General features: G+C 56.4%; 100 protein-coding genes, 1 tRNA gene and 2 pseudogenes (1 of these 103 running past the window's edge). 27 read left to right on the top strand and 76 right to left on the bottom strand.

The annotated features are described in order from the left end of the window. From ET418_RS12255 to ET418_RS12225, 7 genes are all read right to left on the bottom strand, one after another. Positions 1-648 carry the 5' end (the start) of a 30S ribosomal protein S1 gene (locus ET418_RS12255; RefSeq protein ID WP_149307905.1) on the bottom strand. It extends 1,086 nt beyond the left edge of the window, so only the first 648 of its 1,734 coding nucleotides appear in the window; the start codon lies at positions 646-648; its stop codon lies off the left edge, out of view. A gap of 99 nt (positions 649-747) precedes the next feature. Then, the gene (gene ispH / locus ET418_RS12250; protein ID WP_149307904.1) at positions 748-1,590 is read right to left on the bottom strand and encodes a 4-hydroxy-3-methylbut-2-enyl diphosphate reductase; all 843 of its coding nucleotides are present in this window, start codon (positions 1,588-1,590) and stop codon (positions 748-750) included. Beyond that, complete coding sequence (cmk, locus tag ET418_RS12245) at positions 1,587-2,288, bottom strand: (d)CMP kinase (RefSeq protein WP_420819523.1); 702 nt, start codon at positions 2,286-2,288, stop codon at positions 1,587-1,589. The genes ispH and cmk overlap by 4 nt, the downstream gene beginning before the upstream one ends. A gap of 5 nt (positions 2,289-2,293) precedes the next feature. Continuing rightward, positions 2,294-3,583, bottom strand: coding sequence for a 3-phosphoshikimate 1-carboxyvinyltransferase (aroA, locus tag ET418_RS12240; RefSeq protein WP_149307902.1), 1,290 nt, complete (start codon positions 3,581-3,583; stop codon positions 2,294-2,296). Positions 3,584-3,620: 37 nt separating this feature from the next. Beyond that, positions 3,621-4,484: a prephenate dehydrogenase gene (locus ET418_RS12235; RefSeq protein WP_149307901.1), complete on the bottom strand. Its 864-nt coding sequence runs from the start codon at positions 4,482-4,484 to the stop codon at positions 3,621-3,623. 12 nt (positions 4,485-4,496) lie between these two features. After that, the gene (gene pheA / locus ET418_RS12230) at positions 4,497-5,576 is read right to left on the bottom strand and encodes a prephenate dehydratase (RefSeq protein ID WP_149307900.1); all 1,080 of its coding nucleotides are present in this window, start codon (positions 5,574-5,576) and stop codon (positions 4,497-4,499) included. A 141-nt stretch (positions 5,577-5,717) separates the two neighbouring features. Continuing rightward, positions 5,718-6,266, bottom strand: a complete 549-nt coding sequence (locus ET418_RS12225) for a phosphohydrolase (RefSeq protein ID WP_246153049.1) — start codon at positions 6,264-6,266, stop codon at positions 5,718-5,720. Between the two features lie 211 nt (positions 6,267-6,477). Between ET418_RS12225 and ET418_RS12220 the strand changes: the two genes are divergently transcribed. From ET418_RS12220 to ET418_RS12200, 5 genes are all read left to right on the top strand, one after another. Next, positions 6,478-6,645, top strand: a complete 168-nt coding sequence (locus tag ET418_RS12220; RefSeq protein ID WP_188055513.1) for a hypothetical protein — start codon at positions 6,478-6,480, stop codon at positions 6,643-6,645. A 230-nt stretch (positions 6,646-6,875) separates the two neighbouring features. After that, positions 6,876-7,097: a hypothetical protein gene (locus ET418_RS12215; RefSeq protein WP_149307897.1), complete on the top strand. Its 222-nt coding sequence runs from the start codon at positions 6,876-6,878 to the stop codon at positions 7,095-7,097. Positions 7,098-7,099: 2 nt separating this feature from the next. After that, positions 7,100-7,555 (top strand): iron-sulfur cluster-binding oxidoreductase, encoded by a 456-nt coding sequence (locus ET418_RS12210; RefSeq protein WP_149307896.1) that lies wholly within the window; start codon positions 7,100-7,102, stop codon positions 7,553-7,555. Beyond that, positions 7,555-8,166, top strand: coding sequence for a hemerythrin domain-containing protein (locus ET418_RS12205; protein WP_149307895.1), 612 nt, complete (start codon positions 7,555-7,557; stop codon positions 8,164-8,166). Before ET418_RS12210 ends, ET418_RS12205 begins: the two co-directional genes overlap by 1 nt. Further along, positions 8,112-8,555: a PAS domain-containing protein gene (locus tag ET418_RS12200; protein WP_149307894.1), complete on the top strand. Its 444-nt coding sequence runs from the start codon at positions 8,112-8,114 to the stop codon at positions 8,553-8,555. Before ET418_RS12205 ends, ET418_RS12200 begins: the two co-directional genes overlap by 55 nt. 15 nt (positions 8,556-8,570) lie before the next feature. Here ET418_RS12200 and ET418_RS12195 read toward each other — a convergent pair whose 3' ends face one another. The 3 genes from ET418_RS12195 to pal form a co-directional block, all read right to left on the bottom strand. After that, a complete protein-coding gene (locus tag ET418_RS12195) occupies positions 8,571-10,271 on the bottom strand; it encodes a HAMP domain-containing protein (RefSeq protein WP_149307893.1) in 1,701 nt (566 codons plus the stop codon). 382 nt (positions 10,272-10,653) lie between these two features. Then, positions 10,654-11,145 (bottom strand): chemotaxis protein CheW, encoded by a 492-nt coding sequence (locus ET418_RS12190; protein WP_149307892.1) that lies wholly within the window; start codon positions 11,143-11,145, stop codon positions 10,654-10,656. A 242-nt stretch (positions 11,146-11,387) separates the two neighbouring features. Further along, positions 11,388-11,972, bottom strand: coding sequence for a peptidoglycan-associated lipoprotein Pal (gene pal / locus ET418_RS12185; protein ID WP_149307891.1), 585 nt, complete (start codon positions 11,970-11,972; stop codon positions 11,388-11,390). 964 nt (positions 11,973-12,936) lie between these two features. Here pal and ET418_RS12180 point away from each other — a divergent pair. The 3 genes from ET418_RS12180 (at position 12,937) to ET418_RS12170 (ending at position 15,408) form a co-directional block, all read left to right on the top strand. Next, on the top strand, positions 12,937-14,499 hold the full coding sequence (locus tag ET418_RS12180; protein ID WP_246153047.1) for a S10 family peptidase: 1,563 nt from the start codon (positions 12,937-12,939) through the stop codon (positions 14,497-14,499). A 357-nt stretch (positions 14,500-14,856) separates the two neighbouring features. Next, complete coding sequence (locus ET418_RS12175; RefSeq protein ID WP_149307889.1) at positions 14,857-15,093, top strand: hypothetical protein; 237 nt, start codon at positions 14,857-14,859, stop codon at positions 15,091-15,093. A 78-nt stretch (positions 15,094-15,171) separates the two neighbouring features. Continuing rightward, positions 15,172-15,408, top strand: a complete 237-nt coding sequence (locus ET418_RS12170; protein ID WP_149307888.1) for a hypothetical protein — start codon at positions 15,172-15,174, stop codon at positions 15,406-15,408. A 29-nt stretch (positions 15,409-15,437) separates the two neighbouring features. Here ET418_RS12170 and ET418_RS12165 read toward each other — a convergent pair whose 3' ends face one another. From ET418_RS12165 to ET418_RS12155, 3 genes are all read right to left on the bottom strand, one after another. Continuing rightward, on the bottom strand, positions 15,438-16,049 hold the full coding sequence (locus tag ET418_RS12165; protein WP_149307887.1) for a class I SAM-dependent DNA methyltransferase: 612 nt from the start codon (positions 16,047-16,049) through the stop codon (positions 15,438-15,440). 103 nt (positions 16,050-16,152) lie between these two features. After that, the gene (locus ET418_RS12160; RefSeq protein ID WP_149307886.1) at positions 16,153-16,986 is read right to left on the bottom strand and encodes an MBL fold metallo-hydrolase; all 834 of its coding nucleotides are present in this window, start codon (positions 16,984-16,986) and stop codon (positions 16,153-16,155) included. A gap of 178 nt (positions 16,987-17,164) precedes the next feature. After that, complete coding sequence (locus ET418_RS12155) at positions 17,165-18,193, bottom strand: vitamin K epoxide reductase family protein (RefSeq protein WP_149307885.1); 1,029 nt, start codon at positions 18,191-18,193, stop codon at positions 17,165-17,167. 282 nt (positions 18,194-18,475) lie between these two features. Between ET418_RS12155 and ET418_RS12150 the strand changes: the two genes are divergently transcribed. From ET418_RS12150 to ET418_RS12135, 4 genes are all read left to right on the top strand, one after another. Continuing rightward, on the top strand, positions 18,476-19,684 hold the full coding sequence (locus tag ET418_RS12150; protein ID WP_188055511.1) for an MFS transporter: 1,209 nt from the start codon (positions 18,476-18,478) through the stop codon (positions 19,682-19,684). A gap of 113 nt (positions 19,685-19,797) precedes the next feature. Next, a complete protein-coding gene (locus ET418_RS12145; protein WP_149307884.1) occupies positions 19,798-20,385 on the top strand; it encodes a chromate transporter in 588 nt (195 codons plus the stop codon). A 39-nt stretch (positions 20,386-20,424) separates the two neighbouring features. After that, entirely contained in the window at positions 20,425-22,218 is a 1,794-nt protein-coding gene (locus ET418_RS12140) for a transporter substrate-binding domain-containing protein (RefSeq protein WP_420819522.1), read from the top strand. Next, positions 22,218-23,633: a sigma-54-dependent transcriptional regulator gene (locus tag ET418_RS12135; protein WP_149307882.1), complete on the top strand. Its 1,416-nt coding sequence runs from the start codon at positions 22,218-22,220 to the stop codon at positions 23,631-23,633. Before ET418_RS12140 ends, ET418_RS12135 begins: the two co-directional genes overlap by 1 nt. Positions 23,634-23,712: 79 nt before the next feature. On the opposite strand, the gene ET418_RS12130 is transcribed toward ET418_RS12135, so the two are convergent. Together ET418_RS12130 and ET418_RS12125 are read right to left on the bottom strand one after the other, a co-directional pair. Next, positions 23,713-25,209 carry an AAA family ATPase gene (locus ET418_RS12130; RefSeq protein ID WP_149307881.1) on the bottom strand — a complete coding sequence of 499 codons (1,497 nt, stop codon included), beginning with the start codon at positions 25,207-25,209 and terminating at the stop codon, positions 23,713-23,715. A gap of 95 nt (positions 25,210-25,304) precedes the next feature. After that, on the bottom strand, positions 25,305-26,486 hold the full coding sequence (locus ET418_RS12125) for a glycosyltransferase family 4 protein (protein ID WP_246153046.1): 1,182 nt from the start codon (positions 26,484-26,486) through the stop codon (positions 25,305-25,307). 594 nt (positions 26,487-27,080) lie between these two features. Here ET418_RS12125 and ET418_RS12120 point away from each other — a divergent pair. Continuing rightward, positions 27,081-28,403 carry a dicarboxylate/amino acid:cation symporter gene (locus tag ET418_RS12120; protein ID WP_149307880.1) on the top strand — a complete coding sequence of 441 codons (1,323 nt, stop codon included), beginning with the start codon at positions 27,081-27,083 and terminating at the stop codon, positions 28,401-28,403. Between the two features lie 51 nt (positions 28,404-28,454). Here ET418_RS12120 and ET418_RS12115 read toward each other — a convergent pair whose 3' ends face one another. The 7 genes from ET418_RS12115 to ET418_RS12085 form a co-directional block, all read right to left on the bottom strand. Continuing rightward, positions 28,455-28,775, bottom strand: coding sequence for a YcgN family cysteine cluster protein (locus ET418_RS12115; protein ID WP_149307879.1), 321 nt, complete (start codon positions 28,773-28,775; stop codon positions 28,455-28,457). Between the two features lie 143 nt (positions 28,776-28,918). Beyond that, the gene (locus tag ET418_RS12110) at positions 28,919-29,725 is read right to left on the bottom strand and encodes a c(7)-type cytochrome triheme domain-containing protein (protein WP_149307878.1); all 807 of its coding nucleotides are present in this window, start codon (positions 29,723-29,725) and stop codon (positions 28,919-28,921) included. Between the two features lie 51 nt (positions 29,726-29,776). Continuing rightward, complete coding sequence (locus ET418_RS12105; protein WP_149307877.1) at positions 29,777-30,085, bottom strand: hypothetical protein; 309 nt, start codon at positions 30,083-30,085, stop codon at positions 29,777-29,779. 30 nt (positions 30,086-30,115) lie between these two features. Further along, on the bottom strand, positions 30,116-31,063 hold the full coding sequence (locus ET418_RS12100) for a c(7)-type cytochrome triheme domain-containing protein (protein ID WP_338045083.1): 948 nt from the start codon (positions 31,061-31,063) through the stop codon (positions 30,116-30,118). A 27-nt stretch (positions 31,064-31,090) separates the two neighbouring features. Then, complete coding sequence (locus ET418_RS12095) at positions 31,091-32,653, bottom strand: ATP-binding protein (RefSeq protein WP_149307876.1); 1,563 nt, start codon at positions 32,651-32,653, stop codon at positions 31,091-31,093. Then, positions 32,653-33,291 (bottom strand): YfiR family protein, encoded by a 639-nt coding sequence (locus tag ET418_RS12090; protein ID WP_149307875.1) that lies wholly within the window; start codon positions 33,289-33,291, stop codon positions 32,653-32,655. The genes ET418_RS12095 and ET418_RS12090 overlap by 1 nt, the downstream gene beginning before the upstream one ends. Beyond that, on the bottom strand, positions 33,279-35,330 hold the full coding sequence (locus ET418_RS12085; RefSeq protein ID WP_188055509.1) for a TOL_0244 family TonB-dependent receptor: 2,052 nt from the start codon (positions 35,328-35,330) through the stop codon (positions 33,279-33,281). Before ET418_RS12085 ends, ET418_RS12090 begins: the two co-directional genes overlap by 13 nt. Positions 35,331-35,609: 279 nt before the next feature. Between ET418_RS12085 and ET418_RS12080 the strand changes: the two genes are divergently transcribed. Beyond that, positions 35,610-36,401 carry an NRDE family protein gene (locus ET418_RS12080; RefSeq protein WP_149307873.1) on the top strand — a complete coding sequence of 264 codons (792 nt, stop codon included), beginning with the start codon at positions 35,610-35,612 and terminating at the stop codon, positions 36,399-36,401. Positions 36,402-36,495: 94 nt separating this feature from the next. On the opposite strand, the gene ET418_RS12075 is transcribed toward ET418_RS12080, so the two are convergent. Further along, entirely contained in the window at positions 36,496-38,058 is a 1,563-nt protein-coding gene (locus ET418_RS12075; protein WP_246153059.1) for an SUMF1/EgtB/PvdO family nonheme iron enzyme, read from the bottom strand. A gap of 397 nt (positions 38,059-38,455) precedes the next feature. Here ET418_RS12075 and ET418_RS12070 point away from each other — a divergent pair, with 397 nt between their 5' ends. The 5 genes from ET418_RS12070 to ET418_RS12050 are packed head-to-tail and all read left to right on the top strand — an operon-like array spanning position 38,456 to position 42,490. After that, on the top strand, positions 38,456-38,791 hold the full coding sequence (locus tag ET418_RS12070) for an MGMT family protein (RefSeq protein WP_149307871.1): 336 nt from the start codon (positions 38,456-38,458) through the stop codon (positions 38,789-38,791). 50 nt (positions 38,792-38,841) lie between these two features. After that, positions 38,842-39,627 carry an ABC transporter ATP-binding protein gene (locus tag ET418_RS12065; protein ID WP_149307870.1) on the top strand — a complete coding sequence of 262 codons (786 nt, stop codon included), beginning with the start codon at positions 38,842-38,844 and terminating at the stop codon, positions 39,625-39,627. After that, complete coding sequence (locus ET418_RS12060; protein WP_149307869.1) at positions 39,620-40,402, top strand: ABC transporter permease; 783 nt, start codon at positions 39,620-39,622, stop codon at positions 40,400-40,402. Before ET418_RS12065 ends, ET418_RS12060 begins: the two co-directional genes overlap by 8 nt. A 46-nt stretch (positions 40,403-40,448) precedes the next feature. Next, positions 40,449-41,339 carry a methylenetetrahydrofolate reductase gene (locus ET418_RS12055; RefSeq protein WP_149307868.1) on the top strand — a complete coding sequence of 297 codons (891 nt, stop codon included), beginning with the start codon at positions 40,449-40,451 and terminating at the stop codon, positions 41,337-41,339. Further along, positions 41,336-42,490, top strand: a complete 1,155-nt coding sequence (locus ET418_RS12050) for a MalY/PatB family protein (protein ID WP_149307867.1) — start codon at positions 41,336-41,338, stop codon at positions 42,488-42,490. Before ET418_RS12055 ends, ET418_RS12050 begins: the two co-directional genes overlap by 4 nt. Positions 42,491-42,513: 23 nt before the next feature. On the opposite strand, the gene ET418_RS12045 is transcribed toward ET418_RS12050, so the two are convergent. Next, positions 42,514-43,581: a sensor histidine kinase gene (locus tag ET418_RS12045; protein WP_149307866.1), complete on the bottom strand. Its 1,068-nt coding sequence runs from the start codon at positions 43,579-43,581 to the stop codon at positions 42,514-42,516. 267 nt (positions 43,582-43,848) lie between these two features. On the opposite strand from ET418_RS12045, the gene ET418_RS18175 reads away from it, so the two are divergent. Continuing rightward, the gene (locus ET418_RS18175; protein ID WP_188055507.1) at positions 43,849-44,439 is read left to right on the top strand and encodes a DUF4337 domain-containing protein; all 591 of its coding nucleotides are present in this window, start codon (positions 43,849-43,851) and stop codon (positions 44,437-44,439) included. A gap of 40 nt (positions 44,440-44,479) precedes the next feature. Here ET418_RS18175 and ET418_RS12035 read toward each other — a convergent pair whose 3' ends face one another. The 4 genes from ET418_RS12035 to ET418_RS12020 all read right to left on the bottom strand — a co-directional run bounded on the left by ET418_RS12035 (position 44,480) and on the right by ET418_RS12020 (position 50,584). Then, a complete protein-coding gene (locus ET418_RS12035; protein WP_149307864.1) occupies positions 44,480-45,841 on the bottom strand; it encodes a DUF4403 family protein in 1,362 nt (453 codons plus the stop codon). A 340-nt stretch (positions 45,842-46,181) separates the two neighbouring features. Then, positions 46,182-47,801, bottom strand: coding sequence for an NADP-dependent glyceraldehyde-3-phosphate dehydrogenase (locus ET418_RS12030; RefSeq protein ID WP_149307863.1), 1,620 nt, complete (start codon positions 47,799-47,801; stop codon positions 46,182-46,184). A gap of 182 nt (positions 47,802-47,983) precedes the next feature. Then, positions 47,984-48,904: a 2-dehydropantoate 2-reductase gene (locus ET418_RS12025; protein WP_149307862.1), complete on the bottom strand. Its 921-nt coding sequence runs from the start codon at positions 48,902-48,904 to the stop codon at positions 47,984-47,986. Positions 48,905-49,060: 156 nt separating this feature from the next. Further along, positions 49,061-50,584: a sigma-54-dependent Fis family transcriptional regulator gene (locus tag ET418_RS12020; RefSeq protein ID WP_149307861.1), complete on the bottom strand. Its 1,524-nt coding sequence runs from the start codon at positions 50,582-50,584 to the stop codon at positions 49,061-49,063. Between the two features lie 185 nt (positions 50,585-50,769). Here ET418_RS12020 and ET418_RS12015 point away from each other — a divergent pair, with 185 nt between their 5' ends. Both ET418_RS12015 and ET418_RS12010 read left to right on the top strand, forming a co-directional pair. Next, positions 50,770-51,402 carry an FMN-dependent NADH-azoreductase gene (locus ET418_RS12015; RefSeq protein WP_149307860.1) on the top strand — a complete coding sequence of 211 codons (633 nt, stop codon included), beginning with the start codon at positions 50,770-50,772 and terminating at the stop codon, positions 51,400-51,402. Positions 51,403-51,418: 16 nt separating this feature from the next. After that, complete coding sequence (locus ET418_RS12010; RefSeq protein ID WP_149307859.1) at positions 51,419-53,530, top strand: molybdopterin-containing oxidoreductase family protein; 2,112 nt, start codon at positions 51,419-51,421, stop codon at positions 53,528-53,530. A gap of 101 nt (positions 53,531-53,631) precedes the next feature. Here the strand turns inward: ET418_RS12010 and ET418_RS12005 are convergent, their stop codons facing one another. From ET418_RS12005 to ET418_RS11955, 11 genes are all read right to left on the bottom strand, one after another. Then, positions 53,632-54,270: a flavodoxin family protein gene (locus ET418_RS12005; protein ID WP_246153044.1), complete on the bottom strand. Its 639-nt coding sequence runs from the start codon at positions 54,268-54,270 to the stop codon at positions 53,632-53,634. Beyond that, entirely contained in the window at positions 54,263-55,021 is a 759-nt protein-coding gene (larC, locus tag ET418_RS12000) for a nickel pincer cofactor biosynthesis protein LarC (RefSeq protein WP_188055528.1), read from the bottom strand. Before larC ends, ET418_RS12005 begins: the two co-directional genes overlap by 8 nt. 71 nt (positions 55,022-55,092) lie before the next feature. Then, on the bottom strand, positions 55,093-55,746 hold the full coding sequence (larB, locus tag ET418_RS11995) for a nickel pincer cofactor biosynthesis protein LarB (protein WP_149307857.1): 654 nt from the start codon (positions 55,744-55,746) through the stop codon (positions 55,093-55,095). 14 nt (positions 55,747-55,760) lie between these two features. Continuing rightward, positions 55,761-56,741, bottom strand: a complete 981-nt coding sequence (locus ET418_RS11990) for a DUF362 domain-containing protein (protein WP_149307856.1) — start codon at positions 56,739-56,741, stop codon at positions 55,761-55,763. Between the two features lie 201 nt (positions 56,742-56,942). Further along, positions 56,943-57,752: an ATP-dependent sacrificial sulfur transferase LarE gene (gene larE, locus ET418_RS11985; protein WP_149307855.1), complete on the bottom strand. Its 810-nt coding sequence runs from the start codon at positions 57,750-57,752 to the stop codon at positions 56,943-56,945. Positions 57,753-57,799: 47 nt separating this feature from the next. Then, entirely contained in the window at positions 57,800-58,939 is a 1,140-nt protein-coding gene (locus tag ET418_RS11980; RefSeq protein ID WP_149307854.1) for an aldo/keto reductase, read from the bottom strand. Positions 58,940-59,008: 69 nt separating this feature from the next. Then, positions 59,009-59,539: a flavodoxin gene (locus ET418_RS11975; RefSeq protein ID WP_149307853.1), complete on the bottom strand. Its 531-nt coding sequence runs from the start codon at positions 59,537-59,539 to the stop codon at positions 59,009-59,011. A 91-nt stretch (positions 59,540-59,630) separates the two neighbouring features. Continuing rightward, positions 59,631-60,689 carry an NAD(P)-dependent alcohol dehydrogenase gene (locus tag ET418_RS11970; protein ID WP_149307852.1) on the bottom strand — a complete coding sequence of 353 codons (1,059 nt, stop codon included), beginning with the start codon at positions 60,687-60,689 and terminating at the stop codon, positions 59,631-59,633. A 163-nt stretch (positions 60,690-60,852) separates the two neighbouring features. Then, on the bottom strand, positions 60,853-62,241 hold the full coding sequence (locus ET418_RS11965) for a multidrug effflux MFS transporter (protein ID WP_246153042.1): 1,389 nt from the start codon (positions 62,239-62,241) through the stop codon (positions 60,853-60,855). Positions 62,242-62,255: 14 nt separating this feature from the next. Continuing rightward, positions 62,256-62,663 (bottom strand): cupin domain-containing protein, encoded by a 408-nt coding sequence (locus ET418_RS11960; RefSeq protein ID WP_149307851.1) that lies wholly within the window; start codon positions 62,661-62,663, stop codon positions 62,256-62,258. A gap of 85 nt (positions 62,664-62,748) precedes the next feature. Beyond that, entirely contained in the window at positions 62,749-63,735 is a 987-nt protein-coding gene (locus ET418_RS11955; RefSeq protein WP_149307850.1) for an aldo/keto reductase, read from the bottom strand. Between the two features lie 189 nt (positions 63,736-63,924). On the opposite strand from ET418_RS11955, the gene ET418_RS11950 reads away from it, so the two are divergent. Next, positions 63,925-64,842, top strand: a complete 918-nt coding sequence (locus ET418_RS11950) for an AraC family transcriptional regulator (RefSeq protein ID WP_149307849.1) — start codon at positions 63,925-63,927, stop codon at positions 64,840-64,842. A 167-nt stretch (positions 64,843-65,009) separates the two neighbouring features. Here the strand turns inward: ET418_RS11950 and ric are convergent, their stop codons facing one another. The 17 genes from ric to ET418_RS11870 all read right to left on the bottom strand — a co-directional run bounded on the left by ric (position 65,010) and on the right by ET418_RS11870 (position 86,662). Next, positions 65,010-65,723, bottom strand: coding sequence for an iron-sulfur cluster repair di-iron protein (ric, locus tag ET418_RS11945; RefSeq protein ID WP_149307848.1), 714 nt, complete (start codon positions 65,721-65,723; stop codon positions 65,010-65,012). A gap of 74 nt (positions 65,724-65,797) precedes the next feature. Next, entirely contained in the window at positions 65,798-67,129 is a 1,332-nt protein-coding gene (locus ET418_RS11940) for a cbb3-type cytochrome c oxidase subunit I (protein WP_149307847.1), read from the bottom strand. A 9-nt stretch (positions 67,130-67,138) separates the two neighbouring features. Continuing rightward, positions 67,139-67,840, bottom strand: coding sequence for a c-type cytochrome (locus ET418_RS11935; protein WP_149307846.1), 702 nt, complete (start codon positions 67,838-67,840; stop codon positions 67,139-67,141). Between the two features lie 442 nt (positions 67,841-68,282). Then, positions 68,283-69,578: a nitrite/sulfite reductase gene (locus tag ET418_RS11930; RefSeq protein WP_149307845.1), complete on the bottom strand. Its 1,296-nt coding sequence runs from the start codon at positions 69,576-69,578 to the stop codon at positions 68,283-68,285. A gap of 716 nt (positions 69,579-70,294) precedes the next feature. After that, a complete protein-coding gene (locus tag ET418_RS11925; protein ID WP_149307844.1) occupies positions 70,295-71,251 on the bottom strand; it encodes a hypothetical protein in 957 nt (318 codons plus the stop codon). Between the two features lie 193 nt (positions 71,252-71,444). Beyond that, positions 71,445-72,380, bottom strand: a complete 936-nt coding sequence (locus tag ET418_RS11920; protein WP_149307843.1) for a DUF3421 domain-containing protein — start codon at positions 72,378-72,380, stop codon at positions 71,445-71,447. A 158-nt stretch (positions 72,381-72,538) separates the two neighbouring features. Then, complete coding sequence (locus ET418_RS11915) at positions 72,539-76,531, bottom strand: translocation/assembly module TamB domain-containing protein (protein WP_149307842.1); 3,993 nt, start codon at positions 76,529-76,531, stop codon at positions 72,539-72,541. Continuing rightward, positions 76,528-78,330 carry an autotransporter assembly complex protein TamA gene (locus ET418_RS11910; protein WP_149307841.1) on the bottom strand — a complete coding sequence of 601 codons (1,803 nt, stop codon included), beginning with the start codon at positions 78,328-78,330 and terminating at the stop codon, positions 76,528-76,530. The genes ET418_RS11915 and ET418_RS11910 overlap by 4 nt, the downstream gene beginning before the upstream one ends. 32 nt (positions 78,331-78,362) lie before the next feature. After that, entirely contained in the window at positions 78,363-79,424 is a 1,062-nt protein-coding gene (locus tag ET418_RS11905) for an AI-2E family transporter (protein WP_149307840.1), read from the bottom strand. Positions 79,425-79,539: 115 nt separating this feature from the next. Next, entirely contained in the window at positions 79,540-79,749 is a 210-nt protein-coding gene (locus ET418_RS11900; RefSeq protein WP_149307839.1) for a hypothetical protein, read from the bottom strand. A 63-nt stretch (positions 79,750-79,812) separates the two neighbouring features. After that, on the bottom strand, positions 79,813-80,127 hold the full coding sequence (locus tag ET418_RS11895; RefSeq protein ID WP_149307838.1) for a BON domain-containing protein: 315 nt from the start codon (positions 80,125-80,127) through the stop codon (positions 79,813-79,815). Positions 80,128-80,258: 131 nt separating this feature from the next. Next, positions 80,259-81,380, bottom strand: coding sequence for an OmpA family protein (locus ET418_RS11890; protein ID WP_149307837.1), 1,122 nt, complete (start codon positions 81,378-81,380; stop codon positions 80,259-80,261). 947 nt (positions 81,381-82,327) lie between these two features. Beyond that, entirely contained in the window at positions 82,328-82,648 is a 321-nt protein-coding gene (locus tag ET418_RS11885) for a putative quinol monooxygenase (protein ID WP_149307836.1), read from the bottom strand. A 263-nt stretch (positions 82,649-82,911) separates the two neighbouring features. Next, positions 82,912-83,055 (bottom strand): hypothetical protein, encoded by a 144-nt coding sequence (locus ET418_RS18170; protein ID WP_188055505.1) that lies wholly within the window; start codon positions 83,053-83,055, stop codon positions 82,912-82,914. A 50-nt stretch (positions 83,056-83,105) separates the two neighbouring features. Then, on the bottom strand, positions 83,106-84,059 hold the full coding sequence (locus tag ET418_RS11880; protein ID WP_149307835.1) for an L-lactate dehydrogenase: 954 nt from the start codon (positions 84,057-84,059) through the stop codon (positions 83,106-83,108). 540 nt (positions 84,060-84,599) lie between these two features. Beyond that, the gene (locus ET418_RS11875) at positions 84,600-86,321 is read right to left on the bottom strand and encodes a sigma 54-interacting transcriptional regulator (RefSeq protein ID WP_149307834.1); all 1,722 of its coding nucleotides are present in this window, start codon (positions 86,319-86,321) and stop codon (positions 84,600-84,602) included. A gap of 2 nt (positions 86,322-86,323) precedes the next feature. Continuing rightward, the gene (locus ET418_RS11870; RefSeq protein WP_149307833.1) at positions 86,324-86,662 is read right to left on the bottom strand and encodes a hypothetical protein; all 339 of its coding nucleotides are present in this window, start codon (positions 86,660-86,662) and stop codon (positions 86,324-86,326) included. A gap of 324 nt (positions 86,663-86,986) precedes the next feature. Between ET418_RS11870 and ET418_RS11865 the strand changes: the two genes are divergently transcribed. Together ET418_RS11865 and ET418_RS11860 are read left to right on the top strand one after the other, a co-directional pair. Continuing rightward, the gene (locus ET418_RS11865; RefSeq protein ID WP_149307832.1) at positions 86,987-87,238 is read left to right on the top strand and encodes a hypothetical protein; all 252 of its coding nucleotides are present in this window, start codon (positions 86,987-86,989) and stop codon (positions 87,236-87,238) included. A 193-nt stretch (positions 87,239-87,431) separates the two neighbouring features. Then, positions 87,432-88,673 carry a spinster family MFS transporter gene (locus tag ET418_RS11860; RefSeq protein WP_149307831.1) on the top strand — a complete coding sequence of 414 codons (1,242 nt, stop codon included), beginning with the start codon at positions 87,432-87,434 and terminating at the stop codon, positions 88,671-88,673. A gap of 282 nt (positions 88,674-88,955) precedes the next feature. On the opposite strand, the gene ET418_RS11855 is transcribed toward ET418_RS11860, so the two are convergent. The 19 genes and pseudogenes from ET418_RS11855 to ET418_RS11765 form a co-directional block, all read right to left on the bottom strand. Continuing rightward, on the bottom strand, positions 88,956-90,116 hold the full coding sequence (locus ET418_RS11855; protein ID WP_149307830.1) for an SMP-30/gluconolactonase/LRE family protein: 1,161 nt from the start codon (positions 90,114-90,116) through the stop codon (positions 88,956-88,958). 177 nt (positions 90,117-90,293) lie between these two features. Next, a pseudogene (locus ET418_RS11850) lies at positions 90,294-90,461 on the bottom strand (IS3 family transposase); the annotation flags it as partial. Positions 90,462-90,667: 206 nt separating this feature from the next. After that, positions 90,668-93,082, bottom strand: a complete 2,415-nt coding sequence (locus ET418_RS11845) for a methyl-accepting chemotaxis protein (RefSeq protein WP_149307829.1) — start codon at positions 93,080-93,082, stop codon at positions 90,668-90,670. A gap of 258 nt (positions 93,083-93,340) precedes the next feature. Then, on the bottom strand, positions 93,341-94,357 hold the full coding sequence (locus ET418_RS18445) for a peptidylprolyl isomerase (protein WP_149307828.1): 1,017 nt from the start codon (positions 94,355-94,357) through the stop codon (positions 93,341-93,343). A 75-nt stretch (positions 94,358-94,432) separates the two neighbouring features. Further along, entirely contained in the window at positions 94,433-94,723 is a 291-nt protein-coding gene (locus ET418_RS11835) for an ArsR/SmtB family transcription factor (RefSeq protein ID WP_149307827.1), read from the bottom strand. 211 nt (positions 94,724-94,934) lie between these two features. Next, positions 94,935-98,234 (bottom strand): PKD domain-containing protein, encoded by a 3,300-nt coding sequence (locus ET418_RS11830; RefSeq protein WP_149307826.1) that lies wholly within the window; start codon positions 98,232-98,234, stop codon positions 94,935-94,937. Between the two features lie 30 nt (positions 98,235-98,264). Further along, positions 98,265-98,651 (bottom strand): cytochrome C, encoded by a 387-nt coding sequence (locus ET418_RS11825; protein WP_149307825.1) that lies wholly within the window; start codon positions 98,649-98,651, stop codon positions 98,265-98,267. Positions 98,652-99,194: 543 nt separating this feature from the next. Next, positions 99,195-100,829, bottom strand: a complete 1,635-nt coding sequence (locus ET418_RS11820; RefSeq protein WP_149307824.1) for a cytochrome c3 family protein — start codon at positions 100,827-100,829, stop codon at positions 99,195-99,197. A 62-nt stretch (positions 100,830-100,891) separates the two neighbouring features. Continuing rightward, a complete protein-coding gene (locus ET418_RS11815; RefSeq protein WP_246153041.1) occupies positions 100,892-101,977 on the bottom strand; it encodes a 6-bladed beta-propeller in 1,086 nt (361 codons plus the stop codon). Further along, positions 101,977-104,007: a hypothetical protein gene (locus ET418_RS11810; protein ID WP_149307823.1), complete on the bottom strand. Its 2,031-nt coding sequence runs from the start codon at positions 104,005-104,007 to the stop codon at positions 101,977-101,979. Before ET418_RS11810 ends, ET418_RS11815 begins: the two co-directional genes overlap by 1 nt. Positions 104,008-104,045: 38 nt before the next feature. Beyond that, positions 104,046-104,645 carry a cytochrome c3 family protein gene (locus tag ET418_RS11805; RefSeq protein ID WP_149307822.1) on the bottom strand — a complete coding sequence of 200 codons (600 nt, stop codon included), beginning with the start codon at positions 104,643-104,645 and terminating at the stop codon, positions 104,046-104,048. Positions 104,646-104,677: 32 nt separating this feature from the next. Beyond that, a complete protein-coding gene (locus ET418_RS11800) occupies positions 104,678-105,925 on the bottom strand; it encodes an NHL repeat-containing protein (protein ID WP_188055503.1) in 1,248 nt (415 codons plus the stop codon). Positions 105,926-106,090: 165 nt separating this feature from the next. Next, on the bottom strand, positions 106,091-106,900 hold the full coding sequence (locus ET418_RS11795) for a cytochrome c3 family protein (RefSeq protein ID WP_149307820.1): 810 nt from the start codon (positions 106,898-106,900) through the stop codon (positions 106,091-106,093). Between the two features lie 398 nt (positions 106,901-107,298). Next, complete coding sequence (locus ET418_RS11790) at positions 107,299-108,522, bottom strand: cytochrome c3 family protein (RefSeq protein WP_246153040.1); 1,224 nt, start codon at positions 108,520-108,522, stop codon at positions 107,299-107,301. A 163-nt stretch (positions 108,523-108,685) separates the two neighbouring features. After that, the gene (locus tag ET418_RS11785; protein ID WP_149307819.1) at positions 108,686-108,976 is read right to left on the bottom strand and encodes a hypothetical protein; all 291 of its coding nucleotides are present in this window, start codon (positions 108,974-108,976) and stop codon (positions 108,686-108,688) included. 248 nt (positions 108,977-109,224) lie between these two features. Beyond that, positions 109,225-109,713, bottom strand: a complete 489-nt coding sequence (locus ET418_RS11780; RefSeq protein ID WP_246153039.1) for a tetratricopeptide repeat protein — start codon at positions 109,711-109,713, stop codon at positions 109,225-109,227. Between the two features lie 296 nt (positions 109,714-110,009). Next, the gene (locus ET418_RS11775; protein WP_149307818.1) at positions 110,010-111,515 is read right to left on the bottom strand and encodes a sigma-54-dependent transcriptional regulator; all 1,506 of its coding nucleotides are present in this window, start codon (positions 111,513-111,515) and stop codon (positions 110,010-110,012) included. A gap of 359 nt (positions 111,516-111,874) precedes the next feature. After that, a tRNA-Sec gene (locus ET418_RS11770) sits at positions 111,875-111,972 on the bottom strand. A 33-nt stretch (positions 111,973-112,005) separates the two neighbouring features. Further along, on the bottom strand, positions 112,006-112,941 hold the full coding sequence (locus ET418_RS11765; RefSeq protein WP_149307817.1) for a LysR family transcriptional regulator: 936 nt from the start codon (positions 112,939-112,941) through the stop codon (positions 112,006-112,008). 722 nt (positions 112,942-113,663) lie between these two features. Between ET418_RS11765 and ET418_RS11760 the strand changes: the two are divergent. Next, a pseudogene (locus ET418_RS11760) lies at positions 113,664-113,888 on the top strand (IS5/IS1182 family transposase); the annotation flags it as partial. A gap of 32 nt (positions 113,889-113,920) precedes the next feature. After that, a complete protein-coding gene (locus ET418_RS11755) occupies positions 113,921-114,319 on the top strand; it encodes a tyrosine-type recombinase/integrase (protein ID WP_246153038.1) in 399 nt (132 codons plus the stop codon). Positions 114,320-114,674: 355 nt separating this feature from the next. Here the strand turns inward: ET418_RS11755 and ET418_RS11750 are convergent. Then, on the bottom strand, positions 114,675-115,343 hold a 669-nt coding region (locus ET418_RS11750; RefSeq protein ID WP_149307815.1), incomplete at its 5' end, for an MFS transporter.

Raw genomic sequence — 115,343 nt, 5'->3', positions numbered from 1 at the left:
AACGCCATTCACAATCTGCCCTTCCTCGAGCTTTGCGAGGGTTACGTCGCGGATTGCGGCCCGTTCCTCCTCAAGGATGGCGCGGCGGGAGAGAACGATATTGTCGCGTTTTTGGTTCAGCTTGATGATCTTGAACTTGGACTTCAAGCCAATATAGCTTTCGGCATCGGACGACGGCCTGATATCCACCTGAGAGGTGGGGAGGAAAGCGGGAACACCGATATCCACCGTGTACCCCCCGTTGACCCGTGCCGTAATGGTCCCTTCGATAATGCCGCCTTCCTGCCCGGAACCGCCGATCTTTTCCCAGGCGGCCAGGTAGTCGGCCTTTCTTTTCGAGAGGATATACCCCTTTTTCCCGTCTTCGCGCGTCATGAGGACCCGAATGCGCTCACCGACCTGAACCGTAATCTCGCCATTGGCATCACGGAACTCGTTGGCCGAAACAAAACCTTCCGACTTAAGGCCGATATCCACCAACACGGTATCCTGGTCAATACGGACGACCGTACCTTCTATAATTTTATCCCGTTCAGGCCTTTCTTTGAGACTCTCGTTGTAGAGCGCGGCAAATTCACTGCTTTGCTGTTCAGCGTCGTCGTCTTGCTCACCGGTGTCTGAAGTGTCGAGCCTTTTGAAATCAACCATTAAAACTTACCCCCTGGACGTTTTTCTATCTTGCTGTTTTCCTGTTTTGTATATGATGTATTTGTAAGCATAGTAATATAGCAACGAGTTGGGAAAAATTCAATTGCTTTTATTCAGCTCCTCAATCCGGCTCACCACTTCATCGATGATCCATTTGGGAGTCGATGCCCCGGCCGTGACCCCGACCCGCTCAACCCCGTCAAACCAACCGGGATCGATCTCGGCGGCGGTTTCTATGTGGTGGGTGCGCGGCTGGATTTCAACACACACCTCGGATAACCGGCGCGTGTTGGCGCTGTTGAAGCCCCCCACCACCAGCATGCAGTCAACCTGGTACGCCAACTCCTTGGCTTCCTCCTGGCGTATCGCCGTGGCGTCGCAGATCGTGTTGAACACCCGAATCTCACCGCCCCGCAAAAGGCACTCCGACACGACATTTTTGAGGTTTTCGAACGACTGGGTCGTCTGGGCGACGACGCCGATCTTGTTCATCTTGGGAAGTTTGCTAACCTCTTCGCCGGAACCGACGACAAACACCTTGTCGCCGCCATAGGAGACGATCCCCTGCACCTCGGGATGGTCGGCATCTCCAACCACAACCACGCCGTAGCCGGTCTCGGAGAGCCGCTTGACATGTTCCTGGGCCTTCTTGACGAAAGGACAGGTCGCGTCAACGATCTCCAACTGCTTTTGCACCGCCTCTTCGATCTCGTGGGAAGCTACCCCGTGGGAGCGGATGATGATGGTGCCGCGATCCATGGTGTCCAGGTTCTTAAGCACCTTGACCCCCATCTCCTCCAGCTTGTTGACGACCTGGGGGGAGTGAATGATCGGCCCGAGGGTATAGGTTGTTTTATCGATCCCCGCCGCCTCAAAGGCCATCTGGGTGGCCCGCTTGACGCCGAAGCAGAATCCTGCGCGCTTTGCGAGAAGTACTTTCATAGTAGTGTTCCAGCCTGTTGGATTTTTCCCCTGGCAATGTCTTCCATTTTGTTCAGCACCTCGTCGATACTGCTATGGGACGAATCAACGGGAATTGCGTCCTCGGCCTGCCTGAGCGGGGCGATATCACGCTGGGAATCCTGGCGATCCCTCCGGGTAACCGCTTCGATGGTCTCTTCCAGGGTTACCTGCTCCCCGTTGCCGACCAGTTCCGCGTAACGACGCTTCCCCCGTTCCTCGGGGGAGGCGAAGAGGAAGAATTTGAGCTCGGCGTCGGGAAAGACAGCCGTGCCGATGTCCCGCCCTTCGAGCACCACACCGCCGTCCTGTCCCAACCGGCGTTGAAGCAGCATCATGGATTCGCGCACCGGCCTGAGGGCCGAGATGCGCGAGGTCATCAGGGACATCTCCGGCGTTCGGATCAACTCGGTCACATCCTGTCCGTTGGCATACACCCGCAGGGAGCAGTTGGCGTTATCAAGGCGGATATCCGCGCTGCTGCAGAGGCGCTCCACGGCAGCGGCATCGCCAGGATCGATCCCCGCCTGACCGACCAGAAAGGCCACAGCCCGATACATGGCACCGGTATCGATCTGGAGATAGCCAAGCCTCTTGGCCAGCAAACGGGCGATGGTGCTCTTACCGGCGCCGGAAGGACCGTCTATGGCGATGATCAGGCCGTTGGGGCGTGCGTTCACGGCCATCACCTGCCTGCGACCTGTTCCAACAGCGGGAAAAAGGAAGGAAAGGACGTTGCCACGCACTCAACATCGCGGATGGTAATCCCGCCGTGCGACACTAGGGCCGCAACCGAAAGGGACATGGCGATGCGGTGATCGCCGTAGCTTTCCACCGTGCCGCCGCCGAGGCGTTCCGTGCCGAGGATGTCCATACCGTCGTCGCACTCCTCAACCACGACCCCGAGCGTGCGCAGGTTCGTTGCCATGGCCGCGATCCGGTCGGTTTCCTTGACCCGCAACTCCTTGGCCCCTCTCACCGTGGTCCGCCCTTCCGCGCAGGCTGCCGCCACACAGATGACCGGGAATTCGTCGATGGCCCGCGGCACCACGTCGCCGGAGATCTGGATGGCCTTCAGCCGCGACGAGCGGACCAGGACATCGGCCACCGGCTCGCCGGAAACTTCGCGCTCGTGGAGCAGTTCGAGAGAGCCGCCCATGGACCTGAGTATGTCGATGATCCCCGTGCGGGTCGGGTTGATGCCCACGTTGCGGATGAGCAATTCCGCCCCCGGCGTGACCAGGGCCGCGACCATGAAAAAGGCCGCCGAGGAGATGTCGCCCGGAACCCCGATTTCCTGACCGGTGAGTTCGGTCCCCCCACGAACCGTGACGCCATTTTTAAACACTTCCAGCGAGGCCCCGAACAGGCGGAACATGCGCTCCGAGTGGTCGCGGGAAAGGGTCGGTTCGCGGACGGAGGTTTCCCCGTCGGCATACAGGCCGGCCAGCATGATGGCGGATTTCACCTGGGCGCTGGAAACCGGTGATTCATAGCCGATGGCATTCAGGGCGCCGCCGGTGATGGCAAGCGGCGCCAGGGTCCCCTTGTCGCGCCCCATGATGCGGGCGCCCATGCGGACAAGCGGTTCCACCACCCGCTTCATGGGGCGCTTACGCAGATACTGGTCGCCGGTTACCACCGAGAAGAAGGATTGGCCTGCCAAAAGGCCGGTCAAAAGGCGGATACTGGTGCCGGAATTACCGCAATCGATGATGTCCGCAGGCTCCCTGAGACCACGCAGCCCCTGGCCGTGTATCGTCACGATTTCGCCGTCGTCCTCGATCCGCACCCCCATGGCGCGGAAAGCCCCCATGGTCGCCATGTTGTCTTCACCGCGCAGAAAACCTCTGATGGTGGTGACGCCATTGGCAATAGCCCCCAACATGATGGAACGGTGGGAGATGGACTTGTCCCCGGGGACAGTGATCTCACCATTGACAGACAATGCAGGTTGTATTGTGATGGATTTCACGCAAAGACTCCGTTGGTGCACAGTTGATCTTTCTCGTTCAGAGGATACCATCGCGAAACTGCTTGGCAATGGTAAAAAATTCGGCTAACGCCGCAGGATCGCTGCAGTCGATGCGCCGACGCAGCTCCGCCAGACTCGCCGAAAAACCATCGATGCTCGTCAGGAGGGCCGCCCTGTTCATCAGGGTGATGTCACGCCACATGACCGGGTCGGAAGAGGCGATGCGGGTAAAATCCCTGAAACCGCCGGCAGAGTAGGAGAGCACGTTTTCCCCTTCCACATCGGCCGTTCCCACGGCATGCACCAGGGCGTACGCCACGACGTGTGGCAGGTGGGATATTTCGGCGAAGATCCGGTCGTGGTGACCCGGCTCCATAGAGCAGACATTGGCACCGGCAGACCGCCAGAGCCGCGCCATCGTATCGTATGCCCCCGCGTCGGTGGCAGGGGTCGGCGTCAGGATACAGCGTTTGCCGGTGAAGAGTGCAGCAAAGGCTGCCGCTGCGCCCGAATGTTCGGTGCCGGCAATGGGGTGCCCGCCGACAAATGTGCATCCCGGTGGCATGAGCGCCTCGCACTCCCGCACAATGGCGGACTTGACGCTGCCGCCGTCGCTGACGATGCAGCCCGGGGGGAGAAAGGGGGCAATCTCCCGGACCACCATCGGGATGGAACAGACCGGAACCGAAACGAACACCACCTGGGCATCCCGCACGCCACGAGCGACGTCGGGTGTGATCTCATCGACAACCCCCAGGGAAAGGGCCTGGTTCAGGTTATCACGATCGGTGTCGACGCCGACGATGGTGCCGACCGCGCCTGCTTCACGCAGGGCCCGCGCAAAGGAACCGCCGATCAAGCCAACGCCGATGACGGTCAGACGCTCAATGATCATGGACATGCCGTCTCGCTCCTATATCGACCGCGGATAGGAACCGAGGACTTTGAGAAATTGACAGCACTCTTTGAGTTCGTCCAGGGCCGCCGCCACTTCCGGTTCGGAAACGTGGCCAAACAGGTCGAGAAAAAATATGTATTCCCAGGCCTTTTTCTTGTAGGGACGCGATTCGATCTTGGAGAGATTGATGCCGCGCTTGGCAAAAGGCTCCAGCATGCGGCAGAGGATGCCCGGCTCATCCTTGACGGAGAATAGTATGGAGGTCTTGTCGTTGCCGGAGCGTTCGATCTCCTTGCGGGCGATCACCAGGAAGCGTGTAAAGTTGTTGACCTGATCCTCTATTCTGGTTCTGACCACCTTGAGATCATAGAGCGAACCGGCAAGTTCACTGGCGATGGCGGCGGCGGTACTGTCTTCGCTGACCATCTGTGCCGCCACGGCCGTGGAGGCTACGTCCACCAGCGGCACGCCGGGCAGATTTTCGTCAAACCATTGGCGACACTGGGCAATGGCCTGGGGATGGGAATAAACCTTCTTGACGTCTTCAAGTCGCCCGGAACGGGACAACAGATCGTGGTGGACCTCCAGCAGGACCTCGGCGGTGATCTTCAGGCTGCTCTCCACGAACATGTCGAGGGTATGGGAAACGACCCCTTCGGTGGAATTTTCCACCGGCACCATGCCGTACAGCGCCTTGCCCTTCTCCACCTCCTCGAAGACCGATGGGATCGACTTGAGCGGCACCAGTTCCGCGGACAGTCCGAACTGCTGCATGGTAGCCAGGTGGCTGAAGGTCGCTTTGGGTCCCAGAAAGGCCACTTTCATGGGGGATTCCAGGGCCAGGCTGGCCGATATGATTTCACGGTAGATACTGCGCAGGGCGTCGTTGGGGAAGGGCCCGGGGTTGCGACTCAGCAGGCGTTCATAGATCTGACGTTCGCGACCGGGAACATGGAACTCCATATTGCTGCCGGACTTAAGCTTACCGACCTCGACCACCACCCGGGCGCGCTCGTTGAGGAGCTCGACAATCCGGTTGTCGATAGTGTCGATGCTGGTGCGAAGCTGTTCAATTGTGGGGGCATCCTGTTGCAATGAGACCACCTGAAAAAATACGGGATTTCCCAATAAAAAGAGGGTTAATTTACTGCATAGCCGTTTTAAATGCAACCACAATTAAGTATATGGAATAACCGTCTGGAAGCAAGGCACCTCACGAAACAGGTTTCGGACCGGTCATCCCCCTACCTGGAGAGCAGCCCCGAAGCGTTCCATCCATGCGTCAAAAATTTGAAGCTTGTCTTTTCCAAAGCCGGAAAGCTTTTCACGAACCCGCTCAGGCGGTGCTCTGTGGGACAACCTGTCCGGCTTTTTGGAGAAAAACAGGTCGGCAAAGCAGATAATTTCTTCTGCCGTCGTTCTGGGAACCATATCCCGAGGGGGAAGCGGCAGCTTCTGGTCAGCGATATCCTTGATCGTCAAGCCGACACCGATGTGGCGTTCGCACACCAGGGCATGCTGCGACAAGCCTTCGCGCTCAAGGATCTCCCGCCCCAGAATGCCATGCATGATGTAGGGATGGGGCCCCAGAGCGCCGATTCCAGGGGCAGAAACCCTACATACGCCAATGTCGTGCAGCATGGCCGCTTCCTGTATGAAGGTGCATTCCTCAGGGGAAAGAGAGGCCACATGACCGACAGCCAGGGCAAGTTCTGCCACTACCCTCCCATGGGTGGCCACGATCTCCAACCCAGCACCCTCAAAGTACCTGCCCAGCATTGCCATCACATCCACCATCTGTACGCTCACCGCCAAAAGTCAAATTTTAGACACATATCTATACCCCAAACAGGCCCAAACAAGTCAATATTTTGTTACATACATGCAACATGCTGTTTATATTACATTATTTTTTAGGCACACCTTATGCTTATACAAAGAAAACATTAAGCAACGCAGGCACGACCAGTTGTCAAACGAACAGGAGCGGTTACCCGTGTACGCCAAATTCCCATTTTATTCCATAGCGCAAATGTATGCCATCAGCATTGAAGAGCCGGTTGCCATCCTTCTGGGACAGGACAACCTCTATTGGGTCGTCGATCAAGTCTGCGCATCCGACTATCTTAACGACGGGTGTTCCCTGCTCAGCGCTGCCGATTAAGACCTCCGCCGCTTCAAACCGATCACTCGTCGAACGAAACGCCTGCATCACCTTTTATACCTCAACCCCCTTCCAAATAAAAGGGTTCACAGCTCCTATTCCTTCTCCGTTTCACGACAAACCAATCCTCTTTCCGCCCCATATCCGACAAAATATTGACCTGCATCATTACTTTCCCCGCTTGGGCAGGTTATCCTGCAACCATACTTCAGGAGGCGAGGAGGTTGACCATGGAACTCAGAAGCGGTCTAGGCGACAAGGCCATCCAGGACGTAATCCAGACACACCCGGAGATCGGCGGGATTCTCAAACACTACGATATCGGCTGCGTTACCTGCACGGTGGGTGTCTGTCTCTTAAAGGACGTCGTCGCCATCCACGGCCTGACAGAGGACGACGAGGCGGCAATTCAACAGAAAATCAACAGTTACCTTACGGCAAAAGGAGAATGATCATGACACACCCCGGATGCGGCTGCCCCGGCAGCATGGCGCGTACCATCGAACAACCGGAACCAGATGAAGGCACTACGGTCAGAGTTCGTTCCGAGCTGCGACAGTGGCCGGTGCAACTCCATCTGATACCATCAACGGCATCCTACCTCCAGGACGCGGACCTCCTGATCAGCGCCGACTGTGTGGCCTATGCCATGGGTGGCATGCACCAGGAGCTGCTGAAGGGAAAAGCCCTGGCCATCGCCTGCCCCAAACTGGACGACACCACCCCCTATGTAGAAAAGCTGGCCGGCATCTTCAGCACCAACACCATAAAGAGCATCACCGTGGCCATTATGGAAGTACCCTGCTGCCGCGGTCTGGACATTCTGGTCAGGGAGGCACTGGCCCGGAGCGGGCAGGAGATCCCCCTTGAGTGCGTGGTAATAGGCGTCAACGGAGAACGGAGGAATTGATGGAAGCCGAGATTACCCAAGCGCTGGTCAACGAACATCGCCTGATTCTCAGGATGGTGGCCCTCCTGGAGCACAATGCCCGCCGGACCGTCGCAGGAGCGTACGACGGATGGCAATTCTACCTGAACGGCGTGGACTTTATCCGCAATTACGCCGACCGCTTCCACCACGCGAAAGAAGAGGATGTCCTCTTTGCGGCACTGTTTGAAAACGGCATGCCCCGCGAGCACAGTCCGGTGGCCGCCATGCTGCTGGAGCATGACCAGGGAAGACAGTATGTGGGGGCCATGGAGGCAGCGGCCAAAGAGGCCACGGCGGGCAAGGGCGGCTGCGCCGAGCTCGTCGTGGAAAATGCCCGGGCTTACGCCGAACTGCTGCGCGCCCATATCGCGAAAGAGGACGGAATACTCTACCCCCTTGCCGAACGGCTCATACCTGCTAGACTGAAAAGCGATATCACCGCGGGCTACACAGCGGCAGAAGCGGGAAAACCGGCCGGTTTCGCGGCCCATTATGGGGCGCTCGTAACGAAATACGAACGAGAGGTTGAGGGCCTATGGATACTGAACGACTCTGCAGCACCATCATTGAAAATGCCAATGACGCCGTGATGTTTTCCGACAGCAGGGGGATTATCCAACTCTGGAACAGCGGCGCGGAACGAATGTTCGGCTACCGTAGCGAAGAGGCGCTGGGCAAATCCCTGGACCTGATCATACCCGAGAACCTGCGCCAACGGCACTGGGACGGCTACTTTCGGGTCATGGCAAGCGGTACGAGCCGCTACAGCGTTGAAATGCTCTCCGCACCCGCCCTGCGCAAGGACGGTAGCCGCATCTCCACCGAATTTTCCATGGTCGTGGTCACGGATACGGCCGGGCAGGTTCAGGGTGTTGCCGCGATCATCCGCGACGTAACGGCGCGATGGCAGCGGGAGCGGGAGCAGAAGGAACGCATCAGGGAGTTGGAGTTGTTGCAGGAAAACGTGCCCCAAGGGTAAGGGGAAACAGGCCTGTCAGGTTTCCCTGCGGCCCTGCAGTCTGGCTTCGCAGTCAGGACAGATGCCGTAGCTGAACATGGCGCCTGAGTGTTTGCTGATATAGGTTTCCAGTTGGTTCCAGTACCCCTTATCGTCACGGATCTTCTTGCAGGAGTCGCAGATGGGCAGCAAGCCGCTCAATATCCTGACATCGCACAGCGCACCCTGAAGATCCCCGATGAGCCCTTCACGCTCTTTTTCAATCTTCTTCCGGTCGCTGATATCCTCGATCTGAACGATGAAATATTCCGGAGCGCCTTCGTCGCCCTTGAGGACAGAGGCGGTCAGTTGCCCCCAGACCAACTCGCGGCCCTTGGTTATGTACCGTTTTTCCACGGTATAGGCGGAAACCTCTCCATCCAGCAGCCGCTCTACATTGGGGATATCCAGGTTCAGGTCGTCCGGGTGGGTTACCTCCGCGAAGGTCAAACCTTGAAGCGCCTCTTTTTCATATCCCAGGATGGCGCACAGGGCGTGGTTAACCAGGAGAAACGCACCGTTGAGAGAGACGAGTGCCATCCCGATGGGAGCGTTTTCCAAAGCGCTGCGGAATCGGGCCTCGCTTTCCCGCACGGCCTTCTCACGGACGGAAAGCTGATCCGCCATCTGGTCGAAGGTCTGGGCCAAATCCCCCAACTCTCCCCCCTGCAGGCAAGCGGAAACCCGCGTGTGAAGAGTCCCTGCCGCCAACCGGTGGGAAGCCTCCCGCAACGCATTGATTCTGTTAACAAAACAGTGTTTGCCGATAAACAGGGCCAAAAAAATGGCTGCGAGCAGGAACAGCGACAGGAACGCCATATTGTAAAACTGCTTTTCCGCCGCTTTACTCAGGGTCGCCTGGAGAGGAATACCGGCACGAACGTACAGGTAAGGGAACGTTTCATTGCGTAACCGCAATTTGGTGTACGAAATGATCCGCCGGTCGCCGGACACCCCCACATCAATAAACGAGTTCTCCTCAGGACCGTTCACCATGCTCATGAAGATCCCGTCGTTGACCTTTTTACCGACAAACTCCTCGGGATTCAGGTTTCTGTCGATTATCACCCCGTTATAGTCGATGATATTGAAGGTCGTCCCCTGGGGCAAGCCGGCCTGGTTAAACAGGACATTGTAATGGTCAAAGTTGAAGTTGACTGCAATAACGGCCCTAACCTCACCTTTTTCATCAAGAACCGGGTACCCGAAACCGATGGTCGGTTTTGTGGAAATCTGACCAATGACATATTCGCCGGAAGAAAATTGCCTGGTTTTGACGGCATTCCGGAAGGTACGCTTATCGCGCAGGGAGATCTGCTTGGTAAGAGGCAGAGCCGATGCCCACACATCTCCCGTTGTTGGGTCGGCGATCACGATATTTGCATACTGGGGATTCAGGGCGAGAACACTCGTCAGAATACCGTTGACGGCCGCCGTCTTATGTTCCCTGACCTGAGGCAATTGTCCCAGCACGGTCACCAGCTGGTGTGCGGCCGCAGTAAGATTTCTCTGTTCGGAGGCAATGCTGTAGGCCAGTTTCCTCGTCTCGGCGACGCCTTCCTGCAGCGCATCTTTGTGCTGGTCCAGACCAAAATGGACGATCAACCCCACAGCCGGCAAGGCAAGCAGCAGGGTCTGCAGGAGCAGAAGTTTCCGCAACGAAAGGTAGGAGAGGTGATCGAGCAGGCTTCGTATCATGAACGCGTCCTCGAGAGGCTGTCGGGCAGGCGCTTATAAGATGGCTTGATTCCGTGAGGCCGGGGCGACAATCGCCACCTCGGGGCATGTTCGCATGTACCTCGAACGCGGCACGACATGAACGCCGCCAAATTACATGCTATTCAAAAACTTGCAAAAGCCGGGCCTCAAATTGGATCAGGGAGGAGATCGGTGCTCTATTCGTACATTTCCCCCAAAAGAAGCGACAAAACCGCCACCCCTCATGGGAACCGGAACAGTGATTGTGTGCCGGTTAGCCGGGTGGAGAGGCTGTCGTGCCAAAGGTGGGCTGGAAAACGATAATGGGGATACTCTATCAGGGTATCCCCATCGTCACGGCGGTTTTTCCGGCAAATCTTAGTTACATTCCGCCAAATAGCTGGGTTTCTCCCGGCGAAAACATCTTATCCAGGGAAAGAAGCACGAGCAGGCGATCCGTTCGGTTGATCACGCCCGTGATGCACTCCTGATCTATACCGCCCGACACCACGGGTGGGGGAGGCTGTATTTCGCTATCGGAGATGCGGATGACCTCCGACACGGCATCGACGATAAATCCCGTTAAATCGCCGTCCACATCCACAACAATGATGCGGGTCTGGCTATTGTTCGCCACTTCGGGCAAACCGAATTTACGACGCATGGAGATAATGGGAATCACCCGCCCGCGAAGGTTGATAATGCCCTCAACGTAGTGCAGGGTGTTGGGCATGTGTGTAATGGCGGTCATGCGGATGATTTCGCGGACCTTCAGGACCTCTATGCCAAATTCTTCGTCCCCCAGGTTAAAGCTGACGAGTTGGTTGAGCTCACCCTTGGACTCATCACTCTTGACCATCAGTTCGTTGGACATTATCCATTCCTTTCAGTGGTTCAAATCGTTGCCATGCAGCCCATTCTATACCAGTTTGCCAAAGCCCTGTCAAAGCCTGAACAGCCCCGGCCGCAGCCCCCCCCCAGGTAAAACCGCAACAGAACACGACCGTCACTCCCAGAACAAGCAAACGAACAAACGTCACGCCTTGCATCATGGTTATCAATCATTCCTTCAGCCCGGGGGGACCTCAAAGCGCCCCCCCCGGACTGAAAACAGCTTTACGGCGTCACGACGACAAGCTCGTCGCGGCGGTTCTTTTTCCAGGCCGCCTCGTCATGCCCCTGGTCGGCAGGCCGCTCTTTGCCATAGCTGATGGTTGCAAGCCGCCCATCGGAAACGCCCAGTGTCGTCAGGTACTTTTTGGCGGCCTGAGCGCGGCGCTCGCCCAAAGCCAGGTTGTATTCGGCAGAACCATGCTCGTCGCAATTACCCTCGATACGAACCTTGGCCTCGGGTGCCTTTACGAGCGCAGCGGCGTTCTTTGCCAGCGTGGCGCGGGCCGCATCGGACAGTTGGGAGGAGTCGAAATCGAAATAGATCCTGTCCAGGGCAGACTGAAGTTGTGAAGCTGACGAGGTGCTTTGGGCCTGCGGTGCAACAGCGGCCTGCTTGGCCGGAACAGCCGCCTGTTCTTTCCCGGCTACCGGCGTTACGGCATCGTTTTTCTGCGGTCCGACCGTCTTGACGACAGGCGCCGCTGCTATCCCCTCGTCCTTTTTCACAACCTCCTGGTTTGCGCACCCCCCCACAAGCAAGAGCCCACAAACAAGCATCGCGACGCAAAATTTCATACTGTTTTTCATGATTTATACTCCTCTGAAATAAGATAAGATAAGATAAGACAAAAAAAAGACGCACGCACGCGGCAACCGTTGTTGACGGCATCGCCACGGGCGCTAGATACGGTTACGGGATTAAACGTACGAAGGAAAACGGGGGGGAGCGCGGGGCGTTAGTAGCCGTAACAGCAGCAGAGAGGAAACGAATACAATCACGATGTGAGACGACAGCGGCTGACCTACGGGAGTGATGGGAGAAATCGACCAGCCCAGGGCAACTGGCTCATCGCACTGGTTGGCCGGTGCCAGCTGGACCGATTTTTCAGCTGGCGTCTCCAGGACGGCACGCGGTGTGGCTTTCGGCTTTTGCGGACGTGATAGAGTAGGAACCTTTATCCCGAGGAACAGGAGGAATAAAGGCAGGGTGAAAATAACCAGGCGTCTGGTCGAGTGATGCCGCATAGCGTGGTACATGGTGATAGTAATATCAGATTGTTGCAACAAAGTGCAATCGAATTGGCCGGCACGCCTCTCGGCAGACCCCACCGCCCCTGCTACTGTTTGCCATGAGGCGGATCTTTCACTTTATTCTCGTGTTTGGCACCTCGGTCCCCGAGGTCGCAGGCGTTGGACATTCAGGTGGACACACCGAGGCGCGGAAGGATGTACTTTTGGAGTACCACCCACACAACGAGGAATATGATCAGCACTAGCAGTTCTTTCACTCCTTCACCTCGCTCATTCGGATTGGGGCTGGGCAATCATACCGGAATCGTACCCCCGGTCTCAGACCCATGATTCAATTTATAATATATAACAAAAAATACATCAACAACAATCACGACCGGAAGTAAGAATCATGCCGCCTCCGGCCAGGTCACTCCACCCTCAGCCTCCAACCACTGTGATGGTTGTGGACAGCCCATGGTTGGGGTATAGTGTACTCGTATTTTTGATGCCCGAGCGCCAGACCCCGGAGGTAAGCCCCTTGTTCATCCCCCTGTTTTTAACGGTCCTCTTGTTGGCCGGTGAACTTCATCATCCCAGCCTGTCCGCGGCGGAGACCACAACAAGGATCGCCCAATCAGCCCATGATGACGGAAAAGGCGCGGAGAAGGGGAACAAGGAGTCGGGCCCGGCCGCGGAAACACCGGTCGTAACCCGCCACACCATCACCATGAAAGGCAAGACACTGGCCTATACAGCGACCGCAGGCGAGCTGCCGGTGCAGAACGATGCCGGCGAAACCGAGGCCCAGATCTTTTTTGTCGCCTATAGCGTCCCCCCCCCTTTGCCCACCGTCAAACGTCCGCTGCTGTTCATCTTCAACGGCGGCCCCGGTGCGTCGTCGGTCTGGCTGCACCTCGGGGCGGTCGGCCCCCGTATCGTGCGAATGCTGCCCGACGGCAGGATGCCCGCCCCTCCCTTTCATCTGGAGGACAACGACACGACCTGGCTGGAGTGGGCTGACCTGGTGTTCATCGACCCCGTCGGCACCGGTTACAGCCGGGCGACCAAGGCGGATCTGACGAAAAAATTCGCCACGGTCCAGGGCGATGTGGACTCATTGGGGCGGTTCATCAGGCTCTATCTGGGACGTTACGAACGCTGGGGGGGACCATTGTTCCTGGCGGGAGAGAGCTACGGGGCATTCCGCTCCGCGGGGCTGTCCGAATACCTGCTTGAGCACGGCATCGCGCTCAACGGCATCGTGCTGATCTCCTCAGTCATGAACATGCAGCCCCTTAGCTTCGACCAGGGCAATGACCTCCCCTACCCCCTGTTCCTCCCCAGTTACACGGCAACGGCATGGTATCATCACCGACTGGCACCCCAATTCCAGGCCGACCTGGACAAGACGCTGGCCCAGGCGGAGTCATGGGCGGCAACGGAGTACACGGCGGCACTGGTTCAGGGGGATAGCCTGCCTGCAGAGAAACGCCGCGAGGTTGCCGACAAACTGGCTGAATTCACCGGACTGGATGCGGCCTTCATCGCCAACCGCAACCTGCGTATCGACAACAGAAACTTCGTCAGGGAGCTCCTCCGCGACCGGCAGCAGATGGTTGGATATCTGGACAGCCGCTTCACGGCTCCGGACCTGGAACCGTCGAGCCATCGCAGCTTTGACCCCACCGTGGCCATCATCAAGCCACCCTATACCGATGCTTTCAACCGCTATATCCGCACGGAACTCGGCTACAAATCCGACCTGGAATACTTTGTCCTGGGCGGCGGCATCGGCCACTGGGACTGGGAGGCGAAGAACAGCTACGCCGACACCAGCGACAACCTGCGCAACAGTTTTGCCAAAAACCCCTATATGAAGCTCTTCGTGGCCATGGGGCTGTTCGACCTGGCAACCCCCCACTTTTCCAGCACATACACCCTCAATCACTTAGGTTTAACGCCGGCACTCCAGAAAAACATTTCAACCCGCCGCTACCGTGCCGGACATATGATGTACCTGGACAGCACCTCCCGGGGGCAGCTGAATCGGGACGTGAAGGAGTTCGTCCATAAGGCGCTTGCCGAAAACCCACATGAGTAACCTGTACGGTCGATTCGCCGCTGTAACTTCTCACGACATGAGAGCCGTCTCCCGAATGTATCATTTCCCTATACAGGTACATTCCGGTCCTACCCTCAGATAAATTAAATAATATCAGTATATTATCACAACACCACCCTCGGCACGCCTCGTCATGGTTGTATGGGATTGGTATACAGACACCCATACGGCCGCCCGCCCCCACAGCCGTCCACCGCCGCCACTACCCGTAGTAATACACAATAATATCAGTATGTTGAATCAAAGATCAAGCTATGCATGTGTTATGGCACGGCACATGCAAATTATAAGGGTAAGGAAACACGCCGGACACCCGAGGGAAGAAAGGAGAGAGCCATGAGAACCTTATCAGCAACGCTATTGTCCCTGATGATCACTGCAACCAAGGTGTTGGCAGCGGGAGGGGGAAGTGAAGGTGAAGGTTTGGGCTTGCTGGCGACATTCTTCATCGCATTCGGGATACTGATCGTCCTGTTCCAGTTCATCCCCGGTATTATGCTCTTTGTCGGGATGTTGAGGGGAATCTTTTCAGCTGGCGATGAAAAATTGCACGGAACCACGAGCGCCAAATAGCATCACACCCGGTTACCGCGAGAGTGAACACATTCACACAGGTAGTCGTGCGGAGTAGAGATAGAGAGGGAGGACGCCATGAAAACCACCTTACTTAAAAACGCTCTGCTGTTGAGCATAGGTTCCGTTTCCAACGCATTTGCGGCAAGCAGTGCACGGGAAGACAACAGTGGTCTGTTCGTATGGATATTCCTGGGATTCTGCGCCCTGATCGTCATTGCCCAACTCATGCCGGTCATGCTGCTGCTCTTCGGCTTTGCCAAGGGGCTCAGCAAGGATAAAACCGCCGAACCGCAGCCGGTAAAGACCAAATAAGGAAATCGGGCGAGAACGGTTGTCCCGGTTCAGGGATTGACAGCCACGGCAAGCAGCACCGAGTAGACGCGTTCACCTTTGCGCATGGTGGTCGCCTTGCGGACGGCGATGGAAGTAAAACCGGCCTGGGCAAGAAAACCCTCCAGTTCCTCCCGGCTGAAACCATGGTGAAACACGCCGGTCGGGTTGTCGTGGAAGCTGCCGTCCTCGGTTTCCAGGTCAGCCAAAGCAACCCAGCCGCCGGGATGCAGCAACCCGCGCAGCGACGTCAGCAGCGGAACGATCTCCAGGATGTGGTGCAGGGTCATGGCGCTGGTGACGAGATGAAAGGGACCCACGGGCGGTTCTCCCTGTTCCAGATCGCAACGGATCGCGCGCGTATTTTGGATGCCTGTCGCGGAGCATTTGGCCGTCAGGCGATCCACCATCCCTTGAGAACTGTCCAGACCGACCATGCTGTGCAGGGCGGGCGCCAGGTCAAGCGTCAGCAGGCCGGTGCCGCAACCGTAGTCCATCCCGTCCCAATCCGCTGAAAGCGGGACCGTATCTTTTATGGCTGCCCCGATGTCTGCAGCCAGCTTTACCCGGCGCGGCTCTTCGTCCCAGGTTGATGCTACGATATCGAAATTCTTCCGTTCCATGGCAATTTCTCCCCCAATAACCTGATATGGCGTGCTCCACGGCGGACGCCCGACGCCTCGGGTGCGTTGCTGGGAACGCCCCGCCAATACAGCATTTCGATGATCACACCTCAAGGGTATACCCAACCAGCGCCACCTGAAATTCCCGCGGCAATTCCCGCGACAGACGTGCCGAGGCGGCAAAACCGGTGCAATGACCGGCCGCTATCTTCCTGATTCCCCACTCCTTGAGCGCCTGAATGGTTTTCCCCGTTTGCTCCTGGCTGCAAAAGGCCAAGTGGGTCCCACCGATCACGGCGTACACATCGCGCCGGCCGGTCATATAGGCGATATGCTCCAGCGTATTGACCAGTCCGGCATGGCAGCATCCCAGAACGACCACCAACCCCCTATCGGTCTCCAGCACCAACGACTGGTCGTCAATCGTGGCGTCCAACTCCTGCCCGGTGCAATCGCAGTACAACCCCTGATCACCGGTTTCGAACGCCGTGGCGCGGGGAACCTCGCCGGATAGGTGAACACCGGGGGCCAGTTCGCGGAATGCCGTCGAAAGATCGAATGTCGCCCCGACGCTTTCCAATGTTTCCCGCCCCAGGGACAGGCCGACGGGAAAGCACTCACCCGTATCCTTTACCCGGTAGCGGGGGGCGAAGATACCCGTGTGCCCGTACACCCGCCGGGGGCCGAACTCCTGCAGGTAGGGAAGCAGGCCTCCGGTATGATCGAAATGGCCGTGGGAAATAGCCACCTTTCCGACCGCGGAAAGGTTTTTGTTCATCCGGCGGGCGTTGTGCAGCAGGGTAAGCCCCTGGCCGGTGTCGAACAGGATGGCCTCCCCCCCGGACGGTTCGATCAGGGCGGCAAAGCCGTGTTCCCCCAGAGTGCCGCAGATGGGTCCGACTGAATTTTCACACAGGACGGTGATACGAAAGTTCATATGCCACCCTTTCGACATCTTCGATTCAGGGTGCAACCATGTCGCCCTTAAACATATTAATATACATATATTTAATACAGTGTCAACAACTGCAACAAAAAAACCGCCCGGCAGCATCAGGCTGCCGGGCGGCAAAAAGGGATTCCAACGGCATTCATGGGGAAGCTGCCGCAACCGCCTACCTTCCGACCTCGACGATGGCCTCTTTTATGGCGTTTCTGGTTATGTCGCGGCTGCCGACCAACAGTTTTCGTTTTTTGGTTCTGGTGTTGTCGACCACCACCGTGGGGGTGGCTTTGACCCCGAAGCCCCGAAACAGGGATTCAAAGAGCTTGACGCCGTTCATCAGTTCAACAAAGTTGTGTGGTCGAAGTTTGATGCCCAGGGGAGCCACCGCCGCCTGGACCTGCTCCGGGGTCGGGTTCTTCGTTGACCGGGAGAGTTCGTCCAAAACATGGCGCAGGCGCATGTATTTATCCTTGTTGTACATGATGAATTGCAGGTTATAGGGGGTATAGTTGGAGGTATCCGGGTGGATCGGCATGTCGACGAACGCGACGCGGGCCGTTGCGGCAATCTCCGGGAACACCTTCTCTATTTCAGGCTCCACCCTGCGGCAGACGGGACAGAACCAGTCGCTGACAACATACACCGTGGTGTCGCTCTGGCGCTTCCCGAAGTAAATGTCGGGGCCTGCCGCCTCTGCCTCCTTCTGTACACCGACCACGGCTGCGCCGAGGCCGATCAGAAGTGCAAGGATCATCACCGCGACATGGGTACATCTTGTTTTCATGCTTCCTCCTAACGCCGTTTGCGTAGCCAGTAATTCGTAGAGCAAAACGAGACCTGCCGTAGCCACCATTGCTGCGATGCCGAGGCAGACCGGGCACCAGGCGCCAATAACGTACTTTTGTATCCAGATCAGCCGCAGTTCGGCACCGACTGCCCCGCTGACGCCGTAGAGCAACAGGGCGCCGGCAAGGGGGATGCGGTTGCGCAGAGCCGCAAGCAGGATCAGCAGCCCAAAGAAGAGACAGCCGAACCAGCCGAAATCCATCCCGAAGATGGCAAACTTCGCCGTTTCGCTGCACATGGTCGTGCATATTTTCAGGCCGGAGAGTACGGAGAGGGTCAGGCCCGCCAGAAGCGCCAGCCAAAGCACAACGCCGGCGACCGCTTTGCCTGCACCGCATGATGATAAAGGCATCGAACTACTCTTGCTTGTTGAAGAATTCATAGAATCGCAAATAATGTATCGCTTATTCCCTGGGACATCAACCCCATCTGTAATCAGTGTCTCAATATAGCACGGCGAGCGTAAAATGCGAGTGCAATTTTCCGTACCGTGTGGGGCCCTGAGGCGGCTACCGGGCTCGGCAACTGTCGCGCCACCGGGATGCTCACCCCGCTTGACCCGGCGGCGCATCATATCTATAGTAATGGCAGATTGACTCCATTCAGATCAACGATACCCCTCGAGGCGAGCGAGATGACACCACCTTTGCACCACAAACCGTTCCTCCTCTTTTTGCTGGCGCGCGCCGCAGCCACCATCGCGTACCAGATGACCGGCGTCGCCGTGGGGTGGCAGATCTATTCCTTGACCCATCGCGCCTTTGACCTCGGTCTGGTCGGACTCGTACAATTCATCCCCTCGGCAGCGCTGGTACTGCTGGTGGGACATGTTGCCGATCGTTATGATCGCCGCCGGATCGTTTCTCTCGCACAATTCGTCGAGGCGGCGGCGCTGTTCGGCCTCTGCTTGGGAAGCCACGCCCAGTGGGCCGGCAGGGAGGCCATCCTTGCGTTCATATTCCTGATCGGCATCGCCCGCGCCTTTGAATTCACCACCCTCCAGACCCTGGTCCCCTCGCTGGTGGATCAGGAAACCCTGCCCCGTGCCATGGCGCTCAACGCTTCGGTCAGACAGGCGGCCGTCATTATCGGTCCGATGATGGGCGGTTTCCTCTACATTGCCGGCCCTGCCGTGGTATATGCCGTCAGCGGCGCGCTCTTTCTCCTGTCTGCGGCGGCCATTGTGGCAATCAGGATCGAGCGGCCGCCGTCACTACTCCGTGAACCGGTTTCCCTCCACTTTGTCTTTGCAGGGATTTCCTATATCCGCAGCCGTCGGGTCGTGCTGGGGGCCATATCCCTCGACCTGTTCGCCGTGTTGCTCGGCGGCGCCACCGCCCTGCTGCCGATCTATGCCCGCGACATCCTCTCCGCCGGTCCTTGGGGCCTCGGCTTCCTGCGTTCCGCACCGGCCGTCGGCGCCTTTGCCGCCTCCATCTACCTGGCGCGCCAGCCATTGCAGCGCAAGGTGGGAAAGGTCATGTTCGCCGCGGTAACCTGGTTCGGCATCGCCACCATCGTCTTTGCCCTCTCCACGTCCATCGCCCTGTCGTTCGTGGCGCTGGTGGTGCTCGGCTGGTCCGACATGTTGAGCGTGGTCATCCGCTCCACGCTGGTGCAGTTGGAGACCCCCGATGAAATGCGCGGACGGGTCAGCGCCGTCAACGCCATCTTCATCGGCACCTCCAACGAGTTGGGAGAATTCGAGTCGGGGTTGACCGCCGCCTGGTTCGGGGCAATGCCCGCCGCACTGATCGGCGGCATCGGCACCTTGCTGGTCGTCCTGCTCTGGAGGCGCTTTTTCCCCGAATTGGCGCAACGCGAGCGGCTCCAGGCGGATTAAGACCTGTCCGCACAGGCTTTACAGATCGTTCTCTGTACAATCTGACACTTTCTTTCCAGCACGCCACTGTGGTATTACTAGCGGGACGTGACTCCATCACGGGGAGCCGATTCATGCTTCTTTGGCACATATTCTGGGTTTATACGCGGGTCGCCCTCTTTTCCTGGGGTGGCGGGCCGGCCTCACTTGCGCTGATGCAGCGCGAAACCACGACGGCGTTCTGGCTGCCGCCCGGGGGGACTGCCCCTGTGCCGTGGATGTCCCCTGAAGAGTTTGCCGATGCCGTGGCGGTGGGCAATGCCTTGCCGGGCCCGGTTGCGCCCCAAGTATCGGCCTGTGTCGGCTACAAGCTGGCCGGGGTCCCCGGCGCCGTGGCCGCCGCGGCGGGGACGGTGGTCCCCACGACCCTGCTGATGCTCATCATGGTGGCCTACTTTTTCCATGTCAAGGACAGCCCGAACATAGCGGCGGCCCTCAAGGTGGTGCGGCCGCTGGTGGTCGGGCTCCTGCTCTGGACCGCCTACGACATGGCCTTTTCGGTCTTCGGCGCCGGCAAAAGCGGGTGGGGGACGGCTCTGACCATTGGCTGGGACAAGATCATCTTCGTCCTGGCGGCCTTTGTCCTTTTAACCTTCACCAGGACCAATCCGGCGCTGATCATCTTCGGCGGGGCGTTGATCGGCGGGCTGCTCTACCGCTGACGCACGGCAACATTTGAGAGACAAGGAGCAGGGATAACAGTGACCACACGACCTGGGCAAAGACATCGGCATACCTACGGCCCCCGGGCCGGCCTCGGGCGCCTCCTGCGGACCTGCCTTGCCGTTCTGTTCCTGTGCCTCCCGGTCCTGCCCGCCTTCGGCGCCACCGGCGACCAGAGCCGGAATCCCGGCAACAAGGTCATCATCGTCGGCGGCAACCGCGCCTACCCTCCCTACGAGTTCCTTGACAAGGACGGCCAACCGGCGGGGTACAATGTGGATCTTACCCGAGCCATCGCCAAGGTCATGGGGATGAAGGTGGAATTCCGCTTCGGCGCGTGGTCCGAGATGCGCACCGCCCTCATGAATGGCGAGATCGACGTCCTCCAGGGGATCTCTTTTTCGGAGGAACGATTAGGGTCCATCACCTTTTCCCCTCCCCACACCATCGTTCACCACGCCATCTTTGCCCGCAAGGATACCAAACCGGTCAACTCCATCCAGGAGTTGCACGGCAAGGAGATCATCGTTTTCCGCGACGGGATCATGCATGACTCCCTGAGGAATCTCGGCTTCAGCGGTGACCTGCACTTCTCTGACACCCCGGCCGACGCCCTGCGCCTTCTCGCCTCCGGCGCCCACGACTACGCGGTCGTCGCCATCTTGCCCGGCATGTACCTCATCCGGGAACTCCACCTGACGAACGTCGTTCCGGTGGCGACCAGCATTGCGGCCCAGAAGTACTGCTATGGCGTCAGAAAAGGGAATGACGAGCTGATGACCCGCATCAGCGAAGGGCTCGCCATCCTCCACAAAACCGGCCAGTACCAGGCGATCTACGACAAATGGCTCGGCACCCTGGAGCCGCCGCCGGTCTCCTGGGAGCGGGCCGTACGCTATGGCGCCCTCGCTCTGGTCCTGCTCCTGCTCATTCTGGCCGCCACGGTGGTCTGGTCCCGGACCCTCCAGAAGCGCGTGGCGCTGCGGACCCAGGAACTGGCCCGCGAGTCGGCGGAGCGTAAACGCGCCCTGGAAGAGCTCCGCCGTCACCAGGACAAACTCATTCAGGCCGACAAGATGGCCTCCCTGGGTATCCTGGTCTCCGGCGTGGCCCACGAGATCAACAACCCCAACGGCTTGATCCTGCTCAACATGCCGATCCTCAAGGAGGTCTACCAGGACGCGGTGGAGGTCCTGGAGGCTCACTACCACGAATCCGGCGATTTCCCCCTCGGCGGCCTCCCCTATTCGCGGATGCGCAACGAGGTTCCCCACATGCTGGACGAGATGCTGGAGGGCTCGAAACGCATCAAGCGCATCGTCGAGGAGCTCAAGGATTTCGCCCGCCAGGACGACAACTCCGGCAGCGACCTTTTCGACCTGAATCAGGTTGCCCAGGCGGCCGTACGCCTGGTCGACAGCTCGCTCCGCAAGGCAACGGTCAATTTTTCGGCAGAGTACGCCGCCGACATTCCCCAGGTGCGGGGAAACACCCAACGCATCGAACAGGTTGTCGTTAACCTGCTGCTCAACGCCTGCCAGGCGCTGCCCAACACGGAGTGCAAGATATCCCTGGCCACGTTCCGCGTCAGCAATGCCAGGATCGTGGCCCTGACCATAACGGATGAGGGGGTCGGCATAGCCTCCGAACATATCCCCCGCCTGACCGATCCGTTCTTCACCACCAAACGGGAAACAGGAGGGACCGGGCTGGGCCTCTCGGTGTCGGCGGGGATCGTCAATGAACACGGCGGGACGCTCAAGTTCACCTCGACCCCCGGCGCAGGTACGACCGTCATCCTGACCCTCCCGGCCGCCGAGGAGACGCCCTAATGAGCCAGAACCTGTATCCACCCTTTTGCATACTCCTTGTGGATGACGAGCCGGCCTGGCTCCGTTCGCTCTCCCTTACCCTGGAGCGGTCCGCCGGTATTACCAATATTCTTACCTGCCAGGATAGCCGGGAGGTGAAGGATATCATCACCAGCCGGAATGTTGGCCTGATCCTCCTTGACCTCACCATGCCCCATGTCTCTGGCGAAGACCTCCTGACCATGATCGCGGAACAGCATCCGGAAACCACCACCATCGTGATCAGCGGCATGAACCAACTGGAGACCGCCGTGCGCTGCATGAGGCTCGGGGCATTTGATTACTTCGTCAAGACGGTGGAAGAAGACCGTCTGGTGGGTGGGGTGCTGCGCGCCATCAGGATGTTGGAACTCCAGCGCGAGAATCACGAGATGTCCAGCCGCGTCCTCACCGGGTCGCTTCGGCATCCCGAAGCCTTTGCCGCCATCATCACGGCCAACCAAGCCATGCACGCCATTTTTTCTTATGTGGAAGCGGTTGCGGTTAGCCCCCAGCCGCTCCTCATCACCGGCGAAAGCGGCGTCGGCAAGGAACTCCTCGCCCGCGCTACCCATCTTCTGAGCGGCTGCGCGGGACCGCTTGTGGCGGTGAATGTGGCCGGCCTGGACGATACGGTGTTTGCCGACACCCTTTTCGGCCATCTCAAAGGTGCCTTCACCGGTGCCGACCACCAACGCCGGGGGATGATCGAGGAGGCTGCCGACGGCACCCTGTTCCTGGATGAAATCGGCGACCTCAGCATCCCTTCCCAGATCAAGCTCCTGAGACTTCTCCAGGAGGGGGAGTACTTTCCCTTGGGGAGCGACCGTCCGAAGCGCCTCAAGGCACGCATCATCGTGGCCACCCACCACGACCTTGCCCAGAAAGAAGCTGACGGGAGATTCCGCCGCGACCTTTTTTACCGCCTGCGGACCCACCACGTCCAAGTCCCTCCCCTCCGGGAGCGGAAGGAGGACATTCCGTTACTCCTCGACTATTTCCTCGGCAAAGTTGCACATTCCCTGGGAAAAAAGAAACCGACCCCTCCCCGGGAACTGGCCCAACTCCTTGCCACCTACTCCTTTCCCGGCAACGTACGCGAACTGAAAGCCATGATCTACGACGCCGTAAGCGTCCATCGCGACCACATCCTCTCCATGGACACCTTTTTGCGCGGCATCGGCCAACCCGACTCCTCACCCGTCGCCACCGCCCCCGAGGGCAATCCCTTTTCTTGTCTCGAGCGTCTTCCCTCCTTTTCGGAGGCAACGGAACTGCTCGTTTCCGAGGCCATAACCCGTGCCAAAGGCAATCAGACAATCGCCGCGCGATTGCTCGGCATCTCTCAACCCGCCCTGAGCAAGCGCCTCAAGCTGGCGCGTGAGCAGGAAGAATAACAGCGACGCCTGTCCACGGGGAGCAACTCCCAGCCTACCCTGCGCCCTCAGCGATACCGAACATCGGGAGATGAAGGGGCTATCTGAATTTGCCCGCTGCCGGCACAGCCCGCTTAAAGGCCCACGCCTCGATCTTTTTGATCTGTTCTGCCATGGTAACGGAAAGTGGAACCGTTTGGCTGATCATGACCATCAGGTCCTGTTGGGTCATGGGCCGCCTGTCGGCAAGCGCTTCGAAAACCGCCGAATTGACGGCCTGCTCAATCTCCGCGCCCGAGAATCCGCGGGTGGAGCCGGCCAGGAGAGGGATGTCGAAAGAGGCCGGCTCAACCTGCCGCTTCGCCAGATGAATACGAAAGATCTGTTCCCGGGCAGCAACCTCTGGTAAGCCGACATAGAATATTTCGTCAAAGCGTCCTTTGCGCAGTACCTCGGCCGGGAGCATTTCGATGGCATTCGCCGTGGCGGCCACAAACACCGGCTCGCGTTTCTCCTGCATCCACGTCAGAAAGGTCCCCAGCACCCGGGACGCCGCACCGCCTTCGGACTTGAAACCGTGGGTCGTAATGCCGGACTCTATTTCATCGATCCAGAGCACACAGGGCGCCACAGCTCCCGCCGTATCGAACGCCTGGCGTAAACTTGCCTCCGGTGTGCCGAACACCCCACCGTAGACCGTTGACATATCGAGCCGAATCAGGGGAAGATGCCACTCGGCCGCGATCGACTTGACGAACAGCGACTTGCCGCAACCGGCAATCCCCATGACCAGCACTCCCCGGGGAAGCCCAACCCCTGCCGATATGCCGTCCAATCCAAAGGCGCAGGTGCGCCGTTCCAGCCAGTGTTTGAGGTTTTCCATCCCCCCGAGCTGGTTGCACCCGACGACATCAGTAACAAGTTCCATTATGCCGCTCTGCTGAATGATCCGCCGCTTATTTTCCAGAAGGGCCGCAACGGGATTAGCACCGCCCGCCATTTCATCCAGACGCAGCAAACGCACCGACCTTTCAAGATCGACGAGATCAAGCCCCCTGGCAGCGACCGCCAGCCGTTCGAACAACGTGGAGTCCTCTTGGCACGCTTTGGAAAATGACGGTTCCCGATTCAGCATATACTTCAGAAAATCCTGGATCTCCCCAATCCCGGGAAGCCCTTGGGTTACCATGATGCAATCTTCCCGGAGGACGTGGGGAACCCACTCCTCATCCCCCAGGATGACCGCCACCTTGCCCTTGCCGCTCGAAGCGGAGGCGAGGTCCTTGAATTTCCTGACCAACAGCGGATTGTCCCGCCACAGCCGGTAAACATCCTTCATGATCATTATAAAGGGACCGGGGTGGGCAATGGCAAAATCGAGGGCCTTGAGCGGATCTGCCGTATCCGGGACAACAGCCCCTTCCCGGCTCAAACCCGTTGTACAGGTCCAGACAATGGGGGGCCCCATCCCCTTGAGCCGTGCGGCGACCTGGTTTAAAAGCCTTTCGCTGCGCTGTTCGTTGTCGGTAATCACATAAAACAGGACCGTGCCGACGCTGATCATGCGCACCATCTGTTGTTGCGTCAGATTTTCCATGTTTGCTTTCCCCGAAAGGCCCGGACCGGCCATCCCTATGATAATTTTCGCACGCCTTTTCAGACGTACGTGCCACTGCGTCGCTCTATTATAGCCTACATTTTCAAGCGGGTCCGATAGATTTCGCTCAATGCCTTGCCATGGCAATCCAGGCTATGCAACTGCTCTGCCATTTCCCGCCCAAGCCTGCCCAGGCGCGCCTGTTCATCCCTGTTCCGCAGCAACCGGTTCATTTTAACGGCCAAATCGCTGGAATCGCCATATTTTGCATAGACGCCGGCGTCCCCAAGCAACTCACGGTTCGCAGGCATATCAAAGGCTACGGTCGGTAGTCTGCAGGCCATATAGTTGAGCAGTTTACCATTGGACCCGATCAAGGAAATCTTGGGGGATACGGCTATGTCACCTGCGGAGAGGTAGAACGGGGCCTTCTCGTAGTCGATTCTGCCGGTAAAGATTATCATCCGCTCGATGCCGAGTTCCACGGCTTTGGCACGATATTCTTCTTCGGGGGCCCCCATGATCAGAAAACGGATCGGACTGCCCTTTGACTTGAGCAGGACAATAGAGGAGAGCAGGGTATCAATCCCCTGATTGCGATCCAGCGTGCCGAGGTACACCACCAGCGGTACGCCAGGGGGGATACGCAGCTTGATGCGTACCTCCTCACGCTCATAGGGGCGGAACAGGGCTGTATCGACTCCGTCCACCAGAGATGCGACCATTTTTTTGTCAGCCCCCCACGGGCCAACAAGGTTTCGGGCCGCGGAAACCGAGTTGGTTACGATAAGATCCGCGGATCGCATGTTGATGCGCCGTTCCAGCCAGGAATTGAAGCGGTGCAGCAAGGAACCTTCCTTGATAAAGCCCTGCTCGATCATCTCACCGGTAAGGCTTCCCTGGTATTCAAACACGAGGGGAGTGCCCAACCTCTTTTTAAGCCGTCCGCCAATCCAGGCACCTTCGTGTCCATAGGCATGGATCAGGTGCGGCCTGAATGCTCGGGCGAACTTAAGCGCCTGATAGGACATAAGTATGTCGAAATACGGTTTATGCCAGGAAGGATGTACTGACAATTGTTTCAGCCATGAGACACGGGGCATCCTGATGGTTGCAACGCCCGGCATCTCGCGCCCAAGGTGGCAGGTGAAAATCCGGACATTGTGACCACAGCGTATAAGGGCTTTTGCCTCTTCGTAGGCTCTCACATCACTTCCCCGGTCGGAAAAATAGGGGGTTGGAACGAGCAGCATGATCCTCAGCCTTCTTTCAAGCACAATAGCTCATCTCCTTTGGCGCATTTGTCGTTTTCCTCAAGGTCCCCGGCCGACCGAAACGTAACAAGCCCATAAACCAATCACAACAAATGTATATGCAGGTTATAACGTCAAGAGCGTGAAGCAAATATGCAAATTTCGAGAAAATCAGGATAGCTGTCCCCCGGGATACTCCGCGCGCCCTATTCTACCCAGTAAGGAAGCGCGCCGGGCAAACGAAGTCGCCACAAATTGGGAGTACCTGCCAAGGAACCATTATGGCTTCAAAAGGGCCGACGCAGACAAATAGGGAACACGCAAAAGAAAGGGTATAACCAAGGTTATCCCCATAACATCGGTTATACCACCCTACTCATGCGCAGTAACGGATGTTTCCACACCATCCCCCGCCCACGGCATAACCTGGGTTATACCTATTCAGTGACAACAAGAGAGCATAAAACAATGTTTAGCGTTTAATTTCAATAATTTGAATACATGGGTCAACTTGGTATTCAGCTTGCTGATATGGTTTTATATTGCCAAACAGCAGACCAAGAACAGACGACAAGCTGAACCAAATCCGGTTTAAATAAGCAGATGAAAGGGATGTGTATGAAAACGAAGAGGTTTTACCAGCATCTGTACGTCCAAGTGCTTACGGCGATTGCCATCGGCGTTGTCCTCGGCAACTTCTACCCGGAGACCGGCGTTGCCATGAAACCGTTTGGGGACGGCTTCATCAAACTGATCAAGATGATCATCACACCGGTGATCTTCTGTACGGTCGTCACCGGCATTGCCGGCATGGAGGACATGAAAAAGGTGGGCCGGGTCGGAGCCAAGGCGCTGATCTACTTCGAGGTACTTACCACGCTGGCCCTCGCCATCGGCCTTATCGTGGTGAACGTCATCCGGCCGGGCGAAGGCTTCAACGCCGACGTGACCAAGCTCGATACGAAAGCTCTCGTCGCCTTTACCACCCAGGCAAAGTCCCATTCCACGGTCGATTTCCTGCTCAACATCATCCCGTCGAGCGTGGTTGACGCCTTTGCCAAAGGGGACATCTTGCAGGTGCTTGTCTTTGCCATCCTGTTCGGCTTCGCCCTGTCGGCCCTCGGTGAAAAGGGCAAGGCTGTTTACCGGCTGATCGATCAGCTTTCCCAGGCGCTCTTCGGGATCGTCAACATCATCATGAAGTTCGCCCCAATCGGGGCCTTTGGCGCCATGGCCTTCACCATCGGCAAATTTGGGGTTGGCTCTCTTTCAAAGTTGGGCTTGCTGATGGTAAGTTTCTACCTTACCTGCCTGCTCTTTGTCCTGTTGGTCCTCGGACCGATAGGCAAGTTCTGCGGCTTCAACGTCTTCAAGTTCATTCGTTATATCCGCGAGGAACTCCTAATCGTTCTGGGCACCTCGTCCTCCGAATCGGCCCTGCCCCGGCTGATGGTCAAGCTTGAAAACCTGGGCTGCAAGAAATCGGTGGTCGGCCTCGTCGTTCCCACCGGCTACTCCTTCAACCTGGACGGGACGTCGATCTACCTCACCATGGCAGCGCTGTTTGTCGCCCAGGCCACCAATACCCCCCTCACCTGGACCCAGACCTTTACCGTCCTCGCGGTTCTGCTGCTCACCTCCAAAGGTGCAGCCGGGGTCACGGGAAGCGGTTTTGTCACCCTAGCAGCCACCTTCGCAGCCATCCCCACCATCCCCTTGGCTGGTCTGGCCTTGATCCTCGGTATCGACCGTTTCATGTCGGAAGCCCGCGCCCTGACCAACTTCGTCGGTAATGGCGTGGCCACAATCGTTGTCTCCCGCTGGGAAAATGAGCTTGACGTCGAGCGGATGAAGCATGTGCTCAGCAACAACCTGACCGGCACCGAAGAGTCCCACGGGTTTGCCATCCCTGAGACCGAACCGGAGATGATCGCCGATTAGGTCGTCTGCTGCCGCACTACAATAAAAAAAGCCCGCTCATGCGGGCTTTTTTTATTTGTGGCCTTTTCTCCCTCTTCTCCTGATCCGACGCGGTTCTATGGGGAGTTCGACGGTCGATCGGCGGTAGCCACAATCGTTGGGGAGCCAGCGGAGGGTCGGAACCAGTTCCGGCGTCAACTTCACACAGCTTGGATTGATCTCGAAGCGTCGCTCGAAAATCTTGCAGCGCCGGCTTGTCACATCCAGATAGCGGCACGGTGTCTGGGTGTAGAGAATGGTGCCGCGTTCGTCCTCCAGCTTTTCAAAACAGCAGAGGCCACACTGTTTGCAGAGGCTGTCCCACAGGGCATCGTTGTTGGCAGCATCAATCATGGCGGGCAGGGTAAACCAAGTGCAGGGGATGTGTCAATAAATAGACCCGCTGGCTGAAATTCCCGGTAGCGATCTGCCGGTCCGTCAAGGCCAGCACACAGACTATTGGCGAATCCGGGGGGAGGCGCAAAGAATACATTCGGTCAGAAGCCTGAAAAGTTGCTCATGTACGAATGGCAGCGTTTGCAGTCATTCATGGGAAAGGCAACCCGCATATGACAGGCGCCGCAGTAGTTACCGAAAATATTCTTGTCCATGGAGAAATCAACGGTGCCCTTCTTCTTGATGTTAAAGATATCCGGGTGGCAACTGGAGCAGTCGAGCTCGCTGAAATGGTCTTCATGGGAGAAGGTCACGTCGCTTCGGGGAGCCGCCGTGCTGAGCTTCATCGGCAGATGCAGTTTTTCCGGGAGCGGCATGGAGGGGGCGGCAAAAGAGAGGGAATTTCTCGGGCTGACCCTGCCGCTCTTGAGCGCTCCAGCCCAATCGATGCCGTTTCCGAAGCCCGCTATGGGCAGCGGGGCGGCAAAGGTCTCGAAGGAGGCCTCCAAGGCCTGGGTATCCTTCATGTGGCATCGGGCGCACAGGGAAGGCTCGCCATCCTGCACCCCGAATGCCGTCACGCCGTCATGGCAGGCTCCGCAGTATTTTCCCGCAGTATATTGGGCGCGGGAGATGCCCGTATCCCCTGCACGCATGCTGAATCCCAGGTCGAGGTGGCAGACGCGGCACGTGTAACGGGCCCGGTGGCTCCAGTGGGCAAACACGACCGGGGCCATCCCGGCCTTTTTGGTCCTACGGCGCATGACGAGGGTACCGTACTTCCAAAACGGTCCGTTGGGAGGAATGGTCTTGAGCACATCGCCCAACTCGCTTCGATCCATCGCCTGGGCGTTCCCCAGGCACGACAGTAGCACCACGGCGGCAAGAAACAGAGTTGTGCTATTCATCCCCTTTTTCACTCGCACCTCGTCTTCAGGGTTTACCGGCTCGATATCAGCCTATTTCTGCGTCTTTTCACTGTTCTTGGCCTCAAGGATGTAAACATAGAGATTCTTGCACATCTGGAGCCGTTTCAAATATACCTTGCGGGCGGTTTCGTCCTGTTGTTCGATAACCTTCTGTAACCGCTCGCATTTCCCGATCAAGGCCTTCAACTCGTTATCGGAAAGTGTCATAACGTCCGCGGTCCTTGCGCAGGCCTCCTCGAATTCCGTTCGCCACACCTCGTCGCAATACGCCTGTGACAGGCAAATGGACAGGACGAGGCATGCCGTCAGAACCATGCGCGCCAGTATTGTTGTACGCATCGCCATATCTCCGTTATTCCTGGCTACCCGTTATACCGGCTTGGTATGGCAGCGCAGGCAGTCTGTCTGGGGGAATGCCACCTTGTCGTGACAGACGCCGCAATACTTGCCGTCAAAAAGTTCCACCATGGAGTACTTCGAGGCTCCCTTTTTAATGCCTATGAAGATCTCGGGATGGCACAGTTCGCAACCGTTCCAGACCGTGTGTTTTTTGTGGGAGAAGATGATGTCGGGCATCCCTTCGACCTTTGCCTTGAGCGAAAAATCCTGTTGGACCTTGAGCTTCGCCTTCATGATCGAAACCCCTTCAAGTTGGTCAAGCGGCTTGATCAGCCCCTCTTCCTCGGCCTTTTCCCAGTTGATCCCGTTGCCGAACCGCTCCTTCGGCATGGCGTCCGCAAATCGGTAGAACTGTTCTTCCCTGGCCGCATCCCGCTCCAGGGCATGGCACTTCACGCAGCGCTTAAACTCATCCCTGCTGTACTCCTTGGCGCAGGCCTCAAAGACCTTCTTCTTATTCACGCTCATCCTGCCATTGTGGCAGGTGCCGCAATAGTACCCTTTCATGTTGTCCATGGCACGCACTTTGGTCGCGCCGGCGGTCATCCCGAACCCGATATCCACATGGCAGAGGCGGCAGGTAAAATACTGGCGATGCACCCAATGATCGAACACCACCGGAGGCATACCCGCCTGCTGGGAGTAATTGTTGATGGTAACGCCTCCGAATTCGTAGGGGGGGAGCTTTCTTTTTTTCGTGCCGCTAGCCCAGGCAACACCCACACCCACGAACAGAACCAGTACAACGAAGAGCGACCTTCTCATGGTTACCTCCTCAGACGGTAGTATCAACTTGATTTCACTGAAATTACGGGCTCGTGCCTCCTCGACGCTTCCACCGATCATGGCGGCGATGGCCCGGTTCGCCAGAACGCAGTTCCCTGTTTCGCCGTTATACCCGTTGATGCCAACCGGCACGTTGTCCCAATGGGCTAGCGCGGTTCATCAAATATTAAACGCAGGGACACTGCTGAGTTCTATCCTGAATTCAGCCCCATCGCCAACAGTACCTGCCGTGAGCTTGCCGCCCATATTCTGCTCGATAATGACCTTGGACATGCACAAACCGATCCCGGTCCCTTTCCCCGGTTCCTTGGTGGTAAAATAGGGATCGAAGATCTTAGGCAGGATACTGTCGGGGATGCCGCCACCATTGTCCCGGATCGTCACGACGGAACGGCCGTTATCGCTGAACACCCGAATATGGATGCGCGGGGCCGCACCACCGTGGCCGAGCAGGGCATCCTTGGCGTTATTGATGATATTGAGCAACACCTGGGAATATTCATTGTCATACCCCACTGCGCTGACCTCCTGGTCCTCTTCCAGGTCGATGGCGATGCCGTTATTTCTTAGACTCGCTCCCACCAGCTCAATGGACTTGGCAACGACCCTGTTGAGGCTGAAGACCGCCTTATCCTTACCGGGACGGAAAAAATTGCGGAAGTCGTCGATAGTGCGCGACATATAGAGGATGGCCTCCATCGCCTCCCGGACCTCAAACTCCAGGTTTTCCCGGTTAAGGTGCCCACTCTCGTAGGAAAGCTGGATATTTTGAATAATGCCGCCAACGGCATTGAGCGGCTGCCGCCATTGGTGAGCGATATTGCTGATCATTTCCCCCATGGCTGCCTGACGGTTCTGCTGGACGAGCATCTGGTCCTTGCGGCGCAGTTCGGCTACGGCCTCGGCGACACGTCGCTCCAGGGAACGGTTCACCTCTTCCAGTTGATCGTCCCGCAGTTGGATATGCTCCAGCATGGCATTGAAACCGGACATGAGTTCGCCCAACTCGTCATCCGTCTCCCGGACCACCCTGATACTGTAGTCCTTTTTGCGTGATACCCGCTTCATCGCGTCAGAAAGCAACAGCACAGGATCGGAGATCAGCCGCTGCAGGCGTGAAGACAGCCAGTAGATGAGCAGAAACGAGCCGGCCAGGACCACGGTGGTAGAGATAAGCGTCGAGTACAGATGGTTGATGAAGACGCTCGTATCCGAGAGCAGCAGCACGGTGCCGACCTTCTGCCCATCCCAGACGACCGGTTTCGCGATGCTGAAATATCCGGACAACCCGAGCAGGCGGTCGGCTTCCGAGCGGATTCGCTGCAAGGCGACATGGTTGGCAGCCGGGGGCGCAGAGGCATCCAGTATTCCGAAGGGGAATTTCTTGGTTACCTCTGTCGCAGACAGATAGCTGGTGAACACATGATCGGCGCCATCCAGCACATAGGCGGCGCGTATGGAGCTTTTTGCGGAAAGGGCGGCGAGCGTCTCCTGGGCCGCCTTCGAGTCGTTGAACATCAGGGCGGCAGCACTGTTTGTGCCGATGATCTCGGCAAGCGAAGCCAGATCCTCCTTCTCGGCAGCGCGAATGCCGTGCGCCTCACGGATGACGAATGCCAGCGATGCCGCCACCAGGGCAATACCGCAGATCAGCATGATGAGGACCGTCATCTTGCGCCTGATGGAAAGATTTTGTATGGTGGAAAGGAGGCGCTGTTTCATTATTCCTCTTCCCTGATGATCTTTGCCAATTTCAGAACCTGGGAACTGATCATGAATCCGGACCTTTGGGCCGCCTCCAGGTTAATCTCAAATCGGACCTTTCCCTCCTGAACGACAAACCCGACCACCCCGCCGGCCTTCGCAAACCCGCGCATATCGCCGATCGTCAACACGCCATGCTGTTCGGCCCTTTCGGCAGCGGCCCGCACCTGGCGACGCTGGGAGTCATTGATCACCAGGATCTGGCACCCGCCGATCTCTCCGGTTCGGAAGATCTGCCTGACGGCTATGGGATGCCCCTTGATGCTTTTCCCCCTGAGGTTTTCTACTGCCTGCCCGAACGGCCCTATGCCCAGAGCGCACAGGGCCAGCGGCGCTCCCTCGCCCCCGAGGGCCCCCGCCGGCCACTCGACGAATTTAGCCATGGTGAACACCATGGCCGTCTTGATCTGGTATTCGCTCGGAGGTCCCGACAACGCGTGCGCGGTGGCGACAAACAGGAAGCTGGAGCCGGCCAGAACAAGCGTGCCGACAATAGCGCCCCAGCCGATCCGGCGGCCACGCCGAAACGGCGCGTACCGTCCTCCTTTGTGAGCCCAGGGGGGCTGTTGCGGACAAGAGTGCCTCAAAACAGCCATGTGACCATTCCATACATGCTGCGGCCAACGGTTGCAGACTGGGTGCTCAATATCTGCTGCTGGAACTCCAACTGCCGGTCGTGCAACAAATTCTGGCCGACGAGCGACAACTCTACGCCCTTCACCGGCTTCCACGCCAAGCGGACGTCCAGGGTCACATAGCTGCCGACCGCCAGATTAGTGAGTCGGTCCACATAACGCATCCAGAGGTCAAGTTCCACGTTGCGGGGAAGATCCAAAGAGGAACGGACCGAGAGTTGATGGCGCGGAGCCTCCCCCTTGGGGTCCCAGGGAATGGCATCGGGATTTGCGTGTTCTTCGACAAATTCGAGGAGTGTATAAGCGGTGCGCAGGCGCCACCAGGGGAGCAGATGCGCGTCCACCGCCAACTCGAAACCGCAGGTCTGGGCATTCCCGGAGTTTACGAGATATCCTGGGATAGCCACGTGGGGCGGGGCCGGGGCGGTTTCAAAAAACGGCGGCCCCTGGCTGTGGACATCGAGCCGGTGATAGATGTTGTAAAACGCTGCCGCATCAAAGGCGTAGCCTTCTGTGAGCTGAGCCCGGTATCCCAGTTCATAGGCGATGAGTTCGTCCGCCTTGAGGCGGTTTGAACCGTTGAATTGAAAAAATACCGGGGGTGTCTGCTGTGAAGCAGGTGTGGGGGTGTACAGGGTAAACCCGCTCTCGCCGCGGGAAGGGGTTTTGATCGCTCGGGAAACGGCCATCCAGACGGAATTTTGCCTGTTGGGGGTCCACAGCAAACGGGCGGTCGGCTGGACTTCAAAACCGGTATAGTCGTTATGCTCGAACTTGGAACCGAGAATGAGGTGGAGCCTGTCGGTGACCAGCGTGATGTCATCCTGCACAAAGGCGCTGTAGAGGCGGTTATCCTGACTGTCGGGGGTGATGAGCACATAGGTGGAGTTGGCGATGGTATCATGGGTGAAGCGATAGCCGAGCCCCCAGGTGATTTCATGATCGCTTCCCAGGGGAAAGCGGTTCTGGTAATCCAGGTCCAGGGTGTCGCGTTTTTCGCCGATGACGTGGAGTTCCTGCTCCGACCTGTCATAGTAGAGTTGCAGGGACATGTCGGAATGTTCCGAAAAGGTGCGTTTCCAGCGGGACAGGATCGTGCCGCCGAAGACGGGGGTTACGGTATTGTGCGTGCTTGAGTCGGGCAGCATGTTGACGTAGGTTTCGCCCAATCTGCCGTCATAGACGTCCCCCTGAACCGTCAGGGTATCCTGGCCAGAAGGATTCGAGTCGAGCCGAAAGCCCCCCCGGATCATGTGCCAACTATCGGTGCCGTCGCTTCCATTGCTGTCCTTGAAATGGTCCCGCTCCAGGTATTTCGTGTACAACCGCAGATCGCTATGGCTGCCGAGCGCAAAACCGTACCGGGCAGTGCCGAAAGCGCGCTCCCTGGTTCCCCCGCCTGTGGATACCAGCCCACCGGGGGTCTCGTCGGCCTGTTTGGTGATGATGTTGATGACCCCGTTAACCGCATTGGCGCCCCACAAGGCTGCACCAGGGCCCCGTATGACCTCGATGCGATCGATATCTTCCAGCACCGTATCCTGGCGGTCCCAGAACACCCCGGAAAACAGGGGGGTATAGACGACCCGGCCATCAAACAGGACCAGCATCTCGCCGGCAAACCGGCTGTTGAATCCCCGGGACGAGATGGCCCATTTGTTCGAATCGATCCGGGCAACGTCAAGCCCCGGGACCATGCGAAGCGCATCCGCGATGCTGGTCGCCCCGGAACGCCTGATATCCTCCTGGGTGATGACGAAGATGGCCGCAGCCGAATCGGCCACCCGCTGTTCCTTTTTGGCGGCAGAGGAAACCTTGAGTTCCATCAGCGCCTCCAGGCTCAAGTCGGTCAGTTCACCCGAGCCGGCTTGGCTTTGACCGCCCGGTCCGGCCCCCCAGGAGGTTGCGACGGCAATGAAGAGAACAATGGAGACAAGAACCATACGTCCGATGGCCGTACCGGCATTCGAAACAGTTGGAATCAAATGGGGCCAAATCATAGTTTCATGTCTCCAACCAAAAATATTCAGTCGGCATTGCAGTACCATACAGCATTATTAATCGTTTTTAAATACCACGTTACAATTAATATGCATAGCGTAAACAAAAAGTCACACGACAGTTTCAGGTGCAAACTGCAAACCGGCCAAGCCCCCATTTCCATGAATCAGCCCCATTCTCCATCTGTGATTCTGGACCTCGAGGGATCACTCTGATAAGCTTCAGGTAAGCCGGAAAGCGTTTCCCGGCTCACCTTTGACTCGTCAGGGAGAATCCCCGTGTGTCTGGCCGTCTTTGCACTGGATTACCATCCCCGCTACCGCCTCATTCTGGCGGCAAACCGGGACGAATTTTATGACCGCCCCACCCTGCCCGCGGCATTCTGGAAAGACTCCCCCCACATCCTGGCAGGCCGCGACTTGCTCTGCGGCGGCACGTGGCTCGGCATCACCGCCGACGGTCGCCTGGCCGCGGTCACCAATTTCCGGGATCCGGCCCGCAATCTGGACACGCCCCGGTTCTCACGGGGCGCCTTGACCGCCGGCTTCCTGACGGGAACGGCCCCTCCCCAATCATTTTTGGAAACACTGCACGCGAAACGGGCCGACTACGACGGCTTCAACCTGATCGTGGCCGGCCGGGAAGAATTCTGGTACTACTCCAACAGAGGTAACACCGTTCCCCTGCGTGTTGCGGCGGGCATTCACGGCTTAAGCAACCATCTCCTTGATACCCCCTGGCCCAAGGTGACGACCTCCAAAGAGTATCTGGAATGCCTCATCCGGGCTGACCGGGTCTCAACGGAGGCACTGCTGGAACTCCTTTCCGATGCCACCCCTTTCCCCGATCACCTGCTCCCCGACACCGGGGTCGGCAGAGAGCGCGAGCGCATGCTGTCGCCGCGCTTCATAGCCGGCGAGAGCTATGGCACCCGCAGCTCCACCGTTATTCTCGTGGAGCGTGAAGGCGTCATCCGTTTCACCGAGCGCAGCTATGCCCCTGGCCGCAGGGTTACGCAAACCGTTGAGGTCAGCCTCTCCGCCCAGGCGACAAGCCGAATCTCGACGTAGTGCCCTGAGCGCGCCGTTGAAGGGCCTGAAAAACAGAAGAGGCGCATCAAACGATGCGCCTCTTTGTACGTCAAACCTCAGGGTTCCCTTCCGGTCACGGCTCCTGGCAGACCCGGAAACCGATGTTGTCGTAGGCGTTGCCAGTTTCCGCAGAACCTCTGCCTGTGATGGACAACTCATTTTTCTGGCTACGCCATGATCCGCCGCGCACCGAATGACCGGTTCCGGCGCTCGGCCCCTTGGGATTCATTTTGGGGCTGGCGGCATAGTAGTCGGCAGCAAAATAATCCTGCACCCATTCCGCTACGTTGCCGGACATGTCCTGGATGCCGAAACCGTTGGGGGCATATTTTCCCACCGGCGCGGTGCTCCAGTAGCCGTCGTTCTGGGATGGGTCGTTCCATTCGTAGATGCACTTCTTGTCGCAAAAGTTTGCGTAGCGATACAGGTCGGCATCATTGCTGGTACCGGCATATTTCTCCTGCTTGCCCCCGCTCCGCGCTGCGAATTCCCATTCCGCCTCGGTGGGAAGCCGGTACTTTTTCCCGCTGCTGCGGGAAAGCCACGTGGTGAAGGCCTGGGCATCATTCCAGGAAACACAGACCACCGGGTCCTTTTTGCTCTGGTAGAAGTCGGGATTTTTCCAGGTGGCTGCCGGATTCAGGGTTTCCTTGCCGGCGCTGATCGTGTAGCAGCCGCCGTTCTTCTCAGCATCGGTCACATAGTTGCTGTTCTCCACAAACCGCTGGAACAACTCCCGGGTAATCTCAACCTTGGAAATACTGAAGGCATTGAGACAGACTTCGTGGGGAGCGAGGGCATTGACGGAGGGGTCCCCCATCGTATAACAGGCGCTGGGAATGGAGACGAGCTGCATGTTGAAGGCGGTATCCGTAACCTCCGTGGGGGTAACAACGGCTGGGACAGGCAGGGCCTTGACAGCCGGCTCGACGGCCGCCTTGGCTGCTTGTTGCGCCGGCACGGGCGTTTCAGCCGGGGCGGAGGCGGCCTTTTTCTGTGCAAATTTTTCTTCGGCACTCCTCTTCAGGGGGACCTCCTGGGCCATTTTGGCCTTGTCCTGGGGTTTCTTGGCAGCGGGCTTGGGCGCGGGAGGCGCAGACACCGCCTTAACCTCGCCCTTGATGCCGCCAAAGGGGATGGTCACGCCCAGGGTATATTCGAAGGCGCTGGCATTGGCCACGACGTGCCGCACATCAGCCCGCAGAGCCAGCTGGTCGTACAGGAAGTATTTCACACCACCGCCATAGTCGAAAAAGCCCATCATCTTTCTCGAAACAAGGGCCGAGGGGCCCGACATGTTGTAGCCCCCGAGCCCGGCAGCCACAAACGGCACGAGCTTCTTGTCCGGCATGAAATGGTACAGCCCCTCGACCCCGTATTTGAAAATGGAGACATCCTTGTCCGTCACCAGCTTGGAAGAGGTGATGGAGTAATCCAGTCCCGCTTCCACGCCGATGTGATCCGTAAAGCTGTAGCCGCCCCTGAGGGAGTACACGGGGGCTGTACTGAGATGCTGCCCCCCATCATAGGTGTATCCGCCGATCATGGGGGAAACCGAGAACTGCCCTTCCGATACGGCCCCGAACACCGTGCCGGAGAATGCCAGTACCAGGGATACGGCCGCACATGCGCACACTTTTTTCAAAAGACACCTCCCCTTCCGTCGCCTATCATTTCAAAGTGAACTCTATATCGAGGTTTTGTCTCTACTGCAGCAAATATAGCCACAAACGCACAAAAAAACAAAATAAAAAGCGCCCCTATTCCAACGCGTTCGGCCGGAGCTATTCGCGTCGGGACAGACGGCACAAGGTACGACGATGAAATGTGGTTTAAAATGCCATGACTGCCGGGCATCTTCAAAGAGGGTTTTTACGTGAGGGAAACAGCCGGGACGGCGTCAGGTGTTTGTGTTTTGCGTGAAGATGTGAGAAAAGAAATTGATGTTTTTTTGAGTTGCTTGCCATAACGGTTTTGTAGTTGAATGATGTTTTCTCTGGCTCGGCTGCGGCCGGCGAAAACGGGGCACTCTCATGCCGACCCCCATAACCGCATACCAAAAGATCTATTCTGTTGTGTCGCTCATCCCCGAGGGGCGTGTGGCGACCTACGGGCAAGTCGCCCGTCTGGCAGGTATGCCCGGCCACGCCCGGCTCGTGGGCTACGCCCTGAGTTCCCTCCACGACCAGGTTCCCGTCCCGTGGCACCGGGTCGTGAATGCCAGGGGGCAGATCAGCCCGCGTTCCGGCGGCAGCCCGGCGGATGTGGTGCAACGGCTTCGCCTTGAAAGCGAAGGGGTGAGCTTTGACGGGCACGGCCGGATCCCGCTGGGCAGGTTTCAGTGGCAGCCACGTCAGGGGGAACAGTAATACGCAAAACCTGTCGGAGACGCCAACGACAAGGTGCGAGGAAAAGCGCGATGACAGAAATAGTGCCGCCTGACGGCCAGCCAATGGTGCAGGTGGAAGGGGTCGGCCTGACGCGGACCGACGGGCAGGGGCGGGAAGCCGTTATCCTGAGCGAAGTAACGTTCTCGGCCGCCAAGGGGCGGATAACCGCCATCGTGGGGCCTTCCGGGGGAGGCAAAAGTTCCCTGATCCGGCTGATCAACCGCCTCGACGACCCGACCACAGGTCGCATCCTGCTGGGCGGCGAGGATATTGCCGGCATGGACCCGCTGCTGCTGCGGCGAAGGGTCGCCATGGTGCTGCAACGGCCGTTCATGTTTCCCGGCACGCTGCTCCACAACCTGCAACGCCCCTTGGCCTACCGTAGAGAAGCCGTGCCGGACGCCGGCAGCGTGGAGGTCAGACGCACCCTGGAACTGGCCCGCCTGGCTCCCGACCTGCTGGAACGGGATGCCCGAAGCCTCTCCATCGGCCAACAGCAGCGGGCCAGCCTGGCCCGGGCCGTGATCACCTCCCCCCGGGTCCTGCTGCTGGACGAACCGACCAGCGCCCTGGACCGGCCGACCGGCGACCAGCTGGCCGCGGCCCTCCAGGATATCTGCCGGCACCAGGGCATGGCGGTCATCCTGGTGACCCACGACCTGCGGTTGGCCGGCAAGATCGCCGACGATCTGATCTATCTGGAGGCAGGGCGGATCAGGGAGGCGGGTCCGGCGGCGCACGTCCTGGCAGAGCCTGCAAGCGCCGAATTGATAGGTTTTTTGGCAGAGCCGGAAAGGGAGGGGAAACATGGATAACCGCGGACTCGTGAATCTGGAGCTTTCCAACCTCCTGCTGGCATTCGCCCTGATCCTGTTCGCCATGGCCCTGTCCCGTTTCCAACGGCTGGGGCAGGCGCGGAAAATCGGCTGGGCCGCCCTGAGGATGGTCGTACAGCTTCTGGCTATCGGCTATCTCCTCCACGTGGTATTTTCAGTCAAGACCCCGCTCTTGGTGGCGTCCATCCTGGTCGTCATGGCCGGCTTTTCCCTGCAGGTGGCCGGTTCCCAGGCCAAACGGAAGATGCCCGGATTCTACCGGGTGATGGGGAGTTCGATCCTGGCCGGGTGCGGAGGGGTGACCTTTTTCTTCTGCGCCCTGGTGGTGGGGTACTCTCCTTGGTATGAACCCCGCTACCTGATCCCCCTGTTCGGTATGATCCTCGGCAACTCCATGCAGGGAGCCAGCCTGGCGGCCGAGCGGCTGGAGGCCGAGATCGGAGAACGTCGCGAGGAGATCGAGACGGCGCTCTGCCTGGGAGCTACCCCCCGCCAAGCGGTTGAGACGGCCCTGCGCAACGCCTTTTCCGCCGCCCTTATCCCGACCCTCAACACCATGGCGGCCATGGGGATCGTTTCCCTGCCCGGCATGATGACCGGCCAGATTCTGTCCGGTACGGAACCGGCGGTTGCGGTCCGCTACCAGATCGCCATCATGTGCGCCGTATCCGGCGGGGTGGCGGCCACCGCCTTCCTGCTTCTGATGCAGGGGTACCGCCGCTATTTCACCCCGGCGCAACAGTTGCGCCGTTGATTAAACGACTCTGTTACCACATTACGACAGGAACACGTACTTACACATGAAGATCATCGATACCATAATACCGGACAAACCGTTCCTCTCCCTGGAATTCTTCCCCCCAAAAGAGCGCTCGGAATGGCCTGCCTTTTTCCACACCGTCGACCGCCTAAAGGAGGTGAAACCGCTCTTTTGCTCGGTAACCTACGGTGCAGGGGGCAGCACTCATGGGGACAGCCTGGAGATCGTCGGCCGCCTCAAGCAGGAGCATGGCCTGGAAACCATGGCCCACCTGACCTGCGTCGGGGCCAATGAGGACGATGTGCACACGTTTCTGGACCAACTGACACGGGCCGGGGGGGATAATGTTCTGGCACTGCGCGGCGACCTGCCCCAGGACAGTACGTCCAAATCATCGCCCCACCGCCCCTTGGCGCACGCCTCGGACCTGGTGGCTCTCATCCACGATTCCCACCCCCAGGTAGGCCTGGGAGTGGCCGCCTACCCGGAGGTTCACCCCGAGGCCGCGAGCACCGCGGCAGACCTGGCCTACCTCAAGCTCAAGCTGGACCATGGCGCCGACTTTGCCATCACCCAACTCTTCTTCGACAACCGCATCTACTTCGATTTTGTTCGCAACGCCCGCAATCACGGCATCACCAAGCCGATCATTCCCGGCATCCTGCCGGTAGTCAGCCTGAAGGTGATCAAACGTATCGTGTCGTTGTGCGGCACTGTTATGCCGCCGGATTTTATGGCGCAGCTTGAAGAGGCGGACCGGCGCGGAGGCGCGGCTGAGGTGCAGAAGCTGGGGGTGGCCCATGCCCGCAGACAGACGGAGGAGTTGCTGGCAGGCGGTGCTCCGGGCGTGCACCTGTACACCCTCAACCGGGCAGATGCCGTGCTGGAAGTTACCAATGGACTCTGCCCACCTCAGGGACCCACCCCATGACCGCCGGCACTCGATTCGACTTTGATGCCCCCATCGACCGCAGGAACAGCGGCAGCGAGAAATGGGACCGGTACGGGGAACGTGACATCATCCCCCTGTGGGTCGCGGACATGGACTTCCGCTCCCCCCCGGCTATCATCGAAGCGCTCCACGAGCGGGTCAGCCACGGTGTTTTCGGCTATACCCACCCGTCGCATGAGTTGACGGCAGCGGTTCTGGACCATCTTGAGCGGGATTTCTGCTGGCGGGCGGAACCGGACTGGATCGTCTGGCTGCCCGGCTTGGTGTGCGGGCTGAATGTGCTCTGTCGGGCCGTGGGCGATGCAGGCGACGCGGTTGCAACCTTCCTGCCGGTCTATCCCCCTTTTCTGTCGGCCCCTCCCCTGTCCCAGCGCACCTTGATCACGGCACCGCTGCAGTTGCAGGAGGGGCGTTGGGTGGCAGACATGGCGGCGCTGGAACGCGCCATCACCCCGCAGACCAAACTCCTGCTGCTGTGCAGTCCCCATAATCCGGTGGGCCGTTCCTGGTCGCGGGAAGAATTATTACAATTTGCCGAACTTGCCGAACGCCACGATCTGGTGATCGGCTCCGACGAAATCCATGCCGGGCTCGTACTCGATGCGGAGAAGCGCCATATCTCCATCGCGGCCCTTTCCCCGGAAATAGCCAGCCGCACCATCACCCTGCTGGCCCCCAGCAAGACCTACAACATCCCCGGCCTGGGATGCTCATTTGCCGTCATCTCCGATGTTGGGTTGCGCAGGAGTTTCCAAAAGGCAATGGGGCGTATCGTACCGCACGTCAACCTCCTAGGTTACACCGCAGCCTTGGCAGCCTATCGCGACGGAGAGCCCTGGCGGCGGGAGTTGATCGCCTATCTGCGCGGCAACCGCGACCTGCTGACCAGAGAGATCTCCCGCATGCCGGGCCTAGCCATGACCCCGGTCGAGGCCACGTATCTGGCCTGGATCGATGCCCGCGGGACCGGCATCGACCAGCCGGGGCGTTTTTTTGAGGAGGCGGGGGTAGGACTTTCGGACGGCAGCGATTTTGGCGCCCCGGGGTTCATCCGGCTCAACTTCGGCTGCCAACGCGAACTTCTGCGCAAAGCCCTCAGACGGATGGAGATGGCGCTGCTGCACCGTTGAGGCAGACGCCGCAGGGGAGGAAACTAGACAGCTATCCTGAACTCGGCGCCGCCGTCGATGTTTCGAGCGGAGATGCTCCCTCCCATACTGTTCTCGATGATCACCTTCGACAGGTACAACCCGATGCCGGTACCTTTATGGGGCTCCTTGGTGGTGAAATACGGGTCAAATATCCTGGGGATGACAGCTTCGTCGATACCTCCCCCATTGTCATGCACGGTAACCACACACCGACCGCTTTCCCGGAAGATTCGGATGGTAATGCACGGCGCCTCCACCTCACGCTCCAGTAAAACATCCCTGGCGTTATTGACGATATTCAGCACGGCGCGGGCATACTCGTTTTTATAGCCCACAAGCGTCACACCCGCTTCAGCCTGCACATCCACACGGATGTGGGCATGCTGGAGCGAGGCGTCCAGGAGCCCTGTGGTCTGGGCAATCACCTTATCCACATGGAATCCCCGTTTCACCGTGTCTTTGAGGAAAAAATTGCGCAGGTCGTCTATCTTCTGCGACATGCGTTCAATCGTGGCCATGGCATTGTCCACATCTTCCTGAAACTGTCCCGGGGACAATGTGCCGGACAGATAACCAAGATTGAGGTTCTGGACAATGAGCCCGATATTGTTGAGCGGTTGGCGCCATTGATGGGCGATATTGGTAATCATTTCTCCCATGGCGGCAAAGCGGTTCTGCCGGATGAGCACCTCGTCCTTCCTGCGCAATTCGGCAACCGTAGCGGCAATGCGCTCTTCCTGGTTTTTGTTCACACGTTCCAGTTCCGCCCGCTGCCGCTGCAATTCCCCCTGCACCTGGTTATAGCGCAGGAACAACGGCTTGATGAGGATGATCCCGCAGGTCATCAGGATGGAGATGACAAGCCCCAGCATCTCTACGGTCACGTCCCACCGTGAAGAGCCGGCAAGGATATGGGCAAACATGACCGCACGGCGAACCCCCATGATGATCAGTCCGCTCGCAACAAGCATCCAGGCGGTCTTTTCTCCGCTGACCCGTATCAGCCGGAGCGCCATGAACGCCGCCAGAAACTGAATCGCAACCGAGAGAGTCATGATAGCAACCATCATGACGCGGCTCCTCTGCTTAAAGGCATGGAATGGCTTGCTATAAAAACTGTAGTTTATATACGCCCATTGTCAATTACCCCTTTCAGAAGGTATCGGCGGTATCGGTGCCAAAGCTGCCTTCGCCCTGCCCCGTATGGGACATTTTTCCGTCGTTCAGCTTACAATCCGCCCTTAGGTGTTCCCCCCGATGATATCGTAATTGACAGCCGATGGCAGGAATGGATACTGTTACGGCATGGCCCTATATTTTGTCAGGAGGGAGATGCCGTGACCGAATTGAATAACATGCAACAAAGCCTCGACGCAGCAGAGACAAAGAATCGGCTCAACAATTGGGTGGCGGTGAGCGTGGCCCTGGTCTCCGTCTTCATGGGCATCACCAAGGTTAAAGACGATAACATCGTCCAGGCCATGCTCCAGGCCAAATCAAATGCCGTGGATAGCTGGAACGAGTACCAATCGAAGAAGATCAAGCATCATGTCGCCGAGCTGGGTCTGGGCCAGTCCATCGCGCTTCAGGCCATGGCGACGGGGAAGGGAAACGTGGTGCTGATGACACAGCAGAGGCACTATCAGGAGTCGATTGCACGCTACCAGGCCGAGGAAGATGCCCTGATGAAGAAATCGAAGGCGTTCGAGAAGGAGTACGATGACCTGAACTTCAAGGACGACCAGTTCGACCTGTCCGACGCGGCCCTCTCCATCTCGCTGGCCATGCTGGCCATTACCGCCTTGACCGGGAAGCGCACGTTGCTCTTCCTGTCGCTGCTCTTCGCCGGGTTCGGAGGTATCATGGGGCTGGCCGGGCTCTTGGGGCTTCATCTTCATCCGGATGCACTGACGCGACTGCTCTCCTGAGGGATGCGGAGGCTATCGAACCGTCGTCCCTGGCGATGGGCTATTGAAAAAGAATGGCAGATTCTCCCTCGGTGTACACCTGGAGGGATATTCTGTCCTTTTGCATAATCACATCGCCAAACTTCAGATCCTTTACGTCACCCGTCAAAAATACGTGATCCATCAACGGCACCCGAGCAAGCGCTTTTCCGGCCATTTGGCGTGATTGTTCCAACTGCCGGTTCAGATTCATATTGAGCTTATCCTGAATCACACCCCTGATGGTGCCGTGCAGAAACCAGTCGGCCGACTGGAGCAGCAGGCTTTGGGTCTGCATGTCAAAGTCCACATCCTCCACGGAGAATACGTTGGTCTTTGGATCATAGACCGGCTTGGCGGTCAGATAGAAGACCCCGTCCAGCGATCCCTGGGTCTCCAGCTTGATGACGAGTTTGTCCCCGTTGCCATACAGGTCGAAATCCTTGATGACGATACTTTTGCCGTCGGAATCGAATTGCTTGTTGCGCAACAGGGGCGCAGCGATGGCACGCAGGTCCTTGTAGAAGAGATCGGTATTCAGGGCGATGCGGAACGTCCTGTCGAACGTGTTGACCAGTTTGAGGTTGGGCAGGGGCGGCAGGGGCTGCGTCGCCGGTTCGGGACCCACCACCAGTTCGGCAAACGTGCTGATGCCCACACTCAATCTGACCTTATTGTTCCGGGCAGACAACGGGCAGAAAACAACCTCACGGGGGGTCAGTTTCAGCCAGACACTGCGGCTTTTATCCAGCAGAACCGGCTGCCGGGCGCTGTTCCAGACCCTGGCAACCAGGGCTTTCACAGGAATCAGGTCATTGATCTTTTTGTTGACTAGATCGGATACTACCCGCTGCAGTGGTTGGGTAATCCCCTCCACGATGCTGCGCGGCTTGAACGAGAGGGGGCCGATGCCGACCTCCTCGGTCACCAAATCGCTCAGCCCCTGGTAGTAGATCTCCGCATGCAGTCGCCAGTCGGGGGTAATGCCGGCAGTGGCCTTGAATTTCAAAGTGACGGGAATGGCGGGGGTTCCGAACATGCCGTAGTTGAGCGACATGGCGACCGGCAGGGTGACGTACAGGTAGTTATTGGCTGCGCTGACAGAGATCGGGCCGTTGCGCCTCACATCTGCGGTCAGCCCACTCGTCCCGGTTGCCCCCTTGTACAGCTCTTTATGAACCGTCTGGTTCAAAACTCGGGCGAGTTCCTCCGCTGTCGCCTCTACCGGTACGTTGAGCGTGGAAACATCCCTTCTCAGCACCGTGCGAAAGGCTTCATCCTGCGGCCGCTCGGCCGTGAGCGTCTTCACGCCGGCGCAGGAACTCAGGGATAGTGCGAGCAGTAACAATATAACCGGTGATGCTATGCATTTTTTCGAAATCATGTGTGACCCAGTCCTCTCTGTGGATGCAACGTGAAACCGTGACTTACCGTAGTACGCTCGACATCGACATACCCCATCGCCACACGGCTGGTTTTCAGGGTCAAAAATGCCGTGTCGTTTATTGGAAAAACCGAATTCCGACTCATGATATTTTTGCACGAGCCAGGACACTTGAGGGCATGAGAAAGATATGCGCATGGTATATTATGGCGAGAGAGGACTAAGGCCCCTTCCGATGAGCGGCGCCCTACGGTCAGCTATGTATGGCATATGCCCGGAATGCGGCGACGCCGGGATGGTGTGGCAAGACGATCAGTGCCCCTTTACCCAACCGTCCCCCTTACAGCATGAAATCCGTGGGGAGGAAGTGGGATTTCCGCCCCTTGACGATGTCGGTGATGATCTCCCGGTTGTCCTCGGACTCCCGCGTTGCAACCACGATCCTGATGGAAAATATACGCAGGGCGTCGGCCACGGATTGGGTCCCTTCGGCGGAGTTTTTCCGGCCGTTGAAGGGGAAACAGTCGGGGCTCCGCTGGCACTGGCTGTTGATGTTGATACGGCAGACCTGGTTGACCAGGGCGTCCACCAGTTGGGCCAGCAAGTCGCTATCACGCCCGAAGATACTGGCCTGCTGGCCGTAATCCGATGCGACCACATAGTCGATCGGTTCCCGGATATCGTCGTAGGGGACGACCGGGATGACCGGGCCGAACTGTTCCTCGTCATAAACCCGCATGGCCGGGCCGACCGGGTAGAGCAGCGCAGGATAGAAGAACGAAGCGTCGTTGATGCCGCCATCCCTGTTCACTACCCGTGCGCCGAAGCCTTGAGCGTCCCGCACCAGCCCTTCCAGGTAGCCCGGTTTTTCCGGCTCCGGAAGCGGCGTGATAGTCACCCCTTCATCCCACGGCATGCCGCACTTCAGGGCGTCAATTCCTGCGGACATGCGCTCCACAAAGGCATCGGCAATGGAACGGTGCACAAACATGATCTTCAGCGCGGTGCAGCGCTGGCCATTGTAGGTAAGACTCCCCCGCAGGCACTCGGCCACCGTAAGATCCAGGTCGGCATCCGGCAGGATGATCGCCGGGTTCTTTGCGTCCAGCCCGAGCACGCAGCGCAGCCGATGGGGACGGGGATGGATCGCGCGGAGCGCGTCGGCAACCCGGTGGGTGCCGATGAAACCGAGCACATCCACCTTACCCGAGGCAAGCAGGGGGGGCACGACCACCTCGCCGTCACCGTAGACCGTGTTGACGACCCCCGGCGGAAACGAGTCGCGAATGGCCTCCAACAGCGGCTGAAAGAGCAGGATGCCGAAGCGGGGCGGTTTGAGCAGGATGGTATTTCCCATGATCAATGCGGGGATGAGGGTCGTAAAGGTCTCGTAGAGCGGGAAATTGTATGGCCCCATGCAGAGCACGACCCCCAGGGGGGCGCGGCGGATTTGACCGATGATCCCCTGCTGGATGATAAAACGGGACGAAACCCTGTCCAGTTCCTTCAGCGCCTCGATGGTGTCGTGGATATAGGTGACGGCCCGTTCGAACTCGCGCTTCGCCTCTTGCAGGGACTTTCCGATCTCCCACATGAGGAGCTTGACGATCTCCTCCCGTTTTCCCAGCATGGTGTCCGTAAAACGTTGTACACACAGGATACGCTCCCCCACCGACATGGTCGGCCAGGTTCCCCGCCCGTTGTCATAGGCCCGCACCGCCACCTGAAGAATCTCCAGGACCGCCCCTTTACTAAGCAGGGGAGACTCCCCTACCCGCTTCGGGACAAGCCCTCCCTCCGCTGCAACCCGGACCGGCGAAAGGACCTCCTGCAAGGGGCCATCCCAACGGCGCAATTCGCCGTCGATCAGGTAATAATCCTGCCGGATCGGCGTTTCGATGCGGTATGGTTCAGGAATTTGCTCTTCCGCGGGAAATAATGATGTAATGGTCTGTTTCATCGGGCTGTTTTCCTGATCATGTTGCTACCTCTTTGCCATGTCATAGGGTAAAAAAAAGCCGGGGGCCGCCACCCCTGGCCTCGGTTTTCCGGCCAGTTCTCGTGCAGGCTCCCGAATTTAACTACTAACTATATAGATTTATATCCTTACTGGCCGTCGCTGTCAAGGAAAAGATCGAAGCGTCAGGGGTGAACCGGCTCGCCAAGGTCCAGCAAAGCATTGAGCATCCCAACCCGGACCATCGGCACCCCCTGCTGTGCCGCATAACACAGGGGAATCCGGTAGATCGCCTCCAGTTCCAGGGGGCGCCCCTCAAGCCGGTCGACCATCATGCTGGGCCGGTAGTCGCTGGTATGCTGGACCGTGCTGGTCAACATCTCATCCCGGTATTCCCGGGAGACCGGTTCGGATAGTCCCTGGGCGTTGCCTCCGGCGATGACCTCGTCCATGATTTCCGCGACCAGACAACGGGTGGCGGGATTGGCCAACAACGTGCCGGGGGTCTGGTTGGTCAAGGCGCACAGGCCGTTGAAAGGGATATTCCACACCAGCTTTTCCCAGCGGATCTTGCGGAGGTCGGCTACCGCCTCGCAGGTAACGCCGGCATCGCCGAACATGGCTGCCAATCGTTCACTCCGCAACGAACGTCCGCCACTGAATTCCCCCAGCCGGATGGAGCCGAGCGCCATGTGGTTCACGATCCCCGGTTCGCCACGGGTAACACCGATCATGGCCACCCCGCCCAGCACACGATCACCGCCAAAAGCGTCTGCCAGCAGTTCTTCGTTGCCGAGGCCGTTCTGAACGGTGAGCAGCGCAGTGTCGCTCCCCAGCAACGGCCGCACCATCTCCACCAGATGCTGGTTGGCAAAGGCCTTGAGCGCAATCAGGACCAGATCGACGGCTCCCATGTCGCAGGAATTGCGAAATCCCCGGACCTCTTCAAGGTGAAAATCGCCGCGCGGGGACGTGACGGTCAGGCCGGACCTGGTAATGGCGTCATAATCCCGCCGCAGTAAAAAGCGCACCTCATGCCCGGCGCGTTGCAAGAGACTTCCGTAATAGAGGCCGACCGCCCCGGCCCCGACAACCGCAATTTTCATGGTTCGACGTTTCCTTTTGACCGTTTGCTTTTCGATGTAGCAGATACGAGCAGACGTTTATGGCTCTACTGCCTTGCTAGGCTTGGCACAAGGCGGTTTAAATGTCAAGACCGTTGTCCGCGTAACGTACGGCCAGGGCAGCCGCTGCCAGTATTCCTAGTTCCGGTGTCTGATACCGAGCTTCTCCATTCTGCTTCTGAGTGTACTGGAATTTATGCCGAGAATCCGTGCGGCCCCTCCTGGGCCGTTGATCTTCCCTTTGGTGAAGGCCAGGACTTTCCCAATATGCAGCGCCATGGCTTCATCAAGCGGTATCAGTTCCGGAAGGCCGGACTCCTTCTGAGGGGAACTCAAATCCATCCGTTCGGATCCCGGCAGGAGCGACCGGAATTCGAGCATCCCTCCCTGAAATCGGATTATCTCACGCTCAACGACGTTCTGGAGTTCACGGACGTTTCCAGGCCAATCGTAATTTACAAGTCGGTCCAAGGCTCCCGGAGCAATGGCAGGCTGCTTTACCAGCCCGAGTTCCTTACTTTTCAACCGCACAAAGCGGCGGGTCAAAGCGGGTATATCTTCCCGCCGCTGCCGTAACGGTGGAATGAATATGGGGAACATATTGATTCTGAACCACAAGTCTTCGCGAAACCGGTTTTCCCCGATCATCTGTTCAAGATTTCTGTGTGTCGCCGCTATGACGCGAATATCTAACGCAATGTTCTTCGACCCGCCAATCCTCTCAACCTCCCTGTTTTGCAAAACGCGAAGTAGCCGAACCTGGGCCGGAAGAGGAAGTTCGCCGATCTCATCAAGAAAGATTGTCCCTCCGTTTGCGCGCTCAAACCTTCCCCTCTTTTCTACATGTGCTCCGGTAAAGGCCCCTTTTTCATGTCCAAAAAGCTCACTGTCGATAAGAGAATCCGGTATTGCCCCACAATTGACCTTGATAAATGGGCCATCCTTTCGCGCCGATGAATAGTGGATGGCATTGGCAATAATTTCCTTTCCAACTCCCGTCTCACCGAGCAGAAGGACAGTGCTGTTGAGCGGGGCAACCTGGCGTACCATGTCCGTGACATTCCGTAATCCGCTGCCCCCCCCGATGATCTCGTCCGGTGTTCCCGTAGTAAGCTCCCTCAGAAGAAAACTCTTGTCATCGAGGAGTGTGTCGCGATAGTGGAGAAGCTCTTCATGGGCAAGTGCGTTTGAAAGCGCCATCGCGAAGGGTTCCGCCACTGTCCTGATCAGATCTACATGGTTTTCCCCGAAGCCGTTATCTCCATATGACCTGAGTATGAGTACACCGACCGGCCTTCCTTCAATGCGTAGCGGCACTGCGAGATCAGAATTCCCGTCGAGTTTAACCAGCGGCGCCATCGCCTGGGTGATGGGCGTTGCCATTGATGACGTCAGTACAACCGGTTCCGCTAGGCCCTTTACCAAATTCCACACACTCTCGGGAAGCGGGACAATTTCATCCGCTATCGCCCCGGAGGCTGAAACATGGGCCATCCTTCTGATTGCGCCCAACTGAAGGTCGTGAATGTCGAGGAAGAGTTCGTCCAGCGGGAAATGCTGACGCAGGTATTCATAGCATCGGGTAAGGGCGATCTTAATATCGAGGCTACTGCAAATGCGCAGGGTTGTTTCCCGAAAAAACTCTTCATTATTGAGCGGCATGATTTCTCCGATTAAGGTGCGATATTTCAAAATTTTACCACGACTCGCGAAATATCACACCGATAAAATCGATATTTCGCGTATCAAGCCGAGTTCATCGGTTAATATCACCTATTCACGGGCTTTTTCATTTGGCACGGTTGCAGCAAAGACTGGATAAAGGACATCTCGAAAGGAGAGCAATCATGGCAAACCTGTTGTACGTGACCTGTAACCTAAAGCCCGTCGAGCAATCGCGCAGTCTGACCGCAGCGAGGGAGTTTCTTGAAACCTATCTGCGGTATAATCCAAATGACCAGGTGGACTTTCTCGATGTCTACCGTGACCCGATCCAGCGGATAGACTCAGATGTGTTGACCGGGTGGCGGAAGCTTCGCGAGGGGAACGATTTCGCCGCTCTTGCCGCGGTCGAGCAGAAAAAAATTCAGCGCATTAACAGCACGGCGGACCAATTCATAGCCGCCGACAAATACGTTTTTGTGACTCCCATGTGGAATCTCAGTTTTCCTGCGGAAATGAAGATGTACCTCGATTCCGTCTGTGTCGTCGGCAAGACATTTATCTACACGGAAAAAGGACCGGTAGGGCTTCTGAACGGACTGGGTAAAAAATGCCTGCACATCCATTCAAATGGTGGCTTCCACTTTGGCAGGGAGGAGGACCACTCGGTACCCTACTTGAAATCGCTGATGCACTTCATGGGCATCGAGAACTTTCAGTCTGTAGTCATAGAAGGGGTGGATGCACGCCCTCATCAGGTCGCAGAACTGATGATAAAAGGGTGTGATGCATGTCGTTTCGCTGCGGCTACATTTTGAGAGTTGGAGGCAACATATGAAGTTCAAGGATTCGATCGTGCGGACATCGTGTCGAGGCTGCCATGGTGTGTGTCAAGTGCTGGTCTTTTTGGATGACGAGGGAAATCCCGTAAAGGTGACCGGAGACCCTGAAAGCCCGACGAGCTTTGGCTACATCTGTCCAAAGGGGATGGCTGGGCCGGAGATCATACATCATCCGGACAGGATAGTGACACCGCTGCGACGAACGGGGCCTCGGGGGTCGGGACAGTGGAAGGCGGTCTCGTGGGATGAAGCATTGGACGAGATGGCAGAGGTTTTCGACCGCATCCGCACAACACCCGGCCCCGAGTACGTGGCGCTCTGCCAGGGAACCGGCCGCCCTTACACGGAATTCACCGGGCGGTTCATTCATGCCTTCAGGTCACCCAACTTTGTGAGCCCTGGGCACAATTGTTTCCTGCCCCGAAACATTTCGTCAGGGCTTACGGTGGGATGGCTTCCCCAACCCGATCTTCACGGACCGGCCGGTACGATGCCTGCCGCGTTGCTTGTGATCGGCAATAACGCACTGGAGTTCGGCGCTGCTGACGGTCTTTGCTCCAGTTCCATTCGCAAAGCCATTCGGGCCGCCCAGGAAGTTATCGTCGTTGATCCGCGGCGCACACAGGCTGCGAAACAGGCCAGCCACTTCCTGCAAATCCGTCCAGGGACGGACTGCGCGCTCCTGCTGGCAATGCTCAACGTGATCGTCACCGAGGGCACCTACGATCAGGAATTCGTCGCACAGTGCTGCACCGGTTTTTCCGAACTCGCCGAGCATGTCAAAGCGTTCCCCCCGGAATGGGCCGAACCGATTACCCGTGTACCGGCGGACATAATCAGGGAGGCTGCGCGGGCCTTTGCCCGGACAAAACCGGGATGCGTCATCTGGGGAAACGGAATGGATTTGAACCTGTCTGCGTTTCAGGCCGGTCGCGCAGCGCTCATTCTCATGGCCATCACCGGGAACCTCGATGTCCCGGGAGGGATGGTTCGCTACGTTCCCCCCGCAGGAGTGCGGTCCAAATCGCCACAGGTAGACAAGGCGATTCTTGGAATGCAGTTTTTGCCGCCAGGTCAAAAGGAGAAAATGATCGGTGCCGGGCGCTTCCCTTTCGCTCCGGGCTGCCACCAGCCCTCATTCTGGGATGCGTGTGTGACAGGAAAGCCCTATCGCCCCCAAGCCGCTTGGCTGGTCGGCACCAATCCGCTAACCACTGCGACGCGGGGGGATGCTATTGAAGCAGCGCTTCGGGACCATCTGGAGTTTACCGTTGTTTCGGACTTTTTCATGACCCCGACAGCCGAATTGGCCGATCTCATCCTTCCTGCCGCTCATTGGCTCGAACAGGATGACGTCGTCTACTTTCACAAGGTGTGGTGTGTCCTGGCCCGCAAACAGATCGTGCAGACCGGCCAGGTACGAGATGACCGTGATGTCATTCTGGAACTGGCCCATCGCCTCGGCCTGAATGACGCATTCCCCTGGCACGACCGGAACGCGTATCTCGAATGGCTTCTGGAACCGTCGGGGATGAAATTCGAGGAATTCGCTGAGAAGGGAATTCTTTTGGGCGAAATGCGCTACAGAAAGCATGAGACGGAAGGGTTCCCCACCCCCAGCGGCAAGGTCGAACTGGTGAGTTCCGTGATGGAGAAAATGGGACGACCTCCACTGCCGGTGTACACCGAGCCGTCTATTTCGGACGCGGTTAAAGAGTACCCGTACATTCTGATGACGGGAAACAAGATCATGCCTTTCTTTCACTCGGAGGGACGTCAGATACCATCACTGCGTCGCCTCCGTCCCGGGCCGCGGGTCAGCGTACACCCGGAACTGGCTGAGGCGAGGAAATTTGCCGAAGGGGATGCGGTATCCGTGATCACGCCATGGGGAAGGTCGAAATTTATCCTCCATAGGGACGATGGTCTTCAGCCGGATGTGGTGCATGCAGAGCATGCATGGTGGTTTCCGGAAAAACCGGGGCCGGAGCATGGTTGGAAGGAGAGTGCAACAAGCCTACTGTTCGGGCATGAAGATTTTGACCCTGACTCCGGGGCTGAACCCTTGAAATCATCGAGGTGCCGGCTGGAACCCAGCGGCTGAGTATAACGGCCCCGGTTTTCTTGGACAGAGAAATGAGGTGAATTTATCTGTCCAAGGAGACAGCCAAGGAAAAAAGATGTAGTCAGTCCCGGGACTGACTATTATCCGTTTTTACCCATTTCATAGGCCTGTTTCATAGCCTGGCTTTCTGTAATGTCACCAATATTCCAGGCGCCAACGCCGTATATGATGCCCTTTTCTTTTGCTCCGTTAAGGCACGAGGTAAATCCTCTGAATCCTTCCAGGGTTCTTTTCATTGCCTGCGTGCTGTCGTCGGCAGCTGCGACGATGAAATAAAAATCCTTGTTGTTGATCTCGGTATAACGGGAACAGGTCCTGTCAATCAGGGTTTTCATTTGTGCACACATCGTATAGAAGTAAACAGGGGTTGCCATCACGATCACATCGGCCGCAATCATTTTCTCCAGGAGCTCGGCCATGTCATCTTTCTGTGGACATGCTTTTTTCCCGTTGATACAGGTGCCGCATCCCGTGCAGTAATTGATTTTTTTATCTTTTACAAAAATCTTTTCGGCGTGATGCCCAGCCTCTTGTGCTCCCCTAGCGAACTGGTCGCACAACAGATCCGAATTTCCGCCTCTCCGCGGACTGGAGGACAACACTAATATTTTTTTATTCATTTTGTGAGTCACCTTTTCATATGTCGATAAATTCAATTCTTTTGCCTCGTGGTTTTTCATTTCCGCGTTTCGAAAACCCAGGTGACGGGCGTCAACCATCGTCCCTCGGACCGCAGGCGAAGATTGCCCCGTTGGGCGCGTTGGCAAAGACCCGCGTGCCATAGACCAGAGCCCGCCTCTCCACCCGCATGGCGGGCCACGGCCCGAAGGTCGCACCGAGGCAGCGGAGCAGAGCCACAGCCGTCGGCGTTATTGTCTCGCCATCATCCGGGAAGGGACGGACGGGGATGCCTTCGAGGAGTTCCAGTACGGCGGGAGCCGGAACGGGGATGATGCCATGAGCGCAGGCGACGCCTCCATCCGCCAGCGGCAGCGGACTGACCACGAAGCGCGCAGGGGCAAGGCGGGTAAACAGTTCGCACGACATGCAGATATCCAGGATGCTGTCCAATGCGCCGACCTCGTGGAAATGGATATCTTCCGGTTTTTTCTCATGCACGGCAGCCTCAGCCGTTGCAAGCAGGGTGAAGGTATCCGTGGCGAGGCGTTTCGCCGCGTCGTCCATGCCACTCGCGGCAATGAGTGCGACGATGTCTGCAAGTGTCCGGTGTTCGTGCTGATGCGGCAGTGCGACTTCCGCGAACCAGCCGCCGATATGGTTCACCTGCCGTTTGGTCAGCCGCACGGTCCCGGACAGTTCGGGAAGTATGGCGGAGAGCAGCCGGTCCGTTTCCGCCTCGCCGGTTTCCGTCATACGCAATAGTCCGGCGAGCAAGATATCTCCAGACAGGCCCGAATGGGCTCGTATGGTCAGAACCCGATCATTCTGTTTTACGTTTTCGCACGGCATGTGCTCATGGGGGTGTGCGTGACCATGATGATGGTCGTGCCCTTCAGGTATGCTTTCTTCTTTCGTGCCGTTCATAATCCGTTGACCACCCTCGCTGCGGCGCAAGCGGCACCATAGCCATTGTCGATATTCATGATTGCGACGCCGGGAGCGCAACTGGAGAGCATGCTCGCCAGCGCGGCCTTGCCTCCGTGGGCCACGCCGTACCCCACGGAGGTCGGGACGCCGAAAATCGGCTTGGGTGTGAGGCCACCCATCACGCTCGTCAGGGCGGCGTCCAGCCCGGCCACCACAATGAGCGCATCAAAGGTATTGATTTCTTCCAAACGCTCCGCAAGCCGCCATAGTCCCGCGACGCCGCAATCCTCGAAAATTTTGTGTTCAATGCCCAGATAGGCCAACGTGCGTGCCGCTTCCCAGGCCACAAAGCTGTCCGCCGTTCCTGCGGAGACTACGGCAACCCTCCCCGTGGCCTTTGGCGGAAGCGTGTCCCCGAAAGCCGTGCGGGATAGAGGATGATAGTCATAGCCCGTACGGATCGCTTCGGGCGCTTGTGCGAAGACCTCCGGGGCAAGCCGCGTGAACAGGATCGGATGCCCGGAGCCGTTGCCGAAGCGGGAAAGCAGTTCTACTAACGCCTCAAAAGGCTTTCCTTCGCAGAAAACCGTTTCCGGCAGACCGATTCGCGCGGTGCGGGAATGGTCAAAAAGAATACCGTGGTCCATATCGCCTCTTGTCCTTACAGCGTAATCAACTTGTACTGATCATTGCCCATTTTCATCTCTTTCATGTACGACAGCTGGCGCAGGCCCTTGCGGGATTCAATGCGTTCCTTAAGGTCGTGAAGTTCCGCTTCGGGCAGCTTATACACCATGTCGATGGAAGCCTGGTCTACGGCCAAAAGATCGGTGGAAGCCAGGATGCCCAGATTGCGCGCCTTGACCGGAGCTGCCATGGTGCCGGCGCAGTCGCAGTCCACGGACATATTGCGCAGCACATTTATGTAGACGATCCTCGTGCCGAAATGATCCATGGTGGCTTTGGCCGACTCCACCATGTTTTCCTGGAAAGGTTCCCCCTTGAGCCAGCTCTCGTAATGCTCGTTATCCGGGGCGGCATGGACCATTTTCTTGCCTATGGGCCCGTCCGCGCAGCCTATGGCGATATTCTTCAGTGAACCGCCGAAGCCGCCCATGGCGTGCCCTTTAAAATGGGTCAGCACGACCATCGAGTCGTATGCAAGCATGTGTTTGCCTACCGACATTTCCTTGAAATGTTTCCCGCCTTTAACGGGGATCATCACTGCCCCGTCCTCGTCCATGATGTCCACCGGGCAGAAATCCCAGCCATTGATCCTGATGGTTTCGCGATGATCTGCTGTAGTCTGTCTCTTGCCCTTATAGAGAGTGTTTGTCTCCACCAGGTTGCTATTGGCAATACGCTGCTGCAGGGCCTTCACCAGGTCCCGCGGTAGTATGTTGGGGCCGTGCGGCTCGCCGGTGTGTACCTTGATCCCGACTTTGCCGGTTATGCCCTGATTGATCTTGGAATAGATCTGCAGCAGCCCGGCGGCACTGATGTCTTTTGTGAAAAAGACTTGGGACTGTTCCTGCTGCGCGGCAAAAACGTTGCTTATGCCGCCAAATCGGCTTACGGCTACGGTTCCCAGTGCAACGGCGCCTGTCTGCAGGAAATTTCGACGTGAAATGTTGTTTGCCATGTAACGCCTCCTTGGGGATTGAATGATTTTTTGATACCCGGTTTTCAATTTGCGCTGCCGACATATGTCGGATGTGACACGACAATAACCGTATCCGATACTACTCTTGAAAGAGCGAAGACTGATAGCCTAACTCTCTTGATTTCTTGCCCGATTGTCCGGTTTTGAGGGGAAGGTCGCAGACAACCGGGCATGGGCTTGTCAGCTTGCCGCGTCCGGACCCCGGTTCAGGCTTCCCCTGCGGTAGCCGGCCAGATCGACGGTCACATGGCGGTATCCCAGAGCTTTCAGCCTGTCGTCGACGCCGTGCTGCCGGGCGGCGGCAATCAGGGCGGGGATTTCTTCCAAGGGCACTTCGATCCGGGCGATCTCGCCATGACTCCGGAGCCGGACCGAAGGAAATCCGATCCGGGCCAGGAACTCTTCCCCCTCTTCGATGCGGCGCAACTCCGCCTCCTCCACCCGTGTGTCCACGGGAATCCTTGACAGAAGGCAGGCCTTGGCCGGTTTGTCCCATACCGAAAGTCCGAGACCTCTGGACAGTCGGCGGATATCGTCCTTGGCCAAGCCGGCATTCAAGAGCGGGCTCTCGACCCCGAGCTCCCGAAGAGCCCGGAGACCGGGGCGAAAGTCCTGCAGGTCGTCGGAATTGGTCCCCTCCAGGACATGGTCGATCCTCTCCTCGGCCGCCATCGCCAGCAGAGCCGAAAAGAGGTGGCGCTTGCACAGGTAACAGTGATCCGGCGGATTGTTCCGGATCGCCTCCGGGAACGGTTCGACGACCACCCGGTGGCGAACCCCGAGGGAGTCCGCCAGGGCCTTGGCTTCTGCAAGCTCGCTCCGGGGGATGTACGGGGTCGCCAGGGTCACGGCCAAAACATTCGTTCCTAAAGCCTCGTGGGCGGCATGAAGCAGGAAGGTGCTGTCAACGCCGCCCGAGAAGGCCACAACGACTTTGCCCATCTGCTGTAGATCCCGGAGAAGGCTCCGGTATTTCTTATCCTCTGGCATGTGCAATCCTTTTTCAGGTGTGTTTATATCCGGGATTGCCGACACGACTACTTGGTCGGCAGCCCCGGCCCGTTGTCGAATGTCTCCGACACATCCTTCATGAGTTTTGAAATCTCGATATGCTGCGGACAGACTTCTTCGCATTTCCGGCAGCCGATGCAGTCACCGGCCCTGCCGTGGTTCGATGCCAGATTCAGGTAATAGACGAACTGGCTTGAAATGTTGTCGGTCACGGCGCGTTTCGAGCTGTTGTAGAGCGCGAAGTAGTTCGGGATCGGTATGTTTTTCGGGCATTTGTCGACACAGTACTGGCAAGTTGTACAGGGAACGGCCGTGTCTGCGTTGATGATGCCGGTCACTTGGTCAATGATCCGGTACTCCTCTGCGCAAAGCGGCTTGAAGTCCGTCATGTACGACGTATTGTCGAGCAGTTGCTCCATGGTGCCCATGCCGCTGAGCACCATGATCACGCCTTCCAGGCTTGCCGCAAACCGAATGGCCCATGACGGGATGGATGCGTCCGGGTTGTACGATTTCATCAGCTCTTCCGCAGGTGCGGGAACCACGGCGAGGTTCCCGCCCTTGCAGGGCTCCATGACGATGATCGGCATACGGTGCTTGCGGGCGACCTCGTAGCACCTGCGGGACTGGATGCCGGGGTTCTCCCAGTCGATGTAGTTGATCTGCAGTTGGACGAAATCCAGTTCCGGGTGTGCCGTCAGTATTTCATCAAGCAGTTCAGGCGTGTCATGGAAGGAGATGCCCACCTTCCCGATGCGCCCCTCCTGTTTTTTCCTCTGGACAAAACCGAAGGAGTCGTACCGGCAGGCCAGTTGGTAGGCGCTGACGCCAATGTTGTGCAGCAGGTAGTAGTCGAAAAATTCGACGCCGCATTTTTCCAGTTGCTCGCTGAAGATCCGCTCGTGATCCTCCTTGTCCTTCAGCATTCTGGGCGGCAGCTTCGTGGCCAGGAGGAATTCATCCCTCCTGTGCCGCTTGACCAGCGCCTCTCTGACGAATGCTTCGCTCTTGAAGCCGTGATAGGACAGCGCAGTGTCGAAATAATTGAATCCCTTTTCCAGAAAGGTATCCACGAGCCTGTTGAATGTCTCCCTGTCCACGGACGCCTGATCATCCCTATTCAGAAGTGGTAACCTCATGCAGCCAAAACCAAGTTTCTTTATCATATTCCTCACCATTGATGTCCTGACCATGGCCAGCGTAAGCAATTATTATCAATTATGTTTTGGCTTGGCTCATGGGATCAAATCATGCTTTTTCAGCCAGCTCGCCACATCTTTGTCCGCTCTGCCGACACTGCCACCGCGAATCGCCAAACCGGAGAGCACCTTTGCCTGCGGACATAGCTTTTTGATATCGCGCTCGCTGCTCCCCATGCCGCTACCTTCATGGGTGCAATAGGGAATGATAGTCTTTCCCGAAAAATCATATGACTCAAGGAAGGTGAATGCCGCCATCGGCATCGTTCCCCACCAGTTCGGATACCCGAGGTAAATCACATCATAGGAAGCCATGTCAGCTACCTTTTCCGTCAGTTCGGGGCGGGCGTTTTGACTCAGTTCATCCTGTGCCACCCTGGTGGCCTCTGTATAATCTTCCGGATAAGGTCGTACGGTTTGGATCTGGAACAGATCGCTTCCTGTCTGTGCCTGTATTTTCTTCGCGGCTACTTCCGTGTTTCCGATTGGCAGATTTACGATACTGCCTCCCAGGTAATTATTCCCCTTGCGTGAAAAATACGCGATGAGGCTCTTTGAATGTGCCATTTCTCTCCCTTTTCTATCAAACCTAAACCGCCCACTCATCAATTTTTCATCTTCGATGTCGGTCGGATGTTGTTCCTGTGTCGTCTTTCACTTATTCCGATTTCAAAGAAGCCATGTCGATGGAGAAGCGGTATTTCACATCGGACTTGAGCAGCCTTTCATACGCTTCGTTGATCCTCTGGATGGGGATGACTTCCACATCGGAGGTGATGTTGTGCGAGCCACAGAAGTCGAGCATCTCCTGGGTCTCGGCGATACCGCCGATGATGGACCCGGAGAGGCTGCGGCGTCCGAACAGCAGCGCAAAGGCGGAGACGGAGAGCGGTTTCTCCGGCGCGCCGACGAGGGTGATGTTGCCGTCACGGCCGAGCATGGTGATATAGGCGTTGATGTCGTGATCGGCGGCAATGGTGTCGAGGATAAAGTTGAACGTACCTGCGTGTTTCTTCATGTCTTCGGCACTGGTGGAGATGATGACCTCATCCGCGCCCAAACGGAGCGCATCCTCTTTTTTGTTGGGCGAGGTGGTGAAGACCACGACGTGGGCTCCGAAGGCATGGGCAAACTTGACCCCCATGTGCCCCAGCCCGCCGAGGCCGACCACGCCGACCTTCTTGCCTGCGAGGTTGCCCCAGCGGCGCATGGGCGAGTACGTCGTGATCCCGGCGCAGAGCAGCGGTGCGACCCCGGCAAGGTCGAGGTTGGCGGGAACGCGCAGAACGAAGCGTTCATCGACAACGATGCTGTCGGAGTAGCCGCCATAGGTAACCCCGCCCAGGTGCTTGTCCGGGGAACCGTAGGTGAGGGTCTGATTCGGGCACAGTTGTTCCAGGCCATCCTGGCAATTGGGGCAGGTGTGGTCTGAATCGACCAGGCAGCCGACGCCCGCAAGGTCGCCCGGCTTGAATTTCGTGACCGCGGAACCGACCTTGGTGACCCGGCCGACGATCTCGTGCCCCGGCACGCAGGGGTAGACCGTGGGCATGATGCTGTGCCACTCGTCGCGGGCATGGTGAAGATCGGAGTGGCAGACGCCGCAGAAGAGGATTTCGATCTGCACGTCGCGTTCCGTCGTATCGCGTCGCGGGATTGTGCTGGAAACCAGCGGCGATGTGGCACTGGCGGCGGAATATGCTTTTGCTTTGAACATGGGTTTTCTCCTTGTTTTGATTTTAGTTTTAAGCAGCCTTGGTTTGATGGCGATCTCTGCAGCCAGATGTTGCTCGGTGATGTGGCGGCCAAAGCCGCTGCTTGCCCGCGTTATCAGCTACACTCATTCAGGCACACCGAATATCCTTCCAGACTTTGTTCTTTTAAAGTGATCCACACGCCTCTGTTTTGTCTTCTTCATTGCAGATAAGGCGCGCCGGCATGTACCGTACCCCGGAAAGCCCGGGCACCGGGAAGAGCAGCCACATGGAAAGCAAGCTTCCGACCCCGCAAAGCGCAATCACCCAACCCATCGGCCACGGCGTGCCGTTGGCGAAGATGCCGACCAAACCGGAACCTATGATACCGCTGCCGTACTGAATCGCACCGATCAGCGCGGACACGGCACCGGCACGTTCCGGGAAGTTGTTCAATGCACCGGTGATCGAGTTAGCGACAATGAAACCGGTCGCGGAGACAAACACGAGCAGAGGAACGACCAACCCCCAAAGTCCGCCCCAGCCGGTGCGGGCGAGCAGCGCCACCATGATAGCGGAAAACGCGGCGATGATGGTGCCGGCCAGAAGCATCCGGTCATAGCCGAACCGTGAAACCAGGTAGGAATTCAAAAGGTTGGAGGCCATGATGCCGATGATGCCAAGGCCGAACAGCAGGCCGTAAAGCTGTTCCGGCACATGGTAGTAGGTGATGTAGGCAAACGGCGTACCCGCGATATAAGCGAACATGCCGGCGTAGAAGAAACCACCTGTGCCCGCATAGCCCAGAAGCCGGCGGTCACGCAAAAGCTGGCCGTAACGGGCCATTGCGCGGCCAAGCGATTCCTCGTTGCGCCGCGTAACGGGCAACGTTTCGGGAATCGTGAACAACGCCGCGAGTGTCGCGATACCGATGCCGACCAGCGTCCAGAAAATGGCGCGCCATCCGACAAGGGCGACGATCTGTCCGCCCACCAGCGGTCCGACGAGAGGAGCAATCCCCATCACCGTTATCAGTATCGACAACATCTGCGCCGCACGGGCACCTTCATAGAGATCTCTCACCATGGCCCGTGACAATGCCACACTGGCGCAGGCGCCAAGGGCCTGTACAACACGCCAGCCGATCATAGCCAGCGCGCTTCCCGAAAGAGCGCAACCGGCCGAGCCGATCACGAACAGAACCAGTCCGATCGCCACCGAGGACCGGCGCCCATACCGGTCGCTGATCGGTCCCCACAGAAGCTGCCCCAAACTGAAGCCGATGAGATAGGCGGAGATCGTCAGGTCGACCAACCCCTCATTTGCGTGAAGAGAATGGCTCATCATGGGCATGGCGGGCAGATAAAGATCGGTCGAAATCGACGCAAAGCCCATCAGCATACTGAGGACAGCGAGCACGCGCCAACCCGGGGTGTCCGGCGCCGAAGCGCCGTCCCCCTTTTGTGCTTTTGGATGATGCGGAGTAGGCATTGAAGCCCCTGATATGCCGGACGCATCAGAATCCCGTTGATGTCCGACATCTTCAGGCTGTTTTTTTGTTATTTTTTCGGTCACGGTCTACGGCCCTGTTATTTCAATGTGTTGTAATCGTCTTCCGACACCGGCTCCAGCCAGGTTGCCGGACCCTTTTCGGGATGGACTTCGATGGCAAGATGGACAAACCAGCTATCCCTGGCAGCGCCATGCCAGTGCTTCACATCGGCAGGGATAGTGACGACATCGCCGGGGTGGAGCTCCTGCGCCGGCTTGCCCCATTCCTGATAATAGCCCCTGCCGCCCGTCACCAGCAGAATCTGTCCCCCCGTATGTGTATGCCAACTGTTGCGGCATCCCGGCTCAAAGGTCACATTCCCGATGGGAAGGGCTGAGCCGAAAGGCGTCAGCATGTTGAGCCAGACCGTTCCGTCAAAATTACTGCTCTCAAGTTTTTCTCCGATGGGAAAAATCACACTCTTGCTCAGATCGTTTGTGCTCATAATCACTCCCGTTATTTTTTTAGTTCTCTGCCGGTTTCATTTTGCCGTAATGGCTGTTTGTTTGCACCGTTCTCCGGCTTCAACTTCAACGTCCAACCCGTTTCTGCAAGTTTTCCGGGTAGCGTGCACCTTGCACCGTTATTTTTGATGCGGCGCTTTCGAGCTCGCGCAGGTCTCCCGGCGCAAGTTGAACTGAAGCGCCTCCGATGTTCTCGCGCAAGCGATGCGGCTTCGTGGTGCCGGGAATCGGAACAATCCATGGCTTTTGGGCCAGGAGCCAGGCCAGTGCGACCTGGGCGGGGGTTATTTTTTTCTGTTCCGCAAATCGACCGATCAGATCGACCAGTACCTGGTTTGCCTTTCGATTCTCCTCGCTAAAACGGGGAACCTGATTGCGGAAATCGGTGCTGTCAAATTTCGTTTCCTCGTTGATCTTTCCCGTGAGAAAGCCTTTACCCAAGGGACTGAAAGGAACGAATCCGATTCCGAGTTCTTCCAGGGTCGGCAACACTTCCGCTTCCGGCTCTCTCCACCAGAGCGAGTATTCGCTTTGGAGTGCAGTGACCGGCTGGACGGCGTGCGCGCGGCGGATGGTTTGCGCCCCGGCTTCCGACAGCCCGAAGTGCTTGACCTTGCCTTGCAGAATCAACTCTTTCACTGTCCCGGCCACGTCTTCGATTGGCACGTTCGGGTCAACACGATGCTGATAGAGCAAGTCAATCGTGTCCGTCTTGAGCCGTTTAAGTGATGCCTCGACGACCTGTTTGATATGCTCCGGCCGACTGTTCAGGTCGCCCGGCTTGCCGCTGTCACAATCGAAGCCGAACTTGGTGGCGATGACGACCTGATCGCGGAACGGTGCGAGGGCTTCGCCCACGAGTTCCTCGTTCGTGAACGGGCCATAGATCTCGGCAGTGTCGAAGAACGTGACGCCCTGCTCCACGGCCGAGCGAATCAGCGCGATCATATCCTGTTTATCTCCGGCCGGACCGTAGCCGAAACTCATACTCATGCACCCCAGCCCGAGGGCCGAGACTTCCAAGCCACTATTTCCTAATCTGCGTTTTTGCATTGTGTTCTCCTTTCACCTATCCAAGACTACCCCATTGATGATTCTACCGTACTCCAGGAACAGCAACGACAGATAGACCAATCCTGTTCAATTATTGCCTAATGGTACGAAATGCTGGATAATGATTGTAACGCAATGTGGGGTTAGGTACTATTCAGTAAGGATAAATTCATTCGAAACGAGGCAGTTATGCAGGAGATCGAGAATAACAACTTGGAAATTGCGCTCGAAGCTTTGGGAGCCAGCCTTGCTCAATGGACCGAAAAAGGCGAACAACACACAACCGCAGTCCCGGGTCTGTCGCTTTTCCGGCGGATTGAGCCGACCGAGCCGGTCACCGGCATGTACGAACCGAGCATTTGCCTGGTCACGCAAGGGGCAAAGCGCGTGCTGCTCGGCGATGACGCGTATGTGTATGACGCGCATCATTATTTGATCACGTCCGTACATCTCCCCACGGTCGTGCAGATTATCGAAGCGAGCCCGGAGAAGCCATACCTAGGGCTCAGACTGAAACTTGATCAGCGTGAAATCTCACAGCTGATGGTGGACAGTAATCTTCCCGCACCCCGTGCACAGCAATCAAGCCGCGGCATGGCGACCGGCGAGGTGACGTTGCCACTGCTCACCGCCTTTCAACGGTTGATCGACTTGCTTGCCGAAGAGCAGGACATACCGATCCTTGCGCCGATCATCCAGCGGGAAATCATCTACCGTTTACTCGTGGGCGATCAAGGCGAGCGCCTGCGCCAGATAGCATCGGCGGGGAGCCAGAGCCATCAGATAGCGCGGGCAATCGATTGGTTGAAGGCTAATTTCACACAGCCGCTGAGTATCAATGACCTCGCGGCTCAAGTCCGCATGAGCATTTCAACGTTCCATCACCACTTCAGGTCGATGACCGCCTTAAGCCCTTTACAGTACCAGAAACAGTTGCGCTTACAGGAAGCCAGGCGTTTAATGCTGGCAGAACACCTGGATGCCGCGACTGCAGCGTTCCAGGTAGGATACGAGAGCCCTTCCCAGTTCAGCCGTGAATACAACCGGTTGTTTGGCGCACCGCCATTACGGGATATTACGAATCTACGGCAGTTGGCAGCCGGTTGATCAAGTTTGTTGTTTATTTTTTTGCTATTTATTAAACGAACTACCAGTATATATACCAAATAATTTTAACATATATCTATTTTTCAGGTAAATACCGGCAATTGTATTCAGTAGATTGATTATTTTATTTTATTCGAAATATAATAATATTTACCCCCTACCCCAAGCTAGAGCTGTGCCGCCTTCGGGAAAAGGATGTTGTTCTCAAGGTGAACGTGTTTGTGGAGATCATCCTCGAACTCTCTGAGCTTCTGGTAAGTGAGCATGAAGGTGTTGCAGACATCGTCAGGGATTGTATACTCCTTTGAGATGTGGCGGATCTCGTGGATTGCATCGCCGATTTCTTCGTGCTCGCGATGGAGCCTGAGGAGGGATACACGAATAGTTTCCCGGTCCTTGGCATCAGGCGCACTGTCGGCTGTTCTGGCCGCATCGGCCCGTTTGAGAGCCGGGAAGAACACCTCTTCTTCCTCCTTCAGGTGCCCAGCCATGTCGGTTGCAATCTTTTCAAAGATGGCGGCGATCCGGATAACTTCGGGGTGGTGAGCCCCATGGACACCGGCGATCTTCCGTGCATAGGTGGCAATCTGCTCATCATTCTGCTTGAGATAAACGTGGTGGGTATTGACGATATAGTCGGCAAGAAATGGCAGCGGCCAGGACGAATAATTTTGGTTCCGTTCGAGCGGTTCATGCTGCACCGCCTCAAGTTCGCTTGTAATCGTGGCAAGATCGAGTCCTTTCTCTGTGCAGGTTGCCGCGAGAGCGACCTTGCCGCCACAGCAGAAATCGATGCCGTGGTTTTCAAAGACTGTGGCAGTCCGGTAATCGGCTGCGACAATCTCGCCGATGGTTTTGTTCCCCGATTTTGTTTTTTGCATGGTCTTCTCCTGTTTAGTGGTGAGTGGGGATGCAATAAAAGCCATTCACCGCCTGCATTGATATTGAACTTTTTTCAGTCCAGCCTCTCTGTTGCAGCTTTTGGCGACAACAGATCACACACGGTAATCAGCACGCCACCCAGGAAAAACACCCCCAGTACCAGCGTGACCCCCATCCATAGCCGCATGTAGGATTGGGCGGTCATGTACCCCATGCCGAGGACTCTTTCCAGGTAGCTTTGCAGGACACCCGCAATGCCGAAGGTGAGCCCCATCAGCATCATGGCACTGCACATGGTCCAAAAACCCAGTTTGGCACGGGTCGGCTTGTAGATCTCGATCCCTTTCAGCTGGGGCATGGCAAAATAGAAAACCAACAGGTTTAGGAGTGCATAGGCGCCGAAGAAGGCCAGATGGCCATGGGAGACGGTGACCTGGGAACCATGGGTATAATAGTTGACCTGTGGCAGGGTATGAGCGAAACCCCAGACACCGGCTCCGATCATGTGGAACACGGCACACCCCATGGCAATGGTCCAGGTGTGGGGATTGACGATTTGGGCATGCCGATGACGGACGTGATTCATGGTATCAATGACCATCAGCAGGATGGGGAGCGGCTCCAGGGCCGAGAAGACACCACCGACCCAGAGCCAGTATTTCGGAGCGCCAATCCAGTAGTAATGATGCCCGGTTCCGGCGATGCCGGTAAACATGAACAGGCCGATCTCAACGTAGAGCCACTTTTCCACCACCTGCCGGTCCACGCCTGTCAGCCGCATCAGGATGAAGGCCATAATGGCGCCGGTGACCAGCTCCCACGCCCCTTCAACCCAGAGATGGATGACCCACCACCAGTAGTACCAGTCAATCACCTCATTGCGATAAAAAGGGATGCCGGCCAGATAGAGGAGTGCCAGGAAAACCAGGCCGCCAAGCAGAGTTCCCTGGATGACGGTCCAGCGTCTGGCCTTGAACATGGTCATCCCGACATTAAAAAGAAAGACCAGTGCACCGACCACCACCATGTAGTTAAGAGGCGGAGGAATCTCCAGGAGTGGCCTGCCCTTGGTCCAGCCAAAAGCAAAGCCGACCAGCGCAACAACACCTGTTACAACGAGGGCGATCAACTGAAACCATGCGAGGTTTGGTGACCAGATCTCGCTCTCGGTTTCCATGGGGACGATGAAATAGGTCCCCCCCATGAAGGCAAGCAGCATCCAGAGTACCAGGAGGTTGGTATGCATGGCCCGCGCAGTGGCGAACGGAAATACGTTGACGACCTCTTGCGGTATGGTGAAGACGTAGTTGGATATCAGCCAAAGCCCCATGATCACCTGAAGGACAAAGAGGAACAGGGCGATAGTGAAATACCAATTAGCAATTTTTTGCGATGTATATGCCATGATGGCCTCCTATTTCAGGTTTCCCAGGAATTTTGCCACCTCGTCCCGTTCACGGTCGGAGAGCCCATTCTGCGGCGGCATCTTGGCATTGGGGTTCACGCTTTTGGGATTGCGGATGTACTGTTCGATCTGCTCAGATGTCAGCGTGCGACCGATGGTATCCAATACCGGGCCGAACGTGCCGCCAACACCATGCAGCGAATGGCAGTTCATGCACCCTTTTGTCTGGAAAACCGCTGCGCCTGGAGAAACCGTTGCCCCCAGTGACAGGCGTTGTTCACTGCGGGACAGGCGTTTTTTGCTGTCTTGTGGTGGCCAGTCGCCATTATCGATCTCGCCGACCCAGTTGAAGAATGGGACAAGACTTTCGATTTCCACTTCGGACACATGCTGCTGCGGCATTTTCCGGACTGAATTGGCGAAGGCCAACTCCGGATGTTTGACCCGGTAGCGGATGCCATCCTCGCCGACTCTTTGCACCACCTTGGTCAGGTCGGGCGCGTAGTAGCCGCCAAAGCCGAGGATGGTGTGGCAGTCGTTGCAGTTGTACTTTTCAAAAGCCCGTTTTCCGGCGACCACGTTCTCCGACAGCTTGTCAGCGTGGGACAGGGCGGCCACCTGCCTATGGGTGTCCACCGTCAAGCCGAGAAACAGAACAGCAGAGGAGAGAGTGCCCAGCAGAAAGATCCAAAAAGCGATTTTTTTGGTCATGAATGGCCTCCTTAGAGGTTCAGCAGAAATTAGTTAGTGATATTCGTTGATTTCCTCTCCGTTTCTGGTGCCGTCTAGTGAAAAGGTTAGTGCAGATGGAGCGAAGTACATTATGCAAGCCCCTCAACTCGCACCATGGCGGTAATTTAAACCTCATATGCAATGGGGGTGCTCACTTAAACCTATCACAAAAAGTAGTCAGAGCAAGTTCGTACCCTGCAGCGAGGGCATGATGCATAGAACGCACTCTTCCGATCTATAAATCACGGGTAATTGAGCGATGAACTAGTGAAGGGGTTATCAGATGGTGTGTGAGGAGGTAGTGAACCACACAAACCAGGTGCGGTGGGGTACAGCTGTCACGGCTCGCCAGGAGTCAGCCGTGGTGTCATCTTTTGGAGTTGCGCACGGGCGCAGCGAACCATGCCTATTCCGGCATCCATCAGCCGATATCTTTCACCCTGCTGAACAGTTCATCCGCAGTGAAATCATTTGCCGAGAGCGTGCCGAGCCCGGCATCGGTACGCCGATAGATGTCGAAGCGCGGAGTGCGCTTGCCATTCTCATCCTTGTGCAGTGCAGAGCAAACAATACCGACATCGGCCAACTGCGGCTGACTGCAGGAGTTGGGGCAACCGGAAATGGCCCAACTTTGGGTTCGGCCCTGTTCTCCGATGAGTTCCAACAGTTCAATGGCCACGTCACGGGTTGACGCCAAGCCCATAAGGCACTCGTGGCTGCCGGGGCAGACTCGCATGGCTGGTGCAGTTACGGCAAAGTCTAAGCTGGTCGATTGCTGCAATGCATCCAGAATTGGGGCAGCTTCGACCCCGCGTGACAAGAGCAGAGCGATATCCTGGTTGGCGGTAATCATCAGCACGCCATCGGCGTACCTGTCGGCGGTATCGGCGATCTGCTCGAGTTGCCCAGCGGTCAGCTTGCCGGCGAACAATTGCAACTCCAGACGCTGGCGCCCGTCGTAGGACGGCACCAACTGTTCCGGCAGCCCGCTGGTACGGGGGATTTCCTCTCGGAACACGACTTCTTCCTCAATCAGTCGGCACAATTTCGCTTCGCCGAACTCCCTGGCCAGGAACTTGAGACGCTTGGGGGGCGGCGCATGAGTGGCGTAGACCTTGACGATTGCCTCTATAACCGGAATGATGCGTTCTTCGGGGAGCCGCTGCTTAAACAGGAAGCCGGGGCGCGGTTCGCGCCCCAAGCCGCCGGCGATCCATACGTCGTAGAGGTCGCGACCATCTTCGTTCCCCGCCAGTACCAAGCCAACGTCCTGGATCAGGTGCCGGCCGCTGACCACACTGGCTTCGATGCCGATCTTGAACTTCTTGGGTAAACGTTCGAAGCGGGGGTTGCCAGTAAATTGTCGATGGAGACGACGGGCAATGGATTCCAGCGCCGGAAACTCCTGGGCAGCCTGGCTGCCGCAGGTAATGCCGCGAACAGCACCACCGCAGGCACCGCGCGCGGTCAGACCGACTTTGGCCAGGTCACGCTTGACAATGGGCAGATCGCTTTCCTTCAGCCAGTGGATCTCCATGCTGCCGCGGGTGGTGAGGTGGATGGTGCCCTGGCCGAAGCGTGAGGAAACGGCGGCGACTGTCCGGGCCTGACTGGAGGAGATGACTCCGGCCGGAAGTTTGACACGCTGCAGGTAAAAACCTTCCTGACGCTGTTTATAAATGCCGTCAAGGCGGTATTCGGAGCCGGTTGTAGTCATGCGTTACATCCCCTCAATTAATGTAGTTGACAGGGGTAACCTCACGAGTAGGCAATCCCCCTTTTCGTATGTTTCGACCAGGCTCTGATAGTACGCGTTAAAGTCGACGTTAGACTGCATTTCTGTTTGTTGCTATTCCCTTATTATTTCCGAAGGTATGATTCCGGGAATAACTCTTTCCGCCAACGGGTAGAGTATATCATTCTCTTTTGCGATATGTTCTCGCAAAAAGTGCTGCATAGCCCAAGGTATTTTTACGATATCACCCTCGCGACCGGAAGGCCAGCCATAGCTTCATTAACAGCCGTTTCTACTCCACGCACAAAAGCTCTGCCCTGCTCGTATTCCATCAGTATTACAGCTACCGGACTGTTCTCGTGCGGCATGCCGTTCTCGACCAGCGCGGTGATGTCGCAGAAATCGCAGTCGAAGGGGCATCCCCGGCACTACTGGATATTCATGGCGACAGAGTTCCTGACCTCTATCAGATCCCAGAGCTGGTTGGGGTGAGCAAGCGGGCTGAAATCTCCGTTTCTGCAATCATCGCACTCGGCACTTGCCCTAATTTTCAAAGGAATCCTTTTGCCAATCCAAGGCACGTTTTGTTGCGCCGCGTAAAAACGACCTGCCAAATCTATGGCTCAATCAAAAAAAGGCCGAGGGCTTAAGGAGGCGAATCACCTCCGGCCAAAGTTTATGTGCCGTAACGGCCCACGTCAAAACCGGTAACCGATGCCACCGAGGAAGATGTCCGTGTCGCGGTCGTATCTGGTAATAATCCGGTCCCAGGTCGCCCGTATGAGCCAATCCTGGCTGATGCGGCAACTTCCCGTTGTTGAAAAAATAATGGGGACTCGCACATGCGTGGCATCGACACGGCGGTCAATGGCGAAATAGGGGCCGAGACCGACGCCCAAGGCGATACGGTCATGCAGGAAGGGCTTTGCCAGCCAGAGTTGTGTGGTCAGACCGTACCGGTCGATCAAGGAACTTCTCCCCTCGTAAAGAGCCCCCGCCGTCCACTCAATAAAGCGCCAGAGGCCGCGCCGGTATTCGAGAGCGACGGCGCGTGAATGACCGTCGCCGGGGATGTTCACGACCGTTTCGCCGCCAAACGCTGTCAGTTCGTTATCGGTGGTTCTTTCGGAGAGGTGGGTACCTTTTACGTCAGGTCCCTCTGATGGTGGGGCATCGAGTTGGTAACCGATACCGGCGAGCGCCGACAGGGAATCGAAGCTTTTGTCGCCCTTGATCCAGTAGCCTTGCACCTGGAAAAATACGCGACTCTTGGTATACCAGGTTGCCGCCACCTGGGTCATGGTCCCCCAACCGTGCAAGTCACGCGGGGAGGCATTGGCAGAGAGTTTTGTGTCGTAATAGAAAACACCGCCGACACCGGCCCCCAGGGAAAGCTGCCGGTCGAGCAGATTGGTCCGGAGCCAGAGATTGGCCGCATTGCCGTCACGGTGGTGGGAGATGAAGTGCCCCTGGTTCAGATACGACAGGGAGTACGCGAGATGTTCGCCAAGCCCCTCCATGTACTGGACTTGCCAGGCGAAGGTTTTCTCAACAGGGTTATTTGCCGCCCCGTAACCGCCGAGCAAGGTGAGTTCCCCGGCAAGGGCCGGGTGCGCAAGAAAAACGAATATAATCACAAACAGTTTGTATCGCATATATGGTCTCCCCTCACTCAAACTCCGTCGAAAGCGTGGTTATGCACGGGTTCTGTCAAAAGGTTACAGGGCAACAAACGCGCCAGAGAAAGGCGGTCGTGCCGTGGCCGTCATATTTAGCATAACTGTCACATCTGACGGATTGTATCTGTCGTAAGGTGAACTCTTTTGCGCAGTTCCAGAGGAAAAACACTCACTGCACACCTGTCGCGATCCGTCGCTGGAGCGTCACCTGGTTCTCATGCTCTTTGGTCTTTGCTGCAAGATAGTCCTTCCTGTCAAGATCAAAAAGTTGCTTCCTGTAGCGGGCCGTAAGATCGTACCACTCGTTGATTCTCATGCTGAAACGGCTTTCTTCGGGGTAACGCAAGGTATTCATAAAGGACTGGATCGCAAAAAAGTACCGGACCGCACTGCGTTCGACCGCGCCGCGCGGTCCGCCGATATAGATGGGGTTGCCGCTTTCGTCCGTGCCGGTCACCGTGAATCCGACCTTGCTCCGGCCGAGTGTCGCAAAATAGATCTTTGCCACGAAGCGGAGGGCAACGCTGTCGCTGTAGGCATAACTGACGTGGACAAATGTCCTGCCCCCAGTAATGGGCAGAGCCTCGAACCGTATCCTGTGCTCCTTTGTGCCGTACGGACCTTCGGCTGCATTGAGGACAATATCCAGATTCCCCTGCCGATCAACGCTCCGGTAATGGAAAATCACACTGCGCGTGTCTTCAAGAGGTTGATAGGCTCTACTGCCGAGGTAAAAGGTCAGGAGCCAATCGACCGGCAGCTTGCTGTAGGTGCACCCCTTGACATTGGGATGGAGAGGCGCGATATCGCACCAGCTTGTCGGAACCGTGAGCACGTCGACGATGGTGTTGAATGGATGCTCGAAGATCCCGTAGACATCCACATGCACGCGATCCTCTCGCTCGGAAGACTCCACAACGAGAGGAAAGCCGAAGCTGCTTGTCTCCAATTTGGCCCTGTTTCTCTGATAGGTGTCGAACAGGAGGCTTTCATCCGACTGAGGCTTTGCGCCGGCCGACGCGAAGCCGGCGGGAAAAAGAAGCACAGCCGCGGTCAGGAACAGGAAAAAAGCGGGAAGCTTTTTGAAATGGGGCATCGTATTCACGCGAACCCCCTCACCGAGCATTGTAATCCGTTATAACCATCGGTCAAACAGATTCAGGACGGAGCTCTGCTACACCTGCGGTTCTACTCAATCAGGCCAGAAAAAATCGCCCCAAATCCGGCCGCGATACCCGAACAAAGTCATTTACGAACAAGTTCTTATTTGAACTCCAGTTTGTAGAAGAGGTCGGCGCCGCTCTCTGTGCCGGTCTGGGTTTCAATCTGCCACTGTTTGAAAATATCGTACCGGAGCAGGAACAGGTTGCTTCCGGTAAACAGCGACTTACCGTAACTGATGTAGAGTTGCGGGGTCAGATACTTGCCCACGGTGAGCATCGTCTCGGTGACACCGGGCTGCTGCGTCGCCGGTATGGTTCCGGGAGGGGTCACCTGGAGCGGTTTGTACCCCATGGGGCTGGCGGTTCCCCCGACACCTCCCTGAATCTCCAGGGTGCTCAAGCCGAGGTGATTCTTTATCTGTTCCTGGAGGGTCCCAGCCTGGCCGGACGTGAGCAGAGCACCGGCAGCCTGGGCCACGAGACTGGCCTGTTGACTGTTGCTGCCGAGCGGGTGGCCGAGAACGATATATGCCAGGACATCCACATCAGGCATGGCAGGCTCGGAGTAGAGCTTGGTGACCGGCTTCTGGAGGGTTCCGGCAACCGTCACGCCGGCCCGCACGTCCCCAATGGTGCGCAGAGCCAGAAAATCCAAGGAGGGGCGATTAATCGGGCCGCCGGCAAAAAACAGACGCCCACGGACGATTTCCAGGTTCACGCCGTAGGTCCGGTACCGTCCTTTGGCCACCTTGATCTCACCTCTGCTGGTAATGCTGTCGAGGCGGGTCAATGACAGGTCCAGGGCTCCGCCCAATTGGGCGTCGATGCCCGCGACCTTGACGAAAACCTTATCGCCCAGCAGCACCCGGACCTGGGCGTCCAAAACCAGGGGAGAGGCCTTGGCGACCGGCACGGCCCTCCCCTCCATGATGACATCGCTGCTCGGCGCGATGGCCGAACGGGACGGTGCCCCGACGATGTGCAGTTCTGGCAGGCGCAGTTCGCCACGTAGCGTGATTTTTTGCGGGGTTCCTGTAAAGGTGAGCTTCGGCGTGCTCAGAATCTGGAGTTCGGGGAAATAGACCGTTTGAAAATTTTCACCCGTTATGGTGCCCTGATAGCCGACAACCCGCCAACCGGCCAGGGTGAGAAGCGCCGTCCCCTCCACGTGGCCGGGACCGGAGACAGCCCGGAAGGTGTCGATCCGGATGAGATTCTTTTCCAGGCGCGCCGCCAACTGGACGTCCTTGAGGTGAACGCCGGCGGTGGGCAGATACGCACCGGCCTTGGCCAGCTTCAACGTGCCTCCGATTTGGGGCGTTTCCCAGGTTCCGTTAATGGCAAGTTCGGCGGCAAGCTCACCGGAACTTTCCTGAACCAGCCCTGGAAAGAGTGCGGTAATAATGCCTTTTTCCTGGAATTGCCCGGTGAGCGATGCCCGGAGAGGTCCCTGCGGGTCAACGGCAACCGGGAACCGCGCCGGAACCGGCAGTTGGAAGTTTGCCCGCGCCTGGCCATGGTCAGCCATGGTGAGGGCAAGGGTACCCGCAAGCGTTGCTCCCCGCCAGTTCCATGAGGCCTCCGCGGCGTTGAAGGTGAGGTTCAACTCCCCGTCGGGCCGTGTCCGATGTAACGCCCCCCCGGAAAGCGCGGCAGTGCCGGTCAGTTCAAAGCGCTGTCCCGGCAGCAGGATGCCGTTCATCCGGCCGGTGATGTGCCCTGCAAGTACGGTGTCGCGGGGGAGCCATGGTTTGAGCAGCGCCAGGTCGATCCCGCTCAATTGCGCCGTCAGTTCCCCTTTCTCGGGCATGGCCAGACGGAGCGGGGCGGATGATGAAAAGACCCCCTTCAATCTGCCGCCGTTCGCCGTGGAGAGATCCATGCCAGCGCGCACGCCCTGTTCGCTGCCGTCAAGGGTTACCTGGCTTCGCAGGACGGTTATGCTCGTCCCCTGCCCGGTGAAGGTCCCGCTGCCGGAGGCGCTCCCTGCCAGGGTGAGCCGCTTCCCGGGCAGGAAGCCTAGCCGGACCGTGCCGTTGCTGTTTCCCGTGAACTGCATATCCTTCAGATAGGGATTGGCCCGAGCCAGGTTCAGGCCGGCCCATTTTGCCCGGACCTGACCGCTCAGCGGATTCAGGGCCAGATCGGAGGCGACTTCGAGACGCTCCGCTGTCCCGGCCGTGAGGGCCAGGGGAGATAGGGAGAACTTTTCTGCGCTGACGGCAAATGTTGCAGGAGCCGTCAGGTTCCACGGGCCGGAGCGGTCCCTGCCCGCGAGACGGGTGATCTCTCCCATCCAGACACCGGAGTTGTATCCTGCCGCCAGATTAAGCCGCGCCTCGCTGCCAGCCGAATGCAGTGTCGCGCTCACCGCGTGATGGGGCAGCGTTCCGTCCGCGTTCAGGGTGACGGCACCCAGCGCATAGCCGTCATAGACCGCATCACGCAGGGACACGGAGGCATGCAGGGGATACCCCGCGCCTTCTTCAAGCCGGGCAATCAGCGTGGCGGCGGCTGCCCGAGCTCCATGCCAGACAAGCTTGCTCCCTGTACCGGCGACGGCGCCGCTGAGATGCCTCTCGCGCCAGCGCACCCACCCATCGGCCTGGAGCGTCCCGGCCGCGCCCGGAACCAGCCGGGAAAGGTCGGTGATCCGTGCGGTTACGGCCAGCCGCCGGTTCAGTTCCCCCGAGGCGTGCAGGTCAAAACCTTTGCCCTGTAGCGCCAGCCGGGAGAGGTTAAGATTGTTCTCGGCAAAACCCGCCTGTACCCCGCCGGTCAGCGCCTGCCCGTGCAGACGGCTTTCCAGGAGGACACCGCTGACGCTCCCCGTGAGAGGCGCTTTCCCGGACCAGGCCAGTGTGCCGGTGGCATTGAAATTCGCCCTCCCCTTCCAGTCGGGGGCAATCCTGGCAGGGTTGAGATTCCGGCCGTTGATCGCCCCCCGCATGGCAAAGCCGTCACGCCAGTTCATATCCAGGTTGCCCGCCAGGGAACCATCGAGAAACCTGGCGTTAAGCGGGGCCAGCTTTATGCCGTCACGCGTGCCGCGATAGGTCGCCGAAACGGACGCCGCCCGCCAGCCTTGCGCCCGGTTGGTCAGGGTAACATCGCCCCGATAGCTGTCCAGGCCCCCCGCGAACCTCAGGGTGCCGGAGAGGTTTGTCGGCACGTTCAGCTGGGGGGCGAGATCGAGGCCGGCCGCCGTGACCTGCAACGACAGGGCCGATTCCCGGGCTGTGAACGTCAGCGAGCCATCGGCGGTGAGCAGCCCCTTTTGACCCGGACTGGTCAGGCGAACCCGCCGCAGATTGAAGGCATTGTGCGCCATGCTCACATCGCCGGTTAGTTCCAACAGCTTCCGGGTGCCCGCCGTGCCGGTGATGGCGACCGTCCCGGTAAACGGCTCAGGCCCTGTGCCGTTGCCGCGTCCCACCTTCAACAGGAACCGGTCCATCTCCGCTAGGCGGTGCGCGGGGGCAACGGCCAGGTCTGCCGTGAGGGATGGCTGTCTGAAACCTGCCGAGACAACGCCGCTTATCCGGCCGGAAGGTGCTGCCGCCGTGAGATCGCTGATGGCAAGAAGACTGTCGCGCCAAGTGACGGAAGCGGCGATCGACGTTACCGGTACGGGTTGTTCCTGGCGGCGGCGATAGCTGAGGTCTGTCACCTGCAATCGTGTGATGATCCCATCGAACTGCTGCGCCACCTGGGGTACCCTCGGCCAGGCCAGAATCGGCGGTTTGTTGGCGGGAGGGGTATTGTCCTGAATCCGCACCCCGCTGGCGGTCAACTCCTGGATAGCGACGGTGCCCGACAGGAGAAGGAGCGGCTTCCAGCGTAGTTCCAGGCTGCCAAATTCCAATTTTTGCTGTGACAGGCCGATCCGCACCCCCGTGAGGAGCAGACGGTCGGCAATCCTTCCTTCGACCTTTTGAACGGAGAAGCTGCCTTCGCTCAGGGAACCAGCCGTCCCCAGGAGCCAGCGGGCCCCCTCGGTTGTGGCAACGACCCAGACAAGGGCCGCAAGCGCGGCCCCTGCCAGGGTAATCGCCACAGCCGCCACGAGACTCTTTGGGGTCGGCCGTTTCATAGTTCGAACCCCACGGTGAAGTGGAAATGGAGCGCCTGTTTTTCCACCCCCAGCGGCTGGGCAACGGAAAGGTTCAAGGCTCCTACCGAGGTGTAGTAGTGCAGGCCGACGCCCGCCCCTTGGAACAGCTTGATGGCGGAGAAGTTATTAAAGGCGTTGCCTGCATCGTAAAACAGGGAAACGCCCCAATCCTTGAAGAGCGCCCGTTCCAGTTCCATGCTTGAGGTCAGGAGCTGTTTGCCCCCCACGACCTTGCCCGTGGCGTCGCGCGGGCCGAGGGATTTGTAGGAATAGCCGCGCACGCTCTGGTCACCGCCGGTAAAGAAGCGCAGCGAAGGGGGAATATCGGTCAAGGGATCGTTCAGCAGGGTTGCCCCGGCATTGGCCCGCATATGCAGCGAAAGACGCCAGGGGAGCGGCAGAAGATAACTCCCCGCGGCCAGGATCTGGACCAGTTTCGTGTCCGAACCGAGCAGTTGATGGGTGCCGTGCAGGTCAAGGGTGTAGCGAAAACCGCGGCGGGGACGTACGGGATTGTCATATCGATCATCGGAAAAACGCAGACCGGGCAGCAGGAGTCGCGCGGAGGATTTCTGGGCGCCTACGGTATAGTCTTCGTACTGGGCCTTTATGTAGGCGGTGCCCAGCTTGCCTGGGCCGAAACTCCGGTTGCGGTCCAGCTCCAGGGCCACTATGCGGCTGAAATAGGTCGTAATATTCTCCTGCTGCAGGTTCAACTGCAACGTCGTTGAGCTTCTGACATCCGTCGGGCTGGGCAGGACATAACCGGTCACCAACCCTTGGAGCCGCTCGGCAACATACAGTTGCGAATACAGTTCGTGCCCCTGGTGAAACATGTTCAGGTCGCGGTAACGGACGGTGAACCGCGCCCCCGTGTCCGTGCCGTAGCCGATGCCCGGCCGCACGCTTATGCGCGGCCCGGGTGTCAACTGCACGGCTATCGGCACCCTGTGTGCCTCGGCATCCTGCTTTTCCGGCGTGATGACGACCTCTTTGAAGCGCTCCGAGTTGGTGAAGTTACGTTGGGTTTCGCCGAGATGGGGATAGGAAAAGACCTCGCCGGGTGCATAGGTCAGATGGCGGCGCAGAAAACTGTCCGGATAGTCGGGCGCCCCCTGGATGCGCGTTGCTCCGAAATAGTATTTCTCGCCCGTATCCAGGACCAGCTCGATAGTGGCGGTTGTGGCGGACGGGGCGACGCGGATCTCGTGCCGGGAAAATTCGGCATCCAGGTAGCCCAGATCCCGGGCCCGTGCGGTGAGCGCCGTCTTGGCCTCCTCGTACTTCTGGTGCAGCAGCACATCTCCCTTGTGCAGGGGGAACGCCGCAACCAGCCTCGCCAAGCCTTTTTCCTCCTTGCCCGGCCCGACCATCGTCACGGTTACCCCGGTCAGGCGCACCGGTTCTCCCGGCGCTACCGTGACCAGCAGGCGGTAGCGTTCTCCATCCGGTTCGACCGTAACCGTGACCAGCGCATGGTAATAGCCGAACGGCTCCAGCGCGGTCCTGGCCTTATCGCCCGCCTGCCGGGCAAAACGGTCGAGCCAGAGGCGGTCCACCGTTCCTTCGCGCACCAGTCCGGCCGGGAGAGCGAGCGTCTCCTGCACGTTTTTCAGCGCTGCGTCTTCAACGCCGGTAACAACGATCTCCACCGGTTCGGCGGCATGCAGCGGCAGCGCGAGGCCGAGCCAGAGCATCAGGAAGGCAAGGACGGTCTGGGCCGCACCGAGATGGGGTTCTGCATGGTCATATGCGTATCGTGATGTGAAGTCAGGCATACGTAACGGTCTTCGGAACCAGATGATTGAATTCAAGCCTGGCTCTGCAACGATCCGACACCCATGACATCCCGCCAAACAGTGATGAGGATCGCAAAGAGGACAGGACCCACGATAAGACCGAGAATTCCCAGGGCAAACACCCCGCAGATCGCTCCGAGCACAACCGCCGGGATAGGTATATGAACGGTGCTCTTTGCCCCAATGGCAAGGGGGCGTATCGCATTATCGGCAAGGCCCACGAAAAACACGCACCAGAGCGCCAGGAGTCCCGCCTTGAGATAGGCGCCGTTTATGGCGGCAAGGGCAACGAGCGGCACCCAGACAATACCTGTGCCGACAACCGGCACAAGCGCCGCCAGGGCCGTCAGAGCACCGCAGAGAACCGGGGCCGGAATCCCGGCGACAAAATACCCGAGGCCGGCGGTTACGCCCTGCACCAGGCAGGTAAAGATCGTTCCGACGGTCACGGCGGTAACGGTGGCACGAATTTCGGAACAATAGCGGTGCACGTTGTCCTGATTCGCGGCCAAACGGGCGATGGCAACCGACACGATCCTGTCGCCGTCACGGTAGATGAAGAAGAGCATGAACAGCGCCACCGCCAGGGTGAAGAGGAGTTCCCCAAGGTTTTTCGCGGCGTTGGTCGCCACATCAAGGAGATACCCCGAAGCGCCGGCAGCCAGTTTTGCCGCGAGACCGGAGAGATCGATGCCGAACCGCTCTCCCATGCCCCTAATCTCGTTTGCAAACGGAAAATGGCTGAGTGCGCCCGCCCCGGTCGTCGAAAATGCCAGAACGAGCCGCTCGCCTTCCGTGTACCAATCGGCGGCGTTTTGTACGACCAAGACGATCAGGCCCGCAACCGGCAGGATAAAGCAGACGGTTATTGCAAGAACCATCAACCCGGCAGAGCGCCCGGGGTGGCCGGGACACCTCTTGACCAGCCGGTCGTGGTGGGGAAGGGTCGCAATGCCGATGATGAGCGCCCACGTCAGCGGTTTGGCGATTGGGGCCGCCAGTTGGGCGAACAGCCAGATTGCTGCTGCCGTGGCAAAGGCGGCCATGATGCTCACGTATATCTTCTTGTCCATTAATTGCCACCTCTCTGGAGTGGGAAAGTACCCAGAGAGAGTATCCCGCACAAAACCGGTTAACGCAATGGAGACGAAGAACTCCTGACGGGTCAGGACCTTCAGCCAGACAATTTTACCGGGTTCCCAACGACAGAATTATTGCTGCGACCTGCACACTGATAAGGGCAACCACCGTGATGGCGATGGTGCCGTAAGTGACGTTAACCATGGTCACCACAGAGTAATACCGGATCAGCACCCGGCTCGCGAACACCTTATGGAGAAATGCGGCAACGTGCGGGGGGGCTTCGTTGGCGACGAGTTGGGCGAAGCGTCTGCCCATGACCTGTGAGCGCTCTGTAGAAAAAAACCCGCCGGAGCGGGTCGTAAATCTGGGATCATGCCGCTACTTCACAACCAGGTCGTTTTTGACCGATTCGACGCCAGTAACCTTGCCGGCGACCTCACCGGCCCTGGTAACGCTCTGTGGCGAATCGACAAAACCGCTGAGCTGTACTACCCCTTTGAATGTCTTGACATTGATCTGCAACGTTTTCAGCGTTGCTTCGTCAAATATGGCGGCCTTTACCTTGGTTGTGATGACCGAGTCATCCACATACTGGCCGGTGCTTTCATGCTTTTGCGTGGCGGCGCACCCCAGGAAAGCGGTTATGAACCCCATGCAAACCAGTAATTTTATAATGCGATGCAGTTGAGCCATAATATTCTCCTTTTCTGGTGAGCGGTAACCTTGCCAGGCAGTTCCGAACTACTATCACATGCCGCACCGCTTTGCGGCAAAAAGCGAGAAAGGGCGTATCGCGGTACGCCCTTTTCGGATGCCTCTTCGCACTACTTCTTGATCACGCAGTCGATGATGGCGTTGATCCGGCGGTTTTTCTGCCTCCCCTCGGGCGTGGTGTTATAGGCGATGGCACGGGTTGAACCATACCCCTTGGCGGAAAGCCGCGAGCGTTCGATGCCATGTTTATCCGCCAGGTAGTTCACCACGCTTTCGGCCCGCTGCCGGGAGAGCTGCATGTTGTAATCCTGAGCTCCGACGTTGTCGGTATGCCCCTCGATCACGGCGGTGGTCGTCGGGTACTTCTTCATGTACTCGCCGACCCCGTCGATCTCGCCGTAATAGCTGGGTTTGATCTCTGCGCTATCCGTAGCGAATTCCATCTTCAAGGTCATGCAGAGCCTCTCGGCGGGCTGGGCGAGATCCTTGACATCGAGAGCACAGTCGATGATGGCTTCGATACGCCGGTTTTTCTGCCTCCCGGCATCGGTCGTGTTGTCGGCGATCGGTTTTGCTTTGCCGTACCCCTTGGCGGAGAGGCGGGAGGGATCGATGCCGAAATCATTCGTCAGGGACTTCACCACGCTCTCGGCGCGCCGCTGGGAAAGTTGCATGTTGTAATCGGCGCTGCCGACTTCGTCGGCATATCCCTCGATGGTGGCGGTGGTCGTCGGGTTTCTTTTCATGAATTCGCCGACCTTGGCCACTTCATCGTGATACTGGGGGCGGATGTCGGCCCTGTTGATGTCGAACTCGATATCCAGGGAAACGCAGTATTTCATCCGCTCCGGGGTCGGTTCAGCGGCCGGGACCGCGAGAGGTTGGGGCGTTATATCCATGGTTGTTTGCGGAGGACAGAGGGCATTAGCCAGTGCGGTCGCCTGTTTTGCCAGTGCGGCGCCCTCCTCGGTGTGGCATGCCCTGAATACATCATAGGCGTGGTTCTTGGCAGCCTCGGCAGCCTTGAATTCGGCAGGGCAGGCCTTGTCCTTTCCGGCCTGACGCGCTGCCTCCACCGCCCGATCCGCTTCCTGCATTTCGTAACGGATATAATGGCCAGGTATATTGCCGCGCTTTGTATTTACCTCGTAATTGGCACACCCGAAGAGCATGCCTACGGAGGTTGCCGCGATCAGGAAGGAAGAAATTCTCCATGCTTTTGTCATGTCCATTTTTTTCTCCTTTACAGAGGGTATCGGCCTACCTTCGATCCTGTTTTTCTTCCCCGCCCCTTTCAGGTTTTCCCTGTTGGGGTCTGGACTGTTGTGGCATCTCCTGGCGTTGCGGCTGTGAGTGCTGTGGTTGAGCTTGCGGCCGGAATTGTTGTGGCTGCGCCTCTCGGGGTTGTGGTCTCTGTTGTTGCGGTTTTGCCGCCTCCCGTGATTGCTGTTTTACCGGTTGGGACTGCGGCCGAGATTGCTGCGGCCTGACCTCCCGGGATTGTGGCCGTTGTTGTTGAGGCTTGGTGGCCTCTCGCGATTGCGGTTGTGTCCGGGATCTCGGTTGGACCGCCTGAGGCGGTTGTCGTGATCGCGCTCGGGGTTTCAAGCCCTGGACGCCCCATGTCTGTTGTTTCTCCCAATGCCTGTTCTTTTCCCAGCTGCGCCAGTTCCGTTGGACCTGTTGATGGGGTATGCGCCGGTAGTTCCATTGATGGCCTTCCCAGCGATGATTCCGGTAGTCATCCCTCCAACCTGACGGTATCCCCGTATAGAAGGAGGGAGTCCTCTGATAGTAGGACCAACCCGAGTCATAGAACCGTGACCGATACCAGCGTCCGTCCCACGGACGCCACCACCAGCCGTTGTAGAAAAAGATTTCCGCATCTACGTCAGGCACGACATAGACATAGGTCTCAGGTATCACGATCACCTCTGGTGGTGAGACAAATACTATGGGCGGGGGCAGGGAAATGCTGATGCCTACCTCCACCCCGGCCATCACGGGAAGAGCTACTACCTGAACCAACGCAAAAATGAGTGTTCCCAAAAGTGATTTTTTCATGGCATTGCCTCACCATTAACAATTGTTCGAATCTGTCAAAAAAGGCGGTGTAGTTTAGCGTACCGTTCCAGCATCTCTTCACTGGTCTGCGGTGGACTCCACTGGCTGCTTATCATCACGCCCGTGCCGCTTGTATCGCCTCCAATCCCACCGTGGAGGAAATGGTGTTGAACCTGATCTCCGGTTCTTTGTCGAGCAGTTTCATGGCCCCGATCAAAACACCGAAATGAGCGGACCTCAGATGGGTGCCAAGGTCCTCGCTGCTCTTCCACTCCTCCTTGAAGAAAAGAACGTTTTCAACCTCGGCATCCCTGTAGCAATTGCAGCTGATACACCCCTGCTCATGCCGAATCGGACCGAGTATCGCTGTAAAGGTTTGCAGTACCTCTTTCCACTTTTCCGGTGGCACGGTTATCGTGATGGTTGCATCGATCATGGATTTTTTCCCTTGTGCATGATGTGAAGCGACACCGAAAACCGTGCGGCCTCAGCCTGAACTCCCATAAGCCATGGCAATACACCTTTCATCGTTATTCATTTTATAGAGCGGCGTGGAGCCTGATTTTCACAAATAATCTTGCAATCAAATTCCGTTCTGTGGACACCACGCAACAATCGAGCCAGGGAGTAATTGCAGGGCATCGAACCTAATGAACCAATTTTAAAAAGAAAAATGAATATGGGGCGATGGGGAACCCCTCAACGGAATCCGCCATATTTCACATGGCTGCCATATATGACGGATACCGTTGAGGGAATAGCCTTTCGCATCCACATAGCCGCCGCCGGGTAGTTCTTTTCCTCGGGTTCCGGCAGCCATTTGATCTCGATCTGTTTGCCCATGGCGCGGCTCCTTACGTCAGGCTGATGCCTCCCGTTGATCATACAGACGTCTAGGCCGCGGGAGGTATATTCAGTCCTTCGATTGCCCCGCGGACCACTCCGGCGCTGGCCTGGAGCGCAGCTTCCTCCCCAGGTGTCAGGACCGGCGGAAAGGTCGCCAGCACGCCCGCCTCACCCACCAGGTGGGGCAGCGAGACGGTCACGTCGCCTCCCCCCCACGATGCCGCCAGGGGGGTGCAGACGGTGAGGATGGCCCGTTGATCGCTGAGGATCGCATCGACGATGCGCGCCAGGGCGCTGCCGATCCCGTAGTAGGTGGCCCCCTTTCCTTCGATGATGGCGTAGGCGGCCTTGCGCACGTCCAGGTCGATCCTCTGCCGCTGCTCGGCATCAAACCGGGCGCCACGCAGGCGGCAGAACTCTTCCAGCGGTATCCCGCCAACCGTTACGAGAGACCAAGTCAAAACCTCGGAATCGCCATGCTCACCCAGCACGTAGCCATGGACATGGTGCGGGTCCACTCCCAGGTGGCTCCCCAAAAGGGTGCGAAAGCGGGCGGTATCGAGCATGGTGCCCGAACCGAGTACCCTGCTTGACGGCACGCCATGCTCCTTCGCATAGCGTGCCGCCAGATGGGTCATCACATCCACCGGGTTGGTGGCGATCACCAGCACGGCATCTGGTGCATGGGCGAGGACCTCAGGCACAACGGCACGAAACACGGCGGAATTCCGTTGCAGGAGTTCCAGCCGGCTCTCGCCCGGCTTCTGGTTGACGCCGGCAGCGATGATGACGGCGCGGCTCCCCTTCAAGTCGGCATAACCGCCGCTGGTCACCTTCAGCGGCCGGGCAAAGGGGACGGCGTGGTAGATATCGTTAGCCTCGGCACGGCTGCGGGTTTCATTCTTGTCCACCAGCACGATCTCCCGGCCGATGCCCTCCATCACCATGGCGTACGCCGCCGTCGCCCCGACAAAACCGCTTCCGACAATACCGATTTTCATTCTATTCCCCCTTGGGTAATGCGATTCTCATCCGTTGCAACGCCAGGGAAAAATCTCCGCCAGAGCGACAGACTGTTTAATTCTATCACCCTATTGGGACAATGTCCGCGCGAGTACCAGCAGGCCCAGGTCCAGCGATTTCCTGTTGGTGGCGACTTCGGCGAGCGGGGTGGCCGCTATTTTACCCATGTAGTCCCGCTCTCTCTCATTGCAACGGGCTTGGAGTCCCATAACACTTATTGAATGATGATAGGGGGGAGGAAGATGCGGATGCCCGGCGGAGGAGGCGGTGCATACCCCGCGAGTGGGGCCGGCGGTGCGGCAAGCGGCACGGAGCAGACCAACATACGAAGCAGCTCATGCGCCAGAGACGCCTTACGGATGTCTCGGACATAAGTGACTGTTTATGCGGTAAAAAGCGAATTAAGGCTGCGGGGGGAGCGGTGAAGACGCCAGCGCCATCCATCATATTTAGCATAACTGCCCTCTATGATGGACTACGTTAGTGGCAGACTGGGGCGGGTAGTACGCGGTCTTACATCATTGCCGGAGGATGCCGAATTTCCTCATCCGGGCGCGAAGCGTGCTGGCGTTGAGACCAAGGAGCGTCGCCGCCCCGTTTTTTCCCTCAATGCGCCAACCGGTTTTCTGGAGCACCTGGAGGATGTGGTCGTGTTCCAGGTCGGCGAGGGCTTTGATCTCCTGCCCTTGTATATCACCTTGTTTCCGGAACGTATCGAACCGGTCCACCACCTGGAGCGCGTTCCCCTGGCTGGTGATTACCGCACGCTCGACGACATTTTCCAGCTCCCGCACGTTGCCGGGCCAGTGGTATCCCTGGAGGGCGGCCATGGTCTCCTTTGACACGGCATCTATCCTTTTGCCCATCTTCTTGTTGAATTTGGCAATAAAATGATTGACGAGCAGCGGGATGTCTTCCGTGCGCTGCCGGAGCGGCGGGATGGTGATGGGGAACACATTGAGACGGTAGAACAGGTCTTCCCGAAACCTGCCGTTCCTGATCTCTTCTTCCAGATTCCGGTTGCTGGCCGCGATGATCCGGACATTGACCTTGATGGTGCGGGGGCTGCCCAACCGCTCGAACTCCCCGTCCTGAATGACCCGGAGCAGCTTGCTTTGCAACTCCAGCGGCATCTCGCCGATTTCGTCGAGGAAAATGGTGCCGCCGTCGGCCAGCTCGAAGCGCCCCATCTGCCGGGCGTGGGCCCCGGTAAAGGCACCCTTCTCCCGCCCGAAGAGTTCGCTTTCGCTGAGGTTCGCCGGCAACGACGTGCAGTTGACTGTTATCATCGGCCGGTCCTTGCGGGCGCTGTGGCTGTGGATGGTGCGGGCGATCACCCCCTTGCCGGTGCCGGTCTCGCCCAGGAGAAGGACCGTCGCATCCATGGGCGCGACCTGCTCGACCCGGAAGAAGACATACGAGATGGCGTTGCTTTGGCCGATGATATCGCCAAAATTATTGACCTGGGATGCCTCCTGCTGCAGGTAGATGTTCTCGGCCTGGAGCCGGTCCTTCAACTGTTTTATTTCCGCATAGGCATCCTGGAGCGACGCTTCCGACTTCTTGCGCTCGTCTATCTCCTCCGTGAGCTGCTCATTCGCCCTGACCAACTCGCCGGTCCGCTCACCTATGATTACCTCTAGGTTGTCGTGCGCCTTTTTCAGTTCCGCTTCCAGTTGTTTGCGGACCGTGCCGTCAACGATGGAGGTTAGGATGCAACCGGCCTTGTTTTCGATGGCGACCGCGACGCTCTGAAGTTGCCCCTGGATCAGCGCACCGTCTTTTCCCGTGAGACCGATCTCGCAGCGCAGCATGACCTGTCGTTGCATGACCAATTGGAGGTGATTGGAAAAAATCGCTCTCCCATCCGCATCGGCGATAAAACTGATAAACGGCTTATTGATCAGATGTCGCTTCTCCCCCCCCAGCAGTCTGGCTCCGGTAAGATTTACCTCCCGGATCACCCCGTAGACGTCAAAGGTGAAATAGCCGACAGGAGCATAGTCATAGAGTTCGGCATACCTGTCCCGCGACAGTTCAAGCTCGTCCTGGGTCCCGTGCAACTCGGCATTCTGCATCTCCAGTTCGATCTGGTGGACCTTCAACTCATGGTCAAGCCTCTGCATCTCCACCTTGATCCGTGGCGAATGCACTCCATCCGGTTTCGCCTGCAACCGCTCTTCGGCATGACGGCGCAGTTCGGCGGCAGTCGACGAGCTTCTGTCCTTAGTGGTTGCCATTATCAGCCTCCTGCCGCAAGCAGGCCAGCGAGTCGCGCATTCTCCGCGCGGGTCGTCTGAAGCGCTTCGCGCAGCTGCTGAAGTTCCTGTTCCAACTCCACAACCCTGGAACTGTCGGCGGTCGCGGTCCTGGAGCGTCCCGGCGTTTTTTCTCCTGACGTGGCGCCACCTCGTTGAAAACAATCATCACCATACCCCGCAACGCCTCGGAATCTTCGATCGGCCGAAGCGCCGATGCCGACGAAGGGGAACTGAGGGCGTTCCTGTTGGGATGGGGTGGCTGGTGGGGCGGTTACGGCCGTTTTCTTAACGATTCTCACCGGGTTGGGTTGTTTTTTCATACTATGTGAGTATATCAGCTATTTCATTAAATGCACCACGAGGTAGATGAACGGTAAATCAGGAGTTTCCGGGGCGGCTCAAGCCGGGGGATCACGAAAAAACCGATTGTCCCCAATCTTCCTTGGGATAGCCCGACGGGACGCCACGCCGCCCTGTCAGATGGTCGGGTCCCCTACAACGAATTCTTCCATATGTGGCGGTTCCGCTGTTCATGAGCTGACATTGCGTTATTACAGGATAAGTCCAGTCCTGTGATTCTTTTGGTTCTTGGCAGACTCCTTACGTTTACCTGCTGGTCTGGATACCGGTCATCTCACCCACTGGTGAGGAAATCATTCTGGAACGAGTCGGAATTCCCCAAGACCACGACGCTCAAGATCAAAAAGTTCGCGGTGAAGGAGGCGCTGAAAAAAAGCACGGAGGGAGGCGATGCAACCGCCAGCCGGGACCGCCTCATCAACCTGCTCGCCAAGGTGACCGGCACCGGTGCCGCACAGATTCGCGAGGAATCCCTGCTTGTGACCGAGCCGGCAGACATCGTGAAAATGACGCGCCAAGCGGTGATGGAACTCTGAAGCAGAAACCACACAGCGCTCACCACGAAGGACACGGCGGGAAAACTGGGGGAAGCAAAACAAATGGATTCAAGTTTACTCACGAATCTGTAAAATATTGGTTTTGGGTTTCCTCCGCGAACCTCCGTGGTTGATATTTTTGATTTTGCGCTTACAATCACTCGGTTGCTAGCTCTCTCAGAGGATACGCCGTATGGACGCCCAGCCAATCTCGCTCACCTACCGCCGCTACGCCTTGGGGCTCCTTTTGACGGTGAACCTGCTTAACTACATCGACCGGCAGGTGCTCTTCGCGGTCTTCCCCCTGATCAAGATCGATCTGCGTCTCTCCGATACGGCGCTGGGGTTTCTCGGGAGCGCCTTCATGCTCAGCTACCTGCTCTTCGCCCCGCTCTTCGGCTGGCTCGGCGACCATTGGAGCCGGACCAAACTTGCCGCCGGAGGCCTGGTTGTCTGGAGCATGGCCACGGCCCTGGCCGGTCTTGCCCCCGGCTACCGGACCCTGCTGGGTGCCCGCGCCACCGTCGGGATCGGTGAGGCGAGTTTCGGCACGGTATCGCCCGGCCTCATCGCCGACTTTTTCTCCAAGGAACGCCGCGGACGGGTCCTGGCGTGGTTCTATGTCGCCATTCCGGTCGGCAGCGCGTTGGGCTATCTCCTCGGCGGGGTGCTGGGACAGCGGTACGGCTGGCATACCGCATTTTTGCTGGTTGGTATACCGGGCCTGCTCTTGGCCGTTCCCATCGCGCTGTTGCGCACCCCGCCACGCGGCGGCGAGGATTCATCGCCGCAGGCCTCACAGGGAAAGGTCTCCGGAGGCTACGCCGCCCTGTTCAAAAACCGCTCGTTCGTCTGCAACACCCTTGCCATGGCGGCCATGACCTTCGCCATCGGCGGACTCGCCCAGTGGATCCCCTCGTTCCTGTACCGCACCCATTCCCTCGACGTGGCACGGGGGAATACGCTGTTCGGCGCGACCACGGTGCTGGCCGGAATACTGGGCACCATGGCCGGCGGCTGGCTCGGCGATTTCTGGCAAAAAAGGAGCGGCAAGGGCTATCTGCTCATCTCCGGCTGGGGATTCCTGATCGGCACCCCGTTCGCCGTCTGGGCCATCCTCGCTCCCGGCCTGACCGGCTGCATGGCCGCGATCTTCATCGCCGAGTTTTTTCTCTTTTTCAATACCGGACCGCTCAATACCGTCATCATCAACGTCACCAACCCGGCTATCCGCGCCATGGCCTTTGCGGTCAATATCTTCTTCATCCACGCCCTGGGCGACGCGGTTTCGCCCTCCGTCCTCGGCTGGCTGTCCGACCAATGGGGGTTGCGCAGCGCCCTCCTGATCACACCGGGCGTTATGGGGCTGGCCGGCCTCTTCTGTTTCATCTGCGGCAGGTTCGTGGTGCAGGATATGGCTCAAGCCGAGGAATGACGCCTACAGGAGCGGCAACAATCGGCATTCATACTTTAGATTTGCAGATCCGACATTCCGAGGTACGTCTTTAAAGGAGAGGCCAGAACCGCCGCAGCCGGGGCAAAAAGAAAGGAATCCCGAAGGATTCCTTGACGTTAAATGGAGCGGGAGACGAGATCAGAAAATTTCACAGCAATTTTAATAACATTGGGTAAGCTGCCGCTAAAAAGGGCCAACTTTCCAAATATCGCTTGCGACATTCGGACGGTTGACCCGTAAGATGCTTCGTACCTCACCTCTCTACGGCATAATGTTCAGGGTGTTGGTACCGTCATCAACAAAGTAAATCCCTCCACCCGAGGCAATTGCAAGGCCGAAGAGGGTGCCGGCGCCCGGAAGCGAGTGAGTGCCCGGGGCGACAGTCTTGTCCAGGTGTTTCCTCCCCATCAACTTCCCCCTTGAATCGAATACGTTGATAAATCCATCATTGCCGTTGACCGTGAAAATGTTCCCGTTGTTGTCGACGGCGAGGCCGAGCGGGTCGTTCAAGACGGGGCTGGACGTGAGCGTGGTGCCGATCCCGGCCGACAAAGCCGCAGTACGCGGATTCGCAATCGACGCTATCCGGTTACCCAGGCTGTCCGCAACGTACAGCACGTCACCTGACGGGCTGAGGCCGAGACCTGTCGGCCCTATGACTAGGGCAGCCGGGTCGGTCCGTTCGGGGAAACCAGATCCGACGATGGTTTCTGCGATGATGCTCGGCATGGCTCCTCCCATCTGCAGATCGATACGAACTACAGTCCCCTGGTTTACGACGTTCCCGTTAGCGGCCACGGCGCCATTCAGTACGTTGCTCACGAAGAGACTGGTCCCCGCATTGTCCTCAACTGCGGTCATGTCCCACGGCCCGTTGATCGAACCGCCCGAGAAGATTTCCTTGGGCGTCCCCGTGCTGTCCAGCACTATCAGGCATCCGGCCTGAGCCGTGGCAGCGGTGCCGTCCGTTGTTGGCAGACTGCCGGCGATTACCCACCCGGAACGAAGAGCCACGAGGGCGGTTGTCAGTCCGATCCCACCTGGGCATGCGCTGGCAGGCGGATTATTGGGATTGAGGAGGGCGAACAGAGCTAAAGTCCCGTCCGGCGCAACATCGACGATGGTCGTGCCGGTGCCCTGCTGGTTGTTGCTGTTGTTGAAGTTGCTTACAAGAATGTGGCCCGCCGTCAGCTTGTTCATGCTTTGCTGCACTATGGCGACGCCGTAGGGGTTGATGTCACCGTTTGCCGGGACTGTTGAAGTTACCAGACGAGGTTGTGAATTGAAAAAAGAAGCAAGCGCAGTGGCACTGGGTGAAGATCCGCTTCCGCCTCCGCCTCCGCATGCTGTCAGCAATAAGAGTGAAGCCAGTAGGGAAAGTGCAAAGAGGCGAAACAGGAGTGTAAATTTCGTCTGCCTCATTGGAGTGCACCTCCTTCACATTCTTTTTTTAGTTATAGAAAAATACCTTCCCTCACGACATACCAGACTAACAAGACAGTTATTGTCTTGTTAGTTACAAAGTAACACTTACCGTTGTTGTCGTCAATCTTCTTTAAACAGATCATAACCTCCCCCAGAATCGAGACATTCCCAAAGCAGAGCTTTCTGGTGCCATTCCTCCAAGCGATAGACCTCGATGCCCAACTCACGAGAGAGGACGTCAACCGGTTCGCCACGCATGAGGCGAAGAACGACTTCCTACTTGCGGTTGGCGCTCCAACGTTTGACTTTCGGTGCGCCGGCACTGACTACATCTTTTTTCATTGGCTGTCTCCTTGAACAAGAAATTTACCTCATTCCTCTGTCCAAGAAAACCGGGGCCGCTATATCATCAGGACCAAGGGAGGGGGGATGCCGGGGGCAATGCTGCATTATGACCGATTTAAGGAACGACTGCGCCCGTCGCAGGCATAATGAGCACTGCTACGCCATGGTGTAATGTCGAGTGGTCAGTAAAGTGGCAGTGACCATTACAGCCGAAACCATTTGGCGGTGTCATTTAGATCAGAGGCTGTGGCGGCAAGATTTTCAGATGACTGTTTGACGTCAACAAAAGTACTTTTAATCTGTCTGGCGGTATCAGATATTGTATTCATCACCCTTGAAATATCATCTGATGTTGCGGACTGCTGCTGGGCAGCAACGGCGATCCTGCCGACCATGCCGGTAATCCTATCCATGTTTTCAACGATCTCGTCTATGGACTGTACCGATTCATTGACGATATTTACAACCTGGTCCACTGAAGAACTCTCTTCCCGGATGAGTTTGACAGCCGTGTCGACACCGGCGTTCATGGATGATACGTTTTCCACGATCTCGTCCGTCGCTTCAGAGGTCCTGGCTGCAAGTTTACGCACTTCATCGGCAACGACGGCAAAACCGCGGCCCTGCTCTCCGGCCCTGGCGGCCTCAATTGCAGCGTTCAGCGCCAGCAGATTGGTCTGGTCCGCAATGTCATTGATAAGCGCGACAATGCCGGTAATTTTCTCCGACCGGGTTCCGAGTGTCTCCACCTCTTTTGCCGATGATTTAGTTGTCTCGGCAAATCGTTGGAGATAACTGACTGCGGTATGCATCCTGTCTCGGCCACGGTTGGCGGCTTCTCGCATTGATGCTGCAGTGTCTGCCGTTTCGTTAGCATTATTGGACACATCGTTGATGGTCTGGGACATCTCGGTCATGGCAACAGCAGACTGTTCGATACGCTCGGTCTGTTCCCCCGTGCTATTCTCAAGTGTACGCGCCGTGGATGAGAGTTCCTCCGAGCTACCTGCCAGGGCATCAGTCGCCACCCCGATCTTTTTGGCAATATTCTGGAGACTGCCTGCCATGGTTGCCATTTCTTTCTGGACCTGACCGATCTCGTCATTGTTTTCCGCAGATATGGCACAGTTCAGATTACCGGAAGCGATCTCACGGGTAGTGGTAATAAGCCTGGAAAGAGGATGGGCGATTGCCCGGTACATCCATATTCCGAAAATGATGCCAGAAAAGACCGCAAGCACACCTATGGTAAGGATCAACCCAAGGCTTTTGCGGATCATGGAGTTGACGGCGGCGATCGATTTTTCCTGTTCTCCCTGCGCCACGCTCGATGTTTGTCTACTTTTCAGAGCTTGCTGCATGACAATATTTCGGAGTTTCGCCGATTCCTGGGACGCTACTTCCTGCATTGCCAGCCTGTTTTTCAACTTCGGGACGATACCGTCTTTGGTGGTGAGGCTCGCGTAGACGCCATCCAACGCAGACGTCGTTCTATTCAGCACCGCAAGCTCTTTCGCAGCGTTAAGCTTCTTTAAATGCTTTTGAAGCTCTGCCTCCGCCTTATGGATTTTGGCGTACTGCGCTGTTATGGTCGTCAAAGTCGAATCTATTTCTTTTCCCGTAGCAGCAGTAAACAGCCTTGTTACAAGCCCATCGACCGATGCCCCATACGCCAGCAACTCGGAATTACTGGCAAGTGCACTCACCGTAATGTTTGATTGCACAAACGAATTTCCGTTTTTGCCTGTTATATCGCCTACTTTCTCGCTGATATTGTCTATTTCATTATCAAGGGAACCGATTATTCCATCCATTTTGTCCAAAATACCGTCAATTAACACGTCAGCTTTATTATTCCCCGCCAATCGCAATACAAAATATTCGTCCAACTTTGTGGACAGGTTTGCCAGTGCGGCCTTAAGTTTTGGATTCCCGCGTACATTGCCATTTTGTAACAAACGGTCGATATGTCCTTTCACTTCTCCTTTGTAGCCCTTAGCGTTGCCTCGTTGAGATTGAAAGCAGAGAACCATGGTATCTTTAAGCTGTGTCTTGGCCATTTCGAGGCTAGTGAGCTTGTCGGCCAAGGAGTTTCTGCCTTCAACAAATGTTACGTACGTGGCTGAACGCGAAACTTGCAGGGACTTTACCAGGCCGTCAAGCTCCTTGAGTTTAGCGATGGTTTCATTCAGATGCTGTGTTGTTGCCTTTGCTGCGTTGTTGGCGTCTTCCTGGGATGTGATGCTAGCCGTTACCGTCTCGACAAGCCGATTGAAAATACCTTCCAACTCCGAATACGTTTCAAACTTTTCACCGGACATCGACTCAATTGTCGTTTGAGAGCTTTTTACGGTTGCAAGTGATTTTGATGCTTCCGTCCTGGCAACATCAAGTTCCTTTTTGCCCCTTGATGTACTCACTTTTACCAGGTCGGCGGTAGCTGCCTGGATAGATCGTTCATATTCCACTGTCCTGAGTTGGTATGGTGTGCTTTTTTCCGTAAGATAAGCCAGCTTCCCCTTTATAAAGGTCATACTGACGTAGCAGGCTACTGATATCACAATTGAAATACCGGCAACAATCGCAACATTCAAAAAAAGCTTGATTTTGATTTTCATGTATCCTCACACAAACAGCGTAATCAGGATGCGTTGCCACGTAGCGCTTAATCATATTCAAATCATATTATGCAAATATGTATTAAACCGTTTTTTAAATATTGTCAAACATTGGAAGTCCTCTATCAAATCATGCTTTCAATTTACATGCTCCGACTTGGTTGCGCCCCCAGTACTCTGAATGTAATGTTTGACATTTTCCACCAGTTGTTAAAATAAAATTTTGACCATTATATTCTGACATATTAGTAACTGCTATTATGGTAGCAGCACGTCAATTTTGGCGTTTCTACGTGCCCCGCCAACAAAATCACCAATAGCCGCATTCGTTTTTTGAGTTCTGAGATAATCTTCGATCTTATCCCTAGCTGTAGCCAGGGAGACAGTCTCTGCTTTCTTCAGGTTCAGCAACTTGATTATATGATAGCCAAATCGTGTCTCCACTACATTGCTCAGACCTCCCGGTTCAAGAGCAAAAGCGGCCCGTTCGAATTGAGGATCCATCTTGCCTCTACCGAAAAATCCCAGATCGCCTCCTTGCTTACTGCTGGGACAGGTTGAATTTGCCTTGGCCAGTGTGGCAAAATCAGCACCGTTTAACAGTTCTTTGTGAAGTTTCTCGGCCCTTTCACGAGCTACCGTCTTCGCTTCAACCCCTGCTTTGCTGTCAGCACCTATCAATATATGGCTAGCCCTAATCTGTTCATCCTGACGGAACTTGTCAGGATTCTGGTCATAAAACTTTTTGATCTCTTCGTCGCTGACCGTAATTTTGGAAGAGATGTTCGTTTTGACAAAATTGCTGATGACCAGTTCTCGGCGAGTGTCGTCATAGAACATCTTCTCATTCATTCCGATATTTTGGAGTGCCCTGTCATAATCCTTGGCGTCGGAAAATCCATTTTTGATCTTAGCCAGCTTTGCATCAGCCTGCTTGTCGAGATCTTTTATATCAAGCTTCTGGCCAGCCTGGAAAAGCAGTTCCGAACTGATCAATTGATTGAGAGCCTGCATTTCAAAGTCCTTTTGCAGATATGGTGGAATTTGTAAACCGGGTCGGTCCGCCATTAAAATTATTTGAGCCCGTTTGAGTTCAGCAACGGTAATATCTTTGTCATTCACTCTTGCTGCTGTTTTCTTGAGATCGGTTGCGGAGATTTCGGTAGTTGATAATGGCGGGGTTACATTTGATGATGTAACCGAACATGCTGAAATTAATAGCGGTAACATCCACAACAAAATCATTGACTTCAGAAGCATAGCTAACAGTTTCATTAATAAATTCCTCCATAGTCATTTAGTTTATGAACAAAACAACAACATAGCTTATATACTAATTAGTTTTGTACTTTAGATAACATTATTGGTTTGTGTAGTATTACAAACCAATGAATTGATAAGTTTTTTAGCCTGCGAATTGATAATAGCATAGTGCATTGCGGAACTATTACGTTTACCTTCAATAATTCCATTCATTTTCAATAAGGCAACATGTTTTGACACTGTAGTCTGTTTCAGTCCAAGATATTCCGAGATATTTTTGACAGATTTTGATTCATTGACCATACTCAATAAAATTTTAAGGCGGATTGGATGCCCAAGTATTTTTAAAAGATGTGCTATTGATTTGTGCGAGTCCATATTTTCCTCACTGTCACAGTAACTATTTTAAACCAAGTATATTATTATTTTTATTTGGTAAATAGCCATACTACTCACAAGTATTCACTTAATAACACATACAATTTGTCTAATACATTGGCAACAAATACGCATTGCGGTATGGCCAAAACAATGCCCGGAGAGAGGGCCCTCCGGGCGATTTCATTATATGACATTGTTTCAGGCTGGTTTAGTTCGTGCCGTCAACGGTGATGGTCTTCTTGAAGTATCCCTTCTGGATACCGTTTTTGTAGACGTAAATCTCGACCGTCTTGTTTCCGGCCACACTATAGGTGTGGGTCTTGGAAACGGATAGAGCATCGATGGTGGTGATATAATCGTATCTGCCGTCGCCCCAGATGACCTTGACCTTGTCGTTGGGGGTTGGCAAAGATGTGACGGTAAGCGTACCGCCGAGATTGCCGGGGTTGTCTGCCCAGGTTATGACGTCGGCAGCCGGAACAACGGCCTCGACCTGCCGTGTTGCCGATGCGACATTCCCGCTTTCGTCGGTAACCTTCAGGGTGATGGTCTTCAGCCCGATGGTGGCAAAAGTCACGCTGGAGGTTTTGCCGGGAGCGATGGCGGTGCCGTCGCTGGAGGTCCAGGTGTAGGTTGAGATACCGACGTTACCCGGTTTTGCCGCATAGGCTGCCAACGGTTGGGCGACACCTTTGGCGACCTGTATGCCAGGGGCTGCCGTGTCGATATCGGTGAAGTTGGATGAGAAGTTGGCGAACGGTTTTACGCCGATTCCGAACTTCGTCGCGTTGATGGCGTTTTCATTGGCGAGGTAGTTGCTTACCCATGCCGTCCGGTTGACATAGGTGTTACCTTTGACGTCAGTGAAGGTGCCGTCGATCGGATAAAGAGCTGCAGACCTGTCGAGAGGTTTTACCCTTTTGTAAGTTCCTGAGGCATCTGCGGTGAAAGTACTTCCGCTCCAGGTGCCAAGCTCATCGAACTTGACTTCAAGGGCGCCGCCGGCCTTGGTTGACAACTCGGCGCCGGTCTCGATATCATCCTGCAAGCCCACAACTTCGAGTTGCGAAGCCGGGGATTGCATAAATTGCTGCCCCGCCACAGTTTTGACGGCTGTGCCGAGCATATCGAAATTACCTGCGAATAAGGAGGTTTTAGGTGCGGAAGAATGGCAGTCGGCGCAACTTGTGCCGAGGACATAGGTCTGTATCGGCCGTATGCCGTGGGTCAATTTGTAAGGGCCACCCAGGAAAGTAAGCTGGGTTTTTGTCCAATCCTTGTTGTCAACTGAGCCCTTGATGGCGTTGCGATACGCCTTGTAGCCCGATATCTCTTCCGGGGTCGAAAACAGGACGTTGCCGCCGTACACGCCGACATACTTCCATGCCCCGGTGAAGGCGCCGGTTTGGTCATAGGCGCTCTGGTAGGAACCGTTGCCGAATCCGACCGGGATTGGAGCAAAACCGGAAGGACCGAAATTCATGCCGGCCTTCAGGTCACGGGCAATCCAGGGATCATAGTTGGCGGTCAGGACGCCGCTATAATCGCCGGTGTGGTGCGTCGGCGCGGAACCGGTAACGCCGTCGCCGTTGGCGTCAACGAGGGGATCCACGTTGTTCCAGATGGCAGCGGTAATGATGTTCACGGCGTAGATTTTCCGCCGCCAGTTCGTGTTGGTGCTGGTATTGTCGAAGGTCTTGTAGTAGTTGCCATTCTTCTGCCACGTGAAGAGAGGTTCCCACTTCTTCAGGTTGGTATTCGCCGGAATTCCCATGCCAGGGTCGGAGAACATACCCAACATGCCGCGTTCAGTAGCATATCCAAGCATATTGGGATAGCGGTTGCCGGAGGTGGAGTCCAGTTCGCGGACGACCATCTGCTCGCGAGCGATATGGCAGACCGTACAATCCATGACATCAAGATGGTTGCCGACAAACGACACTTCGTTGCTGCCGGTTGTCGTCTTGACCGCCTGGGTGATATTGGCCAGCAGGCCTGCATTCTGATGAGCTGTCAACGGATTGGTCGCGCCGAAGGTATCGATGGCGACACCATCGCTGTTTTTGCCGGTAATGTGGCAATTTTCGCATTTCTTGACCGTATTTTGGCTATTGACGGTGGTTCTCTTGGCTGCATTGCCCTCTACGCCTGCCGCGCTGTCATACCCCTTACCCGGGTCGCAGAGGCTCTTACCGTCAAAAATGGTGTTTGGATTGCTGGAATCCATGGGCGCTGCAAATACATCGACTTTTGTGGTGTTGGTATTCATGTGGCAACCGGCACATTCAAGGGTAAGGTGTACGTCGTAGCCGGGAGCCCACAGATCGCCTCGCTTGAACCATTCGGCACGCGGGAAAGGCACAACGCCTTTCTTAAGAGCATTCTGGTTTTGCATGCCATTGGGAAGGCTGGCCTGAAAATAAATCGGACCGCTGCCGGCAGGGTTGCCGCCGCCCAGGAAGTACTGCTTCATGCCGGGCATGGCCGTGGAGAAATTGGCAAATGCGGCCTTGTTTAATTCGGACATCCCCATGGCGGACGGCCATCCGGCCGGAATCGTAGTGACGAAACCGGGGGTCGTGCTGCTGATACCGGTCATGGTCATGTACAGAGTAGGGGATGTCGCGTATGGGCTCAGTGCCCAATCCCACGTGTTGCCAAACGGGGCGTTGAAGTCGAAGGCCGGCATGGAAAGACCGGTAAACGATTGCGCGAAACTGCCGGTGTAGGCCATCGGGGCGCTGGAGAGGAAATCGCGCATCATGTCAGGAAGGTCTTTAAGGCCCGAAGGCATGTGGCAGTTACGACAGTTCTGGCTTGAGGGGTTTGCTTCCAATTTGGCCAAAGCCGTCGGGGAGAGGGACACGGTGTTATCGGAATTCTTTGTCAGTAAGCCGGTGGTGAAGTCGTAGGCCTGGGTGAACATGTTGATAAAGCCCGCACCGAATGAGGGGGTGGCGTTATGGGCGCCGCTGTAGGCCATCACCGACGACATCATGTTGTTGAAACCGTCGAAATGGCACATCAGGCAGTCCATTTCCTTGACGTTAGGCATCATCACCTGCCCATTTTGAACCTGCATCTGGCTTCCGTCTGGCATGGTCATGGTCATGGCCTGTCCCCAACCGGAACCGGTAATAACGGGCGTACCGTTCATGTAGAGCGGGTAAGACCAAGGGGACGCCATGACCTGATGCTTCGGCAACCCCGTATTGGCGGAGTACTGATCGAAGACCGTCATGGTGTAGGGTGTATAGCCGTCAATTGCGGGGTTCATCATGCTGAAGCGTTTACCGTTTCGGTCCTTCTCCACAAAGCCGCCGCCCGGATGGCAACTGCCGCATGTCGTAGCCAGGTCCCAGGCCGAAAGATCGACCATAGTGTACTGGCTTCCGGTGTTCGGAGTGGTGCCGGGGGTGACAGTATTGGTGCTGCCGGATACGAAATTGCTCAAATTACTGACATAATTCAATGATGAAATATTCGTATTGCCTGGAGCTTGATTCATGAGGTTCGCCACCTGGCGAAGAGAGGGGCTTCACCACTTGCCAACCATGGCGGTCGACTGGGTCCATGGCTTGTTCTTGGTGGCATCGAATTTTCCGGTGGAAGAGTCGACGTATTCACTTCTGCCTTGGTTCGAGTGAAAAGCGTGGTCGGATATCTTGTCATAGGTGTAATCGACGCCGTTCTTCACGTGGCAGCCTGCGGTGCCGCACGTCTGCTTCGGGCTGTAGGGCATGCCCTTCCCGTTCGCGTCCACCTGTACCGGCACTTTAGCTCCGCCGGCCATTTGCATGCCGATCTCTTCGAATGTGTACAGCGTGACTGACGGATGGGCGGCAAACGAAGTGCCGGCCGTCAAGGCCAGACTGGCGGCAGCTGTTGCCGTCAGTAAGCCTGTCTTTATTCCGAATCGTTTCATGTAATTGGATTTCCTTTCTGTACCGTTGATTTTGCAACAGAAATTCTCTCAGGCAGTAACTACCTTTGCGAGATGATGCCACCGCATATCTTGGTAACAATGCGGCTGATGCTGTTCAGCCCGTATGGGGGTACGAAGCCGGACGATAAAACGGGAGCCGGTATTCTTTTAGCAATACCAGGACCAAATCATTTGTACGGGAGGAATATGCTGTATATATTTATTCAATTTAACGGATTAATTATTGTGCAGAGGCCGAACTGTTCTAAAACTTGTTGTTTTAACATATAATTATAAAGATGAATGAACGCCGGGATTTCAAACATGCCGCCATGCCTGAAGCCAATTGTTAGGGCGCAAGGCCTGGTGCGTGAAAAGAGCTGAGGCGGGTATGGGGCATTCATTTCATAATGAAGGGTCATATAGCCCGCGCCGGGGGAAATAACCAAAACGATCCGAATCCAGTTCAGGACCATGACATGCACCAAGATACCTATCACTGCGATTGTTCTCTAGCGCGCCCCAGCCGCAACAGGGGACAAATCAATAGTATTTCGGATTGGTCGCATGGCAGCTTACCGTGCAGCTTCGTGCCGTGGAGTCGTATGATCCTGATGTGACAAAACGGATGTCGAAATTGATGAGATGAGAGTTGGCCGCGGTGGTGGCTCCGCGGGCCTGCGGGACTCCATGGGAGGCATGACAGACCGAGCAAGGCACCTTATGGGTAATAAGATGCTGCTGGTGGCCCGAGAATGCAGATTTGCCGGGATCAAGCAGAACATTCTGATCATGGCAGCGATAGCAGAGTGCATAATTGGCATCACTGTAGACAAGCGGGTAGATTTCCGTTTCATAACGGGCAACCAGGATATGTTTAAAGTTTGAACCGTGCGGTCCTTTAGCCTGGCTGCTATCGTCGTTGGCGTGGCAGTCGCAGCAGTAAATCATGCTGCTGACACTGTACTGAGTTCGCAGGCTCGGCACGTTGCCCCCCTTACCGATGCCCACTACCGGGTGGAAAGACGGGTTCGAGATGTCAAACTCCAGCCGCGTATTAAGCTCCTGTATCTGCCTGACGATCGTCTGTGTGCCGTAAAAACTGTTCTCTGCATGGCAGCGAAAACAGATCTCATATTCATTTGCAGCGTACGAGGGGAGCACCGCCCCGGCGCTCGAAACCCCCCTTACCCCCAGGAGCGGACCAGGCGCAGCCGGCGCCGATGCGGAAGCGTTCTTCGACTGATGAGGGTTGTGGCAATCTTCACATTCAACATGCTTCAGGGCGGTCAGCGGATTTTCCGTGGGGTCGTGGATGCCGCTGGTGGCCCCCACGGGATGATTGTAGAACTTGGTAATGGCGGTCGCAATGTCTACGCTCCCCCCCGTTGCCGAATGACATTGCAAACAATTGGCGTCATCGATGGCGAATTTGAGCAGACGTGCGTTTCTGCCGGCATTATGGCTGGCGTGGCAAAGCGTACAACCCGCGCCCTGGCCTGCGGCGGCATGGGTGGAGCTACGCCAGCCGGTTATGTTGTGACAGGCGGTGCAAAGGGCTGAGCCGGAGTTATCCATAACCAGGAATTTGCCGTAGTTGTTGCTGTGGGGGTTGTGGCAGGCTGTGCACTGCAGCATTCCGCCTTCTTCGAGCCGTATTGCATGGGGAAGAGAGCCGGGGGTGTTGAGCTGTCCGTTCTGCTGGGCCAATTCGTTTGTATAGGCAAGGGATACGGGGTGGTCGTCACGCAGGTCGGTTTTCAGGTTGGTTGGGTAGTTGGCTGGTATGGTAGTTATTCCTCCTGCCATCGCGATCGCTTCCGAAGAGCCGTAAAAGGTCCCCAGAGCGATGGTGCCGTCGTGGCAGCTGAGGCAGAGACGTGCAGAACCGCTCGGTTGCCCCGGTTTTGCCACCAGCGTGGATGACTGGTACAGATCGTAGATGGCCGTGCTTGTCGGGCGGCTCCAGAGCGGTGTGGAGGGATTCGCGTGATGGGGGGTGTGGCAGAAGATACAAACCCGCTCTTCGTTGAGCGCCTTGATGGAGCCGGGGCCCGATACGGACAGATTATGCTTGCTGTTCAGTATCCCTACCGCCCCTGCCGGAGCAGGCGTGGCGAATGTGATGATCAAAGACGCAATCAGCGTCAGCACAGGCCATACTATGTTCAATATCACGATTTCTCCTTTATCGAATCGAATGCCTGTTCTCCAACCGGCCCCAAAGCAGTCTCAGCCTGCTAATCTTCCTTTACCTCCCGGATGTACCGGAACACCTGGAGCCTGTTGTTGTACGTGTCGGCGACATATATGAAATCATTGTGGTCGATAAAAAGCCCCGACGGCATCCAGAGTTCTCCTTTGCCGCTCCCCCGGTTGCCATAGCTGAGCAGAAATTGCCCGTCTTCGTCGAATATCTGTACCGTATCGAAGAGGGCATCGCAGATATGCATATGTCCTTCGCTGTCAATGCCGATCCCTTTGGGTTTGGCAAAAAGCCCCGACGCGTCGCCTTGCTTGCCGAATCCTTTCAGATAGGCGCCATTGGCGGAAAATATCTGCACCCGGCCATTGAGTGCATCGGTTACGAAGAGGCGTCCTCCTTCATCGAGCGCCAGATCCGTGGGACGGTTGAATTGCCCCGGATTTTCACCCGGCATGCCGAAACGGAAGGCTTCCCTGCCCTGGGTAGTGAAAGCTACCACCTGGCCGGCCAGGGTATCGCTGACGTAAAGCAGGTCGTTGTGCGGATTATAAACGATGCCGGTCGGGCGCTGCAGGCCCTTGGATATGAACGCCTCAATCTTGAAATCGTCCAGATTGAACCGATAGATCTTTCCCGCTGCCGAGTCGCTCACGTAGATAATTTCGCGCATATCCTCCGCAACGCCAATCGGCGACAAGAACCGGTTAGCCTCATCTCCCCTGACCAGTTCGTAACGTCCAGAAACCCGATCGATGACATGAATGGCCTGCCCCCCCGTATCCGCGATAAAAATTCTCCTTTTGCCGTCTACGTGGAGGCCGTAGGGGCGTGTGATGCGTATCGCCTCCTCACCAAAGACCGTGCCCCATAATCGGCCCCAGAACCCCTTGTGGATTCCGACATCATTGCCAGTGGCGATGGTTTGGACCCAGACGATGCGGGGCGCCATGGGCGGGGGCGGCCAGACGATCTTATCGATCATTGTCGCGGCGTGCGGCGCAGGGATAGCAGCACACCCTGCCCCCCCCATTACAAGGGCAAGCATCAGAAGCCATACCAGAGGAATTATGGCCGATGGTCCACCCTGCTGTCCCTCTGAATGGCGCGGTGAGCGTTTCATCAAAATATCCTCCGTAATTTCAGGTTAACGGTTTGGCTATGACTATAGCTCGAAGGAGAGAAACCCCAGTTTGCCGAAGAGTCGAGCGTGACGACCGTTCTGCCGAAGTTGCCTTCCAGGCCGAGCTCAATACTGAATCTGTTACTGGTGATCGAACTGGTGATCATGTTGAAGTACCCCAGTGTTGCCTTGCCCCGTAAATTGGGGGTGATCACACGGCTGTAAGCGGTGGAGAGAAGAAAGGTGTTGTCCCATCCCTGCGTAGATGATGTACCGATAGAGGTGTTTTCGTACCAGGAATACCGATCGTTTGCCTTGGTCAGAAGCGACGCCTTCGCAGCTTGCAAGGTGTGTATCCAGTTTGTCTCGACTTGTTGGAGCCTCTGAAAAACACTCTTATTGAGCGAATATTCGAGAGACAGGGTATGGCGGCCAAGTAGACCGTCGATGCCTGCATCGATATGGGTATTTGCCCCGATCGTCGAACTGGGGTCGCTTCCGGCAAGAATCCGGCTGTCGCTGTAGCTGTAATTGGCATGGAGAACGCACTTTTTGTCGAGCAGACTGAGCTTTCCACCGACGGTATGGCCCGCAGTTGCAAACGTGATGTTCGGGCTCTGGCGATACGAATAGCTGATGTAGACAGAAGGAACACCGGGGTCCGAGTTGATCAGCAACCTGGTCTGAAATCCAGACAATACGGTGCTGAAGTCGCTGAAGCGGATTGTCATTGCGGCGTCCTTGAATATGGCGATAGTGCCGCTGTCGATATTGTGGGCCGCCAAGTCGAGAAACAGGGGGAAGGGGCCGTTGAGAGTGGTTTTCTCGACGTTTGCCAGGTTGACGTCTGAGCGCTTGCGCTCCTGGATTACATATTGGTAGCCGTAGTCGAGCCTGACCGAGCTCTCCCGGGGCAGTTCATTGGTATAGGCTACTCGTCCATTCCACGAGGCGGTGCGGTCTGAACCGTCATTATAGCTCCCTTGCGCAAGAGAACCGCCAACGGTGGTCAGCAGGCACTTGAGATATTTTTGCGAGAGCGAACCGGATATGCTCTGCTGGTCGTTGTTATTGTGCACATCTGTGTTGCGGCTTTTCACATAAGCAAGTTTGCTGTCCAGTGCCTTCCCGATCTGCCAGTTGAGAGTTGAGGCGACACTTGACTGCAATTCGGGATAACTGCCGCTTTGCTCGTTGTAGACATACATTGAATCAATTTGACGTTGCAATCCTTGAATGTTTTTCCAGAACAGGGTGTTGGCAATGTTGACGACAGTGGTGTTCCGGTTGTCGGTTCTCTCGCTGCCGAGCAGTGTCTGTCGATCGAAGGACTGAGTGAAGGAAAGTCTCGTCTTGCTTAGATCGTCCACACTATTGCGGAACGAAATAGATGCCGCCTGGGAGGTTTGATCGATGTCGTCAGCAAGCCCGTGGGTTGTCGATGCGTTTCTGCTGTAGGTTAAGGTAATCGGTAACTGCTGGTTTGGGATGCTGAAGGAGACGTTCTGGCTCTCCATGTCGAGTGTGTAAGCCCGGCTGAAAGGAGGTCTGATAGTCCCATTGGATGAAGAGACGGAAAAATTGAAGGGGTAATTCATACGGTCGAGTATGATGCCGTTGACGTCGTAAGAGATACGCATGTTGGTGCCCGTAGAACCGCCTTCCGCGGTATTGTTCACCAACGTCTGATTGGAAGAGAGGGAAATGTTCGCGTCACCGCGGAGCAGGCGGGGGTGAAGAATCGAGTACCCGGCGCCAACGGTGTAGGTTTCGCTGAAATCATTATTGGTAGATCTGTTCGTTGTGGTCCTGGTCTCACTCTGGTTGTCGTTGTAGTTATAGCTGAGCTCCGCGGACTGGTGCAAACCGCTCAGGCCGAGCAAGGTGAAACGAGCCGCTTGGGCTGTGACAGGAAACAACGCTATTGTCGCGCCGAACACCCCAATGCCCTGTACCAGCAAACGGAGCAGATCCCATCGTCCGATGGGACTTCTCCGCTGCGTGTTGCCTCGTATCGAGGCGGGGTTCATGAAGCCTTTGGCTCCGGCAGTATTCTCCATTGCGGGGGCTATTTCAAAAAATAAATCGAATCCCCGGAATGGGGATCGTGACAGTTATCGCAGGTTATTCCCTTTTCGACGAACAGGTCGTGCATACGGACCGCTTTGCGGCGCTCGGTGTGGCACTTGACGCAGAGAGCTTCTTTCTTCGTGTTGAGCAGCGCCGGGTTGGCGGAGGTATGAGGGAGATGACAGGCCAAGCAATCGCCGACCGCCGCGGGACCGTGCTGAAACCGCTTTGTCAGCAGGTCCTTGTGGCAGGTAACACAAAGGTATTCCCGGGGCTTGATCAACAGTCCATCTTCGCCGCCGCTCCCGCCCCCCTTGTCCGCTTTGTGGCACGAGTTGCAGAGTTTCTCCTTATAGGGGTTGTGCTCGGAACCTCGGGCCGCCGTTGGTGAGAGTGGAACAGAGGCTGTTTTCTGTTGTAAACAGACCGCCTTAGCCCGCTCTTCGTGTTCCCGGCAGATCTCCTCGACAGGCGGCAAGGTTGGGTAACCATCCAGGATAGAGGTCAAGGCCTTATGGCGGGTCACGGGATCGCAGCCAGTAGCCAGCCAGATTAGGCACACCGACAGGGCGAGATACATAAAACGGCGCTCACTCATATGCGTTTCTTCACGGGGAAATGGCCTCGCCGCTACTTTACCGGTGGAGCGCTATCGCTACTCCCGGCGTCAGCTGGTTGTTCAGGGGTCTTCTCCTTTTCCTCCTGAGCCTTGCGGGCCTTTTCCAAAGCCTCCGCCGCCCGTTTTTCCTGATCGGCAAGCGCCTTTTTGTACTCGGCGTCGTAGTCGAGTCCTTGTTTCTTGCCCAGTCCGTAAATGCTGATCATATGATCACCGACCTGGCTCACCACGAAGAGCACCTTGTCAAGGATAAAGCCCGGTGCGGCCATCTTCTGGTAATAGTCGAGATTGTCGCCGGTGACGGCAATACCGGCCGGGATATTGAGCGAACCCGGCGTGCCCGGAGCGCCGAAGAACATCAGCAACTGCATCTGCGCATCAAATATCTGCACCTGTTGTGCGGCGGCGTCGACCACATAGACAAGGCCGTCATTATCCACAGCAACCCCGCGCGGACGGCCGAATTCACCGAAGTTGACGCCCAGGCGGCCATACCCCATGAGGAAGTTGCCGTCCCGGTCCAGCTTGATGATCTTACCGGTACCGAAGTTGGAGACGTAAAGCGCTCCTTTGCCGTCAACCGCCATGTTGGTGGGGCCGGAAAGACCTCTACGTGGATCCTCGTCGCGGCCGATGGATTTTTGGTAATCACCGCTGGTCCGATCGAAGATGTGGATCTGGCTGCTGGACTGATCCAAGAGGTAGACAAAATCCCCCTCTACCGCCACGGCAACCGGTTTCAGATCTTTGCCGCTGCCGAAGCTGCGCAGGAAAGAACCTTCCGGGTCGTACTGCAACACTTCAAGCCGCGACGTATCGGCGACATAGATGTTGCCCTGTTCGTCGACCGCCACGTTTACCGGCTTTTTCAGCCGCCCCGCATTGATATTGCCCGGCAGGCGGGTCATTTTTTTCTTGGGAAGGTCAATGATGAGGACCTCAGCCTGAACCGTGTCGCAGATATATATCTTGCCATGGCCGGCGGCGATCCCGTAGGGCTTGACCACCGGTATAAAGTCATCGCCGTTGCTGCTATTGAGAGCCAGAAGCGATAACGTCTTGCTCTCCATGACGTCGCTTGAGTCCTTTATGGACTTCAAAAACTGAACGCGCGGCAGATCGGGAGGGGCGGGCCAGAAAACTCGCTTATTAGTGGATTGGCTGGCGCAGGCGGTCAAAGCGATCGACAAAAGCGTTAACGCGACCCATTTCACGCCCGTGCTCCACGCCTTTTCAGGAATTACACACCTTCTGTTCATGCCATCCCCCTTGTATTTAACGGTTAATAAACTGCTGTGTCTGATTACGCGTCCCATAAATCCAGTATAAATATATATGCATAACCATATAAAATTCTTAGAAGAAAAGGGCTGCCGGATTCCGGCAGCCCCCCAAAGAGCTGCGAATGCCAGACACAAATTCAATTATTTGTTCTTGTCATGGCATGAGAGGCACAACGCGGAGTCTTTCTGTGCCGCGAGCAGGAAGTAACCGCGTCCGGAAGCGGGTGCAGTGTTTTGCACCGCAGTGCCGTTGTGGACGTCGTGACAGGAGGCACAGGTCATGACAGCCCCAACCCCGTCGATGTTTGTGAGGACATCGGCAATTGTCTTGGTCCCGATGGGTGAAGCGGCAGCTTTCAACTCATATTTGGGGTTTGTCTGCATGTCGGCATAGACGAAGCCGACCGGGTGATCATTGGCAAGACCAAACGACTGACCGATGGCAAAGTGATTCTGGCCGAAGTAGTTCATCTGATCGTCTCCCAGTTGGGTTACGGTGCCGGTTTTCCCATAGTAGGAGTCAACGGCGGTGACACCATCGTGGCAGCTCATGCAAAGGCGTGATGGACCGGCCATGTTATCGTAAAATTTGCCGTCAGCGGCGGGATTGAAGGTGGCGCTGACGTACTGGTCAAAGGTAGAGGTGAGAACGGCACGGCTCCAGAGTGGTACGTAGACGCTATACGTGATATCCGTTGAAAGACCTGTGGCTGGATTGGTCACCGTTTTCGTGACGGTTTGCGTCGGGTCGGCTGCGTGGTGCGGGGTATGGCAGTAGGCGCAGACACGCTGATCAAGGTCTTTCGTGCCGCCGTTGGTGGTGAGAAATACGTTCATATCGTGCTTGGAACCGACAATACCGCCGCCATTGGAACCGGCAGCGCCATAGGCGATGGTTGTACCCGCAACGATGCCTGCGAGGGCGACAAGGGTAATGATCTGTTTATTCATGAATGAAATTTCCTCCTGAAATGGGGCTAAATGGTTAGCTCTTGTGGATGATACGTGGGCTCCCTTTCGATACTCCCTGCAACCTTTCGAAAACAGCCTCTTCCCCCAAAGAGACGGCTTCCTTACAAGAACCTTGTTGTTGCAAGTCGATTGATGATTTAGCAAGTTAAATGCCAGTATTTAAATATTTTTATAAATTACAACATATTGATTATATTATATAAAATAGTTTGAAGCCGGGGATGCGGGATGTGCAGGCAGCGGCCAAGGGGGATATCACTCTGACCGCAAAGACAGGTGGGGCATATGCACCAAACGGAAACCGTTTTATCGTGATCCTGGATGGAAAACGGCGCCCACGAGGCGCCGTTTTTGAATGGTATGATTATGAAAGGATGCTATTTTTGAGTTGTGGCGTTCAGGTCGAACGGTGTTATCCGATCGTAACGAAAGCGGCGGTGACATCCCGGAGCGCAACTCCCGCCGGTCGGAGTGAGTTGAAAACGGCTCTTGATCCGCCATTGGCCAAACCTTGCGCCATCGGCACTGACCAGCTTTGGGCCGTTTGATGCGTGCGGCTCGTGGCAAGCCCGGCAGCTGCGCCCCTTACTGGAGTTAACATGCACATAGTGAAGGTTCCTGCCGCCATTACGGAATTTTGTATAGAGCGTCGTTTCGGCGAAACGGAAGAGATTTCTGTCATGGCACTTTGTGCATAAGCTGTAGCTGTCATCTTTATAGGCGACATAAAAATCGCTGGGGTAGTTTCCAGCCAGAATATGAGGGAAGTCAGACCCGTGGGGAGAATGACAACTACTGCACCACCCCTTCTGGATCGGGCCATGCAGGTGTTTGCTCACATCCAGTTCCTTTTTGATGTTGCTCAGGGCCGGGTCGCCAAGCTTGTCGGTGTTGTGGCAGCCGAGGCAGGCGCTTTTCTCGTCATCGGCCAGAAGCAGCCCCCGGGCCTTGGAGAAATGGGCCGTATGGCAGTTGGCGCAGAGCTTGCCCTCAATGACAGGTTTGTGGGGGACTTGACTGTTCTTGATCTTTTTCCCGGTCTCCTTGTGACAGCCTGTACAGAGATCCGGCATCGCCCGTTTCAGGAGATTGGGCCATGCCGAACTGTGCGGGTCGTGACAGGATGTGCACGGTTCTTTCTTCACGGGAGGGTGGATGATCGCCGCAGCCTGCATTTTCTTGGCAAAGTGGGCATGACACGCCAGGCAGACTTCGCGGGAAGCGCCTTTTAAAAGGGACTTGGCGTCAGATTGATGTGGGTCATGGCACGTAGTGCAACTCCCGCTCGCCACCGGACCGTGAACGTATTTCTGGCTGAAAGGTGCGCTATCATGGCAGCCCAGACAGAGCACAGTCTGGTCTTCGCTATCGCCGAGAAGAAAACGGCCGTTTGCGCCATGGGGGTTGTGACAGGAGAGGCAGTCCCCGTCCTTGACCGGAGAATGTACTACTTTCTTTTTTCCCATCGCATCGTGGCACTGAGAGCACAGGGCACTCCCCTTGGCAGTCAAGTCGAAGCTTTTACCTTCCTTGAACGGGTGTTCCTTGTTTTTTTGCAGATGACAGGAGAGGCAGTCGCTCTCCTTGACCGGCTGATGCATGTTTTTTATGGCATTAAAAGGAATATGGCAGGATGACGTTACGCATGTCTCGGCATATGTTACTGCTGTAGCAGCGTCAAGCATAACCGCCAGAAGGAGAAACACCACTCGCATCTTTGACATGATGCATGGGAGCGTGTGGATCTTCATAACGTTGAGGCGGTCACTTGTCATCATTCAGGTAATCATTAAGAAGTGAACGGAGGATTGTGGTGCCATCCGGCAGATGCTCGCTCTTCATGCACCGCTCGATTTCCCTAGCGTCGTCGGCGAGAAAGAAAAACGGCACTGCCGCCGCATTGACGCACCCACTATTATCTTTGTACGCACGGTACCTGGCACAGGAGCTATTATCTCCTAAACAATATTTGTTTTTTATGTAGTCTGCCGATTTGGGCATTTCTGGAATCACATCATTGAAAAATTTGCAGCATTTGAATATTTCACAAATCATGACACCTCCCCTTTTCATGCTCTCATATAGTGCGCAACCAATTGCACACGTGCAGAGTCACGATGCACTCATGATCAGGAAAGCGCCTGCGCGGCAGGCCGGAATCCGCCAACCAACGTATAATCAGAGGACGGTTCGGAAAACTGGCTAGCAGCCAGAGCCGAGCGGATGGTACCGTTGATAACGCTGATCATCTGCACAGGTATAGAATATTGTTCGTCAGCACCTGAAATCAGGCTGTCCGACACCTACTTCTGATCAAGTTCTTTCAGTATTTTATTAGCTTCCCGATATCCCTGTTCCGCGGCCATACGAAACCATTTTTCCGCTTCCTCCCGGTCCTGCTTTCCGCCAAGCCCTTGAAGAAGCATCATTCCCAAATCATATTCGGCGTTTGCGAATCCACTTTCCGCGGATTTACGGAAAAGTTTACGTGCTTCAGTGAAGTCGGCTGCGGTCCCCTCTCCTCTCACGTACATGAATGCCAGATTCCACTGGCCAACCGGGTCGCCTTGCTCGGCCGATTTCCGGTACCATCTAACCGCTTCCTGCTTATCCATTTTTATGCCCACCCCGGAAGCATACAGAACACCAAGTTTCGATTGGGCGTCAGCATTGCCTTCTTCCGCCATCTTCTTGATTTTGGGAATATCCATGCCGTCGAATCCCCATGCGGGCATCAAGGCCACGATAAAAAAAATGACGTAGAAAAAGATTGCGGCATGCGGTTTCATCATTTTTCTACTCCCTTGGCCCATGTTTTGTGCATCTGTTATCGGCCCTGCGCACATAAAAATGACAGCGGTTGCATACAATGTGCAGCTTGATTTTGCGACATAATGAAACGCTCATATATTCTTTCGACATATTGACATGAAGTCAGCGGCACGTAATAAAAACGCCTCATTGGGGAGACTGTTATCCTTATATCGTTAGCCCCGTAGGATGAAAGCCGGTGAAAGGTACTTCATGCCGACGTAACGAAATGATGTGGGAGTGGGCTGATCATCTTCTAAGCACTTACTTACTGTCCTCAGCAGTTGGCCCATTTGGAGTCATTATATCTTTCACGCTTGAGGTCACTTGGAACATCATCTTTCAATACATTGCAGGAAGTTTGATCTGCATACTCCGAAATACCGAATTTTTTCAAGCGGTAACGCAGAGTATCACGACTCATCTTGAGTGATTTTGCCGCCTTTGATTGGTTGCCGTTGGCGCTTTCCAAGGCAAGAGTAATCAACTGTTTTTCGACCTCCTCGAAGGAGATCCCTTCGGGGGGCAGTTGGAATCCTGCAAAACAACGTCCGTTATCTACCGGAAATACCGTATAAGTGCTCGGTGGCGGTTCAAGGCTCTGTTGATTCCGCGGAGTTTCCTTGCACAAATGAAAGTGCGTCAGTTCTTTGCCTTTCTCAAGCATCATTGCCCGCTCTATGACATTACGCAGTTCGCGTACGTTGCCTGGCCAGGAATAGGAAAGTAAGTCTTCCAATGCCTCGGATGCGACCAGTTCCACTCTCTTGCTATACTCAGCATTCAGACTCTGTATAAAATATTGTACCAAGGCAGGAATATCCTCGATCCGTTCACGCAGTGGCGGGATACAAATATTCAGCATGTTGAGCCGGTAATACAGGTCCCCTCTGAAACGCCCATCAGCAACCATTTGTGGCAGGTCTTGGTTTGTTGCTGCAATGATGCGCACATCCGTCTCCACCTCACCTTCACCTCCAAGACGGCGAAATCGCTTCGTTTCCATGACTTTCAGAAGCTTTGTCTGCATCGTGGTCGGCATGTCGCCGATTTCATCAAGGAAAATGGTGCCGCCATTGGCAAGCTCAAAGATACCTTTCTGCATTTTAGATGCGTCGGTATAGGCGCCTCTTTCATGTCCGAACAGCTCGTTTTCAATAAGATTCTCCGGTATAGCCGCGCAATTGACCTCAACAAAGGTTGCACCGGCTCGAGCGCTGTACTGGTGAACCGCCCGAGCTACCAATTCCTTGCCGGTACCACTTTCCCCGGTGATCAGGACCGTTTTTGCGTCAGTCGAGGCACACACATTGACCAGCCGGAAAACGTCAACCATTTTGGGAGAGTTACCAATCATTTGGTCCGGCGCTGTTTTTTTCCGGCGTTCCATGGAAATCGATTCAACATCTTTTTTTTGTTTTTCCTTTAAGCTCTGAGCGACGCCTTGAACTACCTTCTCCATATTGAACGGCTTACCGAAAAAGTTGACTGCACCAAGCTTGAATGCTTTGACAGCTAAATCCGCAAAAGAGCTGGCAGTAATAACTATGAATGGGAGATTAACATCATCCTCCCTCATTGTAGCAAGCAGGTCGAGTCCAAAAGCATCAGGAAGGTAGAGGTCAAGTATCACGAGTTCCGGCTTGAAATCGTGGAATTTTTGGAGGGCCTCTCCCCCAGAAGCTGCAGTCTCAACAACATATCCGGCCTTTTCAAGCCTGAAACAAAGCATTGAGGAAATAAGATGTTCATCGTCAGCAACGAGAATTCTATGATTATTCACGGCTGTTCTCCTCAATCAATGATTGCACTGAGCTTTTCCACTCCGGGCATCGCGACAGGAAAAATAACTTTCCCTCTGAACTGCAAGCTATAAATTATATTAATGCTATATATAGAGAACTTTATCTATAAGGTAAAACGATTTGTTTTAATGATGATATTGAAATTTGCGATAGAGGGAACAGGTAATTCAACCTGATAATATTATTGAATTCAGTAGCTGTGAATTGCATGATACGTTACGATATTTCCAGTTATTTTAAAATTTTAGCACTTTCGCAAATCCGTTTATCAACGTGTTAAACGCCTCAAAACAAAAGGGCATCTGGTCGAATCATTTCTTTGTGCACAGTTTTAAAATGGCGGAAGCACATGGGAATCGAACCCACCGGGGAGATTTCTCATCTCCCCCACCGGTTTTGAAGACCGGGCCGCCCACCAGCGACGGACGTGCTTCCGAAACAGAATATTGCCAAGCATCATTACTTCAACTACACGGCTTCGGTATGTTTAGGCGGTTTAAAAGGTGATGGTAAGGCGAACACGGAATGTACGCACTCAATAAAATTTTTGAAATAATAATTTTTGATCCGTTTCTGATCAGTGGCCAACGTACGCGAACGGGTATATAAAAAGCCAGGTATTGAGTGTTCACGGACCTCCCCCCTTTGAATGTGGTCCGCGACAAGATCTCTCGATACAAAAGCAACACCTTGTCCCAGCAGAACGGATTTTATTGTGAGATGCAGGTCATCATAGACGTCAACCCCCTTGAAATTATCAACACAGAAACCGAAGCGACACAAATTTTTCTTTAGAAGGTAGCGTGAACTGCAGCCTTCCCTGCGAGTGATAAGATGATATTTGAATAAATCTTTCAGGGTAACACCCTCACTTGGTATCTGAAGTAAAGGTGATGAAACCAAAACAAGATTATCTGGAGGCAGAGGAAAGTAGGCAACTTCTTCTGAAAGCAATTCACCACAATGCTCAATAACAACAATGTCAAAATCTTTAGCAATCAGAGCTTTAATCGACTGTTCAGATTGTTGAGCGATAAGCTTCAGGTTGACCTCATCAGATTTTTCCCTCATAAAAAGATTCAGAACTTTCGGCAAGTAAACGATACCGAAAGTAGGGGTAAACCCAACAGCAAGCTGCACCTTCCTCCCCATATTTTTCATTTCATTTTCGATTTCCTGTTCGGCTATCAATATCAAATTTGTTTTCTCCAGGACTCTCTCTCCCGGCGGGGTGGCCCTAAGAATAGAGCCAGAACGGTCTACCAGTTGACACCCATAGTGATCTTCAAGCAATTTTATGCGCTGGGAAACCGTAGATTGTGACAAACAAAGCTTTTCTGCGGCTCGGGAAAAGCTGCCTGTCTCCAATACCATCATGAGCGTCCTCAGATATTGCGTCTCCATCTGTATCCTCGCGTTGTCCACCAAATCAAATATCTACATAGAAGATTCGCCTATAATTTCCTATAAGCACACCCCGCCTCTGGTAGGGGATACTCACTTGATGAGCGAAGCTCATTTGCCGGTTGATAAGATTCAAATATACAAAGTCTGCTTACGTCGACATATTCCTCGTTGCACTTATTTGATAGCAACTGACTCTATCCATGTCCGCCCTTAACAATAACGGGCGACAGAAGCTATTCCTGGATGCCCCGCCGCCGCAAGCAGCGGGTTATCTGCAACTTTCATGGATTATTGAATCGCCACACGTGGCGGGGAATTCGGCCCACAGAGATCAAATATGTATCGGCTCAGCGCATCATAAAGTAATTCAAATATATGTATCTTCGCATTAAGCAAAATATATACCACCTCAACGTCTTCACCGGTGCGCTCAGTGAATTGAGAGACGATACACGGGAGACATACCGATATGGCTACAATATAACATCATTAATAACAGCATATTTTGGCATTTAAGATTTCGAGATCAACATGAGACAATCCTGTGATGCATCTTTTGAGCTTAGCTAGTTATCTCGTCAAATGGCGTATTTTGATTTATTCGTTGGGTCAAATAACACATATTTCTTTACGAGAAAAATAATGTTGGCGATAGGCCTTTGGGCGCACAAAAGCAACAAATACCCCGCATTGACTGTGCAATAATGACCCACTCAGCCCTTATCGAAGCATGGGCCTCCGTCAAGAGCTTCAAACCCAAGGATGGTCCGCCATCAGCAGGTGGCGGTAAAAAAGGCAGCGTAGACTTCAAGGGCCAGAAGCTCAAGAACGACACCCCTGCATCCGTCACCGATCCCGATGCCCGGCTCTACCGCAAGGGCAAGGCCAAGGAATCCAAGCCTTGCTACCAAGGCCATACCTTGATGGAGAATCGCAGCAGCCTGCAACTTGGTCCGCATGAAAAAACTGGGCCTTGGTGCCACCTGAGAAGGAATACCTCTTCACAAGGGAGAACGGAGCAACCTTTACCGCCGAGAAGTTCCTGCGACAGGTCTGGACCAGGGCGTTGACCACGGCTGGGGTGAAATACAGGAAGCCCTACACCACCCGGCACAGTTTTGCAGCGTGGGCCTTGGCAATTAGGTGTGACCAAAACCGGCTGGCCAATCTCATGGGGCACGCCTCGAAACAGATGATTTACGAGGTGTATGGCAGGTATCTAGAAGGAGTTGAGCAGGACCGGCTGAAAATCCTGGCTTACTTCGGTAGGGATTTCAAACGAGGGTGGCAGAAAAGCCTCGACTACCTGCGAAAGCTTTGCGAAAGTTTATACCATGCGTTCTGGTTAGAACCCGCAGCGCCGCCCCAATATTAGCTATTCTGAGAACTGGACATTATTAATGCTACCTCCATAATTTTTGAGGAGCGGGGTAGAGTCATGACCTAAATACGGTCCTTTTGTAACTGGTTTTGCTGTGAGTAGCGAGTTTATTACCAGCGATGCTGACACTGCACTGCCGAACTAATCTCGCGTATTGGCCATAAGCAGAGCATCGGCCCCATGATCCTTACAGCATAGAAGAATCGCGGTCAGTTTGAAGAAATCCCTTCCTGAGGAACGGCCCCAAGACAGACCCAAGATTGAGCACGGCGTTGAGAAGCCCAAAATCTTCAGACGGCTTCAACATTGAAAACTGATTCACATCACAGCACGCAATAGTATTAATCGTCTAGCTAGTTGCTTGTTTTACCTCTGCTGAAATATGTTTAATAAACATCGCCACGGCGCCGAGCCCCATGATCCCTGCGGCGTAGAAGACGGCGGTCAGTCCGAGGGTGTTCTGCAACCCGGCGCCAAGGAGCGGCCCAGAGACAAAGCCCAGGTTGAGCACGGCGTTGAAGGTACCGATCGTCAGCCCCATGCCATGGCGGCTCCCCTCCTCCACCAACAGCGCCGTGCTGGCGGGTTGGGACAGGACGCTGAACAGGCCGATCCCCACCCCCAGAATGAGTATCTGGGAGAATCCAACCGCAACCGGTATCAGGAAGTAAAGCAGCGAGACGATGGTACCCCCCACCACCACCATGGATTTGCGCGGCGCTCTGTCGGAAAGCATGCCCACAGGACGCAGGAGCAGGGTCATCACCAGGGTGCCGGAGGCCATGACCAGGCCGGTCTGGGTGCCGCTCAGCCCCAGTCTGGTGGTGAGCATGATCGGCAGGAAGGCGCTCAGAAGGGAGATGCCGCAGGCCCGGCCGAAGATGAAGGCCAGAAGACCCCGCAGAGTGCTGTGGCGGGTCACGCTCAGGATATCCAAGAACCGGCCGGTTTCGTTGTGCCCCGTTTGACGGGACGTGGTCCTGTGGGTGGGGATGCAGATCAGGGCCATTGCCAGGGC

This window comes from Oryzomonas rubra (assembly GCF_008369015.1).
Taxonomy (GTDB): Bacteria; Desulfobacterota; Desulfuromonadia; order Geobacterales; family Pseudopelobacteraceae; genus Oryzomonas; species Oryzomonas japonica.
This window is presented reverse-complemented; position numbering and strand designations above follow the sequence as displayed.

Excerpts from the sequence above, each read along its gene's own strand:
- ispH (WP_149307904.1), bottom strand. The coding sequence starts at position 1,590 with ATGAAAGTACTTCTCGCAAAGCGCGCAGGATTCTGCTTCGGCGTCAAG.
- ET418_RS12235 (WP_149307901.1), bottom strand. The coding sequence starts at position 4,484 with ATGTCCATGATCATTGAGCGTCTGACCGTCATCGGCGTTGGCTTGATC.
- ET418_RS12225 (WP_246153049.1), bottom strand. The coding sequence starts at position 6,266 with ATGGCAATGCTGGGCAGGTACTTTGAGGGTGCTGGGTTGGAGATCGTG.
- ET418_RS12215 (WP_149307897.1), top strand. The coding sequence starts at position 6,876 with ATGGAACTCAGAAGCGGTCTAGGCGACAAGGCCATCCAGGACGTAATC.
- ET418_RS12210 (WP_149307896.1), top strand. The coding sequence starts at position 7,100 with ATGACACACCCCGGATGCGGCTGCCCCGGCAGCATGGCGCGTACCATC.
- ET418_RS12205 (WP_149307895.1), top strand. The coding sequence starts at position 7,555 with ATGGAAGCCGAGATTACCCAAGCGCTGGTCAACGAACATCGCCTGATT.
- ET418_RS12200 (WP_149307894.1), top strand. The coding sequence starts at position 8,112 with ATGGATACTGAACGACTCTGCAGCACCATCATTGAAAATGCCAATGAC.
- ET418_RS12195 (WP_149307893.1), bottom strand. The coding sequence starts at position 10,271 with ATGATACGAAGCCTGCTCGATCACCTCTCCTACCTTTCGTTGCGGAAA.
- ET418_RS12190 (WP_149307892.1), bottom strand. The coding sequence starts at position 11,145 with ATGTCCAACGAACTGATGGTCAAGAGTGATGAGTCCAAGGGTGAGCTC.
- pal (WP_149307891.1), bottom strand. The coding sequence starts at position 11,972 with ATGAAAAACAGTATGAAATTTTGCGTCGCGATGCTTGTTTGTGGGCTC.
- ET418_RS12175 (WP_149307889.1), top strand. The coding sequence starts at position 14,857 with ATGAGAACCTTATCAGCAACGCTATTGTCCCTGATGATCACTGCAACC.
- ET418_RS12170 (WP_149307888.1), top strand. The coding sequence starts at position 15,172 with ATGAAAACCACCTTACTTAAAAACGCTCTGCTGTTGAGCATAGGTTCC.
- ET418_RS12165 (WP_149307887.1), bottom strand. The coding sequence starts at position 16,049 with ATGGAACGGAAGAATTTCGATATCGTAGCATCAACCTGGGACGAAGAG.
- ET418_RS12160 (WP_149307886.1), bottom strand. The coding sequence starts at position 16,986 with ATGAACTTTCGTATCACCGTCCTGTGTGAAAATTCAGTCGGACCCATC.
- ET418_RS12155 (WP_149307885.1), bottom strand. The coding sequence starts at position 18,193 with ATGCCTTTATCATCATGCGGTGCAGGCAAAGCGGTCGCCGGCGTTGTG.
- ET418_RS12150 (WP_188055511.1), top strand. The coding sequence starts at position 18,476 with ATGACACCACCTTTGCACCACAAACCGTTCCTCCTCTTTTTGCTGGCG.
- ET418_RS12145 (WP_149307884.1), top strand. The coding sequence starts at position 19,798 with ATGCTTCTTTGGCACATATTCTGGGTTTATACGCGGGTCGCCCTCTTT.
- ET418_RS12135 (WP_149307882.1), top strand. The coding sequence starts at position 22,218 with ATGAGCCAGAACCTGTATCCACCCTTTTGCATACTCCTTGTGGATGAC.
- ET418_RS12130 (WP_149307881.1), bottom strand. The coding sequence starts at position 25,209 with ATGGAAAATCTGACGCAACAACAGATGGTGCGCATGATCAGCGTCGGC.
- ET418_RS12120 (WP_149307880.1), top strand. The coding sequence starts at position 27,081 with ATGAAAACGAAGAGGTTTTACCAGCATCTGTACGTCCAAGTGCTTACG.
- ET418_RS12115 (WP_149307879.1), bottom strand. The coding sequence starts at position 28,775 with ATGATTGATGCTGCCAACAACGATGCCCTGTGGGACAGCCTCTGCAAA.
- ET418_RS12110 (WP_149307878.1), bottom strand. The coding sequence starts at position 29,725 with ATGAATAGCACAACTCTGTTTCTTGCCGCCGTGGTGCTACTGTCGTGC.
- ET418_RS12105 (WP_149307877.1), bottom strand. The coding sequence starts at position 30,085 with ATGCGTACAACAATACTGGCGCGCATGGTTCTGACGGCATGCCTCGTC.
- ET418_RS12095 (WP_149307876.1), bottom strand. The coding sequence starts at position 32,653 with ATGAAACAGCGCCTCCTTTCCACCATACAAAATCTTTCCATCAGGCGC.
- ET418_RS12090 (WP_149307875.1), bottom strand. The coding sequence starts at position 33,291 with ATGGCTGTTTTGAGGCACTCTTGTCCGCAACAGCCCCCCTGGGCTCAC.
- ET418_RS12085 (WP_188055509.1), bottom strand. The coding sequence starts at position 35,330 with ATGATTTGGCCCCATTTGATTCCAACTGTTTCGAATGCCGGTACGGCC.
- ET418_RS12070 (WP_149307871.1), top strand. The coding sequence starts at position 38,456 with ATGCCGACCCCCATAACCGCATACCAAAAGATCTATTCTGTTGTGTCG.
- ET418_RS12065 (WP_149307870.1), top strand. The coding sequence starts at position 38,842 with ATGACAGAAATAGTGCCGCCTGACGGCCAGCCAATGGTGCAGGTGGAA.
- ET418_RS12060 (WP_149307869.1), top strand. The coding sequence starts at position 39,620 with ATGGATAACCGCGGACTCGTGAATCTGGAGCTTTCCAACCTCCTGCTG.
- ET418_RS12055 (WP_149307868.1), top strand. The coding sequence starts at position 40,449 with ATGAAGATCATCGATACCATAATACCGGACAAACCGTTCCTCTCCCTG.
- ET418_RS12050 (WP_149307867.1), top strand. The coding sequence starts at position 41,336 with ATGACCGCCGGCACTCGATTCGACTTTGATGCCCCCATCGACCGCAGG.
- ET418_RS12045 (WP_149307866.1), bottom strand. The coding sequence starts at position 43,581 with ATGATGGTTGCTATCATGACTCTCTCGGTTGCGATTCAGTTTCTGGCG.
- ET418_RS12035 (WP_149307864.1), bottom strand. The coding sequence starts at position 45,841 with ATGATTTCGAAAAAATGCATAGCATCACCGGTTATATTGTTACTGCTC.
- ET418_RS12030 (WP_149307863.1), bottom strand. The coding sequence starts at position 47,801 with ATGAAACAGACCATTACATCATTATTTCCCGCGGAAGAGCAAATTCCT.
- ET418_RS12025 (WP_149307862.1), bottom strand. The coding sequence starts at position 48,904 with ATGAAAATTGCGGTTGTCGGGGCCGGGGCGGTCGGCCTCTATTACGGA.
- ET418_RS12020 (WP_149307861.1), bottom strand. The coding sequence starts at position 50,584 with ATGCCGCTCAATAATGAAGAGTTTTTTCGGGAAACAACCCTGCGCATT.
- ET418_RS12015 (WP_149307860.1), top strand. The coding sequence starts at position 50,770 with ATGGCAAACCTGTTGTACGTGACCTGTAACCTAAAGCCCGTCGAGCAA.
- ET418_RS12010 (WP_149307859.1), top strand. The coding sequence starts at position 51,419 with ATGAAGTTCAAGGATTCGATCGTGCGGACATCGTGTCGAGGCTGCCAT.
- ET418_RS12005 (WP_246153044.1), bottom strand. The coding sequence starts at position 54,270 with ATGGTTGACGCCCGTCACCTGGGTTTTCGAAACGCGGAAATGAAAAAC.
- larC (WP_188055528.1), bottom strand. The coding sequence starts at position 55,021 with ATGCCGTGCGAAAACGTAAAACAGAATGATCGGGTTCTGACCATACGA.
- larB (WP_149307857.1), bottom strand. The coding sequence starts at position 55,746 with ATGGACCACGGTATTCTTTTTGACCATTCCCGCACCGCGCGAATCGGT.
- ET418_RS11990 (WP_149307856.1), bottom strand. The coding sequence starts at position 56,741 with ATGGCAAACAACATTTCACGTCGAAATTTCCTGCAGACAGGCGCCGTT.
- larE (WP_149307855.1), bottom strand. The coding sequence starts at position 57,752 with ATGCCAGAGGATAAGAAATACCGGAGCCTTCTCCGGGATCTACAGCAG.
- ET418_RS11980 (WP_149307854.1), bottom strand. The coding sequence starts at position 58,939 with ATGATAAAGAAACTTGGTTTTGGCTGCATGAGGTTACCACTTCTGAAT.
- ET418_RS11975 (WP_149307853.1), bottom strand. The coding sequence starts at position 59,539 with ATGGCACATTCAAAGAGCCTCATCGCGTATTTTTCACGCAAGGGGAAT.
- ET418_RS11970 (WP_149307852.1), bottom strand. The coding sequence starts at position 60,689 with ATGTTCAAAGCAAAAGCATATTCCGCCGCCAGTGCCACATCGCCGCTG.
- ET418_RS11960 (WP_149307851.1), bottom strand. The coding sequence starts at position 62,663 with ATGAGCACAAACGATCTGAGCAAGAGTGTGATTTTTCCCATCGGAGAA.
- ET418_RS11955 (WP_149307850.1), bottom strand. The coding sequence starts at position 63,735 with ATGCAAAAACGCAGATTAGGAAATAGTGGCTTGGAAGTCTCGGCCCTC.
- ET418_RS11950 (WP_149307849.1), top strand. The coding sequence starts at position 63,925 with ATGCAGGAGATCGAGAATAACAACTTGGAAATTGCGCTCGAAGCTTTG.
- ric (WP_149307848.1), bottom strand. The coding sequence starts at position 65,723 with ATGCAAAAAACAAAATCGGGGAACAAAACCATCGGCGAGATTGTCGCA.
- ET418_RS11940 (WP_149307847.1), bottom strand. The coding sequence starts at position 67,129 with ATGGCATATACATCGCAAAAAATTGCTAATTGGTATTTCACTATCGCC.
- ET418_RS11935 (WP_149307846.1), bottom strand. The coding sequence starts at position 67,840 with ATGACCAAAAAAATCGCTTTTTGGATCTTTCTGCTGGGCACTCTCTCC.
- ET418_RS11930 (WP_149307845.1), bottom strand. The coding sequence starts at position 69,578 with ATGACTACAACCGGCTCCGAATACCGCCTTGACGGCATTTATAAACAG.
- ET418_RS11925 (WP_149307844.1), bottom strand. The coding sequence starts at position 71,251 with ATGCGATACAAACTGTTTGTGATTATATTCGTTTTTCTTGCGCACCCG.
- ET418_RS11915 (WP_149307842.1), bottom strand. The coding sequence starts at position 76,531 with ATGAAACGGCCGACCCCAAAGAGTCTCGTGGCGGCTGTGGCGATTACC.
- ET418_RS11910 (WP_149307841.1), bottom strand. The coding sequence starts at position 78,330 with ATGCCTGACTTCACATCACGATACGCATATGACCATGCAGAACCCCAT.
- ET418_RS11905 (WP_149307840.1), bottom strand. The coding sequence starts at position 79,424 with ATGGACAAGAAGATATACGTGAGCATCATGGCCGCCTTTGCCACGGCA.
- ET418_RS11900 (WP_149307839.1), bottom strand. The coding sequence starts at position 79,749 with ATGGGCAGACGCTTCGCCCAACTCGTCGCCAACGAAGCCCCCCCGCAC.
- ET418_RS11895 (WP_149307838.1), bottom strand. The coding sequence starts at position 80,127 with ATGGCTCAACTGCATCGCATTATAAAATTACTGGTTTGCATGGGGTTC.
- ET418_RS11890 (WP_149307837.1), bottom strand. The coding sequence starts at position 81,380 with ATGGACATGACAAAAGCATGGAGAATTTCTTCCTTCCTGATCGCGGCA.
- ET418_RS11885 (WP_149307836.1), bottom strand. The coding sequence starts at position 82,648 with ATGATCGATGCAACCATCACGATAACCGTGCCACCGGAAAAGTGGAAA.
- ET418_RS18170 (WP_188055505.1), bottom strand. The coding sequence starts at position 83,055 with ATGGGCAAACAGATCGAGATCAAATGGCTGCCGGAACCCGAGGAAAAG.
- ET418_RS11880 (WP_149307835.1), bottom strand. The coding sequence starts at position 84,059 with ATGAAAATCGGTATTGTCGGAAGCGGTTTTGTCGGGGCGACGGCGGCG.
- ET418_RS11875 (WP_149307834.1), bottom strand. The coding sequence starts at position 86,321 with ATGGCAACCACTAAGGACAGAAGCTCGTCGACTGCCGCCGAACTGCGC.
- ET418_RS11870 (WP_149307833.1), bottom strand. The coding sequence starts at position 86,662 with ATGAAAAAACAACCCAACCCGGTGAGAATCGTTAAGAAAACGGCCGTA.
- ET418_RS11860 (WP_149307831.1), top strand. The coding sequence starts at position 87,432 with ATGGACGCCCAGCCAATCTCGCTCACCTACCGCCGCTACGCCTTGGGG.
- ET418_RS11855 (WP_149307830.1), bottom strand. The coding sequence starts at position 90,116 with ATGAGGCAGACGAAATTTACACTCCTGTTTCGCCTCTTTGCACTTTCC.
- ET418_RS11845 (WP_149307829.1), bottom strand. The coding sequence starts at position 93,082 with ATGAAAATCAAAATCAAGCTTTTTTTGAATGTTGCGATTGTTGCCGGT.
- ET418_RS18445 (WP_149307828.1), bottom strand. The coding sequence starts at position 94,357 with ATGAAACTGTTAGCTATGCTTCTGAAGTCAATGATTTTGTTGTGGATG.
- ET418_RS11835 (WP_149307827.1), bottom strand. The coding sequence starts at position 94,723 with ATGGACTCGCACAAATCAATAGCACATCTTTTAAAAATACTTGGGCAT.
- ET418_RS11830 (WP_149307826.1), bottom strand. The coding sequence starts at position 98,234 with ATGAATCAAGCTCCAGGCAATACGAATATTTCATCATTGAATTATGTC.
- ET418_RS11825 (WP_149307825.1), bottom strand. The coding sequence starts at position 98,651 with ATGAAACGATTCGGAATAAAGACAGGCTTACTGACGGCAACAGCTGCC.
- ET418_RS11815 (WP_246153041.1), bottom strand. The coding sequence starts at position 101,977 with ATGAAACGCTCACCGCGCCATTCAGAGGGACAGCAGGGTGGACCATCG.
- ET418_RS11810 (WP_149307823.1), bottom strand. The coding sequence starts at position 104,007 with ATGAACCCCGCCTCGATACGAGGCAACACGCAGCGGAGAAGTCCCATC.
- ET418_RS11805 (WP_149307822.1), bottom strand. The coding sequence starts at position 104,645 with ATGAGTGAGCGCCGTTTTATGTATCTCGCCCTGTCGGTGTGCCTAATC.
- ET418_RS11800 (WP_188055503.1), bottom strand. The coding sequence starts at position 105,925 with ATGAACAGAAGGTGTGTAATTCCTGAAAAGGCGTGGAGCACGGGCGTG.
- ET418_RS11795 (WP_149307820.1), bottom strand. The coding sequence starts at position 106,900 with ATGAATAAACAGATCATTACCCTTGTCGCCCTCGCAGGCATCGTTGCG.
- ET418_RS11790 (WP_246153040.1), bottom strand. The coding sequence starts at position 108,522 with ATGCATCAGCCGGTCAAGGAGAGCGACTGCCTCTCCTGTCATCTGCAA.
- ET418_RS11785 (WP_149307819.1), bottom strand. The coding sequence starts at position 108,976 with ATGATTTGTGAAATATTCAAATGCTGCAAATTTTTCAATGATGTGATT.
- ET418_RS11780 (WP_246153039.1), bottom strand. The coding sequence starts at position 109,713 with ATGATGAAACCGCATGCCGCAATCTTTTTCTACGTCATTTTTTTTATC.
- ET418_RS11765 (WP_149307817.1), bottom strand. The coding sequence starts at position 112,941 with ATGGAGACGCAATATCTGAGGACGCTCATGATGGTATTGGAGACAGGC.